Raw genomic sequence first — 92,079 nt, forward strand, 5'->3', positions numbered from 1 at the left:
CAACGACGAACTGACCCTGGCCTTGAAGGGGGCCAGCGAGGACCTGCGAACCAAGTTCTTTTCCAACCTGTCCGAACGCGCGGCCACCATGATCAAGGAAGATTTGGAAATCATGGGACCGGTCAAACTGTCCGAGGTGGAAACAGCCCAGATGAACGTGGTCAAGGTGGTGCGCCGCCTGGAAGCCGAAGGCCGGATCATCATCACGGGCAAGGGAGGCGGCGATGTCCTTCTCTAGTCCTGATGGCGCCCGGTCCGAGGGGAAAATCATCATCGGTCCCCGCTCCGTGGGTTTGTCCGAATTGACTCTGGCCGGCGGGCGTCAAGCCGCCTGGAGCATGGAGGCCGAAGAGGAATACCTCGTCCGGGTCCGAGCCAAGGCCCAGGTGATGGCCAAGGATATCCTGGCCCAGGCCATGGAAGAGGCAAAGCAAATCAAGATTCAGGCCAGGGATGAGGGCTTTCGCGAGGGCCAGGCCGAGGGCGAGACCCAGTTGAAGCAAGTCCTGGAGCAGGCCGCCGGGCAGTGCGCCGCGGTGATCAGCGCCATTGAAGAGCAGGGCCGGGCCGTGTGGCGAACCCACCGCGGCGACCTGGTGATGCTCCTGCACGTCATGGTGGAAAAAGCCATTGCCGTGGAGCTGGACGTGCATCGCCGGGAGAGTATGGCCAATCTGCTGGACCAGGCCGTGGACATGATCGACGCCAAGCGCAAGGTGATCATTGCCGTTAATCCGCAAGATCGCGAATTGATTGAGAATTTGCTGAGGCTGAGGAAGTCGGGCGAGGATCATCTGCCCACCTGGAAAGTCAAGGATGATTCGCGAATCGAACCGGGCGGTCTGATCCTGGAGTGCGATCACGGGATGGTGGACAACACAGTTGCTTCGCGCAAGGCCGGTCTGCGTGAAATCCTGGACCAACTGACCCTGGAGGAAAACAGCTGATGGGGCTTTGCCCGCAAAGTTGCATCAACGTGCTCCAGGAGACGGATCCGGCCCGGACCTTCGGCAAGGTTTCCAAGGTCGTCGGCCTGCTGGTGGAAGGCCGGGGTATGAAGGCTTCCCTGGGATCGTACTGCCGTCTGCTCTCGGATGACGACCCTGAAGGCATTCCCGCCGAGGTGGTTGGATTTCGCAACGGTTCTGTGCTGTTCATGCCCTACGGCGAAATGCGGGGCATCCGGCCCGGAAACCTGATCCAGAATTCCAACACCCCTCCACTGTTCCCCGTGGGCAAACGGATGCTGGGTCGGGTTCTGGACGCCTTCGGCCAGCCCATGGATTCGGGCCCCGTGCTGCAACCATCCCAGTATTATCCCCTCCACGCCGAACCGCTCAATCCCCTGAAACGTCCTCGGATTCACGCTCCTTTGGACACCGGAGTCCAGGCCATCAACGGCCTGTTGACCCTGGGAAAGGGTCAGCGTGTGGGGATCATGGCCGGCTCCGGGGTAGGCAAGAGCACCATGATGGGCATGATCGCGCGGTATACCAAGGCGGACGTGAACGTCATCGCCCTGGTGGGCGAACGAGGGCGAGAAGTCCTTGATTTTATGGAAAAAAGATTTGGGGCCGGAGGGCTTGGCCCGCTCGGTGCTGATCGTTGCCACTTCGGAACAGGGACCGCTGGTCCGGATGCGTGCCGCTTTCGCGGCCACGGCCGTGGCCGAGTATTTTCGGGACAAGGGCAAGGATGTGATCCTGATGATGGATTCCGTGACCCGGTTCGCCATGGCAGCCCGTGAAGTGGGCCTGGCCGCCGGAGAGCCGCCCACCACCAGGGGATACACGCCCACGGTGTTCGCCATGCTTCCCCGACTCCTGGAGCGGGCCGGAAATAGTGAGCAGGGCAGCATCACCGGGATATACACCGTGTTGGTGGAAGGCGATGATTTTTCCGAGCCCGTGGCCGACGCGGTCCGTTCCATCTTGGACGGCCACATCGTGCTTACCCGTGAGTTGGCCGACCAGGGGCATTACCCGGCCATCGACGTACTTAAAAGCGTCAGCCGACTGCGTGCGGACGTCACCCCGCCGGAAATCCTCCAGGCCGGCCAGGAGGTGATCCGCTCCTTGGCCACGTTCAAGAAAGTTGAGGACATGGTGAACATCGGGGCCTATGCCAAGGGGAGTAGTCAGGAAATTGACACGGCGCTGCAACGCATCGGCCCGATTCAACACTACCTCCGCCAACAAGTGGACGAGTGTCGGTCCCTCGACGACAGCTTTTCCGGGCTGTTCGCTTTGCTGGACAAGGACACCGGGAAGTGACGGCATATTGTGACCAGGTCGGTCAGGACAACGGATCGTCCGGCCAGGTCAGGGGGCTGGTCGTGGCCGGAACCCGCAGCGGCTGCGGAAAGACCCTGACCACACTGGGGCTGGCGGCCGCTTTCCGGGAACACGGACTGCGTGTCCAAGGATTCAAAGTCGGGCCGGACTTTATCGACCCCACGCATCTGGCCGCGGTCAGCGGCCGTTTCGTGCACAATCTGGATGGCTGGATACTGAGCCGGGACGTGATTCTGGAACTGTTTCATCTGTACGCTGGGGACGCGGATGTTTGCCTGGTGGAAGGGGTGATGGGGCTGTTCGACGGAGCGTCCGGCTCTGAGGAGAGCGGCTCCACGGCCCAGATGGCCAAATGGCTGGGCCTGCCCGTGGTTCTTGTGGTGGACGCCCGATCCCAGGGCCGCTCCGCCGCGGCTCTGGTGCGCGGCTTTCGGGACTTTGATCCGGAACTGCGACTGGCCGGGGTGATCTTTTCCCAGGTGGGCGGGCCAAGCCACGAAGCCCTGATCCGTGAAGCCATGTCCACGTACCTGCCGGATCTCCCATGCCTGGGTTTTTTGCCTCGTCGACCGGATTTGGTCCTTCCCTCCCGGCATCTCGGATTGGTCATGGCCGCGGATTTAGATGGATCTCCGGCTGAAAAGCCGTCCGAAGACGTGCCAGGGGGGATGTCAGATGGGATGGTGGGGGCGGAAAATCAGGATCGGGAACATCCCGTGTTCTGGGACTCCCAACGTCGGGAAGGCTTGGCCGCCTGGGCCGAGCAAGGGCTGGATTTGGAGTGGATTCAACGAATCAGCAAGCGGCCGGTTTTCACGAATCCCGCGTCAGCAGGCCAGGCGACCGATTCGGCGTTGCCACCTGGGAGCCTTCCCGGAGCGGCCTCCGGAGTGACCATCGGGGTGGCCAGAGACCCGGCCTTCTGTTTCTATTATCAGGAAAACTTGCGATTACTGGAACGGGCCGGGGCACGGCTCGTCTTTTTTTCTCCTCTTGCGGACAAACGGCTGCCGGAAGACGTGGCCGGATTGTACTTGGGAGGGGGCTACCCGGAACTCTCCTCGGCCGTTTTGGCCGCGAACCGTCCGATGCGCGAGGCGATCCGGAAGGCTGCCCAGGACGGGATGCCCGTTTATGCCGAATGCGGGGGCATGATGTACCTGCTATCCGAACTGGAGGACGTGGACGGGAAGCGCTTTCCCATGGTTGGCCTTTTTCCAGGCCGGGCCAGGATGTTTTCCCGGTTCCAGGCCCTGGGCTACAGAAAGGTGGAACTGCTGGCCGAGGGCGTTTTGGGGCCCGCGGGGACCATGCTGCGCGGCCATGAGTTTCATTATTCCGGACTGGAGGAGATTTCGGAAAACGCATACGATCCGGCCTTTCGGGTCGAGGATCGTAGGGGCCGGGCGAGCTTGGCCGGTTTCCGCCGCGGCAATGTGGTAGCCTCGTACGTTCACCTGCACTTTGGCTCCCATCCACCGGCCGCCGGCGCGTTTACGCGGGCCTGCGAGCGCTATGCGGCCAACCGCAATCAAAGGATTTGATCATGACCGAGTTGGGGCCGATCCCCCTGAATGCCGCCGGGCTGGATATCGAGAACGAGTCCATGCGGATTATCGACGCCGAGGTTCCGCTTCCGAGGCCCTTTGGCGATACCGAGTGGCCGGTAGTCCGGCGGATGATTCACGCCAGCGCGGACTTTGAACTCCTGGACCTGGTTCGGTTTCACACCCGGGCCGTGACCGCCGGGCTGGAAGCCTTGCGTCGAGGTTGCCCGGTGATCACGGACACCCGCATGGCCCAGGCCGGTCTGTCTCCAAGGTTGTACGCTCCCCTCGGGTGCGAGGTGCATTGTCTGATCAGTGACCCTGAAACCCTGGAGCGATCCCGGCTTACCGACTCCACCCGCGCCGCCGCCGCGGTGGACGTGGCGGCCCAGCGTTTTCAAGAGGCCATATGGGTGGTGGGCAACGCGCCAACGGCCCTGCTCCGGCTTCTGGAGTTGATGCAAGGCAAAGCCGTGATTCCGAATTTGGTCATCGGCATGCCGGTGGGGTTTGTCCAGGCCGCGGAGTCCAAACAGGCTTTGCTGGAATCCGAAGGCATCCCCTTCATCCTGATTCACGGCCGCAAAGGCGGTTCGGCCCTGGCTGCCGCGGCCTTGAACGCTCTGGCCGGCATGGCCTTGGCCAGGGGGGCGGATCAGATCCGAAATGATATCTCTCCTCTCGCATAAGCTTCTTGATTTTCATCTCGTCTGGCCATGACTCGACGCGGCAAGGTGCGAATCGGCTTCACCACCGGGTCTTCGGCCACGGCCGCGGCAAAGGCCGGGTTGTTGTTTTTGGTACGCGGCGAAAGGCCCAAACACGTCGACATTCCCTGCCCGGAGGGGCATGTGCGGCTGGTGGTCCCGCTGGAAAGTCTGGAGCCGAAAACATCGCCCACCGGTGTCCCCTCGGTTCGGGTCACGGTGCGCAAGCAGGCCGGAGATGATCCCGACGCCACCCACGAGTCGGCCATTTCGGCGCGGGTACATCTGGAGCCGTGGCCTCGGGCCGAGGTGGTGGTCCGGGGAGGAAAAGGGGTGGGGACGGTCACCAGGCCTGGATTGCCCGTGCCCGTGGGCCGGGCGGCCATCAATCCGGGGCCGCTTCGACAGATCCAACGAGCTGTTTTGGAAACCTTGGAGCAACTTGGATGCAGCGCCAGGGTCCATGTGCTGGTGGAAGTCGCCCGGGGCGAGGAGTTGGCGACCAAAACCCTGAACCCCAGACTGGGCATTGTCGGCGGGATTTCCATTCTCGGAACCCGGGGCACGGTCAAGGCCTTCAGCCATGCGGCGTGGAAGGAGACGATCATCCAGTGCCTGGACGTGGCCCTGGCCGAAGGCCTGGACACCGTGGCCCTGAGCACCGGGGGAAGGGGGCAGCGGTTTCTGGAGGCCGCACTGCCCCGGCTTCCCAAAACCGCCTTCATTCAGGCCGGGGATCATCCGGGATTCGCCATGCGCCAGGCGGCCCGACGCGGGATGCACAAGGTGATCTGGGGGGGCTTTTGGGGAAAGCTGGTTAAAATGGCTCAGGGTCGACCGCAAACCCATGCCCGGCTTTTTCCCGTGGATCTGCCCGGCTTGGCCAATCTGGCGGCGAGCGTTGGCGTGGAACCGGTTGTAACCGAGAAAATCGCCCGGGGTAATACGGCCAGAGAAGCCTTGGATATCCTGCGTGGGAGGGCTCACTTTGCCGCGATGACGCAGGAAGTCTTGGTCAAGGCACTTGGTCACTGCCGCATCTGGGGCCGTTCCTCGGTGGACGTGGAATTGATTTTATTGGACTATGACGGTCAGGTATTGCACAGGGCGGAACACAAGGCCTCCGTCTCGACGGAGAGCCGTCCGACTTCCGCCTGAGCCTCGAATCCCGACAACGACACCGGAGGAAAACAAATCATGGGAAAAATAATCGCGGTCTGTACCAGCGCCAAAAAGGGTCAGCGGAAAAAGAACATCGATCAGGGAGAACTCGTGACCGAGCATGGCCTGCAAGGCGACGCCCACGCCGGGCCCTGGCATCGCCAGGTCAGTCTGCTGGCCATGGAAAGCATCCAGAAAATGCAGGCCGCCGGCCTGAAAGTCGGCCCGGGAGACTTTGCGGAAAACTTGACCACCGAAGGCATCGACCTCCCCAGCCTGCCTCTGGGCACCAAGCTGCGCATCGGTTCGCAAGCCGTGGGTGAGGTCACCCAAATCGGCAAGGAATGTCACACCCGATGCGCCATTTTTCACCAAGCCGGAGATTGCGTGATGCCCAAAGAAGGCATTTTCATCCGGGTACTGACCGGAGGCCCCGTCCGAGTGGGGGACGTGGTGGAGGTGGAAAGCTGAAGAGGAGAGGGCAAGCCTACTCGTCTCCTGTCATTTGTAAATGGAAACAGCAGGGCTCGTTTTTCGAGACCAGCAGACATGGAAAAAGCCTTGCCGAAAGTCGCAAGACGGGCGAAAAAGAAAAAGGGTTGCAAGCTTGTGCTTGCAACCCTTTGATTTTGAATTGGCGTCCCCAAGGGGATTCGAACCCCTGTTACCGGCGTGAAAGGCCGATGTCCTGGACCAGGCTAGACGATGGGGACGCTGGGTATGGTGTGGCTGGGGGACTAGGATTTGAACCTAGGTTGACGGAGTCAGAGTCCGTAGTCCTGCCGCTAGACGATCCCCCAACGCAAAGCCCGTACAACTAAGCAAAAGGGGATCGGTTGTCAATAATAAACGCGAAGAAAAGCTGCTTTTTGCTCGACACCACAAATAATCTTTCGGAAACCGCTATGCAGCGGCCGCCAAACGTCGAGTCCGCTTTTTCAACAGGTTGATTTTGCGGCGCAAGCGATTCCGGTCCTTGCGCTGGGTGCTGGGCAGTTGATCTTTCTCAGTGCGCAGCGTGCGAACCTGACGCTTCAACGACCAAATCTGGTCCTTATATGGAGACGGTCCCTTGTTCTCTTCGTCCGTGCTGAAACCAAGAGCTTCACGCACGGCGACCACGAGGGCGTCTTTATCCATTCCGCTGGCCCCGGTAATCTGGGGGATTTGAGAAATGCACAATTCTCGAAGTTCCTTGGCGGTCATCTTGTCCAAGGGTTTTTTCAAAACAATATTTTTTTCCTCACTCATTCCTTTCTCCTTCGCTATCTTACTCGGGGCGGCCATCCACCCGGTTCGTTGTTGCCGCGCATGGTTCGTCTTCGGTACGCGATTTCACCTGTTCAAGCGATCGAACATATTTCCGGTAGCAACGCTCAAGCGCTGGGACGGCGGAAAACCGTTTATCCGGGTGGTTCGTTCCTTCCAGCTTCACGCCTGCTTGCGCATATATCTCCGGCGAAAAGCGCGAAGCGGTCTTTCTTCCTTCCCGCAAAGCGTTTCCAATTGCATCCGCGACCGCGACCAAGGAAGATCGGCCTCCTAGCAGATCAAGGCGGACCTTGTCAAAGACTTTTTCTCCCAAGGCGGCATTGACGGCTCGCAGAATCGTCGGCGCGTGGAAATGCATTTCCTGCATTACCATGGGGTCCTCGACGCCCAGCAGCAGTGTGGTCTTGTTGCGACCCAAGGGTTTGGCCATATCCGCGATTTCGGGACCGACCACCGTGGACCAGGACGACCATATTTCAGCAAGCCGCCATTGGAGCCGACGCTCGGCCCTGTTCCAAAAATCATGGAGGATGTCGCGCGCCTGGTAGGTCATGGGAAAAGACCGCGGAATAAACACCACGTGCTGTTTACCCATCGCCGACATGTCGAAGGGGGGTGGCACGTGGTGTTAATCGTGCTAGATCTTGGCCGCGGTGCGCAGGTCGGCCACGGCGTCCGTGGTTTCCCAGGTAAAATCCACGTCTTCACGACCAAAGTGGCCATAGATCGAGGCCTTCTTGTAGATGGGCCGCTGCAGGTCCAGACGCTTGCTGATATAGAACGGACGCAGATCGAAAACCTCTCGGACCGCCTTGGTCAGCACTTCGTCGGAAACCACGCCGGTGCCCCAGGAGGTGACCAGGGTGGAGATGGGCTCGGCCACGCCGATGGCGTAAGCCACCTGCACTTCGCAGCGATCGGCCAGGCCGGCGGCGACCACGTTCTTGGCGATATAGCGGGCCATATAGGCTCCGGAACGGTCAACCTTGGACGGATCCTTGCCGGAAAACGCCCCGCCGCCGTGGTTGCCCATGCCGCCGTAGGTGTCCTGGATGATCTTGCGTCCGGTCAGTCCGCAGTCGGCCAAGGGGCCGCCCAGGACGAAGCGTCCGGTGGTGTTGATGAAAATCCGCGTTTTCTCGTCGAGCATTTCCTCGGGCAGGCTCTTGAAGATGACTTCCTTCTTGATGGCCTCCACCAAGTCCGCGTAGGCGATATTCTCGTTGTGCTGGCAGGCGATGACCACGTTGTCGACCCGCTTGGGTTTGCCCTGTTCATATTGGATGCAGACTTCGGTCTTGCCGTCGGGGCGCAGAAAGTCGAGGATGTTGTTCTTGCGGACATAAGCCAAACGGCGGGAAAGCTTGTGGGAATAGAAAATCGGAGCGGGCATCAAGGTCGCGGTCTCGTTTACGGCGAAGCCGAACATCATGCCCTGGTCGCCGGCCCCTTGCTCCTCCGGCTTGGTCCGGTCCACGCCCATGGCAATGTCCACGGACTGCTTGTCAATGGAGGAAATCACGGCGCAGGTGTCCGCGTCAAAGCCCATCTCGGAACTCGTGTAGCCGATCTCCCGCACGGTTTCCCGGACGATTTTGGGGAAGTCCGCGTAGGCGTTGGTGGAAATCTCACCGGCGATGAAGGCCAAGCCGGTGGTCACCAGGGTTTCGCAGGCCACGCGGGCCGTGGGATCCTGGGCGATGATGCAGTCCAGCACCGCATCGGAGATCTGGTCCGCGACCTTGTCCGGGTGCCCTTCCGTAACGGATTCCGAGGTGAAGAGATAGGAATTGGTATTCCCGTGCATGCGGCATTTCCTCCTTACTGGTTGTTCTTTCTGTCCGGACTGATGATGCCGCCGGAAACCAGCAGCTTGAAGGCGTCTTCCACGCCCATTTCCATGGGGATCACGGAGTGCTCGGGGACCATCAGAAAAAAACCGGATGTGGGGTTGGGAGTGGTGGGGACGAAAACATTTAAAACATTCTGGCTCGTCTTGCGTTGGGTCTCGCCGGTGGCGATACCGGTAACAAACCCCAAAGCATAACTTCCTTCCTTGGGAAATTCAACCAGAACGACCCGCTGAAAATCCTGCGGGGATCGGTTGAAAATGGTTTCCACCAACTGCTTCACGGCCAGGTAGAGTTTGTTGACCAGGGGGATGGAGTCGATGACCCGCTCCCAGATATGAACCAGTTTGCGGCCCAGGTAGTTGCGGACCAGAAAACCGGTTAAAAGCAGCGCGGCGAAGAGCATGATCAGCCCCAGTCCGGGGATGCGGAAGGGGAGAATGTTCTCCGGTCGCAGGGGGGCGGGAAGAAATTGCAATATTCCGTCCACCCAGTTGAACAGGAAGCGCAGAAAGAAGAAGGTGGCCAGGACCGGGGTCAGGAAAAGGATCCCGGCCAGAAGGTTCGCCTTGACGAAGTGCTTCAGCCTGGCCAGCGGGCCGCGGGGAGGGGCGTCTCTAATTATCACGGGCGGTTTTGACCTCGGATTAACCAGCTTAAGGGCTAACGATCCTGTTCGTCGCGTCCACGAGCACGACCTTGGGCCGCAAATCGGCGTATTCCTCCAAAGTGAGCCAGGCATAGGCGACGATGATCACCATATCGCCCGGAGCGCCCTTCAGGGCGGCGGCCCCATTCAGGCATACCTGCCCTGGTTCGCCGAGGATGGCGTAGGTCCGCAGCCGCTCGCCGTTGGTCAGGTTGTACACGTCCACCCGTTCATGCGGAAGAATGCCCGAAGCCTCCAGGAGGTCGGGACAGATGGACAAGCTGCCTTCATAATCCACCCGTGCCTCGGTGACCGTGGCCCGATGGATTTTTCCGATCATGAAACAGCGATGCGCCATGGAATCCCTATTATTTTCTTGAAATCAAAATGTTATCAATGAGCCTCGCGTTGGCGAAGCGCGCGGCCACCGCGACGAGGACCGGGCCGGACACCTCTTCCACGGGATAGAGCTGGTCCGGGTCCACCGCGGCCATGTATTCAACGCGACCCAGGGGCATTTCCCGGGCATATCTTTTGCCCAGGGAGGCCAACAGCAGACTCGAGTCGGTCTCTCCTTCTTCGACAAGTCGTGCTACGTGCAGCAGGCCTCGATGGATGGCCGGAGCCTGGCCTCGTTCCTCGGGAGAGAGGTTGACGTTGCGCGAACTCAAGGCCAGACCGTCTGCTTCGCGTACCGTGGGCCGCCCATGGACCTCCACGGGCAGGTTCAGGTCCCTCGTGATCCGCCGGATGACCGCCAGCTGTTGCCAATCTTTTTCACCGAAAACGGCCAGTGACGGGTTGGTCAACACGAACAGTTTGGCGACCACAGTGGCCACGCCGCGAAAGTGCGTCGGACGCTGCACCGCGCACAACCCGCGGCAAAGAGTCGGCGCTTCCACCCAGGTGGCGTGGCCGTCGGGAAACATGGCTTCGGCCTCGGGCATGAACAGGACGTCCACGCCCACCTCCTCGGCCAGTCGGGCGTCGCGTTCCGGATCACGCGGATAGCGCTTCAGATCTTCTCGCGGGCCGAACTGGGTAGGGTTGACGAACAGGCTGACCAGGAGCGCGTCCGCGCGCTCCCTGGCCCAGCGCATCAAGGCCAGATGACCTTCATGAAAAAAGCCCATGGTCGGCACCAAGGCCAGACGTTTGCCGGCGCAACGTTGCCGCATGGTCCATGATTGGATTTCGTCCGGTTGGGTGATGGTTTTCATGCGTCTCTCCATCAAATCATTGTTTGTCGCCAAGAACCTTCTCCACGTACGCCTCGTCCAACAGTACCCGGATTCAAAAAACCTCGCCAGACCCGTCGCCGTAGTCCACCCGCTCCAGACACAGTCCACGAGCCGGGGCCGTTGCCGGAGCCGTTTCACGACGACCTTGCTCGAGAATGGTCAGAACCTGGTCCGTGCTCAATCGGCCTTTCCCGACCATGACCAGACACCCCATAAGGTTACGGACCATCTGCTTCAGAAAGCCGTCGGCGGTGAACAACCAGACGCTTTCTTGCGGATACGTTCCAGCCTTGCAATGGATGTCCCCCACCGTGCGCACCGGACTGCGGACCGGAGTGCCCTGATTTTGGAACGCGGACCAATCCCTGCACCCGATCAGCTTCCGCGCCGCCTGCTTCATGGCTTCCAGGCTCAGCTCGCCGACCCGCCAGACGTAAGCTCCGCGCTGCGGCAACAGCCATCGTGGTTCATGCCAGAGGGTGTAGCTGTAAGTCTTCTGGATCGCGTCGAAACGTGCGTGGAAGGTTTCGGAAACCTGCTCCAGGCGGACAATGGTCACATCCGGAGGCAAAAGCGCGTTCATGGCCCGCTGCCACGGGAGATCGCGACGGGCCGTGGGCACGTCCACATGGGCCACCTGCCCCAAAGCATGGACTCCCGCGTCCGTCCGTCCCGCCCCATGCACCCGGACGGAACGGCCGGTCAGCTGTTCCAGTGCCTTTTCCAGGCATCCCTGGACCGTACGCGCACCGTTCTGAAGCTGCCAGCCGTGGAAATCCGTCCCAACGTAGGCGACCTGGAATTTCAGGCGTATCGAGGAATCAGGCGTCGTCACCGGCTTACTGCAAGGGAAGCTGCATCCTGGTCAGGGCTTCGGTCAGGCGGGCGGCTTTTTCCGCGTCCACGAAGGAGAGCACCTCGCCGGCGTTGCGGCCGCGCATGCCGGACAAAATTTTGACGGCCACGGGCTCTTCCAAAGCTTCCAGCGCCTTCGCCGCTTCCCGAGGCTTCATATTGGAGTAGACGTCCACAAGATGTCTGATCTTGCGGTCCTTGAGCACGTCCGCTTCCTCGATCATGCCCTGAATCCGCGACTCCAGTTCCTGGAGGCGATTCAGCTTGGCGTCGAGTTCGTTTTCCAGAGCGCGCAAGGTTTGTTCCTGGCGCTGAACCTCCTCCTGACGTCGCCGTAAATTTTGCCACTCCTCCGAGAGGTCGCCCTGGGCCGCCATTTGTCGCGATGCGCCGACGTTCTGGCCTGGCGCATCGGCTGCGTCGGCCGGCGCACCAGCCTGGGCCATGTCCCACGCTCCGGGGATCTCCGTGGCCGAGCTTTGAGCGTGGGCCGGTTTCGGCGCGGCCAGGACGGCTTCGGCCACGGCGCTTCCCGGATAATCCGCAACGCCGGTCCCGCTCCAGACGGCCAGAAAGACCAGCTTGCACATGCTCAGCACGGCCACCGCGGCCAGGAGGTTAGAGATCTTTATACTGGTGCCGAAGGGTTGCCATTTCATCGAGGTCCTTTTGCTCGTTGCTTTTTTCTTGCGCATGGAATTCCAAGGTCTTTTTGTTTCGAAGTCGTTCCAGAATCTTGGCGTCCTTGGATCGTTGGATCAGTTCGCCCCGACATGAGGCGACCCGGTTCGCCAGGTTTTGCAGTCGATACTCTTCACGCTGCACATCCTGCAAAAGGCGTTCCCTATAGGTGCTCCACAGCCAGAACTCGTCGGGAGACAGCAGGTGACGGCTTTCCAGGCGGGATGCCGCTTCTTCCTGTTTGACGCGGAGTTCTTCGACTTTCAGGGTCTGGGCCTGATAGGCTCGCTGAGCCGCTGCCAGCTCCAGTCGAGCATTGTCCACAAGTTGACGCCGGTAGTCCAGGACATTTTCCAGGGAAAAATGAAACGGCTTGGGCATGACTCAGGTTCCGCCGAGGCTCCATCCGAGAAAAACGCTCAACTCGCCCCAAACGATTACGGCTCCCAGGAAATCGCCGTTTACGCCTCCTCGGAATCGGGCCAGGCGGACCAGGAACAGCATCCCGGCAACGCACAGCAGGCCGCCGAACACCAACGTCTTCACCGGCACGAACGCGAGTCCCAATGCCAGGGCCGTTCCGACGACCAAGAGCGAACGCCTGCCCGTGGCCGCATCCGAAAAAATACCGGCCAGGCCCGGTCGCCTCAGCGCCCGGGTCCTCCAGGCCAGGACCACCGCGGCGGTTCGCCCCAATACAGGAGCCCAGATCAGCACTCCCCACGCTCCGTGCGGAAACACTTCCGACAACAGAACCAAGTACCCCGCCAGCCCCATGACCAGCCCCATGCCTCCGAAGGCTCCCATCCGGCTGTCCTTGAGCACCTCCCAGAATCGCTCCCCCCGGGCTCCGCTACCCCATGCGTCGCACAGGTCGACCCAGCCGTCCCAGTGCAGGCCGCGCGTCAAAACCATGGTCACGCCCAGCCACAGCCAAGCCTGAATCCATGGACGACCCTCGCCCAGGCCGAGCATGAAGGGCAGTGCCGCGACAAAGCCAAGGTACAGCCCAACCAGGGGGAACCAGCGCACGCCGCGCCCCAATGTGTCGACGTCGACGATCCGGGCCGGAGCCAGCCGGGTCAGGAACCCGGCGGCCAGGATGAATTCATGCCATATTCGCAAGGAAAACCTCGCGGGCCGATAAGAAGGAATATTCGGAGCTGCTCATGGGCGACTACGGCTTCATGGCTTTCAAGGCCTGATACAGGGCCTGGGTGCCGTCGCGACCGTGGCCCAATTCCGAGGCTTTCTTGTACAGCCGTTCCACCAGGTCCAGTCCGGGCAGGTGGATGCCCATGCGTCGGGACTCTTCCAGGGCAATGCCCATGTCCTTGATGAAGTGATCGATCATGAACCCGGGGGCGTAGTCGCCCTTGAGGATGCGCGGGGCCAGATTTTCCAGGCTCCAGCAGTTGGCCGCGCCCTTGGTCACGGACTCCAGAACCTTGGAGGGCTCCAACCCCGCCGCCGCGGCGTAGACCAGGCTTTCGCAGACCCCGATCATGGTCCCGGCGATAACGATCTGGTTGCACATCTTGGCATGCTGACCGGCTCCGGCCGGTCCCTGGTGGACGATGTTCACGCCCATCAGCTTGAACAGGGGGAGTATGGTTTGAAAGGCCGCGTCATCCCCGCCGACCATGATGGACAGTTTGGCGCTCCGTGCGCCCACGTCCCCTCCGGATACCGGAGCGTCCAAGGCGTTCGCGCCGCGTTGCCGGGCGGCTTCGGCGATCTCCACGGCCAGACTGGGACTTGTGGTGGTCATGTCCACGCAGGCCCGGCCCGATTTCAGACCGGCCAAAAGCCCTTGCTCTCCAAAATATACTTCCCGGACGTCCGGAGGGAAGCCGACAATGGTGAACACCACGTCCGTGGCTTCGGCCACGGCCCTGGGCGAATCGGCCCAGCTTGCGCCTTTTTCCAGCAAGGGCAGAGCCTTGGCCTTGGTCCGGGTGAACACCACGGCCTTGTATCCGGCGTCCAGAAGGTGCCCGCACATGGACACCCCCATCACCCCGGTCCCGATCCATCCAATCCGCGTGGCTTCGGGCGTTACGGTAGTCATGTCGGTGGTCATCGTCTTCCTCCTCGGTTCTGTTTTACGCACAGTAAGACCATCTAGTTCAAAGCTTCTCTTTCGGTGTCGGTATCGGTATCGGGATCGAATTTGGATTGTTGGGGAACAAACAGTATCGATCCCGATACCGACACCGGTAACTGCATCTTCTCAAGCGAATACCGCATTACCGATGTTGAGTTGGTATAAGCCGCATCCGTCTTCACCGTCCCACCTGTGATGAACCCCGTGGTTACGTCTTCAACGGACTTGCCTGTTCCCCGAATGACGGGCTTCCGGCCATGGCCAAAATGGGCGCGATGATCCGGGTCATGGCCTGGGCCGTGGGGCCGTCGGAGTGGACGCGCAGAAAGGCGAACCCTTCGTCTCCGGCCCGGGCCACTTCCGGATCCAGGGGGATTTTGCCCAGAAACGGGACTCCGGCTTCCCCGGCCAAGGCTTCGCCCCCGCCGCTGCCGAAAATATCCTCCACCTGGCCGCACTTGGAGCAAACGTGGCCGCTCATGTTCTCCACGATGCCCAGCACCGGATTGCCCAGTTCGGCGCAGAAAGTCACGGAGCGACGGACGTCGTCCACGGCCACCCCCTGGGGGGTGGTCACGATCAGGGCCTTGGCCTCCGGTCCCAGAAGCTGCAGGACGGAAAGCGGCTCGTCTCCGGTTCCCGGAGGGCAGTCCACCACCAGATAATCCAGGTCGCCCCAGGCGACGTCGCGCAGAAACTGTTTGATCACGCCCATTTTGGCCGGTCCGCGCCAGATCACGGCCTCGCTGGCGCTGGACAGGAGAAAACCCAGGGACATGACCCACAGGTTCGGTCCGGCGCTGAGCGGTTCCAGCCGTCCGGCATCCAGCCGGGCCCGTTCTCCGCTCAGGCTGAGGAGCCGAGGCAGACTTGGTCCGTGGACGTCCACGTCCAGCAGCCCGGTCTTCATGTCGGCCATGGCCAGGGCTTGAGCCAGATTCACGGCCACCGTGCTCTTGCCCACGCCGCCCTTGCCGGACAGGACGACGATTTTGTTCTTGATCCTGGCCAAAGCATTACACAGGGCCTGCTCTTCCTCGTTTTTTCCGCTGCATCCCTGCTTGTCCGAGCAGGATTCGCACGCATGGTTGCTCATAATGTCAATTCTCCTCAGTGGTTGGTATTCAAAATAATCCTGACGCAAGTATCTTGGGGTCAACGAATCCGCCCCGGACGAATCCGGCCGAACGAATTGCCGACGATTCGAGAATGGTATAAGAACACGCGCAAAACAATAGATAAACGCGGTTCAGCCACTCCCCCGTTTCATTGGAGGGGAAGGCTCGAGCCGCCCAATCTGGAGGTCAAACACATCATGACGTTTCCCAGTTTACGTTTTGGCGACATGATTGCCAAGGTCCCCATCGTCCAAGGCGGCATGGGGGTGGGCATATCGCTTTCCGGCCTTTCCGCCGCCGTGGCCAATCAAGGCGGGGTCGGCGTGATTTCCGCGGCCATGATCGGCATGGGCGAGCCGGATCTGGCCAAAAATTACGCAGAGGCTAACATCCGCGCCCTGCAGCGGGAAATCCGCAAGGCCAAGGAAATGACCAAAGGCATCCTCGGCGTGAACATCATGGTCGCGCTGAGCAATTTCGCCGACCTGGTTCGAACTTCCGTCCAGGAGAAGATCGACGTCATCTTTTCCGGCGCCGGCCTGCCCTTCGATCTGCCCAAGTATCTCACCGAGGACTCGCAGACCAAACTCGTGCCCATCGTTTCTTCGGGCCGGGCCGCGGCCATCATGTGCAGGAAGTGGCTCTCGAAGTTCAACTATCTCCCGGACGGCTTCGTGGTCGAAGGCCCTCTGGCCGGCGGCCATCTGGGCTTCAAGGCCGAGCAGTTGGACGACCCGGAGTACCAGCTTGAAAGCCTCGTCCCCCAAGTCATTGAGGCGGTCAAGCCCTTTGAGCAGAAACACGGTCGAGCCATTCCGGTGATCGCCGCGGGCGGCATCTTCAGCGGCGCGGACATCTGCAAGTATCTGCGCATGGGTGCCGCAGGGGTCCAACTTGGGACCCGTTTCGTGGCCACCCACGAGTGCGACGCGGATATGGCCTTCAAGCAGGCCTTTATTGACGCCAAGGAAGGCGACGTCACGGTGATCAAAAGCCCGGTGGGCATGCCGGGGCGGGCCTTGAAGAACCAGTTCCTCGCCGACGTGGAGGAGGGCAAGCGCAAGCCGTACAAATGTCCGTACCACTGCATCGTCACCTGCGACGTCAAGAAGAGCCCTTACTGCATCGCCCAGGCCCTGGCCAACGCCAAAAAGGGACGCCTGAACCTCGGTTTCGCCTTTGCGGGGCAAACCGCGCACCGGGTGAAGGAGCTGCTTTCGGTCAAGGAGTTGATGGAATCCCTGGAGGCCGAGTACGACACCGCCTGCGCGGCCCCGGCGTAATCTCTTCGGTTGTCGAGAGCATGAAAAAGGACGAGGCCGCGACGCCTCGTCCTTTTTCATTTCTCTTGAATTCACGCCTGAAACCAGATACCAATCGGCTGTTTCGGTTTGGCGCTTTTCCTATTTTTTTTGTTCGGGCCGATTTTGAAACGCCCGTTTCCGATGACCTCAAGACGGAGTCTTCACGAATGGACGAAGGTGGCAGTAGCACCCGACAATCTCAACCTCCCTCGGCCTTGCCCGCGAGTCGGCACGGCGCACCGCTTTTCGGGGAAACCACGCAGTAGCAGCGCGTAGTCCGTTCCCCGAAGAGTCCCTTCTTCGGCGCGTCCCTGCTCACGACCACGGGCCACACGACCACGGGTCAGGACGCGCTCCATGAAAGATCCACAAATCATCTCGACGCTGAACGAGTATCTGGAGGCCGGAAATCCCAAGGCGCTCCGGGATTTTACGGCCTCCCTGCATCCGGCCGATCTGGCCGACTCCCTGGATGAGCTGTCCACCAAGGACGCGGCCCAGGTCCTGGAGACCCTCTTTCCGCACCACAGCGCGGAGGTCCTGGGCCAACTGGACGCGGACCTGCAGATGGACATCGTGCTCCGCCTGTCCGACAAGCGGCTGGCGGAAATCATCACGAACATGTTTTCCGACGAACGGGTGGACCTGATCCAGCTCCTCCCGGAAGAACGTCGGCAAAACGTCCTGCGGCTGCTGGCCAGGGCGGAACGCGAGGACATCATCCGTCTGGGGGCCTATGACGAGGGCACGGCCGGAGCGCTGATGACCTCCGACTACGCGGTGCTCAAGCCGACCCTGACCGCGAGGCAGGCCTTGGACAAGCTGCGCCTGGAGGCGCCGGACAAGGAGACCATCTACTACACCTACGTCATCGACGAGGAGCGGTGTCTGATCGGCTTGGTCTCGTTGCGGGATCTGATCATGGCCCCGCCGGAGAAGAAGGTCGAGGAAGTGATGCGCCGGGATCCGGTCACCGTTCATGTGAACGACGACCAGGAAGACGTGGCCAAAACCATGGCCAAGTACGACATCCTGGCCGTGCCGGTGGTCGATGAGAAGGAGGCGTTGATCGGCATCATCACCTTTGACGACGTGCACGACGTCATCGAGGAAGAGGCCTCCGAGGATTTTCACCGCATGGGCTCCATCGCCGAGGGCTTCGGTCCTTCTGCCTCGGACCTCAGCGGGTTCAAGCCCGCGGATCTCTACTACCTTTTTTTGAAGCGCGTGCCCTGGCTCCTGGCCCTGGTCTTCGTGAATATTTTTTCCGGGGCCGGCATTGCCTACTTCGAGAACACTATTCAGGCGGTGGTGTCCCTGGTGTTTTTCCTGCCTCTGCTTATCGGCAGCGGCGGCAATGCCGGCTCGCAATCCGCGACGCTGATGGTCCGCGCCCTGGCCACGGGGGAGGTGCATATGAAGGACTGGTTCAAGCTGCTCAGCCGGGAAATCCTCATCGCCTTGGCCATCGGGCTGTGCATGGGCATGGCGGTGTCCATGATCGGGATCTTCCGGGTCGGGCCGGACGTGACCATGGTCGTGGCCATGAGCATGGTCATCATCGTGCTCATGGGCAGCTTGATGGGCATGTCCCTGCCCTTCCTGCTGACGCGCTTCCGGCTGGACCCGGCCACGGCCAGCGCCCCGCTGATCGCTTCCCTGGCCGACATCTTCGGAATCATGATCTACTTCGGAATCGCCACATGGTACCTGGGGCTGCAACACGTCGGATAACGCCACGGGAGCCGCGTCTTCGGATTCTGAGCTCCGTAAACGCTCTCATCGGCAAAGATGCTCCGAGAAAAAGAATTCGCGGATTTAGGGATGGGAAATTTCAAGCATACATCGCCTAGGCCATATACTGCTGATCATAGAGCTTTTTGTAGACGTTGGAGGTGATGTAGAGTTTTTCGTGGTCGCCGGTGGCCTTGATCCGGCCGTTTTCGAACAGGAAGATTCGTGATGCCAGTCGGATGGTGCTGAAGCGGTGGGCGATGATCAGTACGGTCTTGTCCTGGATCAGGCCGGCCAGGGCCTGCTGGATCATTTCCTCGCTGGTGGCGTCCAGGGCCGAGGTGGCCTCGTCCAGGATCAGGATCGGGGCGTTGCGCAGGAAGGCCCGGGCCAGAGCCAGGCGCTGCTTTTGGCCGCCGGAAAGGCGCATGCCCTTTTCCCCGACCACGGTTTCATATCCGTGGGGCAGTTCCTGGATGAACTCGTGGGCAAACGCCCGTTGCGCGGCGTATTCCACGGCCTCTGGCGGGGCGTCCTGGTTTCCGGCGAGAATGTTGGAGCGCACCGTGTCGTTGAACAGCACCGGGTCCTGGGGCACGATGGCCATGGCCCGGCGCAGATCGTCCTTGCGCACGTCGCGCACATCTAGGCCGTCGACGCGGATCGCGCCCGCGGAAACATCGTAGAACCGAGGAATCAGGTTCGCGAAGGTGGTCTTGCCCGCCCCGCTGGGTCCCACCAGGGCCACCACCTCGCCGGGGGAAATGATCGCGTTGACGTCCTGGAGCACCGGGATGCCCTGCTCATAGGCGAAAAAGACCCTCTCGAAACGGATCTCCCCGCGGACCTGGCCCAGTGACATGCTCTGAGGGATTTCGGGATCAGGGACCGTGTCCTCGGTGTTCAGAATATACTCCAGGCGCTCCAGGGAGGCTTCGCCCTTGCGGATTTCATTATGGATCCGCCCCAGCTTCTTGACCGGTTCGTAAGCCATGTACAGCGCGAAAATCAAGGGGAGGATCGTCTCCAGACTGACTCCCCTGGACGCCGCGTAAAACACGGCCCCAGCCACCCCGACGGCGGCCACGACTTCAATGGTCGGGGAAAGGATATGCGAGTACTTGACCACTTTCATGGCCCAGTGAAACAGACCTTGAGCGGCCTGCTCGAATTTGCGGATTTCCCGTTTTTCCAGGCCGAAGGCCCGAACTTCCTTGGTTGCCGTGAGGTTTTCGTTCAGGATGGTGGTCAGGTCCGCGGTCTGGGCCAAAAACCGATGCGCCCGGTGAAGCAGTTTCTTGCCGATGATCCGGATGGGCAGGATGCAGACCGGGACCAGCAGCAAGGCCAGCAGCACGAAGAGCAAGTCCTGCTGCTTCATGGACAGGTAGACCACCGCGCCCAGGGCCCCGACAAAGGTCAAGGGCTGCTTGATCAGGTCGTTGGCCACATTGGTCACCACCGCCTGCAACTGTCCGGTGTCGTTGACCACCCGGGCCAGGAGGTCGCCGCTTTTGTTCTTTTGATAAAAGGCCAGCGGCAGTTCCTGCAGCTTGCTGAAAACCCGCACCCGCAACGCTTCCAGCACCTTCCCGCCACAGTAGTGGATCAGGTAGACGTTCAGGAACCCACTGGCGGCGCGGATGAGGAAGACGACCGGAATAAACGCGGTCACCGTCAGCAGCACGGCCGTGGACGGCGGTTCCGGACCGAAAATGACCGGAAAGACGCGGTCGGCCATGAAGGGCAGGCCGAAGCCGCTGGCCACGCCGAAAATCACCCCGAAAAAAATGGCCGCCGCGAATTGCAGCCGTACCGCCCCCAGCAAGGCGAAATAGGGCAAAAAACGTTTGAACAATCCTTCGTTTTGCTTTACTCGCATCGTGACGCGTTACTCCCTGCAAATATTCCATCGGCACAAATCATTGTCATGCATTCTCCCACGGTTCTGATCATCAAACCCTCGTCTCTCGGGGACATCGTTCACGGGCTGCTCGTCGCCCAAATGATCAAGGCCGGATTTCCGGGGGCCCGAATCGACTGGGTTTGCCGGGACGTTTTCGCTCCGTTGGTGGCGGCTTGTCCGGTGGTGGACGACGTCCTGCTCTTCCAACGCCATGGAGGACTCACGGGATTCCTGCGCTTGATCCGCGCGGTGCGCAAGCGGCGTTATTCCCATGTTTTGGACATGCAGGGTCTTGCCCGCAGCGGACTGATCGCTTTGGCGGCCCGGGCCGACATGGTCGTCGGTCGGAGCGACGCACGGGAGGGAGCGGGAATCGCTTACCACCGGCGCACGCCATTGCCAACCGTCGGCAGTGACGCCCACGCTGTGGCCATTCTGGCCGAATTTCTACCTCTTTTGGGCTTGCCCAGGGCCATCGCCGCCCGGCTGCCTTTCCAACCGCCAGAGCGTCCGTTCAAAATCAAAAACGACCCGTGCCACGATAATCACCAACCAGAGTGTCCCGGTCGGCTGGAGCCCGTCCCGGCGAGCACGAAATCCAAGCCGATTTTGCTGTTCCCCGAAAGCAGTCGGCCTGAAAAAAATTGGCCGGGCTATGCAACACTGACCAAGCTGCTGCTCGACGCCAAGCCCGACGTTTCCGCGGCCTGGGCCGGAGCCCATGCCCTAGCGGACCCCTCCGGCTTCGCGGGCCTTTCGAACTCGCTCACCCCGCGTTTCCTGAACATGACCGGGCAAACCGCCCTTGCCGAGTTGCCCACCCTCATCGCCCAGGCCCGTCTGGTGGTCGGCAACGACAGCGGGCCGCTGCATCTGGCCGCGGCCATGGGCGTGCCCACCCTGGCCCTGTTCGGCCCCACGGACCCGGCCAAGTACCGGCCGTATCCCGGAGACGACCGCCGCAATCGCGTCCTGCGCGCCCCCGACGGCGACATGCGTCTGCTCCTGCCCGAGGCGGTGTTGGAAGCCGTTCGGATACAGCTCAGCGACGTGGCTCCAGAAAACGGCTGATGGCGTCCACGGTCCGCCTCGCAGCCCCTTTCCCGGCCTGGTGCCAGCTCCGGGCCGCTTGGCCCATGGCCCTTCGTTCGGCCTGATCGCGTAACAGCGCCTTTGCCGCGTCGAACAATTCCGTTTCATCCCGTACGACTTGGCCGGCCTTTGCCGCGAGCAGGGAATCGACCACGGCCCGAAAATTCTGCATGTTCGGCCCGAACAGCACGGGTTTGCCCAGGGCCGCGGCCTCGATGGGATTCTGGCCGCCCTTGTGCGGGTCCATGCTTTTTCCCACGAAAACTACGTCCGCGGCCTGGAGCAAACGAACCATCTCCCCGGTGGTGTCGGCCACGGCCACGGCCACCGGCCGTTCGGCGGGCCCGGTGGACCGGAAGTGCGCGTCAACGGCCTCCCTGGTCAACAAATCCCGCAGCTCGCCCCGCCGCTCGGCATGACGGGGGATCAGCAGCAGCTTGCACGGCAAGCCGTGGTCCGAGAGCTTGCGGGCCACCCGGAGGAGCATTTTTTCTTCGCCCGGCCAGGTGGAGGCTCCAGCCAATACCAAAGGGCGCGGGGCATCTTCACCATCCGTACGCTCCCCCCATGCCTTCAGGCCCAAATCCGCGCGCAACCGTTCCAATTCCATGGAATCCAGGATCGGGTCCGGGGCAATATCCAACTTGAGGTTGCCGCTGGTCACGATGCGATCCGTCGCGATTCCCAGGCACGCAAACCGCCGTCCATCCTCTTCCGAAGCGGCCACGACCAGGGACAGCATGGCGAAGGGTTCGCGCAAAGGGCGCGGCAGGGTCTGCCAGCGACGGAAGGATCGCTCCGAGACCCGGGCGTTGATCAACACCGTGGGGACGCCGCGAAGTCGGGCTTGGTGCAGGTGCTCCGGCCAGATTTCCCCTTCCATCAGCAGGCACAGGTCCGGTTGAAGCCGATTCCAGACCCGTCGGCTGATGGGCCAGAAGTCCACCGGAAAATAGCCCAGGTGGGCAAGTTGCTGGCCGTACTTGCTCTCAGCCAAAGCATACCCCGTGCTGGTGGTGGTGGTCATCACGATCTGGGTCGATGGATGCTCTTGGCGCAGCAATTCCAGCAACGGCCCCAATGCCTGCAACTCTCCGACGCTGACGGCATGGATCCATACTCGGCGGGCTTCGGCGGGCCGGGCCGGGAGGTTCGGAACCAAGCCCAGGCGCTGGCCGAAGTGCCGGGCATAGCCGCCTCGACGCAGCATGCGCGGCAGGTAGAACGGCAGGGCCGCCAGCAGGGCGACGGGAAAAAGCAGGCGATAGAGCAGGAGCATGCGTCGCTTCAACGCAACCAATTCGGCTTGGAGAGAGGATTGCCGGATAAGGCTTGGTTACAGGGCAATGCCGCTCTCTCGGAGATCCTGGATCAGAAACCGGCGCATCTTTTTGCTCACCGGCCCCGGTCGCACGTCGTGAATGGGCTTCTTGTTGAAGCGGACCACGCTCAGGGCGTCGATGGTCGTGCCCAGGAGGATCACCTCCCGCGCCAGGTAGACGTCGTCCTCGGTGACTTGGCGGAAGACCACCGGCATTTCGCCTTTGACCGCGTCCAGGGCGCGCATCAGGGTGGTTCCGGTCAAGGCGTTGTTCAATTCCGGAACCACCAGACGTCCCTGGGCGTCCACGAGACAGACGTTTTCCACGGCCCCTTCGGCCAGAAAACCGTCGTCGTCAAAGCACAGGGAATAGTCGCAGCCCGATTGCACGGCTTCGCGCTTCATCAGCACGTTGGGCAGATAGTTGACGCTCTTGATCTTGGCCATCAAACCGCGCTTGGCGGGCATGGAGCAGCGTGAGGCCGTGACGCCTTTTTCATAGGCGGACTCGGGCCGCGGATGCAGGGCGTAGGCCACGATGTACAAACCGGCTTTGGGGCATTCCCGTGGATCAATGCCGAATCCTCCGGGACCGCGCCCCAGAAGGATGCGTACCATGCCCTGGTCCGCGTTGGCTGCCCGGGCCACGTCCACGATCATGGTCTTCAGGTCCTCCCAGGGACAGGGCGGCTCCAGAAAAATCGACCGGGCCGAAAACATCAGCCGGTCCATGTGCGGTTCGAGCTGATAGAGCTTGCGCTCCACGAATTTCATGGTTTCAAAAACCCCGTCTCCCCGGTGGACCATGTGGTCGTCCAGGGGCAGCACCATCAGCCGCGGGTCCGTGCCGATCACGCCGACCCGGTGGTCGTAAAAGGCCATGACTTCACCGATCCCCGGCCTGGGGGCCTGGAGCAGCCGCTCAAGATAGGCGTCTGAATCGTTAACCACGGTAAGCATCATCACTACTCCGAATTCGTCCCATACAATGTCATGCGGCCCGAGAATCGGGCCGCGAAAAAACGAGAACTGGTCAGCTAGATCCTGATCAAATCCCGTTCCACCAGCACCTCCGCTATCTGCACGGCGTTCAGGGCCGCGCCCTTGCGCAGATTGTCCGCCACGATCCACAGGTTCAGTCCGTTGGCGATGGACTCGTCCTCGCGGATGCGGCCGACAAAGGTCAGGTCCTCTCCGGCGGCGTGGATGGGCATGGGATAGATTTTCTCCCTGGGATTGTCCAAGACCTGCACTCCCGGGGCTTGGGCCAGGATCACCCGGGCCTCGGCCGGGGTGATTTTCTTCTCGGTCTCCACGTTCACGGACTCGCTGTGGCCGTAGAACACCGGCACCCGGACCGTGGTGGCGGTCAGCCGGATGGTCTCGTCGCCCATGATCTTTTGGGTCTCCAGGACCATCTTCATTTCTTCCTTGGTGTAGTCGTTGTCCAGGAAGACGTCGATGTGCGGGAGGCAGTTGAAGGCGATCTGGTACGGATAGACCTCGGCCTCGGGTTCCTGCATGTTGAACATCTGGCGAACCTGGGTCTCCATCTCCTTGATGGCCTTTTGGCCGGTTCCGGAAACGGCCTGGTAGGTGGAGACCACCACCCGCTTGATTTTGCCCACCTCATGCAGAGGCTTGAGCACCACGACCATCTGGATGGTCGAGCAGTTGGGATTGGCGATGATGCCCTTGTGCTTGGCCAAATCATCCGGATTCACCTCCGGAACGACAAGAGGAACCTCCGGATCCATTCGCCAGGCGCTGGAATTGTCCACCACCACGCACCCGGACCGGACGGCGATGGGCGCAAATTTTTCCGACGTGCCCCCTCCGGCGGAAAAGAGGGCCAGGTCCAGTTCGTGAAAGGAGTTTTCGTCAAGTTCCTCCACGATCAATTGGCCGCCCTTGAACGGGATTTCCTGGCCAGCGGACCGGGAGGAAGCCAAGGCTCGAACACTGGTCGCCGGGAATTCCCGCTGTTCCAGCGTCTTGAGCATTTCCCTGCCCACCGCTCCGGTGGCGCCCACCACGCCGACTCGCAATTGCTTGGCATGCATATGTCGTTACTCCCTAATTTGTATTTTAACGCGATCAACACCTTGTCAGCGGCGGACCTGCTCCATGATCCGCAGGCATCCGTCCGACCGGTTCATGGTGTACAAATGGACTCCCGGTGCGCCGTTGTCCAGGAGGTCCTGGATCTGGGCCGCGGCATGGGCCATGCCGACTTCCTGAACCGCCGCGTCTCCGCCTCGGGCGTCCGCCTGCTCCAGATCCCGCAGGAAGGCGGCAGGCAGGGTCGCACCGCACATGGAGGTGATCCGCTGAATGAACTTCAAGCTGAAAATGGGCATGATCCCCGGCAGAATGGGCTTGGTGATCCCGGCTTCACGCGTTCGCTGGACGAACTTCCAGTAGATGTCGTTGTCGAAGAACAATTGGGTCACGGCGAAGTCTCCGCCCAGTTCCAGCTTCATTTTCAGGAAATCCAGGTCCTCTTTCAGGCCGACGGCCTCGGGATGTCCTTCCGGGTATCCGGCCACGCCGACGCCCATGTCCGGATATTCGGCGGCGATGAAGCGGACCAGGTCCGAGGCGTGTTGGAATCCGTCGTCAGAGGGAGTGAACGCGGTCTCCCCCTGGGGCGGGTCGCCGCGCAGAGCCATCACGTTGGCCACCTCGGCCCGGTCCAGATCGTCCAGGAACGATCGTAAAATCTGGGCCGAGGCCCCGACGCAGGTCAGGTGCGCCATGGGTTCCAAGGCGAAATCCCGCTTCAAGGTGGTCACGATCTCTAATGTGGCGGCCTGTGTGCTTCCGCCGGCCCCGTAGGTCACGGAGGCGAACAGCGGGTCCAGGCCTCGCAGCCGCTGAACCGTATCAAAAAACTTCGGCCACAAGGCCCGGTCCTTGGGGGGGAAAAACTCCAGGGAAATCTTTGACCGTTCCGGTCGTTCCAGCAAATCCTTGATTTTCACGATTGTACTCCAGTCTGTTTCGGCACGTGATCATTCATAGAATATTTCGACATCTCCACCAACAGCTACATGATGGTCTCGCCGATCTGAAAAATAGGCAGGTACATGCTCACCACCAGTCCGCCCACCACGACCCCCAGGAAAACGATCATCATCGGCTCCAGCAGCGAGGTCAATGTTTCCACGGCCACATCCACTTCGTTGTCGTAAAAGTCGGCGATCTTGGCCAGCATATGGTCCAGGTTCCCCGTGGTTTCCCCGATGGAGATCATCTGGACGACCATGGGCGGGAAGACGCCGGTGGCCTCCAGGGGATCGGCCAGGGTCTGACCTTCGGCGATGCTCTTCTTGGCTTCCAGAACGCCGCGTTCCACGGTTTTGTTTCCGGAGGTCCTGGCCACGATGTCCAGAGCCCCCAGGATGGGCACGCCGCTGGAAACCATGGTGCTCAAGGTGCGCCCGAACCTGGCCACGGCCACCTTGCGCAGCAGCGGACCGAACACGGGCAGGGTCAAAATCCAGAAATCCACCATGATCTTGACCCGCTCGAGGCGATACAGCCGTTTGAAGATGATCGCAAAGGCCACGGCCCCCAGGAATATGTACAGAATATTGTCCTGGGTGAAGCGGCTCATGTTGATCACGATCTGGGTCGGTAGCGGGAGGGCCGCGCCGAAATCCGCGAACATGGTTTCAAAGGTCGGGATGACGAAAATCAGAATGATGGCGATGACGGCCACGGCCACGGTGACCACCACGGCCGGATAGACCATGGCCGATTTGACCTTGGCCTTGAGTCTGGCTGCTTTTTCCAAGTAATCAGCCAAACGAAGCAAAATAACGTCCAAAACCCCCCCGGCCTCGCCAGCGTTGACCATGTTGGCGTAGAGGTCCGTAAAGACCTTGGGATGCTTGCGCATGGCGTCGAACAGGGAACTTCCGCCTTCGATGTCGTTGCGCACCGTGTAGAGCACTCGCCGCAAGAGCTTATTTTCCGTCTGTTCGCACATGATCTGCAAGGACTGCAAGATGGGCACTCCCGCGTTGATCATGGTGGAGAACTGGCGGCTGAAAACGACCATGTCCCGGTCGGTAATCGAGCCTTCGAGAAAGGTCCCCTCGAGCAGATCCTTGGGTTTGGGCTTGACCTTGAGTTGGGTGAATCCCCTGCGTCGCAGGGCGTTTTCGGCCATCTCCAGGGTCGGGGCGTCGAAGTCGCCCTTGACCTTCCGGCCCAGCTTGTTGCGGCCCTTGTACAGGAATATAGCCATTTCAGCGCTCCTGATCAGTACACTGCGGTCCGGGTAATCCCGTCAGTTCCGCGGCCCGAACTTCGCGGCCAACTCCGCCACGACATCCAGGTCGGCCGGCAAAAACGGCAATGCGTTTTCCGCCGGCGTCACCCAGGTCATGCTTTGGCCTTCCCGGGGAGCGGGCTCCCCCTGAAACGCGCTTACCATGTGAAAAAAAACATGCACATGCAAATCCGGGTACCGATGGATTCTCTCCCGCCAAGGGCGGGAACCCGTAATATTAATTCCCAACTCTTCGCTCAGCTCCCGCGTCAAAGCCTGTTCCGGCGTCTCACCTGCTTCGATCTTGCCGCCGGGAAACTCCCAATAACCGGCCATATGCTTGCCTTCCGGTCGTCGCACGGCCAAGTATCGGTCATCGCGCCAGATAATTCCAGCCACGACCCGTAAGGGGCCCGCCGCCTCTTCCTTCCATGCCGTCATGATACCCATGACGATTAGCCCAAAAGACCGCATTTGACCAGAACGATCAACCCCAGCCACCAAACTGCCATCTAGAGCAACCCTTGACGGCCCAACCAAGACCACCTAAACAACTCCCACGCGCCCGTAGCTCAGCCGGATAGAGCGTCGGACTTCGAATCCGCAGGCCGGGAGTTCGAATCTCTCCGGGCGCACCAAGAAAAACAACGGGTTAGGATCACATCCTAGCCCGTTTTTTGTGTCAAAACGTAGCGGGTACCGCATAGGTACCAGGGGGCCGGGCTTGGCACGTTCTGGAAGGCGATGGACGCGGGGTTGCTTGGCCGCATGTATAGGGGCTGAAGATAACCTGGGCTGGGCGGACGTGGTAGGCAGGCCGAAAACGGGCGGCAACCGCTGAGCCGTGGGGGAAGGGTCAACGGTGTGTGGTGGCCCGGACCCACGGACCGTTTGAGCCGTCCGTTTTCGGTCTGCCGGACACTGAGGGGGACCGCCGAAGCCTGGGCGGCCATGCAGGCCCGCGGCCAGGGGGGAGCGGCGGGGGGAGGGCCTATGGTCGAGGGATACCTTTGCAGGGGCGGCGGACATGGCCCGAAGCAGCACGTCAATGTCAGGGAGGGCGGGCCAGAAAGCCCGTCTGGGCTGAGACCGGCCAAAGGGGCGCAGCCGACCTTGAGGGTGTAGAGGTGGAGGGATGCGGATCACGAAAACGGCCATGGCCGGGGGCAGGGTCCGCCCCTGCTGGTGTGCGCCGTGGGGGCCGTGGCCACGGGTCCGGGGTCTGGCTGGCCCAAGCCTGGGAAGGATGGGCGTCAAAGGCACGGGCACCACGACCGGCACGAACCAGCCAGGCAGGCCCCGGAACCCTGTCCCGACCGCCGGGGAGGGCAGGACGCAAAGCCACCACATAACTGATTGCCTCTGTTGCTTGGCAAGTTTCATCCTTCCTCTTTCCCTGCCTTTTTTCCTCACTTCCTTGGGGTTCGGTTTTATTTGCATGGTTCGTGCAAATAACTCCCTCTGATCGGCGGACCCTGTCTCTTAAAGCCTTCTCGCTCACCCGATCTTGCGGCGCTGCATCCTCATTGATCTTATCCGCAATCACCCGCGCAATTTTCTCATTGTGAGATTTTAAGCCCTCAGCCCGCCGCCTCCACGGAAAGGCTCTGCTCGCCTGGGGGCCACCTGGCTTGTCACTGTGCCCCGGACACGGGCTTTTTCCGCTGTTTGCCTTGGTAGGGGCATGGGGCCGTGGGCTTTATCACGCAAAAGGCCGTCCACCCTGGGGCAGACGGCCTTGATAGCAACGCACAGTCGAACGACTAGGTCTCGGACTGCAACGCTTGCCCGGGTTGGCTGACGGGAACTATATTCCGCGGGACAAGCTGTTCAGGGTTGGGGTGGGGCTTGGTCCTGGGTCATGCGACTCTCTTTGATGCCCCGGATTCCATATCCGCCGACGCCTCCGGCAATCAGCAGGGCAACTGTTTTGATGATTTCAATGGCCACGCTCTCCTTGTCCATCCAAAGTGCGGCTACGACGACGGCGGCGGCCAAAATCGATAGCCCACCTATCAGAACATAAACATTGCGTTGCAATCGCAGGGCGTTTTCGCGCTGTTGGTTTCTGTCCGTAAGCTGGGCGTCAAGCGCCTTTTTGCTGAACTCAAAGCCGTGGTTGTCATGCTGCTTTTGGAGAGCCAACTCTTGTGCCCGCAAATCCATCTCCAGGCGTTGATTCTCCAGGAATTGAGAAATTTGGTCAGCGTTGGGCGCTTTGACTCCAACCTGGTTATTGATCTTTGCCATCAGAGGCGAGCTTCATATCTCGGGTTTTTCCACTTGACCAGGATGGACACGAAATCAGGACTATCCAGCCCGCCTTTCCCCAGCCTCTTGACCAGGGGCCGCATCCTCAAAATTTCACGCCGCTCGCTTTGGTCCAGCCGCAAAAACTCTTCAGGCGTCAAAATATCCTCGTCCAAGCGATCCATTTCTATCGGCCCGCCAATCAGGCTCTTTCTTGATCTGAGCATATGTCCTCCATTGTCTGTTCATGTTTCAATCAAAAACATGCCGACAGAAAAAGTATCATGTCCAAACCAGTCACTCCATGTCAAGACGGCTTGGGAATTTTCTGAACGGATTGATTTGTCACGCCCGGCTGGTCAGACCACAAGCTCAAGGGGCAAAACGTGTTCTCGCAAAAAAAGCCGCCTCCACCTGGACGATGAAGACGGCTTTGGGAGCAGCCATTTTCCGGCCAAGGGTAGGGGTTAGACTGCCACTGCTGCGACCTCACCGACCGGTAGCAACTCCAGGCCTCTGTCCTTGTAAATCCGACCGCGGCAATGGGTAGGCTCCTGCTGGTCCAGCAGGACCAGGAAACCGAATTTGTGCATCAGCGACCGGATAACTTCAACGGCCCGGAAGGCATTTTCCGCTTCGAAATATTCGCCGATCTGAAGGTGCGGACTTGTCGCCTTGAGATAGAAAACCATGATCCCCTCCTTGCTCTACGGGTTGTTATCCTGGTGCTCATCGAGTTGGAGCGTCGCTTCGCCCAGCAGCCGCATGATCAGGGCAGGCCCGATTGGACTGCCTTCGTCAAAGCCCTGGCCGTGGTTAAAGCTTGCGTCCATGGCCTCGCTCATCCAGAGCAGTGCATGTCCGACTTCGCGGAAGTTGCGGACCAACGGCTCGTTTTCCATGCTCATGCCGTCACCTCGCCGGGTTTCCGGACGTGCTCAATGTCCACCGAGACCAGTTCCCCTCTCTTCTCGGGAAAATCGGGGTCGTAGCAACGCCGATGAAGGCGGATATCAATGTGCTGTTGAAGTGCGCGCATATCGCTATCTATCTTGGCCGTGGCAGTCCTCAGAAGGTCAACAGCGGCCCTGATGACCGTATTGTCTTGGTGTGCGTTCGCCTGTAACCAAGCGGCGTGATTAAGGAAGTCGGCCAGGTTTCGCAGATGTTCATGGATGGAATCGACAAGCCCGTCTTCGTAGGTGCGGAAATCGTCACTCATGCCGTCGCCTCCTGGCCGGTTGAATGGTTCGCGGGAGCCCAGCGCCGGAACTGTCGTTTGACGCGCTCACTGGAGTCCTCGGTTTTCAACGTACCAACTCCATGTTCGTGCTCTATCTGGTCGGCGATGTCCTCCATATCCGTTGATGCCGCTGAAACCAGCTTCTCCACGACGACTACGAAGTCAAGCAGATGCCCGTCGGATTCCTGTCGCATCACGCCGCATAGGCTTTCCAGGGGCACGAGGGCCGCGTGAAGTCGGTTCACGATTGCTTCATGCTCGCCATTGTCACGGCCAACGTTTTCAATTAACTGTGCGCTTTCCATGGCCATTCTCCTTTGGTTGGTTGTGGATGCCCGGTCACGGTTCCCGCCAAGGTCATGTGACCGGGCTTTTTATTTCTCTTGACCTGCCTGCTCTTTTTCCGCTCGCTCCAGCCATTCCACCACCAGATCCCGAATAGTCGTTTCCTTTTGCGCAGCCAGCACTTTCAAGCGTTTGTGCTGCTCCGGCGTCAGCCGGATTGAGATCGTTCGCAGCCCGCGAGCATCGACCATGTTTCACCACCTCCCTTTGTGTCGCTATTTGGCTTTATGTAATTATGGATTTATCTAATGTCAAGCGGGTAAGCAAAAAAAACCGCCTTCCTCGGAAAGAAAGCGGTCATTGAAAAGCTTTTGTCATTGAATCAAGCGTGTTGCCGTGTGCGGTTTCGGTTTGAAAAACCGGGAGGAGCCGAAGCCCCTCCCGGCTCACCAGGGGATGCCGCTCGGTGGAGGGTCGAGCGATTTTTGAAGGCCGGTCTATGATGCCTGAGCTTGACGTTTGGCGTCCTCAGTGGCCCTGATCTTGGCGTTGGCCACCAGGGGGCTTTCCTGCTTGCCGTGGGGGCCGGTGACTCCCGGCATGGCCTGACCCAGGTTGGCGTTCACCTCCAGGCCCTTTTCCAGCAGTTGGAGAATGCGCCGTCGGTCCGCGCCTTCTCCGGACGCCTCCAGGGTGAACCCCATTGCCCGTGCCTGGGCGGCGGTGACGCCGGATTCCAGGAGGCTGCCCAGCCGGGACATGGTGTCTTCTGGCAGGACGACTTTCAGCAGGGACACGAGGTCCGCCTGCCCTGCCTGAAAGATGGCGGTGAACAGTTTCGGGTTGTGTACCTGGAAGGCCTCAATGTCGAACTCATGGCCTTCCGCCGGGGTCTGGCTCTGCTCGACGTGCTCGACGTGATCAAGAGTCATGTTGCCCTTCCTTTGCCGCTTCCGCCCGGCGGCGGGCATTGGCGATGAGGGGATTTTCGGCGGACGAATGTTCCTTCGCCGCCCTCAACCGGGCATTGGCCACGAGAGGGGATTCCCCCTCAAGAGGGTGATCAACACGCAATCCGGCCCGGCGGCGGGCCTCGATGACCATGGGGCTCTCGGTCCGGGCCGGGGGCGGTGTAGGGGCGGTGGTCTGGGGCTGTGTTCGATAGAAAGCCTCCGGGTTCGCATTGGCCATTTTTCGATCCTCACAGGCTCTTCGGAGCCGGTTTCCGGCCTGTTCGCCGTACATGGCGGCGAACAGGTCAATGGTTTCATTTTCAGCAGCCGCAACTGCTTGCGCCGGGTCAGTGTACACCCGGGCGGGCTTGGGGCTCTGGGTGTTGTCAGCAGCAGGCTTGCCCGCTTGAGCCTTCGCACGGAAGCGGGCCTTCCAGTAGTCCAGCACATGAGGAAACTTCTGCTGCATTTCCGCCATGGTCAGCTTTTGGCCGGCCACAAGCCGGGCCTTGTAGGCGTCGAACTCGGACCCGTGGTCCCGGCCCAGCCGCTCAAATATCGGCCCGGTGACCTTCTGAATTTCAGCTGTCAGCATGGGCAATCTCCATCTCGCGTCGGTCGCACGAGTCAAGGTGTTTCGACTTTGGGGCTTCGGGGATCTGTGGAAAACCGTCTGGGATTTTCGGGAACGACATGGTTCCGCTGGATGTCGCATAGGCTTGGGCATCCCAGTCGTACCCGGCGGCGGTCGGGAACAGCTTGGCCGCGAAGTTCGCGAAGCTCTGGGTTCTCCCAAGTTCCCGCTCTGCCTGCCATGCCAGCCAGGCGGCGTCCTCCACCTCCCGGACCCGTTCCAGGGACCGGTCCCGGACTACTGTCAGCACGTCCCGATACCTGCCGCGGGATTGCCGCTCGACCCTGAACACCTCGCTGCGTAGTTCGTTGATGTCGGCACGGATCACGGTCACCATGCGCTCGGTGTCCTCGACGTGCTTCCGGGCCTGATCGACCTCAGCGATTGCCTTGTCCAGGGCCGTGGTGGTCGCCTTGTTGTTGCCGTTGCGGGCCACTTGGGTAATGGCCTCCTGCTTTCGGTTTTCGGCCTGACCCAGGGCGTCCTTGGCCTGGGCAAGCTCCTGCTCCAATTCTTCTTTCCGCTGGAGCTTGGCCTCGATCTGGCCGTCTATTTCCGAAATCTTCGCGTAATAGTCATCAAGCGTACATGGTTGATCCATGCGGATATCCTCCAGGGGTTAGGATTCGATGAGCGTCGGCCAGCAGGGCCAGACGGTCCAGGACGTGGCCGGGAATGGGTTGCCGACCGTTCAGGTAGTTGTTGAGAGAACCGACGGAAATTCCCAGCCTCTTTGCCAATTCCGCCTGGGTCATCCCGCTGCGCTGAAAAACGGCTTTCATATCGGTTTGCAACATGTGTCGCGTCCTCCTTGTTTCCCGCAACATACCCGATGAACTCTCTTGTTCAATCCCTTACGCGCACACTATGCACGTGATGCACCTAACTTAGAGCGGATGAACTCCACCAGGCTGCTTTCCAGGATGCGCAGTCCGCGCTTTTTGCCGATGCGGACGTGCTCCAGGGCTCCTTCCTCAATCAGGTCGTAAACGTGGCGCTTGGAGCAGGCCAGCCTTTTGCAGGTCTGTTCAACGTTCAGGAGTTGGTATTGCATGGGTCCACCTCTCTATCTTGTGTTCACGAGGATCTTGGTCTTCAAAAAATACGGCCGCATTTTCTGGCCGGAACGTGGGCGGCACGTGGCAAGAACCACGGCCATGCTGTGTTGCCCTTGGAGCGGGTTGCTCCACCATGACCGACGGCTGTTCCGGCCTGGCTATGCTCTTTGGTTGGCTTTTATTGTCCCGTCTCGGGATAATAACTTCATCTCCCTGAGCCACCACGACCGGCTTGTCCACGCCGCGCCATTCATCCAGTGCCTGCTTGTCCGCCTCGATCAGTCCGCCCACTTTATGGACGGGCAGGCCGTGAACCTGGATGTACCGGCGGACGGTGTTCTCGCTGCGCCCAAGATGCGCCGCGATGGCCTTGAGGCCTACGAGACGCTTCACCATAGGCGACCTCCACGGCTGGTGAACCAGGAGGGCAGTTGACGGCCTGTCCGGCTGAACGGATTGGCGCCTTCCGTGAAAGGGTTGGCCTGTTTGGGTGCCACCGTGGCTTTTTTGGGCTCCACGCTCGTCGCCTTCCAATCCCTGATCCCGAGGAAATCCGCGCAGGCCAGGTTGTACACCTCGCAGTCCCAGAGATCCCCGCGTTTGTGCTTGGGGCGCTGCCAGTAGCCTTTGGCGTCCCGGTACTCGGAAGTCATGTGGCTGAAGTAATCCCCGGACACGTCCGCGGTGATGCGCATGGCTCCGGGCCCCTCGGGGTCAAGGCTCATCTTTGCGGACAGCATGTTCTTGTAAAATGTCGTGTCCAGCCGGATCAGCTGCAATCCGCCGGGGATCGGGTAGGACTTGCCGTCACGGCCCGTGTACCGGTCCAGGAGCGAGTTCTTCCAGGTGCCGCCGAAAATCTTCTGTTCGCCCTTGATCGGCTTGAACACGGGGATGCGGCGGCAAAGCTCGTAAACCTCAGCCGTTCGGTGGCCGCTGGAATCGATGAAGGCCAGGCGGACCGCGAATTCCTGGCCGGAAGGATGCGCGAAGCGGGAGTTGAGCATGGTCTCCACCAAGACGTCCGTATCCGGGACGAACATTTCCCGGACAAGCCAGGAGGCCATGTTTTCGCCCCATGCCCGGATCACGACCCAGAAGCCGTTGTCCTGGGTGTCCACTCCGGCGGTGAGCACTGCCAAGGGCACGTCGGGCAATTCGCCCTGGGAGCGGTGATCGCAGAGCTTTTGAATCTCTTCGGGCCGCTTGTGGGCCATGTGCTCGGGTTCGCTCCAGGGCTGCGCCAATGACGAGTTGATGAACGAATGCAGCGGCCCCAGGTCCCCGGTTTTCTGTGCGGCCCGGGCGCTGAGGAACTTGACGGCCAGGTCGCCCCAGCGAGAAACCGGGGAGGCCAGTTCGTTGATGCGGAAGGAGCGGTGGTCCGCCGGTGCAAGGGGGTTCGTCTTCACCCATTCACCAGCTTGGAGTAGCCGGACCTTTTCCCGCTCCGTGAACGTGGCCTTGCACCCAGGGCACTCCAGCCAGGTAGAGGCCCGGACCTCTTCCAGGTCCAGCGTCTGGGGCCACTTGATCAGCTCCCACTCCAGGGGGAAGGACGCGCCGCACTCAGCGCAGACGATATGATATTCCTCCCGGCTCCCGGCCTGGTAGTTCTGCCAGATCGCGCCCTTGTCCGTCGTGGGCGTGCTGGCCAGGACGATCTTGTGGTTCCGGAACGATTTCACGCGCTCGATGGCCAGGGACAAGGCGTCGGCTTCCCGGTCAGTGCCCAGGGGCCACTTGTCGATCTCGTCCGCGAAGAGATACCGGATAGGGCGCATGGCGAGCTGGGCGGGACTGGCCGCGCCCACGAGGTTGATGGTCAGCCGGTCGAGCATCATTTCCAGGCCCTTGAAATCATGCTTCCTATCGGTCAAGTGCCGGGCCAGGACGGGGGAATCCTGGATCAGCGGTTGCAGGCGGTTCCGGCTGAAGGACAGCGCCGCGTTCTCGCTGGGCAGGGTGTAGAGGATCGGGCCGGGGGCCTGGTCGATGACGTAGGCCAAGCCCACGGATAAGACGGTGGTTTTGCCTGACTGTGCGCTGAAGCACACGGTCACACGTCGGACAACCGGATCTTGAAATGCCTCCAGGGGGACGCGGACGAACGGGGTCCGTACCGTGGTGAACCGGCCAGGGAACGGAGTGCTACGAGCGGAAAGCTCCAGGCTCTCTTCGGCCCACTCCCACGGGTTGAGCAGGGCGGGCGGGGACCAGTAGTCCTTCCACCAGTTTTCAAGGTTGGTTTGACAGTCCACGCAGGGCCTCCCGGATTTCACGTTCCATGATCTTCTGCATCTCCGGCCAGGGCAGGCCCTCCAGTCCGGGGGCCAGGCGTCCGGGCAGGTCGAGCAGACTGGACTTGGCCGCGTCGATCTGCCTGCCCAGCCACGTTTTCACCTCGGAGGCCGGGAGCAGTTCCCGGCGGGATTGAAGCACCTCAATGACGTTGCCCTCCAGCTTGCGCAGCAGGTCCAGCGCTCCGGACCAGGCCTTGAGGCTCTTGCCGTCCCGCGCCTCCTGGAAGGCCGCGAATGTCGCCTTTTCAGCCCAGCGCAGACGAGCCAGGGCGGCGTCCAGGCCCTCTTCCGTCAGGTTGGCCGGTGCAAGGTCCATGGGGATGTCCACGGGGGCGTCCTGAGGGGCGTCCTGGGGCTCAGGCTTCGGGATGCGCAGCTTCGGCGATTTCTGGCCGGGCCGGGGCGTCTCGATGGCGATGGTTTCACCCGTGGGCTCGGGATTCAGCTTGTGGTCGATCCCGAGGGCCAGACAGACGACCTGGCTTCCGAGGTGAAAGTGACCGCGGCGCTCCAGGGCAAGCCGGAAGTGCTCCATGGTCCGGCCAGAGACGAACAGGTCGTCGAGCAGCAGGACCGGGAATTCCAGGTCCTTGGGGATGACGAAGCTTTTCCCGTAACCCTTGGGCAACTCCTGGTGGTGCTTCCGGTTCCGGTCAGGCACGGTGGAGCGGCGGCGGATCGTGACGCCGAAGAGCTGCTGAAGCTGAGTGGGCGCAGGAGTGTGGCCGGGGATCACGGCAATGGACTTGCAGCCCTTGAGCGTCCGGAAGCCCTCCACCAGGGCCTTGACCCGCTCCGACTGTTTGCCGGACTTGCGGAAGTTGTAGACGAAGCGTGATCCCGTCCGGTCTCCGTGGTCGCCCTTCGTGATACTGTTTGCCAGGATGCTTCCGTACGCCACAAAGCCGAAAGTATTACGATAATTCAAGATAGGTGCGTCAGTCATGGGCTACGCCTCCGAGTGCCATACATATAAAGCACTGTTTTTCAAGCAGAAATTCAGGGAAGGGCCGCGCCCCGCACGAAACCCCCGTCCTTTAGACCCCAGGAAGGACCCGCGCATATCTGGTGCGTCACAGCTTGACCGATAACCCGCGTAAAACATGATTTCCCAAGGTCGAACATCCCAAAGGGGTTCACGCGATTCCGTGGCCGTTGTGGGCCAGGACGGGGCACATTTCCCGGCAAACACAGGGAGCAGGCCGGTTGCCTGGGTTCCGGCCTGCTTCCCGTGGTCAGTTGGTAAGTGTGTGCTTATTCGTGTCACTGTTCTGTAAATCCTGGCACGATAAGCGTTTCGCGAATCCAGTTCCATCCAGTGTCATCGACCACGTAACCGGGTTTTGACAGAACGAGGTCAACCACGTCACCGATCCCGGCCAGGTCAACCGCGTCCTGTGCGTACTCCTGGCCGCGCAACGACCAGATCATGATGGTGAAGCCTTCGGCCTTGCGCTCGCGTATCCAGGTGATGAGGTCGGCATTGGCCTCCATCTCGCGTTGACCCGGCACAGGGCGGAACAGGGTGCCGTCCACGTCAACGGCTATCACGTCGGGAGGTGGCAATCGGAAGCCCATTACTTGACCCTCCGTGCATACGCAGCCAAGTGAAGAGCGTCCGCCCGGCCATGATGTTTCTTCAGGCTCAGGTCCACGTCGGGCCATTGCCGCCGGGCTGCCTCCAGTGACTGGCTCTTCGTGTCCGGCCCGTCGCATTTGTGGAGCACTCCCTTTTGCCACTCCTGGGGACGGACCAGCACAAACGGAACACCAAGAGCAGCCAACAGCCCTTGCCACTGCCCGAAGTTTGAGCCCAGCTTGAACATGCTGCTGACGCCCTGCTTCGGCATGGCGTGAACGGATTCCAGGGCTGCCAGCTCGATCTGGTGTTCCATTCGCCACGTCCGGACGGTTCCCACGGCCAGCAGCACGGAGCCCGGCCAATCCATGACCAAAACTTCCCCGTCCGCGGTGATCAGCGCAGCCGCGCCGGAAGCGCCGGGATCGACGCCGATCCATGCTTTTGTGAGAGTCACGAAAAATCCTCCATCAGCTGAGGTACTGGGACAAGGCACGATGCACCGCGGCCAACAGCTGGACGTCATCGCGGCAATATGCGGCGATTTCCTCCAGCCTTCCTTCGCGCCAAGCGTCGAAAACCATTGAGCCGTCGAAGCCTTGGGTCTTCGCGCCGATGCCCAAGAATTCGGCCAGATCGCCAAGTTTTACGTACCCGCGATAATCGTGGGGGCACCAGAGGCGCATGGGGTCAATGATGTTTCCCCGGTAACGGTCGAAGTTGATCATGCCGGGCAGAAACTCGAGGCCGTATTTGATGGACTTGCGCCATATCCAGGGCAGGTCGAAGCCGTGACCATTGAACGCTACCCACTCGGGACGGTCGCGACCGCATTCTTCGATGACTGCGTTCTCAAATTCGCGCAGCACGTCCGCTTCGTCTCCAACCTCGCCCAGGCCGCTCGTGAAAGAGCGGGGTTCGTCGTCCTCGCCAACCTGGAAGCCGATGCACAGGATTTCGCCTCGCATGCTGTCCAGGGCCTGCTTGCGCCACTCTTCTTCCTGCTTCTCCTGCTGATATTGCAGGATTTTCACGGGGTCGCGGTAATTACTCGGGGGCTTGATGCTTTCCAGTGCTGGCGGATTCGGGCCAGGCAAAGTTTCGATATCGAGAAAAATATGCATAACTTCCTCCAGTTTGTTGAGGTTAGACCGGGCATTCATCCATCTGGGGCTTGCTCTTGGTCATGGCCTCGATCAGGCCCGACGCCGCCCACTTGTCCAGATCGGCAATGCTGGTCACCTCGGGGCGGCTCGTCTTTCTGAGCCAGGCGTTGCAGCGCTCAAGGAGCTGGTCCTTGTCCAGCCCGAGTTCACGACCCTGAGCGAATATCTTCTTGCGCTGGGCGTCGGAGGCCATATCCACCACGGGGCCGTGGGCACCCGGGGCGGGTTGGGGTTGAGCAGGCTGGGCAGGTTGAGCAGGGGCAGAGGGAGCGGGTTGCTCCGGTTGCGGCGTCGTGGGCGGCGTTGGGACCGGGGCGTCGGCGCCATGTTCCAGCCAGGAACGAAGCTGAATCCCGGTGTCTTCTCCTGGGACGAAGAATTTCCCGCGAAACAGAGCTGTTCGGTCCTTGGATGCGGACGCCACGTTGCCGTCCACGGCCAAGTCCAGGACGGTCGTGAACTCGTACTCCAGGCCTTCGCGCTGCTCCGGCTTCAGCCCGAGTTTGACGGGCTTGGTCTTGCCGGTTCGCTCGTCTTTCGTGATTTCCCACGCTGTTTTTGTGCGCATCGTTACGATGATGTGAATATCCGTCCGGACCAGGGCTTCCAGGAATTTCTTTTCGTGGGGCCGTACCGCTTTCCACGCGGCAAAGGTGTTGCCGCGTAAGCCTTGCCCGGCGGTGTCCACCATTTCCAGCAGACCGCCTTCGCCCATCCAGACGTGGGAGAGACTATCGAAAATCACGACGTCGAAACCGGCACCCTTCGCGGCCTGGATCGCCTTCACCGCCCGGTCCGGAGTGTAGGGCGGTGAGAATTGCAGGCAGTGATATTCCGGCATGCCCTCGTGGTCAGCGTACAGCTCCCCGGAGCCGCCTTCGGTGTCGATCATGGCGATACGTCCGCCGGGAGCCAGCCCCTTGGCGATGAGCAGGGCGGAAAAGGTTTTTCCGGATCCACTCGGGCCGGACAGAGCAAGCCGAAGTTTCGCCTTCTTTCGCTGTGCCTTTTGAAATTGCATGTATTCCTCCTGTGTTATTCCCAACGTTTTTTTGCCTGATGCCTGAGAACGGGCACCCGGTGATCCACGTAATCAATGACGTATGGCGTTTTGCCCGGAGCAGGTCGCAGGATACGCCCGACCACCTGCATGAGCCGTCCCCGGTAGGCTACCGGGGTTGCCAGGAAGAGCAGGTCCAGGCCGGGGCAATCAAAGCCCTCGCTGATCAACGACATGGTTGAGACGAGCACTTGCACCCGGCCCGCCTGAACGTCTGCCACGATCCGCGCCCGGTCTTGCGCCCGAGTGCCGCCGGTGAGCACTTCCACGGCCAGGCCACGGTGACGGATGCCTTCGGCCAGTTCCTCGCAGTGGCTCACCCGGTCGCTGACCAAGAGGGACGTTCCGTTGCCTTTCGTGAACGTCACCACGTCGTGAATGATCTGGACGTTGCGCTCAGTATCCTCGACCAGGGCGGTGACCATGGCGGCGTAGTCGTCCGCGTAGCTGTAAAAAAACTCGGTCTCGGAAACGACGATGGTCGGCTCCAGGACCGCGCCGCACTCCACCAGCTTCCCAGGATCAACTTTGTGGGCAAGATCGCCCATGGCGAAAAAAATCAGCTTATCCAGCCCGTCCCGGCGAAAAGGTGTTGCACTGAGCCCGAGAAGGTTTTTGGCCGGGAACTCCTTGACGCACTCCGAGAACATCGCTGCCGGTGCTCGGTGGCATTCATCAACCACGACCTGGCCAAACTTGCCGATCAGATCGGGCAGACGGCGGCGTACCGTGTTGACGATGCCGACGGTCACGGGCCGCACGTCAAACTTGCCGTCACCGATAAACCCAGCCTCGATTCCGAGGAACTGACGGATTCGGTCCGCCCACTGGTTCAGCAGCTCCTTGTTATGGACAAGGACGAGGGTCGGCTGTTTCCGGGCCCCAATCACGGCCAGCCCCATGACGGTCTTCCCGGAACCCGTGCTGGCCTCCAAGACGCCATGGTCCCGCCCGAGTACCGCGGCCACTGCTTCGGTCTGGTACGGCCGCAATTTCCCCTGGAAGGTTAGGTCCATGTCCGGGAGGGTCAGGCGGTGGTCAACGACGGCGGCGGGGCAGTTTTGGCCGGCCAGAATGGTCAGGGCCTGGTCCGTGAAGCCGCGCGGGATGGTCAGGCCGTCCAGGGTATTTTCGTAGAAGCGCAACTCCTGAGGAATCTTCCCGGTCCACCGCCCGTGCTTCACGGCCTCGGCGTGGGCTGGGTTGCGCATTGTGAGGGATTGCTTGATGCGCTCCAGGGCGGACGCGGGGATGTTTTCCAGGTGCGTTTGAGACGATATCGTGACGGTTGTCATGGCTTTTTCTCCGTGGATTCTCTCAAGAGACGAAACAGGGACGAATTTTCTCCGCAGATGGCGTTCAAGAGACGAAACAGGGACGAATTAAGGACGAAACAGGGACGAACGAAACGAAAGGCCATGACCAACGGACGGGGGACGACGAGACGAATATATCTTAGATATTCGTCTCGTCGTCCCCGTCCTGGATGGTCAATCGTCCCCTGTCGCATAGACCCCTCCGTCATTGCTGAGATAGACTCGTCCGGCATCGATCAGGGATTGTGTTGCTTCCCTGGCACGTGGTGCTGGCATGCCTTCCGCCCGGAGTGCTGCCCGCCAAGCGTCCAGTGCGGTTCGATCCCCTGGGCGGTGTATTCGGCGCAGAGCGTCTAGGGCTGTTTTTTGGTTTTTGCCGTTTCCAGCTTTAGATTCCGTGCATCGTGGGGTGTACTCGACGGAGCGTAGGACCGCCGATGTTACGGGCTGCCCGTCCTCGTCCACCATGCCCAGATCAACGGAAGCCAGTTTGAAAGCGAGTGGGGGAGGGATTTCGGCCTCCTTCATTTTGACGGCCTCAAGGCGAATCATCCCGTCAGCATCCTTTTCAAGGCGTAGGTTCACATCGATGGCCGCCGGGAGGGAGTACGCGCCGCGGCCACGAGTCTTATCCCCGTGCCCGGGATGATGGACGAGCATGATCGAACAGCCGTATCGGGTCCGGATCATATCCATCACGGCCACAAAGGCGTTCATGTCCTTGGTGCTGGACTCATCGCCCGCGCCGAAGTTCCGGGCCAGGGTATCGACCACCAAGAGGACCGGGGGACCGTGGATCGCGGACGCCTGATCGATGGCCCGGCACATGGTGTCAGCTGACCCTTTGTCGATCAGACCTATTGGCCGGGTAGATACGGAAATGGGGGCGGTGGATAGATCTACGCCACGGACAATTTCCCAGGCCCTGGCCCGTCGCCTGAACCCGCCGATTCCCTCTCCGAGTTGGTAGATGACGTGGCCGGACTTCCTGATATTCAGGCCATGGAATGGCGTTTTGCTAGCGATGGAATTCGCGATGTCCGACGCGCAGAAGGTCTTTCCGGCTCCGGACTCACCAAAAAGCTGAATCAGAGCGTCGTCCTCCAGCAGCGGGGGCATGATCATCCGGGGCGGGATCAGGGGCATTTCGCTCAACGAAACGAACCGGAACACGTCCCCGGCTGATTCCTGCCCGCCCTGGCTGGCCGCGATGATCTTCCGCTGTTCCGTTGAGACTTTTTGAAGCTTTTCCAGCCGGATTTTCAGTGCTCTGTTCTCGTTCGCCATGGTCGAGTCAGCCGTAGCGATGGCCATGTCCACCATGCTGGGGCCATAGTCGCTACCGCGTTGACCCTCTTCCCGGAGTTGGCGCACGTACTCTTCGAGGACTTCCCGCTGATCAAAGGGAGGGGTAGGGGGGTGCTCATTCACCTGGGCATGGTCGGGGGCGGTCATGGCGATTGCCTCCACGACTCAGCCGCAACCACTTGACTTTTTTCGGGGAATGAGTAAAAAATGCGCTGTCGGTGTATGAATTTTTGAGAGGGGCCAGTCCTGCCGGGGGCTGGCCTTTCGTCGTTTTGAGGGGTCATTTCCGCCCCCCTTGGTCAGACGTGGATGTTCTGGTGCGGCTTTCAAGCCAGGAATGGATCGCGTCCAGGCGGTAGAGTGGCTTCCGGCCAACCTTGATGAAGGAGGGGCCTGAGCCGTCAAGGCGGGAGCGCTGCGCCCAGGCTTTCGATTTTCCCAAGTAGGCACAAAGCTCGTCTTCGGTCTTCAGTTGCGGCAGGGTCATTTAAGTACCTCCATGTGATTTTGGATGAACCCAAAATCGCACGGAGGAGCACCAACGCACAGTTGGTGAAATAGATATTTTGTCCCCCTTCTTTCCCCACTCCGTTCAACATTAAGAAAATATTGATAAAAAACGAAAAAAGGGGAAAGTCACATTTTGTAAGTACTGTGACTTTCCCCTTTGAGGGTTGCCTTTGAGTGGAGGGTTACCCTTGGCGTTTCTTTCCTCGTGTGTTTCGCATACTTTCGGGCAGTGCCTCCCAGGCTGCCTTTTCAGCTTCTTGGCGGACAGGCTGCCCGTCCCATAGCCCAAAAAAATCATTCCGACTAAGGGAGACGGGTTCCAGTCCGTGATCATCCCTGTGCTTGCGAACCAACTCGCTGTTCATAATACCGCCCACAATGGCTGAAACTGATTGCCTCCAATCTTCGGCGCTTGGCTTACGCTCGCGTTTCAGCTTGGCCAACTCCGCTCGGGCCTCGTCGCGCTCGCGCTCCGCCTCGGCCAATCGCAGTCGGAATTCCGTGGCATCCCGGCGCGCCTCTTTAGCCTGGTCCTGGAAAAGGTTATCCAGTGGAATGCCCATCGTCAGGCAATAGTTTTGCGCCTGGGCAAGTTCCATGGCTCTTTGCAACGGACTTTCGCTTTGCTGCGTCATTCATCCCTCCTGCAGGGTCCTGGTTTTCCCCGCGGCCAGGCCGTCCAGGTTACGGCTTTTCGGGAGCGACCCTAGGACGCGGGAAACGTTTAAGCGGCTACAACGGCAATCTTGCCCGGAAAATCCAGCACTTTCGATGTGCCGTTATCGCCCTGGTCGGTCAGTCCGGCCTCGGCCAGGATGAAGTCCTCGATCTTCTGCATTGGAGCCCGGAGCCGATCGGGCGTCATCTGAATATATCCGGCGGTTACGTCCCCACTGGTCTTATGGTTGAGCAGGGCCTTGAGCGCATAGGCGGGAATGTCCAAGGACTCGGCAATGGTGGAGAACGTCCGGCGTAGGTCATGAGGCGTCACGCGAATGCCGGTTTCCTTCTCAACCCTGGCTAGACCGTAACGGATGCAGTTGTCCAGGCCCTCGAAAACCAGATCGGTGTCCGACATTTTTTTCCGTCGGGCCAGGATGCTGAAAAGGTGTTTCCCCAGCGGGAGGGTGTGCGGCTGTCGGTTCTTGGGATCGGGTATGGTTAAGGCCTGCCACTTCAGATCCACGTCCGCCCATTTTAACCCCAGGGCCTCGTTCCGGCGCAACCCGGTGAGTAGCAGAGTCATGAACAGATCCGCTAGATCATCCCCGGCCTTCAACTTGCGGTGTTGGTTCCCGGTCCCTGGTTCTCGCTCGGGCGCTTCGCCCAAGGAAAGGATAGCCGCTATCCAGGGCTTGAGTTCGTGATGTCTGAGATAGGTACGCTTTCGGCCAACGTGGAACCATGCCTTGCCCACGGAGAGGATTTTCACGGGATTGTCCGGGAGCAGTGGCCGCCCATCAGGATAGGCAAAGGCCTCGCTGGCATGGTTCAGGATGGCTTTCAGGTAACGCATGGCCAAATTCGCACGCGCATGGCTAATTTTGCCCAACTCTTTGTGCTTGCGTGCAACAATGTCCCTGGTGATCGCAGAGATGGGCTTGCCCTCCCACTCGGAAAAACGCTTCATACAGTCGAGCACGTCCCTGACGGTTCGGGGCTTTAGGTCGCGGTCCTCAAGGTATCTTTCAACAGCTTGGCCAAGGGTAACCCCGGTAACTTTTTCTTCGTGCCGATCTGCAACCGGATCTCGACCGATAGCAATTTCCCCGGCCAGCTTGGTGAGGGCCTTGCGGGCGGCGTCCAGCGTCATGGCTCCATAGGTGCCGATGTTCATTTTGACTTGGCGGCCCTTGATCCGGGTCTTGTAGATGAACACTTTTTTCCCGGATGACCAAACCCGAAGGCCGAACCCTTTTGCCTCGGAATCCCAGAAAACAGCATCCCCTTTTTCGGGAATCGGCAGGGAATCAATCTTTGACTTTGTGAACCTGACGATGTTGTCTTTTTGGCTCATGTCACACGCTCCCCGACTTGCGGATTTTCGATCAGGTACCGGGAGCACGACTCCCGGCATGCGGATCATTCAAAAATGCAGGTACCGCATAGGTACCGCATGAGTAAAAATATTGTCAAGCTGGTGCAAGTGAATGATGTTGAATGAAGACTTAAAAAGTCAATGTCAACATCAATTTACAAGAAAATATAATTTTTATAGAAGGGTTAGAAAAAAGAAATTTTTCTGACTTCGAATCCGCAGGCCGGGAGTTCGAATCTCTCCGGGCGCACCATGAAAACAAGGGTTTACGATTCCAATCGTAAACCCTTTTCTATTTCGACGGACTTGCCTCGTCCAGGTCCGCATCCTCGTCGCTTTTTGGCGGTGTCGGAGAACTGGAATTTTATCGAATATGACGTAAAAGTCACGTAATCGTTTCGAGGGGGGATTTTCGCACAGATCTTTGAGTGGTCCGTCGTATGCTCAAAAAAAGAAGGTCGGCCCCTGGTTGATCACCTCTAGCGATTTGCCCTGATTTGCCTTACATGGTCAACGGAGGTGGAGCAGGGCATGGCTAAAAACAGGGCAAGGCCCACACCGGTTGGCCGGATCGGCGTCTTTTGGCCTTCGAGCACAAAAAAAGGCTTACGATTTTCATCGTAAGCCTTTGAGTGTCCTGGTGGGTCACCAAGGAATCGAACCTTGAACCTCCGGATTAAGAGTCCGTCTCCGGCCACCTCCACACCTCTCCACACCTCTCCATTTTTGCCTTGTAAGTGACTGATAACAGACATAAAAAAGGCCCTCTTATTCCTTCCTTGACTTCATTCTTTTTCACTCTTACTGATACTTAAAGAGCGACATCGGTTTACCAGGAGTTGACCAAAACATGGCCGGCAAGCCCTTGTTTTTGGCGGTCTCCTGGCGGTCAGGCTTACCAGTGAAGCACTCTCCATCCAGGTTGACCAAAAAAGCAGTAATAAACTATTGTTTTTGCAGTCAATAAGCTGGATGCGGGCCGTTTACGGTTTACCAGAAAGAGCGACTCGTGAGGTCGATAACATGGCGAAAGAATGGATAAAAAGCACGTATCCCGGCATCCGTTACCGAGTGCATCCAGATCGGCGGCATGGCAATGCCCCGGACAAGTACCTCCAGTTAGTCTATAAATGGGAGGGCAGGACAGTTGCCGAGAGCATCGGCTGGATCAGCAAGACCGGCATCAACGAAAAAGCGGCATCTCTTATCCTTGCGGACCTCCAGAGAGCACAGAAGACCGGGGAAGGCCCTCGGACTTTGAAGGAGAAACGCGAACTTGCAGAGCTGGCCCGGCAAGACGATAAGCAGCGACGGGCAGAGGCAGAGGCAGAACGTCTCCGGCTGGAGCAGGAGCAGCGGATCGAAGGGATCACTTTCGGGCAGGTATGGGCGCAATATGCCGAAGAGTCATCCCGGACCAAGGCACCGAAGACCTGGAAGCGGGAGGCAGAGCTTTGGGCTGGCTGGATCGAGCCGGAGTTGGTCTCCATGCCCATGAAGAAGGTCTCTCCGTTTTTGCTGGCCAAGATACAAAAAAAAATCGTGGACGCGGGCAAGGCACCTCGGACGGCGTTCTATGCCCTCCAGGTCATCAGGCAAGTTTTTAATTGGGCAAAGGCTCAAGACCCTGCCTTCTACACGGGAGACAACCCCGTAACCCACACAAAAAAGGTTAAGGTCAACAACAAGCGACACCGTTTTTTATCCCATGGCGAAGCAGCGTCTCTCCTGGCGGCCCTGAAGCAAAGCAAGAAGGGGCCGGATACCCATGACATGGCCCTGGTCTCTCTGCATTGCGGTTTACGTTGGGGTGAGATTGCATCACTCCGTTGGCAGGACGTGAACCTGGAGGACGGGTCAATTTATATCCGGCAAGCAGTATCCAAGAGCGGCAAGGGTAGGACTGTTTTTATGACCTCCCAGGTCAAGGACATGCTTTTGGGAAGGATGCAGGGAGACCATGACTCCCTGATATTCCCGGATCGTTACGGCAACATCAAGCAGCGGCCAAGTAAGTATTTTGAGAAGGCGGTCAACGAGTTAGGGCTGAACAAAGGGCGGACTTCCAGAGAGGACCGGATTGTTTTTCATTCATTGCGGCATACTTGTGCAAGCTGGCTTGTTTGCTCCGGCGTCTCTCTGTACCAGGTGCAAAAACTCCTTGGGCATGGATCACATACCATGACCGAGAGATATTCACACCTTGCCCCTGATAACCTCCGGCAAACGGCATCCATCCTGGAGCAGGCCGTCTCCAAGGCCCAGGGCGCGAAGGTCATCCCTATGGAGGGCAAGAGGTAATTTTTCTTTATGTCCAAAAGAATGTTCCTAACGTCCTTAAAATCCTCAAAGCAACACAAGGCAAGGGCTGACGGATGAGGACTTCACGTCCTCAATGTCCTCAAAAATTATGCCCGGTCTAGTCGCGGCGTCATGACCCACGGCGAAGAGATGCACTCCTGGCATTCTGACCGGGTACCCCCTCAGGAGATCACATCGACACACAGGAGGTGTCATGCCAAAGAAGCGAAAGCCAGAAGAGCCGGTTTCGGGACATAGTGATATTTCGGCCACATTCCCTTCTCTAGGTGGCAAGATGCTGGTAAGACAAGAGCTTAAGGTCAAGCAGAGCGAGACTTATGATCTGGAGTATTTCACCGACGAGTGCGACAAGCGTGGAATCTCGACTAGCCAAGTTATCCAAGCCATCCAAAGCCGGACGCTTATAATGGTTTCTACCGAAAAAGAGGAACACGAAGAAATCCCAATGCGCAATATTTACCATGAGGGCAATATCCAGAGGTTCATGCGGTCGTCCAGTGTTCGGTTTTATGCAACGGAGGCCGAGTGGTTCTGGGAAAAGACGGCCCCAGACCACAAAGGCGGCTGGCTGGATGAGGCAGGCACACACCCGAGGTTGAACAAGAACGCTAGCTTCCTGCCCCTGTTGGAAGCGGGCGAAGCCGGTCTCCTGGAGCAAAAGCCCAATGTCACTCTTGGGATGGTCGACGAGGCAGAGAAGCGCCTGGATGCTCACTTTGGCGACGACAAGAAGCTGATCAATAAAGTGAAAAGAGAGTTCGCGGCCTGCCGTATCTACATCCGGAACAAAGGTCAGGGGCAATATACGAACAATAAAAGAGAATTGAACGCTATGATATGGCGAAACGTGGCGCGGTGTCATGATTGCACAGATGAAAGCGCAACGACTCAAGGCCGAAAGCTGGTCAAGGAGGGTATGGATAGAGTCCTGGACCTCTTGAAGTAAACCCCTCCCTTTTTTACCTCTCCGGTTCTCCGGTCACTCCCCTCCGGTTTCACTCTCACAGAGAGTTGAAGCCCGAGGGGATTTTTTTTGCCTTTTTCAAGGAATGACAAAGAGTTGTGGGGCTTAATGTATGGTTTAGCTTTTCGCGATGAGCGTGTTGATAGTTCGAGATTTCCTCCGGGCGGAGCCATTAAAATATGGGCACGTTCACGCAAAAGGAGGTGAGAGCATATGCATAATGACGTGTTTTCGGACCTGGCGAACAGGTGGCCATCGGCGGTCGTGGCACGGTCTCAGATTGAGGCGTTTACCGGCGGCGCGATCAAGGGCTCCTACATGGCGAACCTGGATGCGGCTGGCGAAGGCCCTCCCAGGGAGAAGATCGGGCGGCAAAAGTGGGTTTATCCGGTCAGGCCCCTGGTGGACTGGCTCCGGCACCGTTCACAGGCAAGTGGCAAGTAACAATCATCAACCAAGATCAGGAGATATATCATGCAAGCGACAGACACGAACGGGAAGGTTTTCAAGCAAGTCAATCTGGACGTGGAGCAGGGCAAAGAGTGGGCTCGACAGGACTACATCGACATCTCACGGGCTTTTGACGCTATCAAGTGGATGTCAGAGTCAAAAGCAGATGAGTATTTCGAAAAATTTCAAGCGTTGGATGGGCTTTGCGGCATGTTTGATCGGCTATTTTTTCATTACTGCCACATGTTTGACCTTGACCTCACAGTTGAAGACGCCAAGGCGACCGGCAAGCAAGGCTGGAAGGAATGCTCTCAGCTTCACGAATTGCTTGCAGAAGTGCATGTGGAGCGGGACGGCATGAAGGGTCGAAAAATATGGAGGAAAATGCTTCGGGCGACCGGTGCCTACATTGCCACATTTTCTCGTGAGGAGATCGATAGGCTCTCACTCGAAGATCGGTTCGATGATCGCCACGAAGAGTTGATTTTCTAACCACACCACAAAAAAAACTCCCGAGGGGCGGAATCCCTCGGGAGCTGATCAGGAGATTACATAATGCGAAGCAAAAAAACGATAAGCCTTGTCAGGCTGGCGGTCAAGGACTGGATCACCTCCCTCACCTTTTTGGCCGTACTGATAGGTATGACCTTCACTCCCTGGATCAGGGGGAGGTGAGGTCATGCCCTATAAGCACTGCATCGAATGCGGATCAGAATTTTACCATGAGCACGGCGAAGAGTGGAAAGTCAGGTGCCTGGATTGCTGGCGCGAACGTAGGAACAGCGGCGAATCGCCTCCCAGGCCGTGGAGCACGGATCACAGCTTTGAGATTCGCCAGCTACGTCAACAGATTTGGCGGCTTGAGGGGGAACTCCAGGCTCTCCGTACTCTCGAACCCCTGGCGGACATTGGTCGGTTTATCCAAGACCATGCCCGTGACCTCCTCTTTTTAGTCCATCCTGACAAGCACTCCGGCCATCCGAAGGCGAACCAGATCACCTCCTGGATAAACAGCGAGGTGAGACGATGAAGGACTACATCCTCCAATTCCAAGAGCACATCGGGCAGGCAGGTCTCCGGCCATCCTCTATCTTGGCGGACGGCAACCTCCACAGGTGCCCGGTCGAAGGCGGCAAGCAGGGTACCCGAGACGGCGTTTACAAGCTACATCCTGACCGGCCACCATCAGGATATTACAAAAACCACAAGACAGGCGAAGAAGGCACCTGGACGTCATCCACGAAGGAGGGCCTGTCCCAGGCTGACCGAGATCGACTCCGGCAACGGATCGAGAAGGACCGGCAAGAGGCGGCGGCCAAGCTAAAGCGAGAGAGGCAGGCGACGGCGCGGGCAGCGCGGGCAATGCTGGCCAAGGCCGTGGATTGCTCCGGGTCTCACTATTTGGCCAAGAAGGGCGTGGGCACGGCTCCAGGTCTCAAAGAGCTCAAGGACGTGCTCCTGGTGCCCAGGCTGAACGTCAAGGGAGAAGTCATCTCCCTGGTCAGGATTTGGGAGGACGGCACGAAGAAGAACCTCCCCGGCGCAACGTATCCAGGCGGTTTTTTTGCCATCAAGGGCGCGGACGGCCCTCTCCTGATTTGCGAAGGTGTATCGACTGGACTCTCCCTCCACATGGGCACCGGGCTGACCGTGGTTTGTTCTTTCGATTGCGGCAACCTCCTGGCCGTGGCCGAGGGTGCCCGGTCGAAGTATCCCGAGCGGGAAATCATCATTTGCGCGGACATGGACGGCCATCAACCCGGCAACCCTGGTTTGACCTACGCCACCAAAGCGACCCAGGCCGTGGACGGCAAGCTGGCGGTGCCATCCACCCCAGGCAAGGCCAAGGTCGATTTTAACGACGTTCACCAAGCCCTCGGGTTGGAGGTCGTCAAGGCCCAGGTGGAGGCGGCCCAGACCGTCGAACCAGATCCCCAAGCCCAAGATCATGCCCAAACTCAAGAGCAGAATCAGGCCGAGGCGGATCGTTGGCTGGCAGCGCAAAGGCTATTTCCTCGGGTGCCATTCCCGTGGGACGTGCTCCCGGACCGGATCACCACCTCCCTTAAGCAGTTGGCACGTTCATGCGCGGGCAGTGCCCTTGCTCTCCCTGGCGTGGCGTTGTCGGTCACAGCGGCAGCGGTCGGCAACCTTGTGGCGGTCTCTCCAAAGCGGTCATGGCGCGAACCTCTGATTTTTTACATGGCAGACATCAGAGAGAGCGGCGAAGGCAAGACGGCTCCTCTCTGGGAGCTTTGCAGGCCCATGATCCAGAGACAGGAGCAGGAGAACGAACGGGCAGATATGGATCAGCGAGAATATGACTCCTTGGACAAGAAGGACAAGTACAAGGCTGAGAAGCCCCGCCCTGCCCGTGGATACTTCGCCACTGGATGCACCCTCGAAGGTCTCCGGCAAGACCTGACCAGCAACCCCACGGGCGGCATCATCATCATTCAGAGCGAACTCTCTTCCTTTATCAGCGGTCAGAACCAGTACAAAGGCGGCGGCGATGACCGGGAGGGCTGGCTTTGTCTCCATGACGGGAGACCTGCCCGAGTTGTCAGGGCTGGCGGTCGGACGGCCTATATCAAGGGAGCGAGACCCCAGGTCACTGGCGGCATCCAGCCGGAGATATTCCGAAAAGCGTTCACCTCCCTGGACGGCGTTTATATGACTGACGGCACGGTTTACAGGTTTTTGCCTACGTTTGAACCACCCTCCCACTTTGACCTGACCTCCGAGGCATGGACCGAGGAGAACCGGGTAGCGTGGGAGCAGGTCATCTCCAGGGCGTTGGCTTGGTCGGATCACAGAACGAACCAGGACCAAGGGCTGGACTTCAACGGACCGGACCGGCTGGATCTGATACTGGATCAGCAAGCCCAGGATCGGTTTTTTGATTGGCGCAACCACCTATCCAGCCAAAAGCACGAACTCCCGGCCCTGGTGCGAGGATTCACTCCAAAGACGGTCGGATATGCCCTCCGGCTTGCAGGTGCCCTCCATTTGCTCCGAGCGTTTGCGGCTGGAGAAGAACCCCGGCCCGTGTTGACCCTGGCAGGCATCGAGGACGGCATCCGGCTGGCCATGTTCTACGCGGGGCAGGCCGTGGACGCCCTCCGGCTCCTCCAGGGCAAGGACGAAGCCCAGGTGCAGGAGGTCTCGGACCGAACCCTTCGCCTTGCTCGAACCCTGGCGGACCTCAAGCTGGAGATCGACTCCGGGCGGCTGGCGGTCGGTCTCATTCAGGAGCGTTACAACCAGCGGACCACCAAGACGGATCAGTTTAGGACGGCCAAGAGCATGGGCGCGTTTATCCGGTCTCTCAGACTGAGCGTCTCTGAGGGCAAGCATCATGCAAACGGTCGGCAAGGCGTTTTTTGTCTCCTCTGGGACCAAAAGGCCGAGGACTTCATCAAGAGATTTAAGGACGTTGTGGATCAAAAACAACGTGCTCCTCACTCGGAGACCGGCGCAAACGCTAAGTTTGAGGACGTTGAGGACATTGAGGGCTTTGCTCCCCACTCGGGAGAAGTTGAGAATACTGGACTTGAGGACGTTGAGGGCGTTGAGGACTTCATTTCAGAAGATGAAGTAATAATATGAGCATCCCCTCCAATATCCAGATCATCAAGCAGGGTGACAAGCTACGGATCAAGGGCTTGGCTTACCTGCCCAAGGCAGAGCAGGCCCAGGTGGTGGATCACATCCGCCAAAACAAGGAGGCAATCCTCCTGGAGATCGAACGGGCTCTTGTTTCCGCGAAGGAATTCATCGAGCTGGTCCGCATGGGCGCGGCCAAGTTGCACACTGACAGTATGGGCGGGCTTTGGTGGTCTGCAAAAGACCAGGACGCGGACTCGATCACGTTTTTAGCGAACCTCTGGATGGAGGCTTATCCGGAGATGTTCCAGGCCCTTTACCGGGGCGAACTTGACCAATTACTATAAAAATAGGAGCAAGATATGCTTATCGTTAATGTTTTTTTTGCGATTCTGACTCAGGGTTTACGATCCGGGCGGCTAACCGTCTCAGACGAACGGACTACGCCCATCGACGAATTGCCGGATGCCTGCATCGGTTGGACTGCGGGCGAGGGCGAGGCGATGTTACACCCTGAGCGGACGATGGATGTCGTCAAGCGATTGACCGAGGAAGGAGGTATCACGTTTGAGGTGAAACCCCGCTTGCTCTGGAAACGTGTTGCCGAGGCCGGGTTGATCGTGGGAAGCGAGAAGGACCGGAACTCGCGCAAGATCACCGTGGGCGGAAAATACCAGAAAGTCGTTCACGTCTGGCTCACCCGTCCAGAATTGCCGACGGCCACGGCCCAGGAGGTGGAGGCCCCGGAGGTGAACCCGGCAGCCCAAGTTGTGACCGAGCCAGCGGCGGACCCAGCGGCGGACACTGACCAGCACAAGGCCATGAAGCGAGCGGTGGCGTGGATTAAACCACGAATTCACAGCCTGAAGCAAGCTGGATGGACGGCGCAAGCGCTTTTCCATGGTCCGGATTCCCTCGTCAGATCACCTTATTGGGAGCGGGCGACAGAGGCGAAAATCTATCCAGGCGGGATCGTGGGCTTCGAGGTTCCCGGTCCGATCTATTCATCAATCGTGAATGTGCGGCCTCCGTTTGAGGCACGACGAAGGCGAACGTGATTTGATGGTTCTGGGAGTTTTTACAGTCCCTAAAGGGTGGTGGAGGACCACCTTCCCCTCTCAAGAGTTTTGCCCACCTATAAAAAGGGTTGCGACCCGGCCAAACAGCTAACCCCGTGCCCCGGCCCTGAAGGCTGACAACTGGGGGGCACAGGTACAGGGCCTCAGACGGGAAAAACACACTCAAGTCGGTGTTCCTTGGTTGAGTCACACGAACCCTGGAAGACGGGCGTTTTTCGGCCCTGGCCGCCTATCTCTTAGTGGAGGTAGGCGGCTTTTTTTGTGTGCTTTGCTCAACAAAATCTATCGAGGGCCGGATGATTTCCGGACTGACTGCTTCGCGCGATTGCTTCTGTACTGGGTTCAAGTTCGAATTTTTCATAACAGTATGTCATTACAGTTGCTTTAAGCCTGATTTTTTGTGTTGCTGGCTGGGCAACATTTTTGATATGGAATCCAATCAAAAGGGTATGTTGATTCTGGTCCTCACGAAATTTCGGCCTCGTCAGCGATACCATTTTTTCTGTCTGGAAAATATGCGAGCAGGATGAATTTGGCATGAAAGAATTGGTCGAAGGTGTTGCCGCTATCATAGTTTTTGTTTTTTTGGAATTTTTGGGAATTACGCATTCCAGGTTGGCAGGAAAGGACTTCAGGTTGGCATTGGCGTAGAAATGTCGCAATAAGAGACCAAGCCGTGCAGATTGTTGATAGGGGTAGTCAGAAACAAACTCAGAACACTGACCAGAAGAATGTAGAGCTATTTCAGAGGAAATTTTAATCACACAAGGGGCCAGATAATGAGCAACCTACCGTTTCCTCAGTCCAATATGTATTGGATGCCGCGAAACAATCCACACTTGGCAGTGCAAATGCCAGACGGTCTGGAAGCAGTGGAGGACCCGGAGCACTTCACCTGGATACTGGTGAACAACCTTCAATGGGAGATTCAACAGGACGAAGACCCGCTGAGTGCGGCAAGGTATCTGGTTTCTGAGTGGGAGATGGCCGGGCTGATCGACCAGTATCCGGACCCGAGGCTTCTGGCCGACGGAGACAGCCAAGAGTGGGGACAATTGTTTCAGAGAGAAGACCTTCAGATGCGGATAAAGCAGGCACTGGGGAGGGTCCGGTTCCCGATAAAACTGAAGCCAAGCAGGGCAGCAAAGGACATGTTCGACGATCTGACGATGTACGACCGAGTAAACGCACTGATCGGTGAAATGTAGGAGAGCAAGAAAGGGGTTCTGGACGTAGCACTGAAATTGGAACATGAATGTGGCGGCTGGTATCCGAGAGGTAAAGGCCGGGATGACGAAACAGAAGTATGCGGAAATGCTGAACCTGATACCGCGTGAGGCGATGCGAGATTGGGCGGGCTTTTGATAACTCAACACAACAAGGCAGGAACATGAATCGGAACGGGAACAATATTGAAACACGGCTCTGGGGTGCGGCGGATGAGCTGCGGGCGAATTCCAAGTTGAAGTCGTCGGAGTATTCGGTCCCGGTGCTGGGGCTGGTTTTTCTGCGGTATGCGGACCACAAATTCCAGGTGGCTGCCAAGCAGCTTGAGGGTCAGGGTGGTGGGCGTCGTAAGATTGGGTCGCAGGATTATCAGGCCATGGGTGTCCTGTACCTGCCGGAGCAGGCCCGCTTTTCCGCGTTGATCCGCCTGCCCGAGGGCCAGAACATCGGTGCGGCCATCAATGATGCCATGCGGGCCATTGAGGCGGACAATCCGGACCTGAAGGACGTCCTGCCCAAAACCTACAATCGGTTTGAGAACTCCCTGCTCAAGGAACTGCTCAAGACCATGAATTCCGTGCCCATGGACATCGAGGGGGACGCGTTCGGTAAAATCTATGAGTACTTCCTGGGCAACTTCGCCAGGGCCGAGGGACAAAAAGGCGGGGAGTTCTTCACGCCCACGGCGCTTGTCCAGCTCATCGTCGGGATCATCGAACCCTACAATGGCCGTATCTTTGACCCGGCCAGCGGCTCCCTGGGCATGTTCGTACAGAGCGCCCACTTTGTCTCGGAGCACAAGAAGAATCCCAGCGCGACGCTGAGTTTATTCGGTCAGGAAAAGGTGGCCGAGACCGTGCGGCTGGGCAAGATGAACTTGGCCGTGCATGGACTGTCCGGCGACATCCGTCAGGGCAACGCCTATTACGAAGACCTGCACCGTTCCACCGGCAAGTTCGACTTCGTGATGGCCAATCCGCCCTTCAACGTGGATCGCGTGGACAAGGACCGGCTCAAGGACGACCCCCGCTTTCCCTTCGGCCTGCCCCGGACGGACAACGCCAACTACCTCTGGATTCAGATTTTCTACAGCGCCCTGAACGAAACCGGACGGGCCGGATTCGTCATGGCCAATTCCGCCTCGGACGCTCGCGGCTCAGAACTGGATATCCGCAAGCAGATCATCCAGGCTCAGGCCGTGGACGTGATGGTGGCCGTAGGCTCCAACTTCTTTTACACCGTCACCCTGCCCTGTACCCTCTGGTTTTTCGACAAGGCAAAGCGTACTTTGCCACCCTCACCCCCGGCCCCTCTCCCAGGGGGAGAGGGGAGATTGAACAGCGAAACCTTTTCTGGCTCCTCTCCCCTTGGGAGAGGCGGGGGAGAGGGTGGAAGAGTACGGTATTCCGATACCGTACTCTTCCTTGACGCCCGCCACATCTACCGCCAAATCGACCGCGCCCACCGAGACTGGACCCCGGCCCAGATCGAATTCCTGGCCAACATCGCCCGGCTCTACCGCGGCGAACAGCCCGAAAACCTCCACGACAGCGCCGAACTGATGGCCGAATCGTTCCCGGATGGCCAATATGCCGACATCCCCGGCTTGTGCAAAGTCATCACCATCGCCGAGATCGAGGCCCAAGGCTGGAGCCTGAACCCAGGCCGCTATGTCGGCGTGGCCGCCAGGGCCGAAGACGACTTCGACTTCAAGGAGCGACTGGAAGAACTGAACGAAGAACTGGAAGGGCTGAACGTCGAGGGCAGGGAACTGGAGGAGCGGATTGCCGAGAATGTGGTAAAGTTGTTGGAGGCTAGTTGATGTGGGAAAAAATGCGAATTTCTGATTTTGGGATGGTGGTGACTGGCAAAACCCCGTCCTCAAATAACCTTGAATTCTTTGGAGATACCTTCCCGTTCATTACACCAACGGATATGGGATCATGCCGTATTGTAGACACAGAACGAGGCATATCAAATGAAGGGTATAACAAATTTAAAAGACAAATATTACCACCAAAGTCAATTTGTTTTGTGTGCATTGGAGCAACTATAGGTAAAATATGTTTGACTACGAAAGATAGTTTAACAAACCAACAAATCAATAGTGTTGTTGTTAACAAAAGCAAACATAATCCATTCTTTGTGTATTATTTGCTTTCAACTTTAGCTGAAAGGGTTAAAGGAATCGCGAGTGGTGCTGCAACACCGATTGTAAACAAAACTACTTTTGAGGACATTGAGGTTAAAGCCCCACCCCTCCCCACCCAACGCAAAATCGCCTCCATCCTCTCCGCCTACGACGACCTGATCGAGAACAACCAGCGCCGGATCAAGATTCTGGAGGAAATGGCGCAGAACCTCTACCGCGAATGGTTCGTCAAATTTCGCTTTCCCGGACATGAAAAGGTAAAGTTCGTGGAATCGCCGCTGGGGAGGATTCCGGAGGGGTGGGAGGTCAGAGAACTTGGTGATATTTTGAAATTGAATTATGGGAAGGCGTTAAAAAAAGAGGATCGCGTTGACGGTGACATTCCTGTATACGGCTCAAGTGGGATAGTTGGGTACCATAGGAGTGCCATAGCAAGTGGGCCTGGAATAATTGTTGGTCGGAAGGGTAACGTCGGTAGTATTTTTTGGTCGGATAGTAGATTTTACCCAATAGATACGGTTTATTTTGTAACTTCAAATATCCCGCTACGCTTCCTCTTCTACGATCTTCAGACAAAAAACTTCTTAAACAATGATGCAGCAGTTCCAGGATTAAACCGCAACCAAGCATATTCGCTAAATACCGTTATTCCATCATCCGATTTATTGGCAAAATTTTGTCAATTTGCAGATGACTTTGAACAGCAAGCTAGTGCACTTCGCCAAAAAAACTCCACCCTCCGCCGCACCCGCGACCTGCTCCTTCCCAAACTCATCTCCGGCGAGATTGACGTCTCTGACCTGGATATTGCCGCGCCCGAGGAGGTTGAGGCATGAGGGTCGAGGAACTGCTGAAACGCCCGGAAGGCAAGTCCCTGGAGTTCAAGCAGGACATCTCCGCGCCGAAGAATATCCTCAAGTCTGTGATCGCTTTTGCCAACACCGCCGGCGGTACGGTGGTCATCGGGCGGGCTGACGACGGGACGATTGTCGGGGTGGATGACGTATTGGACGCGGAAGAGCGTCTGGCCAATCTGATCGCTGACAGTATCGCCCCGGGCATGATGCCGGAAATTGAGGCCGTGACCGTGGCGGACAAGGCTTTGCTCCTGATCCGGGTGGCGCACTGGCCCGGGCCGTTTTACCTGAAAGCCAAAGGGCCGGAGGATGGGGTGTTTGTCCGGCTGGGGTCCACCAATCGTCAGGCGGATGCGGCGACCTTGGAAGCCTTGCGGAGGTTGCACCATACCAGAACCTTCGACCAACTGCCCTGCGCGGGCACGGACGAATCCGACCTGGATCAAGCCGCCCTGCAACGATGGTTTGCCCACCAAAAAAGACCACTGAACGTGTCGGCCCTGGAATCTCTCGGCATGTTGACGCACCAGGGCGGGAGGCGGGTTGCCTCCAACGCGGGCGTGATCCTTTTTGGAACGACCGAGGCGAGGCAGCGATGCTTTCCGGATGCCCGCATCTCCTGCGCCCGCTTCCTGGGGCGCGACAAGAGCGAGTTTCTTGACCGCCAGGACATGAACGGGCTGCTGGAAGCCTTGGTGGATGTACCGAAGTTCATTGCCCGCAATACGCGCCTCGCGTCCCGGATCAACGGCATGCAACGGGAGGATGTTTCCGAATACAGCGCCGTGGCCCTGCGTGAAGTATTGGTCAACGCCGTAGCCCATGCTGATTACGCTCTCTCCGGGATGCGCTTTTTTGTCTCCATTTTTTCGGATCGATTGGAAATCCAGAGCCCGGGCATGTTCCCCTTTGGCATGACCCTGGAGAACTTCAAGGCCGGGGTCAGCCGGATCAGAAACCGGGCCATCTGCCGGGTGTTGCGCGAGATGGGCTTGATGGAAGAATGGGGCAGCGGCTATCAACGGATCACCAGCTCCTGCCGCCAAGGCGGCTATCCTGAACTAGAATGGCTGGAACTCGGGTCGTGCGTCCGGGTTGTTTTTCCGTCGCGTCTGGAATTATCCACTGATGAGCCTGTCCGAGCCGCTACCGCAAATGACCCTGTAAGTGAGCCTGTAAACGATCCTGTAAATGAGCTTGTAAATGAACGGCAAAAGTGGTTTCTCGACCAACTGAAGCAGGGTGTTCCGGTGAAGGCCGAAGGTATCGTTCAGCACTGGGGTGTCAGTCCGGCCACGGCCAAGCGGGATATTGCCGCATTGCGTCAACGCAAAATCATTGAGTTTTCCGGTGCGCCCAAGACCGGCGTTTACCGGCTCAAAACGAAAAAGGAATCAGCTCCATGAATCCGCCCATGGACTACACCGAAGACACCCTGGTCGAAAAACCAGCCATTGCCCTGCTGGAAGAGCTGGGCTGGACCCCGTTCAACGCCTTTCATGAATTCGATGGAGGTCTGAGCAGCCTGGGTCGGGAAAACAAGTCCGAGGTGATTCTCAAGTCCCGGTTGCGGGAGGCTCTGCTTGTGCTCAACCCCGATGCCGCGCCCGAGGCCATCCATGAGGCCATCGCCGAACTGAGCCGGGACCGCTCCCGCCTGAGCATGGTTGCGGCCAACCGGGAGGTCTACGAACTGCTCAAGAGCGGGGTGCGCGTCAGCGTCCCTGATCCGGAGGGCGACGGCGAGAGCGTGGAAGTTATCCGGGTCATGGACTGGGATGTGCCGGGCAACAACGACTTCCTGGTCTGCTCCCAGTTCTGGATCACCGGAGAGATGCACACCCGCCGCGCCGATCTGGTCGGGTTCGTCAACGGCCTGCCCCTGGTGCTGTTCGAACTCAAGGCCGTGCATCGCCGCCTGGAAACCGCCTTCACCGGCAACCTGCGCGACTACAAGGACACCATCCCCCAACTGTTCTGGCCCAATGCCCTGGTTATCCTCTCCAACGGCAGCCAGAGCCGGGTGGGCAGCATCACCGCCGGTTGGGAACACTTCGCGGAATGGAAAAAGGTGGACAGCGAAGACGAACCGGCCCGCGTCTCCCTGGAAACCATGCTCCGCGGGGTTTGCGATCCGGACAGGCTGCTGGACCTGGTGGAGAACTTTACCCTGTTCCAGGAAGCCCCCGGCGGACTGATCAAGCTGACGGCCAAGAACCATCAGTATCTGGGCGTGAACAACGCGATCGCTGCGCTGATCGCGACCCTCTCCCCGGCCCTCTCCCCGGCCCTCTCCCAGGGGGAGAGGGGGAAAGAGGATGGGGAAAATCCGGGCCAGAAAGAGAAGGGCAAGGGGCATTATCGAGGGGGGTATGATTTTGGCGGTCTTGTGAGTCGCGCTCGGGAATTGAGGCAATTGCAGACACCAGCCGAAGAAATTCTTTGGGTATTTTTGAGAAGCAAACAGCTTTTTGGGTATAAATTTCGGCGTCAGCATCAGATTGGTGATTATATCGTGGATTTTTATTGTCATGCCGCGAAATTGATCATCGAGGTTGACGGCAGCATTCATGACGTCCCTGAAAAGCAAACCAAGGACAAGAAAAAGCAAGCTTACCTCAAGGGTCTTGGGTACAAGATAATCCGAATCCCAAATGCCTCCATTCTTGATTCTCCTCACAAGGCACTCAATTTGATTGTCTTACACCTCCCCTCTCCCCCTGGGAGAGGGGCCGGGGGTGAGGGGAACACCGCCGAGAAGGCCAAAGGCCGTCTCGGCGTGTTCTGGCACACCCAGGGCAGCGGCAAGAGCGTGTCCATGATGTTCTTCACCCAGAAGGTCTTGCGCAAGATTCCGGGCAACTGGACCTTTGTCGTGGTCACGGACCGTTTGGAACTGGACGGGCAAATCTACAAGCATTTCGCCACGTCCGGCGTGGTCACGGAAAGCCAGGCCCAGGCCGAGAGCAGCCGCCATTTGCGCCAACTGCTGGGCGAAGATCACCGCTTTGTCTTCACCATCATCAACAAGTTTCGCACCGAACGCGGCGAAACGCATCCCGTACTTTCCGAGCGGGACGACATCATCGTGATCACCGACGAGGCCCACCGCAGCCAGTACGACACCATGGCCCTGAACATGCGCACGGCCCTGCCCAAGGCCTCGTTCCTGGCCTTTACCGGCACGCCCTTGATCGTGGGCGAAGAGAAAACGCGGCTGGTCTTCGGGGACTACATCAGCGTGTACGATTTTCAGCAGTCCGTGGCGGACGGGGCCACGGTGCCGCTCTATTACGAAAACCGCATTCCGGAACTGCAACTGACCAACGCCAACCTGAACGCGGACATGGAGCGCCTGTTGGAAGAGGCCGAGCTTGACGAGGCCCAGGAGAAAAAGCTGGAGCGGGATTTTGCCAGGGAATACCACCTGATTACCCGCGAGGACCGCCTGGAGGCCATTGCCAAGGATCTGGTGAATCATTTCTCGTCCAGGGGCTTCCGGGGCAAAGGCATGATGATCTGCATCGACAAGGCCACGGCGATCCGGATGTATGACAAGGTGCGGAATCACTGGGATGCGAAGATCGCGGAATTGCGGGGAGAGTTGGACGGGGTGAACGAGGATGACCGGAGCGCCCTGGACGAAGACGTCCTGACCGAAATGGAGCAGCGTATTGCCTGGATGCGCGAAACCGACATGGCCGTGGTGGTCTCCCAGGGCCAGAACGAGATCGCTGAGATGGTCGCCAAGGGCTTGGACATCAAACCGCACCGCAAGCGGATGCTGGATGAAGACCTGGAAACCAGATTCAAGAAACCCGATGATCCACTCCGGCTGGTGTTTGTCTGCGCCATGTGGATCACCGGCTTCGACGTGCCCAGTTGCTCCACGCTATATCTGGACAAGCCCATGCGCAACCACACCCTGATGCAGACCATCGCCAGGGCCAACCGGGTCTTTTTCGGCAAGGTATGCGGCCTGATCGTGGACTACGTCGGCGTGTTTCGCAACCTGGAAAAAGCCCTGGCCATTTACGGTTCCAAGGGCAGTTCCGGGACGGACAAATCAGAAGACAAAAAGCCGGTGGAGGACAAGTCCGCATTGGTGGCCGCGCTGCGCCACGCCCTGGGTGAAACCGAACGGATGTGCCGCAGTCATGGAATCCATCTGGACGCCATTCGGGCGGCTGATGGCCTGAATTGTGTGGGACTGCTGGACGATGCCGTTGACGCTCTGGTGGGAACCGAGGAAATCAAGCGCGGTTACCTTGATCTGGCCAACGTGGTCCAGCGGCTCTACAAGGCCGTTCTGCCCGACCCCGAGGCCAAGGAATTCGCTGCCCAGGTCATGCCCATTCAGGTCATCGCCGAAAAAATCCGTGACCTGACCCCGCCAGCGGATATTTCCCTGATCATGGAGCAGGTGGAGGACCTACTGGACCGTTCCGTGGCCACGGAAGGCTACATTATCCATCAGACTCATCCGGATTACGGAGAAGAAAACTGGGTTGACCTGAGCGGAATTGATTTTGACGCCCTGGCCGAGAAGTTCAAAAAGGGCCGCAAACGAACCATCAATGAAAAACTCAAGGGCACCCTGGCCCGCAAGCTGATGGCCATGCTTCGTCTCAACCCCACGCGCATGGACTATCTGGAAAAATTTCAGGCCATGATCGACGATTACAACAAAGGCAGCCTGAATGCCGAGGAATTCTTCCATCGCCTGAAGACATTCGCCGGGAATCTGACCCATGAAGAACAGCGGGCCGTCAGCGAGCAACTGACCGAGGAGGAATTGACCTTGTTCGACCTGCTGACCAAGCCGGATATTGAACTGAGCGAAAAAGACAAGATCAAGGTCAAAGCCACGGCCCGCCAACTCCTTGAAGCCTTGAAAAGAGAGAAGCTGGTCCTGGACTGGCGTAAACGTCAACAGGCCCGCGCCGAGGTCCGCGTGACCATCGAAAAAGTCCTGGATGCTGGCCTGCCCAGAGTCTATACCCCGGAGCTTTTCAACCAGAAAAGCTCAGCCGTGTATCAGCACGTCTATGATGCCTATTTCGGGGATGGGGGCAGCGTGTACGGAACGGCGGCGTGATTGAGGTTGGGGGTTCTATGGACTGGTGGACATTGAAACAACTCCGGGCACAGGTCATGAGTGATTTGCAAAACTTGATTCCGAGTGGCTACTTTGAAAACGAAGCCAAGGAAATGAAATTTGATCCGAGTTTTGATAACGCGAAACATCTCTCGGCGGAGCATCGATGGGGTTATCTCGCGGGGAAGCTTGGAAAGGATTTGTTTTTCGAAGGACCTGCCAATATGACCGCCCGACAAGTCGCCGCCTCTGAAGTGCTTATGAATCTTGGCATGTTGGCTTCATCCGAAGCTGTGCTGGCCATAGCCCGACAGCTTTCCCAACGCGCTACTGAACTCAAGATTCCTGACGGCAACGCTGGGAAAGTGGCCAAGCAGGTTGAAACCGAACATATCCCCACCTTCGAGGAGAACATCAAGGGCGCATTAACACAGTATCTGAGTTATCTCGGGACAGATGAAGCGAATCCTTTTCGGTCATTGATTGAAACAGATTACGACCTGAAACCATCTCGCCGACGTGGTCCAGGTTTTCACAAGATAATCGAGTTGAAACCCAACTTCTATGGCGTTGGTCTCAACCTGAACGCGGCCATTGATTTGATAAGCGGATACTCCGCCTCAATGAGGCGCTGGCTCGGAAAAAAAGGCTGAAGGCAGCCACCCTGTAACTCTGTCAATCTGGTGGTGGCCAAGTGAGAGAGCCGGGAGGTTTTGGCAGCGAAGTTTGGAAATGAGATGGGCAGGACTACGGTCAATGCCCAGGACTCGGGCATGTCATGGACAAAGACGGGTTGAATTATCTAATGTCAAAAGTCGAAGCGTTGGCGGCTTTTCTCGGAGACCACAAGGAGCAGGAGATCGGCAAGGATGGATAAACTTATGCACCACTTAAAAAAGGGTCGCATCCTTGCCACGTATTCTCGTTCTAAGACTTTTTCGTTCGGGCTAGCATTCTATCCTTCCCTCCCAGATAGACATGCCAAGAAAGCAAGGCCATCTCCAGGATCAGTACGTCGAAGGCTTCCGGCAATCGGTCGAGATCAGGTCAATACTCACATTGGTTTACCAGGGGTTGACCAAAAACGGTTTTTTGAGCTTGAAGACAAAAAAAGAGGCTACGATTTTCACCGTAACCTCTTGAATTTCCTGGTGGGTCACCAAGGAATCGAACCTTGAACCTCCGGATTAAGAGTCCGCTGCTCTGCCAGTTGAGCTAGTGACCCAGGGAAGTGCCGCTCGCGGCAAGACACGGCGTATAGACCTCACTCATGTAGCTTGTCAAGGTGGATTTAATGAAGCGTTTTTTTTGGGGGCGTGAAGCGGAAAGTATGGAACGAGGCTGGTTCGTTTCGGGGCGGGCATGGTTGTTTGGTTTTTTGCTGCTGCTCGGTTTTGGGGCCGGCCTAGGGACCGGGATCGGCCCTTGGGAGCGCCCGGCTCACGGTGACACGACTCCGGCGCCGTATTCGTCCAGGCTGGAAACGTATGTGCTGGATGAGGCCCTTGGTCCTTTGCCAGCCGGCGCGACGGTGGGGGTGTACTGGGTGACTCCGGCACCGGGCTGGTACGCTTACGGACACGAGCCCGGTCCCACCGGCATGCCGACCACGCTGCAAGCCATGCTCGCGCCGGGCGAGGAATATCTGCGCGTGCTGTATCCTCCGGGCGTCGTGATCGAGGACAGCCTGGAGCCCGGCGTGATGGTGGAGGCATTCAAGGAGGCTACGCCGCTATTCGTGGTTTTGCCCGGCGAAGAAGTTTTACGGGAGCGCGACGTCCTTCATGTCCACCTGCGAATGCTGCTCTGCTCGGATCGCAGTTGCTGGCCCATCGATCTGCGCGAAGAGCACGAGGTAGCGGATCTTCTGGAACGAACGCGTCACGTTTCGGGGGACGAGCCGGACTGGACCGAACGGCTGTTGACGGCGGCTCCTGGAGCCACGACGACCCCATTCGTTCGGCCCGGCGTCGCAAGCGCTCCGGTCACCGAGCAGGCATTCATCGAATACGCCCCGGAGCGGCTCAAACCCGTCTCCTTTCAGCCCGGGCTGGAAGTTCGCGGGTTGGGCAAGGCTTTACTGCTGGCCCTGCTCGGGGGATTGATCCTGAACCTGACGCCCTGCGTGCTGCCCGTGGTCAGCCTGAAGCTGCGCGGTCTGATTCCGGATGCCTCCTCCGGGGATCTGGAAAGCCAGCGCAAGGCGTTTCGGGATCACAATCAACTCTTCGCTTTGGGCATTTTGACGTTTTTCATGATTCTGGCGTTTCTGCTCTCCCTGACCGGGATGGTCTGGGGTCAGATATTTCAAAGCCCGACTACGGTGATCATCCTGGCCACGCTTTTACTGGCTTTGAGCCTGAGTCTGTTCGGCGTCTTCAACCTTCCGGTGATTGACCTGAAGATGGGCCGCAAGGGTGACTCCTCCCTGTCCAGCGAAGGGCAGGCGTATTTTACGGGGATGTTGGCCACGCTTTTGGCCACGCCGTGCAGCGGACCGTTTTTGGGCGGCGTCCTGGCCTGGACCCTGATCCAGCCGCCTCTGGTGGTGGCCGGGGTCTTCTTCTGCGTGGGCCTGGGCATGGCCGCGCCGTACTTCGTGGTCAGTTTCTTTCCCAACCTGGTCCGCTTCCTGCCCAGGCCGGGCAACTGGACCCTCTATCTGGAAAAGGCCCTGGGATTTCTGCTCCTGGCCACCTGCATCTACCTGCTGACCTTCCTGCCCGGAGAGTTCCTGTTCCCGGTGCTGATCCTGTTCTGGACCACGGGCATGGCCTCCTGGATTTGGGGAGGATGGACGAATCTGTCGCATTCCGCGTTGCGGCGCTGGTCGATTCGGGCCGGGGCTCTGGTTCTGGTGCTGGCCGCCGGAGGCTGGGCCTTGACCGCCAAGCCCGTATCCAGCGACTGGGAGCCGTTTTCCGCTGAACTGTACGTCCAGGCTCTGGGCGCGGACCGGATGCTCGTGGAATTTACCGCCGAATGGTGCCCGAACTGCAAGTTCCTGGAAAAAACCGTGCTCACTCCGGGCAATCTCTCTCCGTTTCAGGACAAGTACGGCCTGCGCCTGGTCAAGGTGGACCTGACCCATGACAACCCGGACGGGATGGCTCTCTTGCGGGGCCTAGGCAGCCAAAGCATCCCCCTGGTGGCGATCTTTGATCGCGGCGAGTCGGCGGAGCGTCCGATGATTCTCAGAGATCTCTTCACCTTGGGGCAACTGGAGCAGGCCTTGGAAACGGCTTTTGGACGGCAATGAGGGACGACCTGGGCGCAGAGCGGGGCGAAACGCCCGGGTCTCATGCCGCCAAAATATAGTCGCGCCCCGGAAGGTATCCCCGCCCGCGCAGGAAGCCTTCGATATCCTCGGCCCCGCCGTGACCGGCGACGTAGGAGACCAGAAAGGCCCGTCCCGGTGGGGGGGCTTCGTCGCGATGGATGACGGGACGGCCGGCCACGCGGCGATTGATTTTGCGCGGATCGATGTCCAGCCAGGCGGTGATCTCCACGCCGTTATCCAGCAGCATTTCCGCCCGACGGCGGGTGATCCGGCCCGCGCCCATAACCATGATTTTAGGGTGATGCGGATTGTGCTTCGTCAACCATCTTGCCAGATAAACCGCCTTGACGGCGTAGAACTCCCGGACGCCGTAGCGGGGGTGGGTCCGGGAGAGGCGGTGCGGAGGGTCGTTCCAGACGTACAGCGTCTCGGGCAGTTTGGCCATGCGCACGCCGAGACTCAGCCAGCGCAGCCAGAGTTCATAATCTTCGGGAAACGGTCCGTCCCGATAGGCCCCGAATTGGTCAACCAGCTCCTTGCGGAACATCACGGTGGGATGGACCAGGGGGGATTCGCGGAACCGCCCCAGGCTGATTTGTTGATGATCCAGCAAGGTGTTGGTCCAGTCCAGGTGCCGCTTATATCCTCCGGCACGCTCCGCGCTCCCGCCGAACGCGGCCCGACAGGCGACGAGGCCCACTTCCCGATTTTGCCGCAGGAAGTCGACCTGCTTTTGCAGCCGCTCCGGCTGGCTGACGTCGTCGGCGTCCATGCGCGCGATGACCGCCCCGCGCGCGCCGGTCAGCCCGTGATTCAGGGCCTGAACGATTCCCCCGTGCTTGATTCCCAGCACCCGGACGCGACGGTCGTTCCGGGCATATTCCTGAAGGACGGCGTGGGTGGCGGACGTTCCAGACTCATCGGCAGGGCCGTTATCCGACCGGTCGTCGGAGCCGTCGTCCACCGCGATGATCTCCAGCTCCGCGAAGGATTGGCGGAGCAGGCTGTCCAGCGCATCCGGCAAGGTGGCGGCGGCGTTGTGGACGGGCAGGAGGACGGAAATCATGGCAATCCTTGAGTTCTGGACACAAAGGCGTACAAGGCCACGAAGACATGCCGGGGGTTGAAACAAAGGTCAAGCCTGAGTATGCCGAGACTATCCGTGCAGGAGTTTAGGCAAAAATTCAGGCGAGAACCTCAAGGAGCGCCGCAGTGAAACAACCTCGAATCTCCCTCGGGGTGAAAATTCTGGGATTGATTTCCCTGGTGACCTGTCTGGTGTTTTTCGGCCTTTTTGCGGCCAATTACTACTGGAAACAAAAGATCACCATCCACCAGATCGACCGCCTGGGGCTGCGTGTTTCCGAATTGCTGAGCATGGCCATCGACGGCCCGATGCGCCGGGGCGACAACCCCGGAACCCACGAGCAGTTCCGGGTCGCCTCGGATTTGTACGAGGATATTCGGATCTACCTGACGGACTTTCGCGGCAACGTCACCTACTCCACGGAACCCGAAACCCTGCGTCGCGACCTTCTCGACCTTTACGACCACCCCGAGGTCCGGGACATGCTCGTCCTCAGTCTCAAGGGGGGGGAAGGCTCGGGCAGACTCCTGGAACTGCGGGATCGTCCCTACTACCTGCGGGTCAGGAGCATTGCCAACAGTCCGGAATGTCACCATTGCCACGGCGCGAGTCAGCCGACCCTCGGCGCGCTTTTCGAGTTTCAGGACATGCACGAGGATTTCTCCCAGCTTCGGACCATGCAGATGTACGGCGGGCTGATGGCTTTCGGCGGGCTGGCGGCGCTGTTGGCTTGCGTTCTGCTTTATCTGCGCTCACATCTGCTGGATCGCATCGGCAAGCTGTCCCGGGTCAGTCAGGCGATTCGTCAGGGCAATTATTCGGAGGACTTCAGCATTCAGGGTTCGGATGAACTCAGCGAATTGGGGCATAACCTTTCCACCATGGTCCATCGGCTGCAGGCCGCGGAGAAGTACGCCGCCATCGGCGAGTTTTCCACGTACATCGCCCATGAAATCCGCAACCCGCTTTTCGCCATCGGCGGCTTTGCCAACACCCTGGTCCGGGCGCCGGGGCTGGACGACACCAGCATGAAAAAGGTCAAAATCATCCTAAGCGAATCCAAACGACTGGACGACATATTGCGGACGTTCATTAATTTTTCGCGCCCCCTGGAACTGACCATGAGCCCGGTGCGGATCGACATGCTGGCAAAGGAGGTGACGCGCTCCCTGGACGCATCCATCCTTACCCCGAACATCCGCGCTCGGCTGGATATGGCCGAAACGATCCCATCCATTGTCACGGACCCGGAAATGGTACGGCAATGTCTGAAAAATCTGATCAAAAACGCCGTGTCCACCATGCCTTCCGGCGGGGAACTGCGGATTTCCGTCCGAGAGGGCAGGGACAACGTTGTCTTGGAGGTCGCCGACACCGGGCACGGACTGCCCAGCGACGTTCTGGATCATCCCTTCAATCCGTTCACCAGTCTGGAGTTGGCGATGACCCGGAAGATCGTGATTGATCTGGGTGGAGAACTGCAATTGGAAAGCAGCCGGGAGAAAGGAACCACGGCCACGTTGCGTCTGCCCAAGATCCGAAGCGCCGAGGTGGGAGTGAGGGAGGCCTGAGTCAGGAGTCAGGAGTCANNCAGGAGTCAGGAGTCAGGAGATCGCGGGTGGTGTGGGGTGTCAAGGGTTGGGAAGGAGATTGTGAAGGGAACGTGAAAATGTCGTGAGAGGGGAAGAGACTTGGAACTGATTATTGCCACGAGAAATAAGGGCAAGGCCTCGGAAATCGAGGCATTGTTGCAGGAGTTCGACGTGCGGGTGCTGACCATGGATGCGTTCCCGGAGATTGGCGAGATTCCGGAAACAGGCGAGACGTTCGAGGAGAACGCCTTGATCAAGGCCAGGGCCGTGGCCCGGTTGACCGGACTGATGGCCCTGGCGGACGACTCCGGTCTGGAAGTGGACGCCCTGGCGGGTGCGCCGGGCGTATATTCGGCCCGGTTCAGCGGCCCTGACGCCACGGATGAGACGAACAACTCCCTGTTGTTGTCCCGGCTGGAAGGGGTTCCCTGGGAGGACCGAGAGGCTCGTTTCGTCAGCGTGATCGCGGTCCATGCCCCGGTGATGGGCGGGAAGGAACTGCTGGCCAGAGGGACATGGTCCGGCAGGATCGCTCTCTCCCCTCAAGGCCGGAACGGCTTTGGCTATGATCCGCTGTTTTTCGACGAGGAACTCGGCCTGACGTCCGCCCAACTGGAACCGGCCGAGAAAAACAAATGCAGCCACAGGGCCGTCGCCCTGCGCCGCTTGGCCGCCGCCTGGCCGGACTTCATCCGCGAAATTCAGGGCAAGGGCCTGAAGGTCTAGCTGGAGGCCCGGTAACCCCTTGACTTCAGGGCCAATGATGGTCACTTTGAAGTGCGCGACTGCCTTTGGCGGTCCTTTCCGGCATCTTTCCAGTTTTTCTTGCCGCCGTTCCGAGTCCCGGTCCTGCAATGATTCGTTGTCGCGGCCCGTTTCACAACCCCGATCTTACATCGGAATCTCTTCAGACACGCCGAGGCGACCATGCCGATACGCCATCTCTGGATACTGTTTTTCGTTTTGTTCTTGTCGTGTGGTGGGCCGCTGACAACCTTCGGCCATGCCAGCGCCGAGCGCGATTACACCAGCGGTTGGAACGAATTTCAGCGCCTGCTCAAGGAGCCGGGCCAAGCCCAGAACCGCAACGCTTGGCTCGCCGCGCGCAACATGTTCAACAGCGCGTTTCAAAAAGCCCCGGAAGGATCCGAGGCGCCCAAGGCGTTATTCTATCTTGGTCGGGTTCATGAGGAAATGGGGCTGCGCTTCGGTCAGGCTTCGGATTTTTCTCAGGCCGCGGACTACTACGGACGAGTCGCCCTGCGGTTCGCCAACCATACCTGGGCGGACGACGCCCTGCTGCGCAAGGCCAAAATCCATCTGGAACACTTGAATGATTCGGCCCAGGCGTACATCGACCTGCTGTCCATCGTCCACAATCATTCCAAGGGCGACATGGCCCCGCAAGCCCAGGCCATGCTCCGCGAGTTGGACTCGGCATTCCTGGCCAAGGTCAACACCTCCGGGGCCGGACCGGGCAGCGCGGTGGCGGCTACTGTCCCTCCCGCCTCTTCCTCGCCCCGGACCACCGAGCCCGCGGTCCAGGCATCCTTGAGCGGCCCGGTGGCTTCGCCTCCGCGCCCGGCAGGCCCGGACTCCGACGACGCCCGCCTGACCCAGGTGCGCTACTGGAGCAGCGACGAGTACACCCGGGTGGTGTTGGATGTGGACTCCGAGGTCGCCTACAGCCATCGACTGCTCAACCCTGATCCGGACCTGGGCACCCCGCACCGGCTGATGATCGACCTGCAGGGGACGGTTCTGGGGCCGGAAGCTCCGGCCCAACTCCATGTTGCCGACGGCATTTTACGGCAAGTGCGCACCGGCCAGAATCAACCCCATGTCAGCCGTGTGGTGCTGGACATCCAGCGTCTGGAGGACTTTCGCGTCTTTACCCTGGAAGGCCCCTTCCGGATCGTCGTGGATGTCAGCGGAGCCAAGTCCAAGACCCTGGCCGGCGCACGGCCTTCCTCGCCCGCGGGCCAGCCCCAGCCGCAGATATCCTCCCGGCCCGGGGACGTGGCGGGCAGCCTGATCGAACAGCTGGGGCTGACGGTCAGCACGATCATGATCGATCCCGGTCACGGCGGAAAAGATCCCGGGGCCGTGGCCCACGGCATCAAGGAAAAAGACATCAATCTGCGCATGTCCAGAATACTTGGGAAGATGCTGGAGGAGAAAGGATTCCGCGTCCTGTACACCCGGACCACGGATGTTTTCGTTCCTCTGGAGGAGCGCACGGCCATGGCCAACGCCCAGAAAGCGGACCTGTTCCTCTCCATCCACGCCAACGCCCATCCGAACCCGAACATGAAGGGTTTTGAAATTTATTCGCTGAACTTGGCCAGAAACCAGGACGCCGTGCGGGTGGCGGCCAGGGAGAACGCTGTATCCTCCAAAAAAATCAGCGATTTGCAGTTGATTTTGACGGACCTGATGCTCAATTCCAAGATTACCGAGTCGCGGGAACTGGCCACCAAGATTCATGGAAACACCATCACCGGCATGCGCCGCACTCATCCCAGCCTCGCGGACCGAGGCGTGCGGGAAGCCCCGTTCTATGTACTAATGGGTGCCAAGATGCCGGCGGTGCTGATCGAGATGGGTTACCTGACCAACCGGGACGAAGCCCGGCTCCTGAATACCGACGCCTACCTGCGGACCCTGGCCACGAACCTTCTGCAAGGGGTCCTGGCATACCGCGATCATATCGAGCGGCACGCGAAGTTGTAGTTCGTGCAGCACAGGCCAAATCCGCTATTGCTTTCTCGGAAATGACGAAACGGCCCGGCGGCGTGGTGAACACGCCGCCGGGCCGTTTTTTTTCACGACGTTGATTTTTTTTCAGTGCGTTCCAGAGGGCGCGTTTGGAAGGAATTTCTTGATGAATTTGCGGTCGATGTAGTCCTTGATCCAAAAGGCCGCGCGGCCGCCGAAAGCAATACCGCTTTTGTGCAGGATGCCTTGCCCCTTGCCGATATTGAAGATCAACAGGTAGGCTCCACCCGGATCAAAGGTTTTGAGAGAACGTCCTTGTAGTTGGGCCTGAAGGTTGTGCAGCAGCACGGGGTTCTGACGCACGGCATAGACGCCCACTTTGGCTAGCGGTCCGGGAGCGAAGGTGATGCAGTCGCCCCCACCGAAAATGTCCGGGTGGGAAAGGCTTTGCAGGTATTGACCAACCAGCAGCCCGCCGTCCTCGCTCACTTTCAGGCCGGATGCCCGAAAGACCGGCGAGGGCCGGACCCCGAGGGCCAAAAAGATCACGTCCTGGGCATACCGCTGTCCGTTTTCCAGGAGAACTTCCCCGGTTTGCACGGACCGCACGTAGCTCCCTTCCATGACCTCGATTCCCCGCTCGAGCAGCGCCTTTCCGGCCAGGCGGCGGACTTTCTCCGGCATGGTCCTGAGCAGTTTGCCGCCGACAAACATTTGAACCACGCAACCTTTGCCTCCGTTTTCCCTGCCCGCGGACCAGGCGTTGCCGGCGATTTCCAGGGCAGCCGGTCCGCCGCCGCACACCCCCACCCGGACCGGACGATCGCGGGCCAACTCACGAATGCGTCGGCGGGCATTCCAGAGCTGCTCAATGGGTTTGGCCGGGAAAACGGCCCGTGATGCATCGTCCTTTTCAATCTCCCCAGGATTGTCGACGATCATGTCTTGAGGGACGAAGCTGCCCAGATTGCAGCTTAGCACGTCATAAGGTTCTTCGTGGCCGGACTCCAGAATCACTACGTGGCGGGCTGGATCAATGGTCGCGACCTTGTCCTGAAGAAAGACGCCGCCCCGACTCTCCACCATGTCACGCACCGGAAAGCTGATCTCCTCCGGCTGGTAGGTCCCCCCGAGCATACCCGGCCCCATGCCGGAATAGTAGTGGCGCTCTCCGGGGCCAATGGCGGTAACCTGATGGCCTTTGGCCACCAATTCCGGAATGGCGGCCATCACGGCCATGTGCGCGTGGCCGGCTCCGGCCAGGAGTAGTCTGGGCATGGTGTGGCGTGCTCCTTTGTTGCGGATTGACTTCGGAAACCGCTACGGCCGGTCCAGCAGTTCGCCCAGAAGCCGCAGGTGCGTTTTCTCCTCGGCGGCCATGGTTTCCAGAAAGGACCGGACATCGCCCTGGGCCTGGAAAGCGGCGCGAGAGTAGAGGTCCAGGGCCTGGGCCTCCACGGCCATGGCAAAGTCCACTATATCCTCGGCGCGGTTCAGGTCCACGCCCAAGCGGCGCATATGTTCCTCCAGAGGCATGCCTCCCTCGGGAACGGCCTCGTCGCTGAGATTCTTCGGGACGTCAGCATCCCCTATCCGTCCGGCCACGGCGGCTTTGTGCTTCACTTCCACATCGGCCAGGGTCTGGAAAAGTCGGGCGGCCTCCGGGTCGGCAACCTTGCCGGTCATATCCCGATAGAAGGCTTCCAAGGCCGCTTCCATGAGATAGGCCACTTGCAGGGTCCGTTCCAGGGACATGGACGGCGTAAAGTGCTCCAGGCCGAGTTCGTAGTCCCCGAAACCGGTCCAGCCGTTCCAAGCCTTGAAGCCTCCACTGAGGTTCAACACCCGCTCGAAGCCTCTTCCGGCCAGCATGTGGGCCGCGACCTTGCTCCGGCCGCCGACGGCGCAGTAGACCAAAACCGGCTTGTCCTTGGACAGTGCATCCAGCTTTTCGTCCAGATCGGCCACGGGCAGCAATCGTGCTCCGGGAATATGGCCTTGACGGTATTCCTTGGGCTGCCGAACGTCCACGATCTGGACCTCCGGTTCCGTGTTCAGCATATCCCGGGCCTGTTCGGCATTGATGGAGGCGACTCCCGCATCTCCGGGTGAAATGAGCACGGACTTGATGGATTTGAGCAGATTGAGCCAACGGGGCATGGCGGTTCCTTGGGGTTTGCGGTGGAGGGGAAGTCTGCAATGGGTTGCTATCGACTCGCGGGGCGGTCTTCAGGGGAAAATCGCCGGATGTATTCTGGAACATCGAACTTGCGGGCGCAGCCCGCGGCGCTCATGTAGCGGATCTGTCCGAAGATCGGCCGCTCGAACCAAGGCCGATCGTGTACGCCTCCAATGCTCCAGGCAATACCGACGTAGCCGTTGGGATCCCGTCCATCCAGTTCATACTTGTCGTTGAGCAGGACGGCGAACTCCAAGGCTTCTTCAGGGGAAGAGGTCCATTCCAGGATTTTTTTGGCCCAATACATGCGCATGTAGCCGTGCATTTTCCCGGTCTTGGTCATTTCCCGCTGGGCCGCGTTCCAGAGCGAGTCGTGGGTAGCGGCGGAATCGAAGGCTTGGAGATCGTAGACGTATTCCCGTTTGTCCACGCGATGTTTGTCCAGGGTTTTCCTGGCCCAGTCCGGAAACCCGTCCACCCGGTCGTAGGTTTGGTTGTACCAGCAAAAGTTGTCCCCCAGTTCCCGGCGGACGATCAGTTCCTCCAGAAAAGCTTCCCTGGACTCGCTGGATGCAGATGAGCGCATCACCTCCCAGGCGACGCGCTGGGCCGAGATATGTCCAAAATGCAAGTACGGGGAGAGGTTGGAAAGCACCGGGGCGTTGGGGTCGTTGCGCTGGGAGTACGCGTCCAGGCGATGCTCCAGAAAGTCGCCGAACACTGCCTCCGCACCGCGTTCGCCCGGGCGGAGCCAGTCCACTTCCGCGACGTCGCTGTTTACCCGAAGACGCGTTCTGACGGCGTCCCAATCCGTGGCCTTGTTGAAGACATCCGACGAGGGTGGAGCGGGGAAGGTGGGAACCTCGGGAAACGGGGTCAGAAACTCATCCAGCCTACGGTGGATCTTGGGACGAATGGTCCGGGCCGCGTACTCCTGCTTTGGGGAGACCTCCCGGCAGGGCACGATATTGTGCGCATCCACCTCATGGAACGGAATGGTCAGGTTCTCCAGCACCTCTTGCTTCCAGGACCGTTTGACACGGAGCGGATCGAAATCCGTAACCAGGGCTCCGGCATTGAATTCACGAAGCATGTCCAGCAGAACCTGGGGAACCTCCCCCACCCGGAGGACAAAGGCAATGTTGCGGCGACGCAGGTCCTCCTCCACCTCAGCCAGTCCCTTGAGCAGGAACCCATACTGCCGGATGGTCGCGCCCAGGAAGGAGGGGGTAAGACAAAAGGCCACGACCAGCGGGACATTGCGCTCCAGGGCCAGGTTCGCGGCAAAGAGCAAAGCCCAATTGTCCCGGACCCGCTGATCCCGGCTCATCCAGTAGACGATCGGACCGCGGGGGCTCTCGGCGTTCTGGTTGAGCCCCGTGACGCGGGCGGGATGAACAATCTGAGTCCGGCTCATGATTCACTGCCTCCAAGCTCGATTCAAAGATTACGCTCCCCCACAAATCCTCCGCTTCTCCTGGGTCCGTCGCCGGTCAAAAAGGTTGAGTCCGCAAGCTTTGGAGACGTTGTCAGGATCTCCCGCGAGGTTGGTTAGTCAATCTCTTTGCCACGGATCAGCCGCGAAAGCCGTTTCAGTGGATTCATCGGCCTGCGGACCCCGAACCTTTTGATCAGGAATGGGTCTTGGCCGTTATCGTTGACTCCCGGATCCAAAGTGACCGCGGTCTGGTATCCCGCCTGCCGGACAAGTTCGACAATTTGCGGTGTATACTCGCCATAGGGGTAACAAAAGGACAGTACAGGAACCTGAAAAGCGTCTTCAAGCATCTTGCGCGAACCGTCAATTTCCTGCATGGCTTGACGACGAGAAATTGCGGGCAAATGAGGATGGGTCATGGTGTGCGAGCCGATCTTCAAGCCTTGATCCAGCCATTCCCGGACCTGCTCTTTGGTCATCAAGGAACCGACGACTTCCCCATGGACCGTATCCCAAACATTGGTCTTTCCGAGCATCCCGGCCACGACATAGAGCATGGCCGGGGCCTGATGCCGTTGAAGAATCGGAGCGGCATTCGCCAAAACATTGGAATAGCCGTCGTCAAAAGTCAGGACGACGTTTTTTTGTTCATTCCGTGAGGCAAACGAGGCAGGCAGGTCGACAAAAGAAAATCCCGCGGCCTTCAGTTCCGCAATCTGGCGGTTGAGTACGCGCGGACTGACGTACAGCCCTCGGATACGGGCTTTCCAGGGGCAGGACCGGATCTGATGGTAGGTCAGGACGGGTACGCCTGTTTGAAACAATTCCCGCATCCCGTGCAGTGAAGTATAGTTTTTGATCATGGCCCATGCCCTGGGATCGGGCATCCTAAAAGAGGTAAAAGGTTGTGCGTATCTTGCATGTGAATGCCGGACGCAATTGGGGGGGCAAAGAGTCCCGGTTGCTTACGGAAATGGAGTGGCTGGTCCGCAACGGCCATGAAGTTCTTCTGGTCTGCGAGCCGGACTCCCGGCTTTACATCGTCGGCCGCGACAGGGGCCTTCCCGTGCGGTCCTTGGTGATGCGCAAACGGTATAATGTCTTGGCGGCTTTGCGTCTGCGTCGCATTGCCCGGATGTTCGGCCCGGACATCGTCAACATTCATACCGGGGTGGACGCCTATCTGTGCGCGTCCATGAAATTTTGCGGACGACCCACCGTGCGCATGCAGAACATTCATGTCAGCGGCCGCCAAAAAAGCTCCACGCGCCTGAGCTACCGCCTTTTCTGCCACCGGATCATCTGTCCGACCTCGACTCTCCAACGCACCCTGAACACGGAATTCGGCTTTGACCTGGACAGGATCGACATCATCCCGGACGGAGTTGATGTCGCGAAATTTCATCCGGATTGTGACGGACGGCGGTTCAGGGATGAATTACAGGTCAATGACGATCAAATATTGGTGGGGATGGTCTCCATGCTGCGCCCGGAAAAAGGGCATCAGCTTTTTTTGCGGGCCGCGGAAACACTACTGGCCAAAAGAACCGACTGCAAGTTCGTCATGGTCGGCTCCCCCACCAATGATTCTCGCTCGGTCCTCACGGATATTCAGGGGACCATTCGGCGATGCTTCGGCAGCCTTGATCCCGGAAATCCCATCGTACACCTGGACTTTCGTGAGGATACTCCGGAAATTCTGTGCGCCCTGGACATCTTTGTCCAACCTTCGCGCTATGAGGCTCAAGGCTTGGCCATTGCCGAAGCCATGGCCTGCCGAACAGCGGTCGTGGCGACGAATGTCGGCGGCATTCCGGAACGGGTTCGACACGCCGAAACAGGCCTGCTGACCGAACCGGCCAATTCGGATGATCTCGCCCGACAAATCGAACTCCTCGCGGACAACCCCAGCCTGCGGGCCAAGCTGGCGGAAAATGGCCATGCCCTGCTTCATGAGCAAGGCACCCTGGACCAGATCATGCAAAAGACTCTGGCATCATATGCCCAAGCCGTCAGGCAGGTTCAGGGACTAGCGGCATAGCACTTGAAAAACTCCCAATTGCCGCGTCGCTGCAAAAATATTCAAACTCTCAGGATCCAGATTATCTCTCAATCCGCGATTCACGAAACCTCTCCGCCCATGGGTTTTGAGGCTAACTATCGACTGCCGCGAGAGTCTCTGCAAGACATGCGCAAGCATATTCCGGCACCGGACGTCATATTATTTTGTTGAATCGCAATCTCGAAAGATGAGCAACCCTACTTGAGGGGAAATATAAATCATCAACCCATAAAAAGGAGTACTTCCCATGAACACATCGTCTCGCTTGTCCCGGAGTTTTATCCTGACAGGGGCCTTGTTGGCCCTGGCTCTTTTCTTGTCTTCCCCCGCCCTGGCACGGAGCGTGGAGCAGCAAAAAGCCATGGATTGGCTGAATTCCTATGCCGCGGAAATGCTGCAAAGCAGGCCTCATTTCATCGGCTATCCCATCAACCAGGACACGGAGCTGGCTGGATTTTACGAGTGGTACAAGGAGAGCGGGCTTTACGAGGCGGCCATGAACAACGTGGGCGACCCGTACAAGACCAGCTCTCTGCTCTTGAACAGCCACCCGTTCGAACGGGATGTCATCGACTATTTCGCGCCCCGATTCGGGTTTGACAAGGATTACTGGGGCTTCGTCACCGCCAGCGGAACCGACGGCAACAACCACGGCATGTACTTCGGCAAGAAGGTCTTGCAGGCCCAGTCCGATCTGCCGCCCCTTGCCTACGTTTCCGAGGAGGCCCACTATTCCATCAAAAAGCTGGCCGATGTCCAGGGTTTGGAACTGCGCCTGATCAAGGCCGATCCCATGGGCCGGATGGATCTGGCCGATTTTGAAGCCCAGCTTGATCCGACCCGCCCGGCCCTGGTGGTCATCGCCATGGGCACCACGTTCAAGGGCGGCATCGACAATCAGATGGGCATCAACGCCATCCTGGAGAAGGTCGGCCCGCCCGCGGTGTACCGCCACCAGGACGCGGCCCTGTTCGGAAGCATCCTGGGCTTTCTGCCGCCCCCGGCCAGCGACCTGGTGAACAGCGCCAAGATGGGCTTCGATTCCATCGCCATTTCCGGGCACAAGTTTTGGGGCCTGGACGAGCCCGCGGGTGTTTTCATCTCCACCCAGTACGTGCGCGACAACATCAATCCCTTCGAGGTGGCCTACCTCAAGGACGCCGTGCCCACCATCACCTGCTCCCGCAGCGCCATTTCCCCGCTCAAGCTGTGGTGGAAGATCACCTTCTCCGAACCCAACGTTTTCGAGAACCAGGCAGCCCAGCTCATTGCCAGCGCGGAATACCTGCACGCGGAGCTGCAAAAGTTGGGCATCAAATCCTGGCTCAACGAGTATTCCAACACCGTGTTCTTTGAGCGGCCCAGCCAGATGATCATGGATTACTACGGCCTGGCCCCGGACGAGAACCCGGAACAGGGCAAGCTGGCCCACGTGCTGATCATGCAGCATGTGAGCAAGGACCTGCTGGACACGTTCATCGCGGACATGAAGAAGGACTTCGGGAAGTAAGGCGACTGGGTTCGCCTTGTGCCTTGGCAAGGTTCGTGGAAAAAGTCATCATCGATGAAAATCGTTGATGACTTTTTTTTGACCAAGAGAGACGCTCAAAAGGAGAACCATTTATGGATCGCCGCAAGTTTATGAAGGTTACCGGGACCGGGGCCCTGGCCCTGGTCGCGGAACCGGCCTTGGCCAGGTTTGACCAGCCCTCGGGTATAGGCACGGGCACGGGTGCGTGCAGCCTGCCCCTGACCTGTCAACCCGACCCCCTGGCCGCGCGGACCGTGACCGGGCAACTGGCCAAGCGCGCCCTGATCGTGGACGATGAACTCCGGGATGAAACCGTTTACGGGGAGGCTGTCCGCATGTTGGCGGCCGAGTTGCAACGCCGGGACGTCCTGGTGTCCCTGGCCCAGCGGGCCGACGACGCCGTGGCCCGGATCCGGTTCGACTCGGCCATTGATTGCGTCCTGGTGGATTGGGAGCTGCAGGGCGGCCACGAGGGGGCCGCCCTGGTGGTGGACGCCGTCCGCGAACGGAACCCGGATCTGCCCATATTTCTGCTGTCGGACCACGCCTCGCCCGCCGGGGTGCCGACGGAAATCCTGGCCCGCGTCGACGGATTCATCTGGATGCTGGAGGACACCACGCACTTCATCGGCGGGCGGGTTCTCTCGGCCATTGTCCGCTATCGCTCGGGCCTGCTGCCGCCCATGTTCAAGGCCCTGACCCAGTTTTCCAAGGGTCATGAATACTCCTGGCACACGCCGGGCCACACCGGGGGCACGGCCTTTCTGAAGACACCGGCCGGCCGGGCGTTTTTCGACTTTTTCGGGGAAAGCCTGCTCCGCTCGGACCTGTCCATTTCCGTGGGGGAGTTGGGTTCCCTGCTGGACCATTCCGGGCCCATCGGCGAGGGCGAAAAGAACGCGGCCCGGGTCTTCGGCGCGCACCGCACCTACTACGTCACCAACGGCTCCTCCACCTCCAATCGGGTCATCCTGATGGCCAGCGTGACCCGGGACCAGGTGGCCCTGTGCGACCGCAACTGCCACAAGTCCGTGGAACACGCCATGACCATGTCCGGCGCCATTCCCACCTATCTGATTCCCTCGCGCAACGGCCTGGGCATCATCGGCCCGATTCCTTCCCAGCGCCTGACCCCTGAGGCGATTCGGCGGGCTATTCAGGACAACCCCATGGTCACGGGCCAGGTTGATCCCACTCCCGTGCATGCGGTGATCACCAATTCCACCTACGACGGCCTGTGCTACAACGTGGCCCGGATTGAGGAGCTGCTGGGGGCCAGCCTGGACCGGCTGCATTTTGACGAGGCCTGGTACGGCTATGCCCGCTTCCATCCCCTGTACCGCGACCGCTTCGCCATGCACGGGGATCCCGCGGCCCACGATCCGAACAAGCCCACGGTTTTCGCCACCCAGTCCACCCACAAGCTGCTGGCCGCCCTGTCCCAGGCCTCCATGATCCACGTCCGCGACGGACGCAAAAAGATCGAACATCAGCGCTTCAACGAGGCCTTCATGATGCACGCCTCCACCTCGCCGCTGTATCCGCTGATCGCTTCCATCGACGTGTCCGCGGGCATGATGGACGGCCAGGGCGGCCTGGCCCTGACGTCGGAGTCCATTCATGAAGCCGTGGAATTTCGCCAAATGATGTCCCGCCTGCATGCCGAGTACGCGGCCAGGGGGGACTGGTTCTTCAGCACCTGGCAACCGGAAACCGTCCGGCCGCCGGTCGCCCGCCAGGCCGTTGCCTTCCACGAAGCCCCCCTGGACTTCCTGACCGGGGATCCGTCCCCCTGGGTTCTCCGCCCCGGTGAAGACTGGCACGGATTCGGCGACATCGAGGACGGCTACTGCATGCTCGACCCGATCAAGGTCTCCGTGCTCACCCCGGGCGCTACGGCGGCGGGGGGCGTGGGCCAGGCCGGAATACCGGCCTGCGTGGTTTCGGCCTTCCTGGGAGCCCAGGGCATCGTGGTGGAAAAGACCACGGACTTCACGATCCTGATCCTGTTTTCCATGGGCATCACCAAGGGCAAATGGGGAACCCTGGTCAACGCGCTGTACGACTTCAAACGCCACTACGACGCCAACACTCCGCTGCCCCGTGTGCTGCCGGAACTGATGGCGGAGCACGGGGACCGCTATTTCGGCATGAGCCTCAAAGACCTGGGCAACGCCATTTTCAGGGCCATGCACGACCTGGGAACCACCGAGGCCATGGCCCGGGCCTTTTCCACCCTGCCCCGCGCCGCGATGAGCCCGGTGCGGGCCTACGAGCACCTGGTCCGCGGCGACGTGGAGACCGTGCCCCTGGACGCCATGGCCGGGAGGGTCGTGGCCACCGGAGTGGTGCCGTATCCGCCGGGCATTCCACTGCTCATGCCCGGCGAAGAGGCCGGCCGGGCCGACGGGCCGATCCTGGGCTACCTCAAGGCCCTGGAAGCTTTTGACCGCCTGTTTCCCGGCTTTGCCCACGAGACGCACGGCGTTGAAGTGGAAGACGGAGTGGGTCGGGTGGTGTGTTTGAAGGGCTGATGCCGCATGCGCGCCCTGTTACGATTAACGCGAGTAATTCGTAGTTGCTCAAAAACTTGTGGCAAGCATGGTCTGGATGCCCGCCTTCGCGGGCATAACGAGCTTTGTGAAGCACCACATCCTAAGTCATTCCCGCGAAGGCGGGAATCCAGTTGCAAGAGAGCTTTCTGGCACTGCCCGGTCTTTTGAGCAGTTACAAAAAGACATCAGGTTTCTCAGGCTGGAGCGAAGATGAAAGACACCAAGCCACGCCACGTGGACGCGGATTATTCCCTGGAGAGAGTTCCATTCACGGCACGCAAGGGATTCTGGTCCATGTTCGTGATCATGCTCGGGTTTACCTTTTTCTCGGCGAGCATGAGTGTCGGCGCGAAAATCGGGAACGGACTGGATCTCCATGATTTCCTGCTGGCGGTCGTCATCGGGGGGGCAATACTTGGGGCGTACACCGGAACGCTGGCCTATATCGGCAGCACCACCGGGTTGAGCCTTGATCTTCTTGCCCAACGATCATTCGGTTCTCTTGGGTCGTACCTGCCTTCGGCGCTGATAAGTTTCACTCAGATAGGCTGGTTCGGGGTCGGCGTGGCCATGTTCGCCATCCCCTCGGCGCAGCTATTGAATATCAGCCCGTTCACACTTTTGATTCTTGCCGGGACGTTGATGACGGGATCGGCGTACTTTGGAATCAAAGGGCTTGAGGTGATCAGTTTTATTTCCGTACCGCTGATCACGATTCTGGGTGTGTACTCCATGGTAACGGCCACCGTGGAAGGGGGGGGCCTTGTCGGGATCTTTGCCCGCTCCGCCGGGGACCTGACGGTATTTGCCGGCGTGGGCATGGTCATCGGTTCCTTTGTCAGTGGCGGCACTGCCACGCCAAACTTCATCCGCTTTGCCAAAAACAACAAGATCGCCGTCATCACCACTGTGATAGCCTTCTTCATCGGAAATACCCTGATGTTCGCCTTCGGTGCAGTGGGAGGGGCTTTTACCGGTCAGGACGACATTTTCTACGTGATGATCGCCCAGGGGCTTGCCATACCTGCCATTCTGGTCCTTGGCGCCAACATCTGGACCACCAACGACAACGCCCTGTACACATCCGGCCTCGGACTCTCCAACATCACAAAGATACGCAAACGCCCCATGGTTTTGATCGCCGGCGTGATCGGCACGGCGAGCTCGATGTGGCTCTACTTCAACTTCATCGGCTGGTTGAGCTTTCTGAACGCCACCCTCCCGCCGGTGGGCGCGATCATCGCCCTGGATTTCTTCCTGCACCGGGATAAATACAGGAACGAGCAGTTCTCTCAGCGGACCGTGGACTGGGGAGCGATCATCGGCGTTGTGGCGGCCGCCCTGGTGGGTAACTTCGTCACCGTGGGCATTGCCGCCCTGAACGGGATGATCGTGGCGGTGGCCTGTTACATCGCGGCGGACAAGCTGATCTATGCAAAGAAGGCGTGACGCAGTGAATGCACAAATGAAGGAGAAAAATATGGATCGCAGAGCATTTTTGAAGATCGCCGCCGTCGGAGCGTTGGCCGGAGGCGTTCAGGGCATTTCGGGGCCATTTTCAGCTCTGGCCGCCGGATCTGATTCAAGTTCGGATGAAGCCGTCAGGTACATGGTGGCGGACAGCCATTTCCATTACGTGGATTTTCTGCAGAAGACCGAAGGCATGGACGCCTTGTTACGGGCCATGGGAGACGCGGGCGTCGAGCACACCATGATCTCCGGGATGCCCCTGGTCAAAAAATGGGACGCCGCCGAGCCGGAAGAGCCCCGGTATTACCTGGACGACAACGGCCGGACCTACTGGTACTCAGCCACGGATTTCATCGTGGCTCGGCGCGTCATGGAACTGCCCGACCAGGCTCGTTCCCGGTTTCATCCCTTCATCTGCGGGTTCAACGCCACGGACAAGCATGCCGTGCTCCACGTGGAGCGGATGCTGGAGGAATATCCCGGGCTGTGGCAGGGCATCGGCGAGGTTTTCGGCCACCGGGACGACCTGACCAATCTGACCTACGGGGAGACGGCCCGGGCCAACCATCCGGCCCTGGACCCGGTCTACGACCTGGCGGCCCAGAAAAATCTGCCCGTGAACCTGCACAACAACGCCACCTCCCGCAACCGGCTGGACCGCCCCATCTACGTTTACGAAGTGCAGGAGGCTTTGTCCCGACACCCCAGGACCGTGATCATCTGGGCCCACGCCGGGCTGTCGCGGATGCTGGACCTGGACCAGCCCGCCTATACGGGACTGTTGCGGGAAATGCTCACGAAGCACGACAACCTGTACATCGACCTGTCCTGGCTGATCTTCGAGAATTACGTCCTCGACCCCGGCAGCCCCGGGCAGGTCCGCCCTTACTGGCTGACGCTGATCTCGGACTTTTCCGACCGTTTCATGATCGGCTCGGACAACATCGGCCACTTCGCGACGTACAACCAAAACATCACCAAATACTACCTACTACTGGACGCCTTGAGCCCGGAAAAGGCCGGGAAGGTGGCCTTGACCAATTTCTTGAGCCTGCTTCCGGGATAGGGGAGATGGATGCAGGACAGACGCGAGGCCTGCCCCTACAAGATGCGGAAATAGACCCGGTTGTCCTTGAACAACCCGCAATCATCAGGATGAAATTTTCGAGGCCATCAGCCAGGTGCCGCGCTGCTCCAAGGACGAGGAGCGTGACGGTCCGCCTGACTGAGACGCATAATGAGCCTTCCTGAAACCACCTCGTCATTGCTTGACCGCTTCTCTGGATCGGATTATTTTGTGCACAATTATCCGATTCAACAACAGGAGACATGATAATGCGTGCCCAAGATTTTATTTCCGCCACAACGCTTTCCAAAAAGACATCCTTTACCCTGGAAGCCCTGGAACGCGGCGAGGCTGAAGAGTTGATCATCCTCAAGAACAACGAACCCAGAGCCGTCCTGCTCTCCATGGCGGCCTACGAATCCATGCGGGAAGAGATCGAGGATCTGCGTCTGGCCTCGCTGGCCATGGCCAGGCTGGAATCCTTTGACCGGGACAAAGCCGTCCCGCATGATCGAATGATGGAGAAATTCGCTCCATGACCTGGAAGATCCTGTATCACCACGATGTCGAGGAGGATTTGGAAAGCGTGGGCACGGCCATGGCTCGGCGCATTGTCCGGGCCATCGACCAGAAATTGACCCAATCTCCCCTGGAATTCGGCGTTCCTCTGTCCGCTGGCCTGGCTGATTTTCGCAAGCTGCGGGTTGGTGATTGTCGGGTCGTGTATCAGGTGCGGGGGCATGAGGTGGTTGTTTTTGTCCTGGCCGTTGGTCCAAGAAGAGACAAGGAGATTTACAAGGCCGCACTGCGAAGAAAGGTTGGCCGGAGCGACATATTCCGGGCGTCCGGGCTGGAGAAACTCAAGAAACGATCGCGATCAGCTCGGACGGTGTAAGCCCGGTATGGTATTTCACCGCTCCGTAGAAGGTGGACCGGTTGGCCCAGCCAGCTTTCCGGCCAAGGCCCTCCAGGGGGGCCTTGTCGTTCTGTTCCCGTAAAACCAGTTGGATAAAGTAAGCCAGGCGCAACGTGTTCACCAGTTGTCTGAACGGCATGCGCCATTGCCGGGCAACCATCCTGGACAGGTAGGTTGTGTTGATGCCCAGCTCCTGGGCGGCCTTTTGCAGGGAACAATCGATGTCCGAAAAACGTCTGGCCAGCCAGTCAGCCAGGGCTCCGGCTTCCGGGTCAGCGTCGGCGGCAAATCGGGCCGAATCATATTCCCGCAGCAGGTTGTCCATGAGTTGTTTGTCAAAGGGCCGTGGGCAGCCCGGACTGCCCCTTTTTCGCGGGGAGATGCTCCAGGGTCGAGGCGCACAGTTCTTCCGGCTCAACCGGTTTGACCAGGTAATCCACGGCGCCCATCTTCATGCACGCCACCGCGGTATTCAGGTCAGCTACGCCGGTGAACATCACCACCGGCAGGCTGGGAAAGTTCTTCCGTATTTCTTCCAAGGTAACTCCCTGAAAAAATCGTAACAGGACTACGCGGGAGCCGGTCGAATCGTCACATGGTATTTGGGGAGTTGTTCATTGCGTTGCAGGCGTTTCTCGATGACTTCGAACCTCCCGTGGGGCGAATTTTTGGTGCTGCTCAATGACTCCGGTTTTTCGCTCAACCTGATGGATTTGAGCCCCTGAAAAGGAGGACTCAATGCGACTGTATCTCTTTTCCCGGCAGGGGGCGGCCTGGCTGTTGGTTCTTTCGGTCCTGCTGCTGTTTTCCTGCAGCGGGTCCGGGGACGGTGGCGACAGTCAGGTCTTATGGTTCTCGGACATCCACTTCGATCCCTTCGCCGACCCGGATATCGTCGCCGATCTCACCGAAGCGGACCATGCGGACTGGGGCCGGATTTTCACGCAATCCGCGATCCACGGGGTCTATCCGTCCACGGGCCGGGAGACCAACTACCGGCTGCTGCGCGAGTCCCTGCGGGACATGCGCAAGCATGTCCCGGGGCCGGACCTCATTCTGTTCACCGGGGACTTCCTGGCCCACTACTTCAACGAGAACTACGCCGCCCTGACCGGGGACGCCGGGCAGGCCGGGCAGATCTTCAGCCGCGCGTACGGCCCTGGCGAACTCAGCCCGCAACGCATGGATCAGCTCTGGGCCGACGTGCGAAACAATCCTGGAATTCGCAACCACTACGCCACGGCCTATGCGGCCTTCCGAACGCCCGTCGAGATCTCGGACCAGAATTCTCCCTACTACTGGAACGCCATCGGCATCCTGGACGGCGCTTCCTACCGCCGGGCGTTTCAGGAACACCGAAGCGCCCCCGTGGCCGCGACGTCTCTGATGCATGGAACTGGCCAACCCTCGCCCTGGATCGCCGGTTCATGGTCCGCGCTCGGGCCTTTCCAAGGTGTATGTGGACTGGTCAGAGGCCGAGACGCGGGTTTTCTCTGAACTCAAAAAGCGAACTTCACTCTGGCTGATAGAGGACGGAGCCATGCAACGGACGTGGACCGTGGACTCACACAAATCATCGCCAACTGAACAAACTGCCGGAAATCCGTGAAAAACTTCTCGCCTTGCTCAAGAAAATCCAATAGTGTCAGTTTATTGCCTGGGTTGCGGAACTGCTTTGGCGGCAGGATGTCGTTCACGCTTGGAGCTTGCCCTTGACGCAAACCCACCTGAATGCCACATGACACAGAGGATCCTGCTCCGGCTTCCGTCCAGGCTGAAGGTGGAAAAGGCGCTTCGGACAAGAGCGGATTCGCCGAAAAAAGAATGCTTGCAAGCCAAGAGCAGACTTGACCCCTTTCCATGGCTGCGGCCGGAAGGAATCACCTGCTACTTTTGGCTGCACAAAAGCAAAAAGAGCTTGACATGCTTTCCTTCTGGTCCGTAACGGAAGACCTTTCAATTCCGGATATTCTCTTCAAATTCCATCAACCCAACCGGCCATAACGAACATGACCACGGACCCAACCCGGCTCGCTCTGAGCATTCGCCAGCCTTGGGTTGAGCTGATCCTTCTGGGCCGCAAGAGCATTGAGGTCCGTTCGTGGACGACCAAGCACCGGGGGCCGCTGTGGCTGCATGCCGGGATGGCGCGGGAAAGAAAGCTCTTTCAGCGGATTCACCTGGACGAGAAGCAGTTGGCCTTTGGTGCGCTCGTGGGCCGTTGTGAACTGACGGACTGCATGGCATTCGCTCCCGCGACCTGGGAACAATGGCGCGGCCGCCATCACAATCCCGGCCCCCTCACCGGAACGCTGTATGCCTGGCTTCTGGAGAATCCGGCCCGAATCCCCCCGATACCCATGAGAGGCAAACTTGGACTGATGCGTGTTCAACCTGAACTGTGCGGGTGTCCGGCATGAAAAGAGACCTCGGCATGCGTTCCGGTTGTACTGTGCAAAAGTCCGCGGCCATCCGCGCCTACCTGTCAAATTTCCGGGCTTGCTATCCTGGAATACTCGAATGGTTTTCGGGTCTGGAGCAGGGCATTGCTTGCGGTGGATGGCAGGTTTTGTTTCCTTGAGGGGGCGGGATATTCAAGCTAAAAGCAAGCCAAGAGCAGACTTGACCCCTTTCCATTTTTCTGTTTGGGGGTTCTATATATCACTTGCTCTTTTGATTGTAATCACAAAGGCAATAGCAATTGGATAGAGCGCATAACAATGCCATAAACTCGGACGCTAGAAAGCTACGCTGCGCTCCGCTTCCTGGTGCCGGTTATGGCTGGCGTTCCCGGCGACTGCGTCGCCGCGATTATACACAAGGATGGCTATGAAGTATTTTCATAGAGTCGTATTTTATTCACTCTTAGTTTTGTCATTAGTTTGGGCTTGCTTTGCGCTAAAGACCAACCCGTTTTCACTTTTATATAACTTTGAGCTTATTGAGTCAGTTAAATTTATATACATACTGGGTGGGACGGCTGTATTTTGGCCGATATTCTACGTCGAAATAATAGACTACTTAATGTCTGCCTCTGGACGGAATGGCAAGCTGTATAAAAATTATGCTAACAGTATACAAAAAGACATTTTTGTAAGTTTTATTGCAGCATTAATACTTGGGAGTATCTACTGGTTAGATCTCGTTAAGTACAGTTTCTCTGGAATTGATCTTGGCTACGTAGGATTTCCGTTTCTAATTTATTCAATTTATACATTATTTCAAATCATAAAAATTAAAGTGGCAGGAAAACCTGTTAGAAAATTACCCGTAATTGTCATGTTTGTTGTTGTCTCTATATTTACCATTTTGGCTTATTCCACTTTGCTCAAAAACTCTTCGGGGGAGTATGAGGCATATCAAGCTATATGGTTTCAGCTGACAATCTTGTTTGCATCTTTCTTTATTTTTACTAGCGTGAGCTTTCAAAAATATTCATTAGAGAAAGGTAAAGTTGAGCTATCCCAGTTCAAAAAGTATTTTTTTAGTCAGGTGATAAGGTCAAAAGATCGACTATATGAGAGTATTGAAGAGCCTTTAAACAAGATGAATAAAAACACACTTCAAGCAAAAGCAAAGTACTCTTCATCGCTTAGGAAAAAGGTAAAAAGTGAGCATGTGTATAACAAATCAATTAACTACGCCCCTGCGAGGCCGGACGCAGCAAAGCTGCGCCGGTTATTGAGGCGTTAGCTAAAAAAGGAGAGATTCATACATGAGCAGCAATGGTTTTTTGTTACTGAGCTCTATTTTAAGTGGCACTTTGGGGGTCATTGCTGGAGCCGTAATCTCGGTTGTTTATCAAACTAAGCATTACAAAGGAAATTTAGTTGAAAAGTGGATGAGCGATTTAAGGAATGAGATCGCTCATTTTCTTGAGCTCGCCGAGAGTATGAGGCTGATGAACACAGAAATGATCCCAGCGAACAAAGATATATTTAGCCAAATTCATTCAAAAAGCCAGAAAATTAAGTTGCTATTAAATGATGAATTTAAGCAACGAAAAATATTTGAGCATGTGCAGTCAATGGTTCAAGAGGCCAGCAAGAGAAATCCTGACTGGTCAAAGTACTCCATGCATGAAGTCGAGTTGGTGAAGTTTACAAAAGATGTACTTGGGGAAGAGTGGACTGAGGTCTACAAGACGCCAAAGGCTCCAATCGTTGCTATTTTTATTTTTTTAATCGGCTTGCCAGTGTTTATTTATATATATGCAGAGGAAATAACAAAGCTAGTTTTAAAATAAAAGTTCAGCTATCCGTAGCATCCACCGGACAGTGATACAGCAGTATATTTTCGGAAAGTGTCTACTTAGCGGCGGGTGGATGCCGGTGATGCAAGTCCGTTATGTGAAGATCATCAATAAATGAGAGGAAGAAATATAATCAATGATTCAATTACCTGAAATTTTGGACTGTATCGTAACAAAGTTGCCAATGAGGCAGTTGGCGACATTTGACGACCTATACAGCCTTATTGAACGTAATCTATCTCTTGACGATGAAGGCTATGAACGGCAATCTCCAACATCTGATATTCATAAATGGAAACGAAATGTCAGAAACGTTCTGCAATACAGAAAGAATACTGGTGAAATTGAGTGGGATGGAATGTGTAGGTATAGATTGTAAAGAAAGTGTAAGATGGAAATGTGAGGAAAGGTGATGCCAATATTAAATGTTTCAACCAATCAAAAGCAATTTCAAATTTCGTTGACTGGATTAGCGTTAAATAAAAGTCTGCAGATCCTTTCCCAGAAACGAATTACCACTGCTACTAGGAATGCTCTAAGACAAAGACATCCAAACGATACCATAGTGGTTAGTTGTTCAGCGACCTTTACAAACGGTGTCTGGTACGGAAACGGTCAAATTAATGGGAACCCATTTCGGTACTCCATAAATTAATAAAATTAATATAAAGAACACATAACAAGGCCGCTGCACCCGACCGGAAAACCGCGCAGATCGTTCCTCGCTCTGCGGTTTCCGTCAGGTGAGCGCCACGTTCCCGGCGACTGCGTCGCCGCTAATCGCGCGCTGACTTCATCCAGCTCCGCGATTAGCGGTCAGGTGAAAATTTTAAAGGGAGTTGAATCCGATGCCCAGCATCTCAGTCGGACGTGCGGTCAAAATCGCGAAAGAACAGGCAGAAGTGCTCTTTGAAGGCGAAACCCTCAGGAATCTGGCACTTGAAGAAGTTGAATTGGATGAGGCCAAGAACCAATGGCTTGTTACGCTTGGTTACGACTCGCCGCACCTTCTAAAGCGAAAAACAGGCCCAAACCTCTTCCCCACAACGGAAGAAGAAAGGAAACGGGAGTACAAGGTTTTCCGTATCGATGCTGACGATGGACTTCTAATTTCAATGAAGATGTGGGATGCTTGAGGTAGTTCATCCATATCTGGCCCATGCGTCAAAGCGTGGAGCGCTGGTTGACGGCAACCTATTAACAGTGCTGCTAGTCGGTATGCTTGGCCGGGGCGAAGTTGAGAAATTTAAAAGGACACGGGAATACACATCCGAAGATGCGGTTGGCATTGATAATCTTCTAAGCAAGTTTGCTTGGGTGTGTACCACGCCTCATGTCCTTGCCGAAGTTGCCAACATCCTGGATTGGGTAAAAGGCGACAACAGAAACAAAGTTTTGGATTTCCTCTCGATTTTTGTTCAGAACATTTCAGAGCACCATCAGCCTGCTAAGGACTTGGTGGAAACGAAGGTCTACTTTCAGTTAGGGCTAAGTGACGCAGGGTTGGTTAATCTCTCGGCGTCGGAGAATTTGGTCCTTATAACAGCCGACTTACATCTCTATCAATACGCTTCAGGTTTAGGTGTACAGGCAATCAACTTTCACAATCTGAGAGAAGCGTGGCTGATATGAGTGCCAATCGGTGAGAGGCCGCTAACAATGCGTTAACTGGTAAACCATTTTTACCCTATCACGCAAAAGAGAGGAAAAATGAAGACAGACTACAATAAAGGATTGGAAGATATTCAAAGTGAAGAGCTCGATTTGGAATCGACCCCACCCAAATTGAGTATGTCAGCAAGCACTGTGCCAACTTGGCGTCCGCAGCACGGGGGCCGGTCTAACTTGCCAAACGAAGAGGACGTCCTATCGGCGGGCTTTCGCCCGCCTACTGTCCGCCGGTCATTTCTACGTTATACACCACAGGTAACCCGCACATGATTAACACCATTGCTCAAGCCTCAGCATTTATTGTGTTGCTTGCTGGATCAATCGCTTTTGGGTTGTTAGGCAAGCCAACCGAAATGGGGCTTTGCATATTGGCAGCGGCAATAGCGTTGGCTTTTTCAAATATTGAGAAAATTAAGCGCTTTAAAGGCGCAGGCTTTGAAGCCGAGATGTTAGAAAAACAAGTAGAGGCAATGATTGCAAAAGAAGCAGAGCCAGAGACCAAAGATGAGTCATCATTGATCACTGGCAAAGCATATAGTTTAGATGACACAACCCGAGGCGTTTTAAATGCTCTCGGAAACTCAAAGTACACCTGGCGCACCGTAAGTGGTATCGCGCAAGAGAGAGGTCTAAGCGCTGTTTCAGTAAAGAAAGCCATAAAATGGCTAACAATGAATGATCTTGTAGTACAAGCAGGAACGGCTAAAAGCGCCAACTGGGGGCTTTCTGAGGAAGGGCGAAAACTGTACAACAGCATCAAAGCATCCGATGGCGTTGTATAACAATGCGCTCAAATCGCTCGCTTCGCTCACTGGGGCTGGCTAAAGTCGGCCCTCTTAGCTTAATCATTGGCCATAACGGATATGAACGAGATCATCGACAGCAAGGCTTTAAGTAACCGCCCCGTTGATTACGTAGCATCTGCCACCAAGTCAGTGCTTGGCGCGATACCCTTCGCAGGTTCGCTACTTACCGAAGTAGCCGGAACAATTTTTTCAAATCAGAGACTTGATCGCGTCGCGCGATTCGCAGCTGAACTCAAAAAACACATCTCCGACCTCGATCAACAGTTCGTTCGTTCGCAGCTCACAAATGAAAATTTCACCGATCTTCTTGAAGATGGAATCCACCAGGCCTCGCGATCGCTATCTGAAGAACGACGAGCGTATCTTGCATCAGTGCTATCGAATGGCATCAAGTTGGGTGATGTTGAGTTCTTCGAGTCATAATACCTGCTTCGACTACTCGGCGAGATCAACGATGTAGAGGTAATCATCCTCAGGTCTTACCTAGATCCGTGAAGTTACTGCATAGCTAATACAGTCGCACTGCAGAAATTTTATTGACTTAAACCATATATTTCGATATGTTGCCTCATCTACGCAGTGGTTTTAGAAGTTCACCCGGCAGGTGATGAGGGCAACGAGCATGGGCATATCCAAGGTGGTTCACAAGGAAAACCTCCAAGTCGGTCCAGCCGGCTTGGTATTTGTCGCACAGATGGCCAAACTGGCACGCCTTGATGCTGTGGCAAAGCAGGTAACCATCGGTAGGCCGCAGATATCCACGGAAGACATTCTGAAGACCATGCTTGGACTGATGGTCCAAGGAAAAACTGATTTTGATTACGTCAAACCGCTGGCAGGCAACAGGTACTTCATGAACTCCGTCGACATTGACAGGGTG

At 58.4% G+C, this 92,079-nt stretch carries 93 protein-coding genes, 4 tRNA genes and 2 pseudogenes (1 of these 99 cut by a window edge); 46 read left to right on the forward strand and 53 right to left on the reverse strand.

Annotated elements, in window-relative coordinates:
• The 7 genes and pseudogenes from fliG to GY33_RS0105975 form a co-directional block, all read left to right on the forward strand.
• Nucleotides 1-238, forward strand: partial view of a flagellar motor switch protein FliG gene (fliG, locus tag GY33_RS0105945; protein WP_031386461.1) — the 3' portion only. 764 nt of this gene lie to the left of the window's left edge; only the last 238 of its 1,002 coding nucleotides appear in the window; its start codon lies off the left edge, out of view; it ends in the stop codon at nucleotides 236-238.
• On the forward strand, nucleotides 225-947 hold the full coding sequence (locus tag GY33_RS0105950) for a FliH/SctL family protein (protein ID WP_031386462.1): 723 nt from the start codon (nucleotides 225-227) through the stop codon (nucleotides 945-947). The genes fliG and GY33_RS0105950 overlap by 14 nt, the downstream gene beginning before the upstream one ends.
• Nucleotides 947-2,273: pseudogene (locus tag GY33_RS19015) on the forward strand (FliI/YscN family ATPase). The gene GY33_RS0105950 and the pseudogene GY33_RS19015 overlap by 1 nt, the downstream one beginning before the upstream one ends.
• Nucleotides 2,270-3,838 (forward strand): cobyrinate/hydrogenobyrinate a,c-diamide synthase, encoded by a 1,569-nt coding sequence (locus GY33_RS0105960; protein WP_051822344.1) that lies wholly within the window; start codon nucleotides 2,270-2,272, stop codon nucleotides 3,836-3,838. The pseudogene GY33_RS19015 and the gene GY33_RS0105960 overlap by 4 nt, the downstream one beginning before the upstream one ends.
• A 2-nt stretch (nucleotides 3,839-3,840) precedes the next feature.
• Entirely contained in the window at nucleotides 3,841-4,530 is a 690-nt protein-coding gene (locus tag GY33_RS0105965; RefSeq protein WP_035271437.1) for a precorrin-8X methylmutase, read from the forward strand.
• Between the two features lie 27 nt (nucleotides 4,531-4,557).
• Nucleotides 4,558-5,706, forward strand: a complete 1,149-nt coding sequence (locus GY33_RS0105970) for a cobalt-precorrin-5B (C(1))-methyltransferase (protein ID WP_051822345.1) — start codon at nucleotides 4,558-4,560, stop codon at nucleotides 5,704-5,706.
• 39 nt (nucleotides 5,707-5,745) lie between these two features.
• Nucleotides 5,746-6,180 (forward strand): MOSC domain-containing protein, encoded by a 435-nt coding sequence (locus GY33_RS0105975; RefSeq protein ID WP_031386466.1) that lies wholly within the window; start codon nucleotides 5,746-5,748, stop codon nucleotides 6,178-6,180.
• 164 nt (nucleotides 6,181-6,344) lie between these two features.
• Here the strand turns inward: GY33_RS0105975 and GY33_RS0105980 are convergent.
• The 14 genes from GY33_RS0105980 to GY33_RS0106045 form a co-directional block, all read right to left on the reverse strand.
• A tRNA-Glu gene (locus GY33_RS0105980) sits at nucleotides 6,345-6,422 on the reverse strand.
• 13 nt (nucleotides 6,423-6,435) lie between these two features.
• Nucleotides 6,436-6,509: transfer RNA gene (locus tag GY33_RS0105985), tRNA-Gln, on the reverse strand.
• A 103-nt stretch (nucleotides 6,510-6,612) separates the two neighbouring features.
• The gene (locus GY33_RS0105990; RefSeq protein WP_031386467.1) at nucleotides 6,613-6,960 is read right to left on the reverse strand and encodes a hypothetical protein; all 348 of its coding nucleotides are present in this window, start codon (nucleotides 6,958-6,960) and stop codon (nucleotides 6,613-6,615) included.
• A 19-nt stretch (nucleotides 6,961-6,979) separates the two neighbouring features.
• The gene (locus tag GY33_RS19655; RefSeq protein WP_235185476.1) at nucleotides 6,980-7,576 is read right to left on the reverse strand and encodes a DUF721 domain-containing protein; all 597 of its coding nucleotides are present in this window, start codon (nucleotides 7,574-7,576) and stop codon (nucleotides 6,980-6,982) included.
• A gap of 42 nt (nucleotides 7,577-7,618) precedes the next feature.
• Nucleotides 7,619-8,788 (reverse strand): methionine adenosyltransferase, encoded by a 1,170-nt coding sequence (metK, locus tag GY33_RS0106000; RefSeq protein ID WP_031386469.1) that lies wholly within the window; start codon nucleotides 8,786-8,788, stop codon nucleotides 7,619-7,621.
• 14 nt (nucleotides 8,789-8,802) lie between these two features.
• Nucleotides 8,803-9,459 (reverse strand): DUF502 domain-containing protein, encoded by a 657-nt coding sequence (locus GY33_RS0106005; protein ID WP_235185477.1) that lies wholly within the window; start codon nucleotides 9,457-9,459, stop codon nucleotides 8,803-8,805.
• 28 nt (nucleotides 9,460-9,487) lie between these two features.
• Entirely contained in the window at nucleotides 9,488-9,820 is a 333-nt protein-coding gene (panD, locus tag GY33_RS0106010) for an aspartate 1-decarboxylase (protein WP_326923843.1), read from the reverse strand.
• Between the two features lie 28 nt (nucleotides 9,821-9,848).
• Nucleotides 9,849-10,700 carry a pantoate--beta-alanine ligase gene (gene panC, locus GY33_RS0106015; protein ID WP_031386472.1) on the reverse strand — a complete coding sequence of 284 codons (852 nt, stop codon included), beginning with the start codon at nucleotides 10,698-10,700 and terminating at the stop codon, nucleotides 9,849-9,851.
• A gap of 73 nt (nucleotides 10,701-10,773) precedes the next feature.
• Entirely contained in the window at nucleotides 10,774-11,556 is a 783-nt protein-coding gene (truA, locus tag GY33_RS0106020) for a tRNA pseudouridine(38-40) synthase TruA (RefSeq protein WP_235185478.1), read from the reverse strand.
• A 4-nt stretch (nucleotides 11,557-11,560) separates the two neighbouring features.
• Nucleotides 11,561-12,235 carry a MotE family protein gene (locus GY33_RS19020; protein ID WP_035271439.1) on the reverse strand — a complete coding sequence of 225 codons (675 nt, stop codon included), beginning with the start codon at nucleotides 12,233-12,235 and terminating at the stop codon, nucleotides 11,561-11,563.
• The gene (gene fliJ / locus GY33_RS0106030; protein WP_031386475.1) at nucleotides 12,195-12,638 is read right to left on the reverse strand and encodes a flagellar export protein FliJ; all 444 of its coding nucleotides are present in this window, start codon (nucleotides 12,636-12,638) and stop codon (nucleotides 12,195-12,197) included. Before fliJ ends, GY33_RS19020 begins: the two co-directional genes overlap by 41 nt.
• 3 nt (nucleotides 12,639-12,641) lie before the next feature.
• Entirely contained in the window at nucleotides 12,642-13,382 is a 741-nt protein-coding gene (locus GY33_RS0106035; protein WP_031386476.1) for an adenosylcobinamide-GDP ribazoletransferase, read from the reverse strand.
• 52 nt (nucleotides 13,383-13,434) lie between these two features.
• Nucleotides 13,435-14,340: an NAD(P)-dependent oxidoreductase gene (locus tag GY33_RS0106040; protein ID WP_235185479.1), complete on the reverse strand. Its 906-nt coding sequence runs from the start codon at nucleotides 14,338-14,340 to the stop codon at nucleotides 13,435-13,437.
• A gap of 232 nt (nucleotides 14,341-14,572) precedes the next feature.
• The gene (locus tag GY33_RS0106045; RefSeq protein ID WP_051822347.1) at nucleotides 14,573-15,460 is read right to left on the reverse strand and encodes an Mrp/NBP35 family ATP-binding protein; all 888 of its coding nucleotides are present in this window, start codon (nucleotides 15,458-15,460) and stop codon (nucleotides 14,573-14,575) included.
• Nucleotides 15,461-15,679: 219 nt separating this feature from the next.
• Here GY33_RS0106045 and GY33_RS0106050 point away from each other — a divergent pair, with 219 nt between their 5' ends.
• Nucleotides 15,680-16,765 carry an NAD(P)H-dependent flavin oxidoreductase gene (locus GY33_RS0106050; protein ID WP_031386479.1) on the forward strand — a complete coding sequence of 362 codons (1,086 nt, stop codon included), beginning with the start codon at nucleotides 15,680-15,682 and terminating at the stop codon, nucleotides 16,763-16,765.
• A 378-nt stretch (nucleotides 16,766-17,143) separates the two neighbouring features.
• Nucleotides 17,144-18,520, forward strand: a complete 1,377-nt coding sequence (gene mgtE / locus GY33_RS0106055) for a magnesium transporter (protein ID WP_031386480.1) — start codon at nucleotides 17,144-17,146, stop codon at nucleotides 18,518-18,520.
• Between the two features lie 115 nt (nucleotides 18,521-18,635).
• Here the strand turns inward: mgtE and GY33_RS0106060 are convergent, their stop codons facing one another.
• A complete protein-coding gene (locus tag GY33_RS0106060; protein WP_035271441.1) occupies nucleotides 18,636-20,402 on the reverse strand; it encodes an ABC transporter ATP-binding protein in 1,767 nt (588 codons plus the stop codon).
• A 48-nt stretch (nucleotides 20,403-20,450) separates the two neighbouring features.
• Between GY33_RS0106060 and GY33_RS0106065 the strand changes: the two genes are divergently transcribed.
• Nucleotides 20,451-21,497 carry a glycosyltransferase family 9 protein gene (locus GY33_RS0106065; RefSeq protein WP_031386482.1) on the forward strand — a complete coding sequence of 349 codons (1,047 nt, stop codon included), beginning with the start codon at nucleotides 20,451-20,453 and terminating at the stop codon, nucleotides 21,495-21,497.
• Here GY33_RS0106065 and GY33_RS0106070 read toward each other — a convergent pair.
• From GY33_RS0106070 to GY33_RS0106095, 6 genes are all read right to left on the reverse strand, one after another.
• Entirely contained in the window at nucleotides 21,469-22,797 is a 1,329-nt protein-coding gene (locus GY33_RS0106070; RefSeq protein ID WP_031386483.1) for a 3-deoxy-D-manno-octulosonic acid transferase, read from the reverse strand. The two genes, GY33_RS0106065 and GY33_RS0106070, sit on opposite strands and share 29 nt — an antisense overlap.
• A gap of 57 nt (nucleotides 22,798-22,854) precedes the next feature.
• Complete coding sequence (locus tag GY33_RS0106075) at nucleotides 22,855-23,790, reverse strand: aminotransferase class IV (RefSeq protein ID WP_407637376.1); 936 nt, start codon at nucleotides 23,788-23,790, stop codon at nucleotides 22,855-22,857.
• A gap of 86 nt (nucleotides 23,791-23,876) precedes the next feature.
• The gene (locus tag GY33_RS0106080; protein ID WP_031386485.1) at nucleotides 23,877-24,902 is read right to left on the reverse strand and encodes an aspartate-semialdehyde dehydrogenase; all 1,026 of its coding nucleotides are present in this window, start codon (nucleotides 24,900-24,902) and stop codon (nucleotides 23,877-23,879) included.
• A gap of 45 nt (nucleotides 24,903-24,947) precedes the next feature.
• Nucleotides 24,948-25,823: a methylenetetrahydrofolate reductase [NAD(P)H] gene (metF, locus tag GY33_RS0106085; RefSeq protein WP_031386486.1), complete on the reverse strand. Its 876-nt coding sequence runs from the start codon at nucleotides 25,821-25,823 to the stop codon at nucleotides 24,948-24,950.
• Nucleotides 25,824-25,888: 65 nt separating this feature from the next.
• Nucleotides 25,889-27,094 (reverse strand): type II secretion system F family protein, encoded by a 1,206-nt coding sequence (locus tag GY33_RS0106090; RefSeq protein WP_031386487.1) that lies wholly within the window; start codon nucleotides 27,092-27,094, stop codon nucleotides 25,889-25,891.
• A 42-nt stretch (nucleotides 27,095-27,136) separates the two neighbouring features.
• Nucleotides 27,137-27,568 (reverse strand): (deoxy)nucleoside triphosphate pyrophosphohydrolase, encoded by a 432-nt coding sequence (locus GY33_RS0106095; RefSeq protein WP_235185480.1) that lies wholly within the window; start codon nucleotides 27,566-27,568, stop codon nucleotides 27,137-27,139.
• A gap of 111 nt (nucleotides 27,569-27,679) precedes the next feature.
• Here GY33_RS0106095 and GY33_RS0106100 point away from each other — a divergent pair.
• Nucleotides 27,680-27,756, forward strand: a tRNA-Arg gene (locus GY33_RS0106100).
• 1,192 nt (nucleotides 27,757-28,948) lie between these two features.
• On the opposite strand, the gene GY33_RS0106105 is transcribed toward GY33_RS0106100, so the two are convergent.
• From GY33_RS0106105 to GY33_RS0106160, 12 genes are all read right to left on the reverse strand, one after another.
• On the reverse strand, nucleotides 28,949-29,368 hold the full coding sequence (locus tag GY33_RS0106105) for a hypothetical protein (RefSeq protein ID WP_031386489.1): 420 nt from the start codon (nucleotides 29,366-29,368) through the stop codon (nucleotides 28,949-28,951).
• A complete protein-coding gene (locus GY33_RS0106110) occupies nucleotides 29,368-29,595 on the reverse strand; it encodes a hypothetical protein (RefSeq protein WP_031386490.1) in 228 nt (75 codons plus the stop codon). Before GY33_RS0106110 ends, GY33_RS0106105 begins: the two co-directional genes overlap by 1 nt.
• 240 nt (nucleotides 29,596-29,835) lie before the next feature.
• A complete protein-coding gene (locus GY33_RS0106115) occupies nucleotides 29,836-30,060 on the reverse strand; it encodes a hypothetical protein (RefSeq protein ID WP_031386491.1) in 225 nt (74 codons plus the stop codon).
• 15 nt (nucleotides 30,061-30,075) lie between these two features.
• Nucleotides 30,076-30,276 (reverse strand): hypothetical protein, encoded by a 201-nt coding sequence (locus GY33_RS0106120; RefSeq protein ID WP_031386492.1) that lies wholly within the window; start codon nucleotides 30,274-30,276, stop codon nucleotides 30,076-30,078.
• A complete protein-coding gene (locus tag GY33_RS0106125) occupies nucleotides 30,273-30,590 on the reverse strand; it encodes a hypothetical protein (protein ID WP_031386493.1) in 318 nt (105 codons plus the stop codon). Before GY33_RS0106125 ends, GY33_RS0106120 begins: the two co-directional genes overlap by 4 nt.
• Nucleotides 30,587-30,916: a hypothetical protein gene (locus GY33_RS0106130; protein WP_031386494.1), complete on the reverse strand. Its 330-nt coding sequence runs from the start codon at nucleotides 30,914-30,916 to the stop codon at nucleotides 30,587-30,589. The genes GY33_RS0106125 and GY33_RS0106130 overlap by 4 nt, the downstream gene beginning before the upstream one ends.
• 69 nt (nucleotides 30,917-30,985) lie before the next feature.
• Entirely contained in the window at nucleotides 30,986-31,147 is a 162-nt protein-coding gene (locus GY33_RS21220) for a ribbon-helix-helix protein (protein WP_153304580.1), read from the reverse strand.
• 246 nt (nucleotides 31,148-31,393) lie between these two features.
• Entirely contained in the window at nucleotides 31,394-31,828 is a 435-nt protein-coding gene (locus GY33_RS0106140; RefSeq protein ID WP_031386495.1) for a hypothetical protein, read from the reverse strand.
• On the reverse strand, nucleotides 31,818-32,444 hold the full coding sequence (locus GY33_RS0106145; protein ID WP_031386496.1) for a hypothetical protein: 627 nt from the start codon (nucleotides 32,442-32,444) through the stop codon (nucleotides 31,818-31,820). The genes GY33_RS0106140 and GY33_RS0106145 overlap by 11 nt, the downstream gene beginning before the upstream one ends.
• Nucleotides 32,431-33,084 (reverse strand): hypothetical protein, encoded by a 654-nt coding sequence (locus tag GY33_RS0106150; protein ID WP_031386497.1) that lies wholly within the window; start codon nucleotides 33,082-33,084, stop codon nucleotides 32,431-32,433. Before GY33_RS0106150 ends, GY33_RS0106145 begins: the two co-directional genes overlap by 14 nt.
• A complete protein-coding gene (locus GY33_RS0106155; RefSeq protein WP_084184836.1) occupies nucleotides 33,062-33,310 on the reverse strand; it encodes a helix-turn-helix domain-containing protein in 249 nt (82 codons plus the stop codon). The genes GY33_RS0106150 and GY33_RS0106155 overlap by 23 nt, the downstream gene beginning before the upstream one ends.
• Before the next feature lie 38 nt (nucleotides 33,311-33,348).
• Nucleotides 33,349-33,537: a helix-turn-helix domain-containing protein gene (locus GY33_RS0106160; protein WP_031386499.1), complete on the reverse strand. Its 189-nt coding sequence runs from the start codon at nucleotides 33,535-33,537 to the stop codon at nucleotides 33,349-33,351.
• Here GY33_RS0106160 and GY33_RS21320 point away from each other — a divergent pair.
• On the forward strand, nucleotides 33,536-33,976 hold the full coding sequence (locus GY33_RS21320; protein ID WP_084184838.1) for a hypothetical protein: 441 nt from the start codon (nucleotides 33,536-33,538) through the stop codon (nucleotides 33,974-33,976). The two genes, GY33_RS0106160 and GY33_RS21320, sit on opposite strands and share 2 nt — an antisense overlap.
• Here GY33_RS21320 and GY33_RS0106170 read toward each other — a convergent pair.
• From GY33_RS0106170 to GY33_RS0106220, 11 genes are all read right to left on the reverse strand, one after another.
• Entirely contained in the window at nucleotides 33,931-35,802 is a 1,872-nt protein-coding gene (locus GY33_RS0106170; protein WP_031386501.1) for a terminase gpA endonuclease subunit, read from the reverse strand. The genes GY33_RS21320 and GY33_RS0106170 overlap by 46 nt on opposite strands.
• Nucleotides 35,780-36,790: a hypothetical protein gene (locus GY33_RS0106175; protein ID WP_031386502.1), complete on the reverse strand. Its 1,011-nt coding sequence runs from the start codon at nucleotides 36,788-36,790 to the stop codon at nucleotides 35,780-35,782. The genes GY33_RS0106170 and GY33_RS0106175 overlap by 23 nt, the downstream gene beginning before the upstream one ends.
• 317 nt (nucleotides 36,791-37,107) lie before the next feature.
• Complete coding sequence (locus GY33_RS0106180; RefSeq protein ID WP_031386503.1) at nucleotides 37,108-37,422, reverse strand: hypothetical protein; 315 nt, start codon at nucleotides 37,420-37,422, stop codon at nucleotides 37,108-37,110.
• Nucleotides 37,422-37,880, reverse strand: a complete 459-nt coding sequence (locus GY33_RS0106185) for a RuvC family protein (RefSeq protein WP_031386504.1) — start codon at nucleotides 37,878-37,880, stop codon at nucleotides 37,422-37,424. The genes GY33_RS0106180 and GY33_RS0106185 overlap by 1 nt, the downstream gene beginning before the upstream one ends.
• A gap of 13 nt (nucleotides 37,881-37,893) precedes the next feature.
• Nucleotides 37,894-38,547, reverse strand: coding sequence for a ribonuclease H-like domain-containing protein (locus GY33_RS0106190; RefSeq protein ID WP_031386505.1), 654 nt, complete (start codon nucleotides 38,545-38,547; stop codon nucleotides 37,894-37,896).
• A gap of 22 nt (nucleotides 38,548-38,569) precedes the next feature.
• Entirely contained in the window at nucleotides 38,570-39,610 is a 1,041-nt protein-coding gene (locus GY33_RS0106195) for an ATP-binding protein (protein ID WP_051822348.1), read from the reverse strand.
• A gap of 14 nt (nucleotides 39,611-39,624) precedes the next feature.
• Entirely contained in the window at nucleotides 39,625-40,944 is a 1,320-nt protein-coding gene (locus tag GY33_RS0106200; protein ID WP_031386507.1) for a DEAD/DEAH box helicase, read from the reverse strand.
• Nucleotides 40,945-41,139: 195 nt separating this feature from the next.
• Nucleotides 41,140-42,420 (reverse strand): AAA family ATPase, encoded by a 1,281-nt coding sequence (locus GY33_RS0106205; RefSeq protein WP_051822349.1) that lies wholly within the window; start codon nucleotides 42,418-42,420, stop codon nucleotides 41,140-41,142.
• Nucleotides 42,421-42,553: 133 nt separating this feature from the next.
• A complete protein-coding gene (locus tag GY33_RS0106210; RefSeq protein ID WP_031386509.1) occupies nucleotides 42,554-42,760 on the reverse strand; it encodes a helix-turn-helix transcriptional regulator in 207 nt (68 codons plus the stop codon).
• A gap of 205 nt (nucleotides 42,761-42,965) precedes the next feature.
• Nucleotides 42,966-43,418 carry a hypothetical protein gene (locus tag GY33_RS0106215; RefSeq protein WP_031386510.1) on the reverse strand — a complete coding sequence of 151 codons (453 nt, stop codon included), beginning with the start codon at nucleotides 43,416-43,418 and terminating at the stop codon, nucleotides 42,966-42,968.
• An 89-nt stretch (nucleotides 43,419-43,507) separates the two neighbouring features.
• Nucleotides 43,508-44,800 (reverse strand): tyrosine-type recombinase/integrase, encoded by a 1,293-nt coding sequence (locus GY33_RS0106220; RefSeq protein WP_035271447.1) that lies wholly within the window; start codon nucleotides 44,798-44,800, stop codon nucleotides 43,508-43,510.
• Nucleotides 44,801-45,793: 993 nt separating this feature from the next.
• On the opposite strand from GY33_RS0106220, the gene GY33_RS0106230 reads away from it, so the two are divergent.
• The 7 genes from GY33_RS0106230 (at nucleotide 45,794) to GY33_RS0106270 (ending at nucleotide 53,221) form a co-directional block, all read left to right on the forward strand.
• Entirely contained in the window at nucleotides 45,794-47,122 is a 1,329-nt protein-coding gene (locus GY33_RS0106230) for a site-specific integrase (RefSeq protein WP_084184844.1), read from the forward strand.
• A gap of 214 nt (nucleotides 47,123-47,336) precedes the next feature.
• Nucleotides 47,337-48,089 carry a hypothetical protein gene (locus GY33_RS0106235; protein ID WP_031386514.1) on the forward strand — a complete coding sequence of 251 codons (753 nt, stop codon included), beginning with the start codon at nucleotides 47,337-47,339 and terminating at the stop codon, nucleotides 48,087-48,089.
• Between the two features lie 231 nt (nucleotides 48,090-48,320).
• Nucleotides 48,321-48,551 carry a hypothetical protein gene (locus GY33_RS0106240; RefSeq protein ID WP_031386515.1) on the forward strand — a complete coding sequence of 77 codons (231 nt, stop codon included), beginning with the start codon at nucleotides 48,321-48,323 and terminating at the stop codon, nucleotides 48,549-48,551.
• A 30-nt stretch (nucleotides 48,552-48,581) separates the two neighbouring features.
• A complete protein-coding gene (locus GY33_RS0106245; RefSeq protein WP_031386516.1) occupies nucleotides 48,582-49,049 on the forward strand; it encodes a hypothetical protein in 468 nt (155 codons plus the stop codon).
• 534 nt (nucleotides 49,050-49,583) lie between these two features.
• The gene (locus GY33_RS19660; RefSeq protein WP_051822350.1) at nucleotides 49,584-52,166 is read left to right on the forward strand and encodes a DUF3987 domain-containing protein; all 2,583 of its coding nucleotides are present in this window, start codon (nucleotides 49,584-49,586) and stop codon (nucleotides 52,164-52,166) included.
• Nucleotides 52,163-52,510 carry a hypothetical protein gene (locus GY33_RS0106265; RefSeq protein ID WP_031386519.1) on the forward strand — a complete coding sequence of 116 codons (348 nt, stop codon included), beginning with the start codon at nucleotides 52,163-52,165 and terminating at the stop codon, nucleotides 52,508-52,510. Before GY33_RS19660 ends, GY33_RS0106265 begins: the two co-directional genes overlap by 4 nt.
• A 15-nt stretch (nucleotides 52,511-52,525) precedes the next feature.
• The gene (locus tag GY33_RS0106270) at nucleotides 52,526-53,221 is read left to right on the forward strand and encodes a hypothetical protein (protein WP_031386520.1); all 696 of its coding nucleotides are present in this window, start codon (nucleotides 52,526-52,528) and stop codon (nucleotides 53,219-53,221) included.
• Nucleotides 53,222-53,514: 293 nt separating this feature from the next.
• Here GY33_RS0106270 and GY33_RS20910 read toward each other — a convergent pair whose 3' ends face one another.
• Complete coding sequence (locus tag GY33_RS20910; RefSeq protein ID WP_152555095.1) at nucleotides 53,515-54,006, reverse strand: hypothetical protein; 492 nt, start codon at nucleotides 54,004-54,006, stop codon at nucleotides 53,515-53,517.
• Nucleotides 54,007-54,021: 15 nt separating this feature from the next.
• Between GY33_RS20910 and GY33_RS0106280 the strand changes: the two genes are divergently transcribed.
• From GY33_RS0106280 to GY33_RS20915, 7 genes are all read left to right on the forward strand, one after another.
• The gene (locus GY33_RS0106280) at nucleotides 54,022-54,450 is read left to right on the forward strand and encodes a hypothetical protein (RefSeq protein ID WP_031386521.1); all 429 of its coding nucleotides are present in this window, start codon (nucleotides 54,022-54,024) and stop codon (nucleotides 54,448-54,450) included.
• 182 nt (nucleotides 54,451-54,632) lie between these two features.
• Nucleotides 54,633-56,291 (forward strand): type I restriction-modification system subunit M, encoded by a 1,659-nt coding sequence (locus GY33_RS0106290; RefSeq protein ID WP_031386522.1) that lies wholly within the window; start codon nucleotides 54,633-54,635, stop codon nucleotides 56,289-56,291.
• On the forward strand, nucleotides 56,291-57,457 hold the full coding sequence (locus GY33_RS20335) for a restriction endonuclease subunit S (RefSeq protein WP_152555096.1): 1,167 nt from the start codon (nucleotides 56,291-56,293) through the stop codon (nucleotides 57,455-57,457). Before GY33_RS0106290 ends, GY33_RS20335 begins: the two co-directional genes overlap by 1 nt.
• Entirely contained in the window at nucleotides 57,454-58,884 is a 1,431-nt protein-coding gene (locus GY33_RS0106300) for an ATP-binding protein (RefSeq protein ID WP_051822351.1), read from the forward strand. Before GY33_RS20335 ends, GY33_RS0106300 begins: the two co-directional genes overlap by 4 nt.
• Complete coding sequence (locus GY33_RS20340; RefSeq protein ID WP_152555097.1) at nucleotides 58,881-62,576, forward strand: HsdR family type I site-specific deoxyribonuclease; 3,696 nt, start codon at nucleotides 58,881-58,883, stop codon at nucleotides 62,574-62,576. The genes GY33_RS0106300 and GY33_RS20340 overlap by 4 nt, the downstream gene beginning before the upstream one ends.
• A gap of 17 nt (nucleotides 62,577-62,593) precedes the next feature.
• The gene (locus GY33_RS0106310) at nucleotides 62,594-63,229 is read left to right on the forward strand and encodes a hypothetical protein (protein WP_161788448.1); all 636 of its coding nucleotides are present in this window, start codon (nucleotides 62,594-62,596) and stop codon (nucleotides 63,227-63,229) included.
• 216 nt (nucleotides 63,230-63,445) lie between these two features.
• Entirely contained in the window at nucleotides 63,446-63,754 is a 309-nt protein-coding gene (locus GY33_RS20915; protein WP_152555099.1) for a hypothetical protein, read from the forward strand.
• Here the strand turns inward: GY33_RS20915 and GY33_RS0106325 are convergent.
• A tRNA-Lys gene (locus GY33_RS0106325) sits at nucleotides 63,726-63,801 on the reverse strand. The two genes, GY33_RS20915 and GY33_RS0106325, sit on opposite strands and share 29 nt — an antisense overlap.
• A gap of 69 nt (nucleotides 63,802-63,870) precedes the next feature.
• Here GY33_RS0106325 and GY33_RS0106330 point away from each other — a divergent pair.
• Entirely contained in the window at nucleotides 63,871-65,835 is a 1,965-nt protein-coding gene (locus GY33_RS0106330) for a protein-disulfide reductase DsbD family protein (protein ID WP_051822352.1), read from the forward strand.
• A gap of 40 nt (nucleotides 65,836-65,875) precedes the next feature.
• Here GY33_RS0106330 and GY33_RS0106335 read toward each other — a convergent pair whose 3' ends face one another.
• Complete coding sequence (locus GY33_RS0106335; RefSeq protein WP_031386528.1) at nucleotides 65,876-66,922, reverse strand: glycosyltransferase; 1,047 nt, start codon at nucleotides 66,920-66,922, stop codon at nucleotides 65,876-65,878.
• Between the two features lie 146 nt (nucleotides 66,923-67,068).
• Here GY33_RS0106335 and GY33_RS19665 point away from each other — a divergent pair, with 146 nt between their 5' ends.
• From GY33_RS19665 to GY33_RS0106350, 3 genes are all read left to right on the forward strand, one after another.
• Nucleotides 67,069-68,514 carry a HAMP domain-containing sensor histidine kinase gene (locus GY33_RS19665; protein WP_051822353.1) on the forward strand — a complete coding sequence of 482 codons (1,446 nt, stop codon included), beginning with the start codon at nucleotides 67,069-67,071 and terminating at the stop codon, nucleotides 68,512-68,514.
• Nucleotides 68,515-68,634: 120 nt separating this feature from the next.
• Complete coding sequence (locus GY33_RS0106345) at nucleotides 68,635-69,261, forward strand: XTP/dITP diphosphatase (RefSeq protein WP_031386530.1); 627 nt, start codon at nucleotides 68,635-68,637, stop codon at nucleotides 69,259-69,261.
• Between the two features lie 201 nt (nucleotides 69,262-69,462).
• On the forward strand, nucleotides 69,463-71,268 hold the full coding sequence (locus GY33_RS0106350; protein WP_035271450.1) for an N-acetylmuramoyl-L-alanine amidase: 1,806 nt from the start codon (nucleotides 69,463-69,465) through the stop codon (nucleotides 71,266-71,268).
• A gap of 111 nt (nucleotides 71,269-71,379) precedes the next feature.
• On the opposite strand, the gene GY33_RS0106355 is transcribed toward GY33_RS0106350, so the two are convergent.
• The 4 genes from GY33_RS0106355 to GY33_RS0106370 all read right to left on the reverse strand — a co-directional run bounded on the left by GY33_RS0106355 (nucleotide 71,380) and on the right by GY33_RS0106370 (nucleotide 75,733).
• Entirely contained in the window at nucleotides 71,380-72,531 is a 1,152-nt protein-coding gene (locus tag GY33_RS0106355) for an NAD(P)/FAD-dependent oxidoreductase (RefSeq protein ID WP_031386532.1), read from the reverse strand.
• A gap of 42 nt (nucleotides 72,532-72,573) precedes the next feature.
• Nucleotides 72,574-73,413, reverse strand: a complete 840-nt coding sequence (locus tag GY33_RS0106360; RefSeq protein ID WP_084184846.1) for a rhodanese-like domain-containing protein — start codon at nucleotides 73,411-73,413, stop codon at nucleotides 72,574-72,576.
• 47 nt (nucleotides 73,414-73,460) lie between these two features.
• The gene (locus tag GY33_RS0106365) at nucleotides 73,461-74,849 is read right to left on the reverse strand and encodes a deoxyribodipyrimidine photo-lyase (RefSeq protein ID WP_031386534.1); all 1,389 of its coding nucleotides are present in this window, start codon (nucleotides 74,847-74,849) and stop codon (nucleotides 73,461-73,463) included.
• Between the two features lie 134 nt (nucleotides 74,850-74,983).
• On the reverse strand, nucleotides 74,984-75,733 hold the full coding sequence (locus tag GY33_RS0106370) for a polysaccharide deacetylase family protein (protein ID WP_051822354.1): 750 nt from the start codon (nucleotides 75,731-75,733) through the stop codon (nucleotides 74,984-74,986).
• A gap of 44 nt (nucleotides 75,734-75,777) precedes the next feature.
• Here GY33_RS0106370 and GY33_RS0106375 point away from each other — a divergent pair, with 44 nt between their 5' ends.
• The 7 genes from GY33_RS0106375 (at nucleotide 75,778) to GY33_RS0106405 (ending at nucleotide 84,449) form a co-directional block, all read left to right on the forward strand.
• Nucleotides 75,778-76,911, forward strand: a complete 1,134-nt coding sequence (locus GY33_RS0106375; protein ID WP_031386536.1) for a glycosyltransferase family 4 protein — start codon at nucleotides 75,778-75,780, stop codon at nucleotides 76,909-76,911.
• Between the two features lie 268 nt (nucleotides 76,912-77,179).
• On the forward strand, nucleotides 77,180-78,442 hold the full coding sequence (locus GY33_RS0106380) for an aminotransferase class V-fold PLP-dependent enzyme (RefSeq protein ID WP_051822355.1): 1,263 nt from the start codon (nucleotides 77,180-77,182) through the stop codon (nucleotides 78,440-78,442).
• Nucleotides 78,443-78,555: 113 nt separating this feature from the next.
• Nucleotides 78,556-80,997: an Orn/Lys/Arg family decarboxylase gene (locus GY33_RS0106385; protein ID WP_200874839.1), complete on the forward strand. Its 2,442-nt coding sequence runs from the start codon at nucleotides 78,556-78,558 to the stop codon at nucleotides 80,995-80,997.
• A gap of 231 nt (nucleotides 80,998-81,228) precedes the next feature.
• Nucleotides 81,229-82,467 (forward strand): cytosine permease, encoded by a 1,239-nt coding sequence (gene codB, locus GY33_RS0106390; RefSeq protein WP_031386539.1) that lies wholly within the window; start codon nucleotides 81,229-81,231, stop codon nucleotides 82,465-82,467.
• A 31-nt stretch (nucleotides 82,468-82,498) separates the two neighbouring features.
• A complete protein-coding gene (locus GY33_RS0106395; RefSeq protein ID WP_084184850.1) occupies nucleotides 82,499-83,554 on the forward strand; it encodes an amidohydrolase family protein in 1,056 nt (351 codons plus the stop codon).
• Nucleotides 83,555-83,823: 269 nt separating this feature from the next.
• Nucleotides 83,824-84,093 (forward strand): type II toxin-antitoxin system Phd/YefM family antitoxin, encoded by a 270-nt coding sequence (locus GY33_RS0106400; protein WP_031386541.1) that lies wholly within the window; start codon nucleotides 83,824-83,826, stop codon nucleotides 84,091-84,093.
• Nucleotides 84,090-84,449 (forward strand): type II toxin-antitoxin system RelE family toxin, encoded by a 360-nt coding sequence (locus GY33_RS0106405; RefSeq protein WP_084184852.1) that lies wholly within the window; start codon nucleotides 84,090-84,092, stop codon nucleotides 84,447-84,449. The genes GY33_RS0106400 and GY33_RS0106405 overlap by 4 nt, the downstream gene beginning before the upstream one ends.
• Here GY33_RS0106405 and GY33_RS0106410 read toward each other — a convergent pair.
• A complete protein-coding gene (locus tag GY33_RS0106410) occupies nucleotides 84,415-84,795 on the reverse strand; it encodes a helix-turn-helix domain-containing protein (RefSeq protein WP_031386543.1) in 381 nt (126 codons plus the stop codon). The two genes, GY33_RS0106405 and GY33_RS0106410, sit on opposite strands and share 35 nt — an antisense overlap.
• A 10-nt stretch (nucleotides 84,796-84,805) precedes the next feature.
• Entirely contained in the window at nucleotides 84,806-85,009 is a 204-nt protein-coding gene (locus GY33_RS0106415) for a response regulator (RefSeq protein ID WP_031386544.1), read from the reverse strand.
• A 199-nt stretch (nucleotides 85,010-85,208) separates the two neighbouring features.
• Here GY33_RS0106415 and GY33_RS0106425 point away from each other — a divergent pair, with 199 nt between their 5' ends.
• From GY33_RS0106425 to GY33_RS0106475, 9 genes and pseudogenes are all read left to right on the forward strand, one after another.
• Complete coding sequence (locus tag GY33_RS0106425) at nucleotides 85,209-85,967, forward strand: metallophosphoesterase family protein (protein WP_031386545.1); 759 nt, start codon at nucleotides 85,209-85,211, stop codon at nucleotides 85,965-85,967.
• Nucleotides 85,968-86,479: 512 nt separating this feature from the next.
• Nucleotides 86,480-86,890 carry an ASCH domain-containing protein gene (locus GY33_RS0106440; RefSeq protein ID WP_031386548.1) on the forward strand — a complete coding sequence of 137 codons (411 nt, stop codon included), beginning with the start codon at nucleotides 86,480-86,482 and terminating at the stop codon, nucleotides 86,888-86,890.
• Nucleotides 86,891-87,299: 409 nt separating this feature from the next.
• The gene (locus GY33_RS0106445) at nucleotides 87,300-88,163 is read left to right on the forward strand and encodes a hypothetical protein (protein WP_031386549.1); all 864 of its coding nucleotides are present in this window, start codon (nucleotides 87,300-87,302) and stop codon (nucleotides 88,161-88,163) included.
• A gap of 22 nt (nucleotides 88,164-88,185) precedes the next feature.
• The gene (locus GY33_RS0106450; RefSeq protein WP_031386550.1) at nucleotides 88,186-88,716 is read left to right on the forward strand and encodes a hypothetical protein; all 531 of its coding nucleotides are present in this window, start codon (nucleotides 88,186-88,188) and stop codon (nucleotides 88,714-88,716) included.
• An 854-nt stretch (nucleotides 88,717-89,570) separates the two neighbouring features.
• Entirely contained in the window at nucleotides 89,571-89,858 is a 288-nt protein-coding gene (locus tag GY33_RS0106455) for a hypothetical protein (protein WP_051822356.1), read from the forward strand.
• Nucleotides 89,851-90,354, forward strand: a complete 504-nt coding sequence (locus GY33_RS0106460; RefSeq protein WP_031386552.1) for a PIN domain-containing protein — start codon at nucleotides 89,851-89,853, stop codon at nucleotides 90,352-90,354. The genes GY33_RS0106455 and GY33_RS0106460 overlap by 8 nt, the downstream gene beginning before the upstream one ends.
• A gap of 305 nt (nucleotides 90,355-90,659) precedes the next feature.
• A complete protein-coding gene (locus GY33_RS0106465) occupies nucleotides 90,660-91,175 on the forward strand; it encodes a hypothetical protein (RefSeq protein ID WP_051822357.1) in 516 nt (171 codons plus the stop codon).
• An 81-nt stretch (nucleotides 91,176-91,256) separates the two neighbouring features.
• Nucleotides 91,257-91,622 carry a hypothetical protein gene (locus GY33_RS20920; RefSeq protein ID WP_152555100.1) on the forward strand — a complete coding sequence of 122 codons (366 nt, stop codon included), beginning with the start codon at nucleotides 91,257-91,259 and terminating at the stop codon, nucleotides 91,620-91,622.
• A gap of 199 nt (nucleotides 91,623-91,821) precedes the next feature.
• Nucleotides 91,822-92,079: pseudogene (locus tag GY33_RS0106475) on the forward strand (IS1380-like element ISDth1 family transposase); the annotation flags it as partial.

This window comes from Desulfonatronum thiodismutans, from assembly GCF_000717475.1.
Taxonomy (GTDB): domain Bacteria; phylum Desulfobacterota; class Desulfovibrionia; order Desulfovibrionales; family Desulfonatronaceae; genus Desulfonatronum; species Desulfonatronum thiodismutans.

What these genes read in the sequence shown, in the direction of transcription:
- GY33_RS0105950 (WP_031386462.1), top strand. Translation starts at nt 225, where the DNA reads ATGTCCTTCTCTAGTCCTGATGGCGCCCGGTCCGAGGGGAAAATCATC.
- GY33_RS0105965 (WP_035271437.1), top strand. Translation starts at nt 3,841, where the DNA reads ATGACCGAGTTGGGGCCGATCCCCCTGAATGCCGCCGGGCTGGATATC.
- GY33_RS0105970 (WP_051822345.1), top strand. Translation starts at nt 4,558, where the DNA reads ATGACTCGACGCGGCAAGGTGCGAATCGGCTTCACCACCGGGTCTTCG.
- GY33_RS0105975 (WP_031386466.1), top strand. Translation starts at nt 5,746, where the DNA reads ATGGGAAAAATAATCGCGGTCTGTACCAGCGCCAAAAAGGGTCAGCGG.
- GY33_RS0105990 (WP_031386467.1), bottom strand. Translation starts at nt 6,960, where the DNA reads ATGAGTGAGGAAAAAAATATTGTTTTGAAAAAACCCTTGGACAAGATG.
- GY33_RS19655 (WP_235185476.1), bottom strand. Translation starts at nt 7,576, where the DNA reads ATGGGTAAACAGCACGTGGTGTTTATTCCGCGGTCTTTTCCCATGACC.
- metK (WP_031386469.1), bottom strand. Translation starts at nt 8,788, where the DNA reads ATGCACGGGAATACCAATTCCTATCTCTTCACCTCGGAATCCGTTACG.
- panD (WP_326923843.1), bottom strand. Translation starts at nt 9,820, where the DNA reads ATGATCGGAAAAATCCATCGGGCCACGGTCACCGAGGCACGGGTGGAT.
- panC (WP_031386472.1), bottom strand. Translation starts at nt 10,700, where the DNA reads ATGAAAACCATCACCCAACCGGACGAAATCCAATCATGGACCATGCGG.
- GY33_RS19020 (WP_035271439.1), bottom strand. Translation starts at nt 12,235, where the DNA reads ATGAAATGGCAACCCTTCGGCACCAGTATAAAGATCTCTAACCTCCTG.
- fliJ (WP_031386475.1), bottom strand. Translation starts at nt 12,638, where the DNA reads ATGCCCAAGCCGTTTCATTTTTCCCTGGAAAATGTCCTGGACTACCGG.
- GY33_RS0106040 (WP_235185479.1), bottom strand. Translation starts at nt 14,340, where the DNA reads ATGACCACCGACATGACTACCGTAACGCCCGAAGCCACGCGGATTGGA.
- GY33_RS0106045 (WP_051822347.1), bottom strand. Translation starts at nt 15,460, where the DNA reads ATGAGCAACCATGCGTGCGAATCCTGCTCGGACAAGCAGGGATGCAGC.
- GY33_RS0106050 (WP_031386479.1), top strand. Translation starts at nt 15,680, where the DNA reads ATGACGTTTCCCAGTTTACGTTTTGGCGACATGATTGCCAAGGTCCCC.
- mgtE (WP_031386480.1), top strand. Translation starts at nt 17,144, where the DNA reads ATGAAAGATCCACAAATCATCTCGACGCTGAACGAGTATCTGGAGGCC.
- GY33_RS0106060 (WP_035271441.1), bottom strand. Translation starts at nt 20,402, where the DNA reads ATGCGAGTAAAGCAAAACGAAGGATTGTTCAAACGTTTTTTGCCCTAT.
- GY33_RS0106065 (WP_031386482.1), top strand. Translation starts at nt 20,451, where the DNA reads ATGCATTCTCCCACGGTTCTGATCATCAAACCCTCGTCTCTCGGGGAC.
- GY33_RS0106070 (WP_031386483.1), bottom strand. Translation starts at nt 22,797, where the DNA reads ATGCTCCTGCTCTATCGCCTGCTTTTTCCCGTCGCCCTGCTGGCGGCC.
- GY33_RS0106080 (WP_031386485.1), bottom strand. Translation starts at nt 24,902, where the DNA reads ATGCATGCCAAGCAATTGCGAGTCGGCGTGGTGGGCGCCACCGGAGCG.
- GY33_RS0106090 (WP_031386487.1), bottom strand. Translation starts at nt 27,094, where the DNA reads ATGGCTATATTCCTGTACAAGGGCCGCAACAAGCTGGGCCGGAAGGTC.
- GY33_RS0106095 (WP_235185480.1), bottom strand. Translation starts at nt 27,568, where the DNA reads ATGGGTATCATGACGGCATGGAAGGAAGAGGCGGCGGGCCCCTTACGG.
- GY33_RS0106105 (WP_031386489.1), bottom strand. Translation starts at nt 29,368, where the DNA reads ATGGCAAAGATCAATAACCAGGTTGGAGTCAAAGCGCCCAACGCTGAC.
- GY33_RS0106110 (WP_031386490.1), bottom strand. Translation starts at nt 29,595, where the DNA reads ATGCTCAGATCAAGAAAGAGCCTGATTGGCGGGCCGATAGAAATGGAT.
- GY33_RS0106115 (WP_031386491.1), bottom strand. Translation starts at nt 30,060, where the DNA reads ATGGTTTTCTATCTCAAGGCGACAAGTCCGCACCTTCAGATCGGCGAA.
- GY33_RS0106120 (WP_031386492.1), bottom strand. Translation starts at nt 30,276, where the DNA reads ATGAGCATGGAAAACGAGCCGTTGGTCCGCAACTTCCGCGAAGTCGGA.
- GY33_RS0106125 (WP_031386493.1), bottom strand. Translation starts at nt 30,590, where the DNA reads ATGAGTGACGATTTCCGCACCTACGAAGACGGGCTTGTCGATTCCATC.
- GY33_RS0106130 (WP_031386494.1), bottom strand. Translation starts at nt 30,916, where the DNA reads ATGGAAAGCGCACAGTTAATTGAAAACGTTGGCCGTGACAATGGCGAG.
- GY33_RS21220 (WP_153304580.1), bottom strand. Translation starts at nt 31,147, where the DNA reads ATGGTCGATGCTCGCGGGCTGCGAACGATCTCAATCCGGCTGACGCCG.
- GY33_RS0106140 (WP_031386495.1), bottom strand. Translation starts at nt 31,828, where the DNA reads ATGACTCTTGATCACGTCGAGCACGTCGAGCAGAGCCAGACCCCGGCG.
- GY33_RS0106145 (WP_031386496.1), bottom strand. Translation starts at nt 32,444, where the DNA reads ATGCTGACAGCTGAAATTCAGAAGGTCACCGGGCCGATATTTGAGCGG.
- GY33_RS0106150 (WP_031386497.1), bottom strand. Translation starts at nt 33,084, where the DNA reads ATGGATCAACCATGTACGCTTGATGACTATTACGCGAAGATTTCGGAA.
- GY33_RS0106155 (WP_084184836.1), bottom strand. Translation starts at nt 33,310, where the DNA reads ATGTTGCGGGAAACAAGGAGGACGCGACACATGTTGCAAACCGATATG.
- GY33_RS21320 (WP_084184838.1), top strand. Translation starts at nt 33,536, where the DNA reads ATGGGTCCACCTCTCTATCTTGTGTTCACGAGGATCTTGGTCTTCAAA.
- GY33_RS0106160 (WP_031386499.1), bottom strand. Translation starts at nt 33,537, where the DNA reads ATGCAATACCAACTCCTGAACGTTGAACAGACCTGCAAAAGGCTGGCC.
- GY33_RS0106175 (WP_031386502.1), bottom strand. Translation starts at nt 36,790, where the DNA reads ATGACTGACGCACCTATCTTGAATTATCGTAATACTTTCGGCTTTGTG.
- GY33_RS0106180 (WP_031386503.1), bottom strand. Translation starts at nt 37,422, where the DNA reads ATGGGCTTCCGATTGCCACCTCCCGACGTGATAGCCGTTGACGTGGAC.
- GY33_RS0106190 (WP_031386505.1), bottom strand. Translation starts at nt 38,547, where the DNA reads ATGCATATTTTTCTCGATATCGAAACTTTGCCTGGCCCGAATCCGCCA.
- GY33_RS0106195 (WP_051822348.1), bottom strand. Translation starts at nt 39,610, where the DNA reads ATGCAATTTCAAAAGGCACAGCGAAAGAAGGCGAAACTTCGGCTTGCT.
- GY33_RS0106200 (WP_031386507.1), bottom strand. Translation starts at nt 40,944, where the DNA reads ATGACAACCGTCACGATATCGTCTCAAACGCACCTGGAAAACATCCCC.
- GY33_RS0106205 (WP_051822349.1), bottom strand. Translation starts at nt 42,420, where the DNA reads ATGACCGCCCCCGACCATGCCCAGGTGAATGAGCACCCCCCTACCCCT.
- GY33_RS0106210 (WP_031386509.1), bottom strand. Translation starts at nt 42,760, where the DNA reads ATGACCCTGCCGCAACTGAAGACCGAAGACGAGCTTTGTGCCTACTTG.
- GY33_RS0106215 (WP_031386510.1), bottom strand. Translation starts at nt 43,418, where the DNA reads ATGACGCAGCAAAGCGAAAGTCCGTTGCAAAGAGCCATGGAACTTGCC.
- GY33_RS0106220 (WP_035271447.1), bottom strand. Translation starts at nt 44,800, where the DNA reads ATGAGCCAAAAAGACAACATCGTCAGGTTCACAAAGTCAAAGATTGAT.
- GY33_RS0106230 (WP_084184844.1), top strand. Translation starts at nt 45,794, where the DNA reads ATGCGGGCCGTTTACGGTTTACCAGAAAGAGCGACTCGTGAGGTCGAT.
- GY33_RS0106235 (WP_031386514.1), top strand. Translation starts at nt 47,337, where the DNA reads ATGCCAAAGAAGCGAAAGCCAGAAGAGCCGGTTTCGGGACATAGTGAT.
- GY33_RS0106240 (WP_031386515.1), top strand. Translation starts at nt 48,321, where the DNA reads ATGCATAATGACGTGTTTTCGGACCTGGCGAACAGGTGGCCATCGGCG.
- GY33_RS0106245 (WP_031386516.1), top strand. Translation starts at nt 48,582, where the DNA reads ATGCAAGCGACAGACACGAACGGGAAGGTTTTCAAGCAAGTCAATCTG.
- GY33_RS19660 (WP_051822350.1), top strand. Translation starts at nt 49,584, where the DNA reads ATGAAGGACTACATCCTCCAATTCCAAGAGCACATCGGGCAGGCAGGT.
- GY33_RS0106265 (WP_031386519.1), top strand. Translation starts at nt 52,163, where the DNA reads ATGAGCATCCCCTCCAATATCCAGATCATCAAGCAGGGTGACAAGCTA.
- GY33_RS0106270 (WP_031386520.1), top strand. Translation starts at nt 52,526, where the DNA reads ATGCTTATCGTTAATGTTTTTTTTGCGATTCTGACTCAGGGTTTACGA.
- GY33_RS0106280 (WP_031386521.1), top strand. Translation starts at nt 54,022, where the DNA reads ATGAGCAACCTACCGTTTCCTCAGTCCAATATGTATTGGATGCCGCGA.
- GY33_RS0106290 (WP_031386522.1), top strand. Translation starts at nt 54,633, where the DNA reads ATGAATCGGAACGGGAACAATATTGAAACACGGCTCTGGGGTGCGGCG.
- GY33_RS20335 (WP_152555096.1), top strand. Translation starts at nt 56,291, where the DNA reads ATGTGGGAAAAAATGCGAATTTCTGATTTTGGGATGGTGGTGACTGGC.
- GY33_RS0106300 (WP_051822351.1), top strand. Translation starts at nt 57,454, where the DNA reads ATGAGGGTCGAGGAACTGCTGAAACGCCCGGAAGGCAAGTCCCTGGAG.
- GY33_RS20340 (WP_152555097.1), top strand. Translation starts at nt 58,881, where the DNA reads ATGAATCCGCCCATGGACTACACCGAAGACACCCTGGTCGAAAAACCA.
- GY33_RS0106310 (WP_161788448.1), top strand. Translation starts at nt 62,594, where the DNA reads ATGGACTGGTGGACATTGAAACAACTCCGGGCACAGGTCATGAGTGAT.
- GY33_RS20915 (WP_152555099.1), top strand. Translation starts at nt 63,446, where the DNA reads ATGGATAAACTTATGCACCACTTAAAAAAGGGTCGCATCCTTGCCACG.
- GY33_RS0106330 (WP_051822352.1), top strand. Translation starts at nt 63,871, where the DNA reads ATGAAGCGTTTTTTTTGGGGGCGTGAAGCGGAAAGTATGGAACGAGGC.
- GY33_RS0106335 (WP_031386528.1), bottom strand. Translation starts at nt 66,922, where the DNA reads ATGATTTCCGTCCTCCTGCCCGTCCACAACGCCGCCGCCACCTTGCCG.
- GY33_RS0106350 (WP_035271450.1), top strand. Translation starts at nt 69,463, where the DNA reads ATGCCGATACGCCATCTCTGGATACTGTTTTTCGTTTTGTTCTTGTCG.
- GY33_RS0106355 (WP_031386532.1), bottom strand. Translation starts at nt 72,531, where the DNA reads ATGCCCAGACTACTCCTGGCCGGAGCCGGCCACGCGCACATGGCCGTG.
- GY33_RS0106360 (WP_084184846.1), bottom strand. Translation starts at nt 73,413, where the DNA reads ATGCCCCGTTGGCTCAATCTGCTCAAATCCATCAAGTCCGTGCTCATT.
- GY33_RS0106365 (WP_031386534.1), bottom strand. Translation starts at nt 74,849, where the DNA reads ATGAGCCGGACTCAGATTGTTCATCCCGCCCGCGTCACGGGGCTCAAC.
- GY33_RS0106370 (WP_051822354.1), bottom strand. Translation starts at nt 75,733, where the DNA reads ATGATCAAAAACTATACTTCACTGCACGGGATGCGGGAATTGTTTCAA.
- GY33_RS0106380 (WP_051822355.1), top strand. Translation starts at nt 77,180, where the DNA reads ATGAACACATCGTCTCGCTTGTCCCGGAGTTTTATCCTGACAGGGGCC.
- GY33_RS0106385 (WP_200874839.1), top strand. Translation starts at nt 78,556, where the DNA reads ATGGATCGCCGCAAGTTTATGAAGGTTACCGGGACCGGGGCCCTGGCC.
- codB (WP_031386539.1), top strand. Translation starts at nt 81,229, where the DNA reads ATGAAAGACACCAAGCCACGCCACGTGGACGCGGATTATTCCCTGGAG.
- GY33_RS0106395 (WP_084184850.1), top strand. Translation starts at nt 82,499, where the DNA reads ATGGATCGCAGAGCATTTTTGAAGATCGCCGCCGTCGGAGCGTTGGCC.
- GY33_RS0106400 (WP_031386541.1), top strand. Translation starts at nt 83,824, where the DNA reads ATGCGTGCCCAAGATTTTATTTCCGCCACAACGCTTTCCAAAAAGACA.
- GY33_RS0106405 (WP_084184852.1), top strand. Translation starts at nt 84,090, where the DNA reads ATGACCTGGAAGATCCTGTATCACCACGATGTCGAGGAGGATTTGGAA.
- GY33_RS0106410 (WP_031386543.1), bottom strand. Translation starts at nt 84,795, where the DNA reads ATGGACAACCTGCTGCGGGAATATGATTCGGCCCGATTTGCCGCCGAC.
- GY33_RS0106425 (WP_031386545.1), top strand. Translation starts at nt 85,209, where the DNA reads ATGCGACTGTATCTCTTTTCCCGGCAGGGGGCGGCCTGGCTGTTGGTT.
- GY33_RS0106440 (WP_031386548.1), top strand. Translation starts at nt 86,480, where the DNA reads ATGACCACGGACCCAACCCGGCTCGCTCTGAGCATTCGCCAGCCTTGG.
- GY33_RS0106445 (WP_031386549.1), top strand. Translation starts at nt 87,300, where the DNA reads ATGAAGTATTTTCATAGAGTCGTATTTTATTCACTCTTAGTTTTGTCA.
- GY33_RS0106450 (WP_031386550.1), top strand. Translation starts at nt 88,186, where the DNA reads ATGAGCAGCAATGGTTTTTTGTTACTGAGCTCTATTTTAAGTGGCACT.
- GY33_RS0106455 (WP_051822356.1), top strand. Translation starts at nt 89,571, where the DNA reads ATGCCCAGCATCTCAGTCGGACGTGCGGTCAAAATCGCGAAAGAACAG.
- GY33_RS0106460 (WP_031386552.1), top strand. Translation starts at nt 89,851, where the DNA reads ATGCTTGAGGTAGTTCATCCATATCTGGCCCATGCGTCAAAGCGTGGA.
- GY33_RS0106465 (WP_051822357.1), top strand. Translation starts at nt 90,660, where the DNA reads ATGATTAACACCATTGCTCAAGCCTCAGCATTTATTGTGTTGCTTGCT.
- GY33_RS20920 (WP_152555100.1), top strand. Translation starts at nt 91,257, where the DNA reads ATGAACGAGATCATCGACAGCAAGGCTTTAAGTAACCGCCCCGTTGAT.